Below are 115,343 nucleotides of genomic sequence, written 5' to 3' on the forward strand. Positions count from 1 at the left end.
TCAAGCTCAACGGAAATTTCGTCCATCGCTTCTTGAAGGTAATGAATTCTTTCGGCGACAGCCGGCACCTGAGCCAGCTGCGGATTGTTCTGAATAGCCTGAATCACCTCTTCGCAATAGGAAACGGCGTCTTCAACCAGTCCGGAATTTGCCTTCTTCTTCGAAGGCATCTGTTCTGTCAGGGAAGAATCAAAAGAATAAGCTGTTTTTCGCACAGCCTTGCAGCGTTTGAGAAGCTCTTCTCTGGGAGAGATATGTCTAAAACGAGAGTTTGAATGCGTTGAATCTACAATGATTCCATTTTTCGCGCTCATAACCCCTTTTTCCAGTGCCAGATCGACCGATCTTTTGATGAGGTCATCAAGAACAAGGTCCTGTGGGAGACGAGTAGAGCGAAATTTGGAAAGAAGAGAGGGATCGATAATCTTCGTCTCTTCAGGATCCAGACCAAGAAAGAACTTCATTTCGAGGTCGAAGGTTGCCTTATGGATCAAATCACGATCGGAGAGCAAGTGAGCGGCTTTAAGAAGCAAAAGCTTAAGCATAAATTCAGGATCGACCGCCGTTCTTCCATAATCCTGTGTATAGTTCTCGCCAACGATGTCCCGAATAAAGGAAAAATCGACATTTTCCTTAAGCATTCGCCAGAAGTTCGTTTTGGGAATCAAAATGTCGTAAAGATCAAGGTAAGGGCTGTAGCTAAGAGTCAGAGTATTCGAGTTATTCAGCATAAACTTCACCATCCTATAAATACTATATAATAATATATAATAAAATTAATTCTAAATATTAATAAATTCTATCATCGGTGCGGATACTCCAGGCAAATAAAAATTCCGACATACAATTTACTTATGTATGCCGGAATTTAAAGAGACTTTTTCAGCAGCCTCGCAGCTGGCCATTTTTTTGCACCTCCAGAACGCAGGACCAATATAAAATCGGATTTATCTTCTCTTACGAGCGGCAGATCCGGTTTTTGTTTAGCACAGAAAACCCAAATGGGTGCGGCGGCCTGAGGGGACCAAAAAAGGACAGAGTGTTCGAAAAAGAGGCAATTGAAAAGGCTGCACGCCATTTGGATCGTCTGCCCAAAAAGGCAGAGGCATGATCCTGGAGGGGAAAGAATGAAAATGACTCCGGTGCTTAAGGACCTGTGTAAATCTTCCATCCGGGTATGGGCCAGATACAAAAATTCAACAGATTTGAGCCATCTCTTTCTTCGTCAGTATCTGAAAAAGACTGGGTAAGGAAAAGCAAAATGCCCAAAGATTCCAGTGCATGCTTATGACGGCAAACCGATGCATCCGTTTTGAAAAAGAGATGGATCGTATAAATGGACATGGGAAGACTGTATAAAAACATTGGATTTTTTCTGTTTGCCGGACTGCTTGGGATGGCATTGGTTGGACGGAATACGCCCGTCTTTCTCTCACGCCAAAAACCGGAAACCATAGAAGTCCAGATTGAAGGCGAAGTGCTCCATCCGGGTCTGTATTCGATCCCAAACGGATCTTCAATCCAGGATCTGATCGCGGTCGCCGGCGGTCTGAAAGACAGTGCGGATCCAGACGACTGGCCGCTTGGACGGGAAGTGCGTTCTCAGGAAGTGATTTTCATACGGGCGAAAACGGAATCCGGCCAGCCTGATCGAATCAGCATCAATACCGCCGATCAAAACGAGCTCATGGAACTGCCGGGCATTGGAGAAGCAAGCGCCAGCCGGATTCTCGCCTATCGTGAACTGCATCCTTTCACCTGCGTCGAAGAGCTGATGAACGTTCCGGGTATCGGTCAGAAAAAGTATGAAAAGCTTCGCGATCGGATTCGTCTGTAACAGAAGCGGAAAAAGGTCGAAAACAGGAACACGGGGCTCGAAGTTCGGAAAAATCAGGGGCTTTCTGAGGGGAATTTCAGGACGCAAACCAAGTGAAATCGCTTAACTCGAAACACAAAAAGCGGAAAAGGGGACAAGAGTCCGTATGTCTATACATACCTTGCCTGCATAATCAGGAGCCAGCTCTAATCATGCTATCGTGGAGATATGCATTACTTGACAAAGGAGGAGAAACAGCATGAACAAACTGTTGTCATCTTTGGCGGTCCTGTCGCTTGACATGGGCAGCCTCATGGCCCCTGTTTACGCGGCTGAGGATTCGCCTCAGGCCGTTCGCCGTACTCCGGCTAAAGAAGAAGATGCAGATAATGACTTTGAGCTTCTCAACGAAGGTGATAAGTACCTTCGTACTGGAGACAAGCTGAAGCTGGAGTTCACGAAGACGTATTACAAGGGTGTTCCAGTAGAGTATGACGTTACCTGGGTAAATCGTCCGGGCGTGATTGAGGTCGATGCAGACGGTGTGCTGCACGTCGAGAAGGCTGGTAACTACTATATGTACTATGGACTGGAATATTCGAAGGAAACCTGTGAACGGTTTAAAAATGATGGGCTGCCAGCACTTGTGGATATGAACTTTTTCATGAACTTTGTGGTATCGGACGATCCGTTTGTTTTCCGCCTGTATAACCCGAATTCAGGCGAGCATTTTTACACTTCCGATAAGAAAGAACGCCAGTTTCTGATTGATCAGGGCTGGCAAGGCGAAGGCTATGGCTGGCTGGGATCGGACACGTCCAGACAGCCGGTCTATCGTCTCTATGATCCAAATGCCGGCGATCATCATTTCACAATGGATAAAAAAGAATACGATGCGCTTGGCAAACTTGGCTGGACCCAGGAAGGAACCGCCTGGTACTGCTCACCTGAGACAGATACGCCAGTCTACCGGCAGTACAACCCGAACGCACAAGCTGGGCGTCATAACCTCACCTCTAACACGAAGGAAAAAGAGTATCTGATTTCTGTTGGCTGGAAGGACGAAGGCATCGTCTGGTATACACCGGTTATTGCCTACTCGGACATAGATCTGGACTGGCTTGAAGAGACTCCGCCTATGGCGCATAACTAACCAAAATAAACAAACAGCCAATTGAAAAAATTCCGAAGCGCCGGATTTACTGGCGTACTTCCATTCCGTCTGGCAAAAGCCAGTCCTGGGATCTTTCTGATTTTCATGGGGATTTACCTTGAAGAAAACCAGAATCGGTCCGTACAGGACTGTTTTTTTCATGTGGTAAAACTCACGTCCTCACTTGTCCCGTAACTTAATAGAATGAATAGCTCGTATCCTCCTCATTTTATGGTTAGAGATGGATCCTTCTGCACCAACTCGCTTGCGGGACTAGAAGTGTTTCTTGCTGCGTTTGAAAAGGAACTGACGAGATGGTCGGTTTGCGCAGACAGTCTTCTGCAGCTTCGAATAATGTAATACTGCTGATCTTTTCCGCGAAGCCGGCCAGTGCCATCCAAACGGTCATCACGATTTCATAAGTATTCAGTAACAGTATAGCCAGTGGTTTACGTTACTACCTGTCAGGTAAATCGGACTTCCTGATTCTTGTTTCTGGATTGGTTGTGAACCTTGGTAAGGCTTATCCTACCCAGACTTGCTACTAAATATAAAAAACTGACGATCAGTTCGTCAGAAGACGGTGCAGAAAATTATGGGGCAGCTGATTCTGGTTTTGCTCTGAGAGTTATGGTCCCTCTCAGGGACTTTGGAGGACCACTTTGCGATCTGACGGAACTTTCTGGAGACCGGATTCATAAGACACCTTATTTCTCGCTCAGGATGGGATTATCCATGCTGAGGTGATGAATATGAATTATGCCTATCTTCGCGTTTCCACAAAGGATCAGTGTGAAGACCGACAGATGGATGCACTAACGGGTATGGACATCGATCGAGTATTTCTCGATAAAGCCTCCTGTAAAAACTTCGAAAGACCCGAATACCAGAAACTTCTTAGCGTACTGAAGCCAGGGGATTTGCTGGTCATCCACAGTATTGACCGGCTCGGCCGGAACTTTGAAGAAATACTGGAGCAGTGGCGGCTGCTGACCAGGGAATATCACGTTCATATCTTTGTGATCACAATGCCGCTTCTGGATACCCGAAAAGAGAACGATCTGATTGGATCGCTCATCAGCAATCTGGTTCTCCAGCTGCTCTCCTTCGTGGCAGAAACGGAACGAAACGCCATCAAAGAACGGCAGAAAGAAGGAATTGCCGCCGCCAAAGCCAGAGGAAAAGCCTTTGGGTGGCCAAGAAAGCCGATTCCGCAGAACTTTGAATACGTGGTATGTCAGTGGGAAAAGAAAGAATTATCCCTGAATGAAGCTCTGGAGCAGTCGGGAATGAAAAAAACAACCTTCTACAGAAGGTATCGAGAATATAAAAACGGTTCCATAAGGTAGACCTTTTGGAACCGCTTTTCTTTTCAATAATTATATCCGCCTCGATTTTCGGGACAATATCGGCCTCGAAAATTACCAATTCACTCCCAAATCGCAATCGTAATGTGCAACTGCCATTACCTTATTCTGGAAAAAGAAGAAAGTTCAAAAAGTCTAAGTTATGACACGTTTTTTATTTTGCTATCTGATCTTTTTTTAACGGATTTCTTGTTTTCTAAGGGTAGTGCGAAGGAACTTATCTATGAAGGAAACAGCCTTTAATCGAGGGTAGAGCCATTACCTGAAAGTTGAAAAGAAAGAGAACGAAATTGAAGGACAGAGACTTGTATATCGGGATATGAAATGACTGAAGAAAATGTGAGGAGCGCTGTGTCTTTGCACCCTGCTGCTTTTGTCGTCTTCGGGAGGACTTTTTCCCATGCGGTTAGAAAAGCAGGCGCCCGATACGATTCAGGCAGAAATCAAAGTCAAAGCCGCCCGCCCGGATGTGTACACGATAAAAAATGGTGCGACGATCCAGGATCTGATTGTGGCCGCCGGCGGGGAAACCGAAGGCGTCGATCTTTCGCGCATTTAAGGAAATTGAAATGTCTGGAATACCGTCTGAGACTCGCCTGACTAGTTTAGAACGAGAATTTGGAAGATGGATTTCATCGATCTCCATGCCTGTTAAAAAACAAAACCATAGTAGATTATCTTGATTGAAGAATGAAACGCAACGATTTTGATGGAAGGACTAAACGCAATGAAGAAGGACCCAAAAGCGGCGTTTACATGTTCAATTCATTAAAAATCCAGCAATCTCTTTCAAAATAAAAAAATATTATGAAATTCATTATGAATGGTAATAAGTTAAATATATTCGAACCGCTTTCAAACCTGTGTTGAATCGGTTGTACTTTGGCTTGCAAGGGTTACTAAGGCAGGCGCGTTTCAAAGGGAGAGGAAATAATGGCTGACAGAATCATTCAGACTGCAGATCTTTCCACCATTGGAAAGAATTTAGAGGTTCTTAGTGACGGGATTCGCGTCGTTCATGAAGATGTAGTGACGACGAACAAACACGTTATGAACGTCGATTCAAACGTACGCGTGGTATACGACGAAGTAGAGAAACTAAAGGGAGAATTTCTCAAGTACGTAGATGCTCAGCTGAAGGCGAATCGCCTGCAGCAGGCAAGAACTACGATCATTTCCATTCGTCAGGAACTGGAAAAAGAATACGGACATTACGATGAAGTTCGGCGCAGCTGTATCGGAATTTTACAGGCGACCGACCTTGATCTGGTCCGAAAAGGAACAATTTCTACAATTTCTGAAAATTTACTGGTAGAGGCGCCCCGCTACTGGCTGGCACCGTGTCTGGTTGCCTTAGCCGCCTGGATTTCGGATGACAAACCCCTGGCGGATAGAGCGGTTAAGGAAGCGATTCACCGAGATGATGAGAAAACTTCACTGTTTTTCTCGCTTGTAACGCGCAGAGCTGACCGCAAACAGGCGACGCTCCAGTGGGTAAGCCGATTCATGGAAAATCAGGATTCTGAAAACCTGAATCGTAATGCGGTTATTATTCTGGATGCTTATGCGAGCGGGCTTCTTGGGCAGGATACAAAAGGTCTGGTTACAGCGCAAATGGAAAAGTGGCTGAATCACCTGAAGGATAAACCTGGATTTGTCGAAACACAGCGTAAGAACTGGGCATCCGCAATTTTGCTGAAGAAAAAGAAATATGCGGGAAAGGGATATACGTATCTGCCTGCCTGTTCTTCCACCTGGCCTCAGCTTAGCGATGTGATGGCTGGCGCCATACTGAACACAACGATTTATAACTATTTTGACAGCATTTATAAAAAGCAATCATCAACGGAATCTCTCAAGGAACAGCTGGATCAGATTCTGGAAACTCTGGTTACCGAGTTCGATGAAGAAGAACTGCCCTGGAGAAAGAAGGAAAAGTTTGAACAGCTGATTATCGATAATGGCGGGGACGAAAAACTCGCTCAGAAGAAAATGAAGATCGAGGAAACGGCCTTCGAGGAGAAGAAGGATTTCACTCAGCTGCTGACCGATTCGGCAATGAAGCCGGAAATTTCCCATGCGTCCCCTTCCACCCAGAAGTTCGCTATTTCGCTGTCTAAAGAATGGATTCTTGAAGGATATCAGGATGTTGTGGCAGGAAATCGAGCGAACGTTCCTGATGAGATCAATTTATCGGTCGATGGATATTCCTGCTCAACAAGAGACGGGGAGAATGAAAACGAATTGATCGAGGGCTTAAAAAAAAATATGGAAACGGTCAGAGCGGAACAGCTTGCCCAGTATGAACTTACAGCTGGGGATACCGTGGCTTTTTACGGCGGGATCGCCATTGCAGTAATTGGCCTGATCATGCTCGTATCCGGAAGCATGCTGTTCGGTCTGATCGCAGTCATTGCTGGATGCATTCTGGTCGTAAAGCATATCAGCAAAAAGAATGCTGTCGAAAAAGGCAGAGAAGCAGTTAATCAGCAAATTAATGAGCGTATTGAAAAGGGAACACAGGCTTTACGTGCCCTCTGCGCTGAAGTGGTAGATTTCCGTGCTGAATTTGCCAAAGAGGATGCAGTGAGTGCTCAGGTTCTGGATTTCCTGGAGGCGATCACTCCAAGCGAATACGTAAAGAATCTTACCGAGAACGGAAAATCGGTATTAGTCTAGGAGGATCAGTAATTTATATGCCGAATAATAGCGTAAATATCTGTCCATTCTGCGGAGCTTCGGTAAACGCGGATTGTATTTTCTGTACACAATGCGGACATCGACTGACGGAAAATCCTCAGAATGACCAGACAGAGCCGTCCGTAACCGGCGAGGAAGTTCTGGACGCTTTCCCGCAGGTTACATTCGAATCCTTACCAGATCTTCAGGAAACGGAAAATCCTTTCCCGGAAGATACCTCCAGCAGTGCTCAGGCGAAGCCGGCAGAAGAAATTGAAGAACCTGCTGCCTTTGAAGAAGACGCTGCTGTACTTGAATTTGATAATTTCTTTACCGAAAGTCCAAAGCAGGAATCCGCTCCTCAAAAGCCTGTGGGCGAGGCATCGAATCTTGCCCTGCAATCGATGCTGGATAGCATGGAAAAACAGTCCGCGCTGGCTAAAGGCCTTCCAGACTGGGATATTGAGCCGCCTCATTTGATGATCAATCGCAAGAAAAGGGATAAGTAAGGATGAAAGCGCCGGCTACATATTATGAATGGGTACCTGTCTTTGAAGAACTGAAGCGATGCTCTCGCAATGCAGAGATTATCGATATTCTTCATAGAGGGACCCTGTCCTGGCAAAGCGGAGTTGCTCAGCGTTTTTCCGAGAAACTGGTAGAAGCTGTAAATTATCGGCTCAATGCTGCCAATGACACGTTTTCTCGAAACATGGCCCATGCTTCGGATGAACGAGCCATAATCCAGTCCTTACATACTTTACGTAAAGAGATTGAATTTCTTTATCAGGCCGTGAACATTCCAGCGGTGCCGGAAAACTATCGAATTCAGTACATGGATATGATTAAAAAACAGGCAGATACGTTCCAGAGTTCGCTGGAAAAATCCGCAAAAAGCGACAGGACCGGAAAGTTGGGATACCTGATTCGAAATAATAAAGTGAACCATTTTAAAGCTTGAAAGGAAGTAAGAATCATATGAGCGCCCTACAGGAAGCAAAAAAAAGCATGCTTCAATACGCGACGGCTCGCATACCGCTGGTAACTATTCATTCCATAGAAATTGCCAGAGTTTTAAACATGCTTGGAGAAGTCAGTGAAGAGAAAGAAATTCCTTATTTTGTTCATACGTCTACAAAAGGGGTTTATGACTTAAAAACCAAAAAGTCAGCGACTGACGATAAGTCTCTTTATTCTGCTTTGGAATTTATTACTGAACAAATGTCAAGACGCTCAAATTTAACCATAGTATTCACCGAGCTCCCGGATCTGAGTACAGAGAATTCGGATTCAAGGGCGTTTCTGGCTCTGGTCAATTTAGCTAATGAAACGGGCGGTCAGATTATCCTGCTGACGACCAACACGCTCTGGAATACTTTGCAGCGTCAGGGAATGCTCATTGACGTGGCCCTTCCTGACGAAGAAGAAATGTATGAAATTATCAACCGGGTTTTGAACGACTACAGGAGCTCGATTTTCGTCGAATGGGATGACAGCGACGTGAAAGAAGCAGCAATGGCCCTGGCTGGCGTTTCGCAGGTCGAAGCAGAAAATGTTCTGGTTTCGCTGATCGCAAAACGAGAAGTTCTGAAATCCGATCTTGTGGAAATCCGGTATGCAAAAGACAAGCTTTTCTCCGATATTTCTGGTTTGGAAAAAATCGTAGTCGATCCATCGGTAAAAAATGTCGGCGGTCTGGCTGGTCTGCAAAAATGGCTGGATGAAAAGAAGAGCCTCATGACTCCGGAAAAGAGGGAGTTCTTACGGGCGATGGGACTTCAGCCGCCTAGAGGAATTCTTCTGGTCGGAGTACCCGGATGCGGAAAATCACTGTCCGCAAAATCGATTTCCGCAAACTGGGAATTGCCTTTATACCGGCTCGATTTTGCGACTGTGCAGGGAAGCTATGTCGGCCAGACCGAACAGCAGTTAAAAGATGCGCTGACAACCGCAGAAAACGTAGCGCCGTGCATTTTGTGGATCGATGAAATCGAAAAAGGATTATCCGGTGCAACAGGCCCGTCTGGAGACGGCGGGGTTTCCACGCGTATGGTCGGACAGTTTTTGTTCTGGCTTCAGGAATGCAAGAAACCAGTATTTGTAGTAGCCACAGCCAATGACGTCAGTATGCTCCCCAGTGAACTTCTGCGCCGGGGCCGATTTGACGAGCTTTTTTTTGTGGATCTTCCTACGGCAGATGAGCGGCGTGATATCCTGACGCTTTACATGAGAAAGTACTTGAGAGTGAACTTTACCGGAAAATTTGCTGACCAGATTGTGGATATCACCGATGGATTTACAGGAGCCGATCTGGAATCCACAGTTCGAGATCTCGCTTATCGCAAACTCGCAAATTCCGAGTTCCGTCTGGATGCGAAAAATATCGTAGAAGCTTTTGAAAATGTAGTTCCGCTTTCTCAGACCAGTCCGGAAAAAATTGAAGCTATACGAAACTGGGGAAAAGAAAAAGCGGTTCCTGCATCCGGAAAACCAATCGGCGACTCTGTACTGAGCGAGAAAAAAGGCGAGCGCCGCCGTAAAGTGCTGATCTAAGTGCTTATTTTCTGACGGAAAAGACAGGAAACGCTTTTACCCGGATCGATCCATGGAGCTGCTGCGATCGGGCTGAATTTGTAAGCCTTCCTGGACAGCCGATGCAAAGTCATGCAGAAGCAGAGAATGCAATTGAAGAGAGTGCAATAAAAGGTGAATGGAGGAGAGTTGCTGTGCCAATTCCAATGCTGAAGAAGCCGCAGGAGCAGGCGAAAACAACCTTATCTGCCTCGAAACCGAAGAGCAGAACAAAAACACAGTTTGACATGGCCCAGCGGGAAAGACTGCTGCGAAAAAAGCGCTCCAGTGAATATATGAATTTGATTCACAAACTGGACGCCGGCGGACATGTTCATAACCGTCATCAGTTAGAAGAAATTCTGAACCAGATCAATGCCGAACTTCCGGATATTGAGCTGGAAGGCTACATGCTGGGCATTGTCAGCAAGTGCTATTTAGGGGTTCCTTATGAAGTCCATTCTCTCGACTATGCGGGAGGAATTATCACCCACTACAAAAGAAATGAGCCTCTTCCAAATGGAATGGAAAAAGCCAGGTCGCTGGCTATGCGGGGGGGCTACCAATTCATCGAAGTCTATACCGATAAGATGTGCTGCGTGGACGCCTCTGGCAGAGTTTCGATTGTGCAGTAAAGCCGGGTCAGCCAGAATGTACAGCTGGAAATGAGGAGATTATGGACATTATTTTGACTGTGATCGTTATGGTTCTCGCACTCGTCTTTCTGAACGCACTGTTTTTTAAAATGGCGGGTTCCGATGATTACGGGTTCGACAAAGTAATTGAAGGCTTGATTGCAGTGATGATTCTTTACCTGGTGATCATTGCCTGCTTTGGGGATTTCATCAATATTAAAGGATTGCCTTTCGTGGATCAGCTGGAAAATTTCGCGGGGATTCACGATATTTATGCGAATGACAAGACCCTGTTTTTCACAGAATGTGCAGAACTGGTTTGCCTTCTGTTTGTAATTTCGCTCATTTCACAGTACATCCCCAAAACTGGAGGAAATGGTTTAGGCGGCAAAATTATTGTTGGAATTCTCACGCTTGGATGCGGGGTAATTCTGAATAACTATCTGGTCACCTGGAGCAAGAGCAACAGCACATGGGAAATTCTGCTTAAAGCCGTGCAGTGCGCGATAGCCGGAACGGCGGTTCTGAATATTCCTGTATCTCTGGTGGCTCATTTTATGGGGACGAGTTCAGAGGATTCCTTTGCTTCCTTTATCGCAAATCATCTGTCGAAAACAAAAGTATCCAAAGCATTAACCGCTTCCGTTACGAATGCGGCAGTGCTGACGGGCGGACTGATGGTTCTTGAAAATCAGATGGGAAGCTTAAATGGACTGCTGGCTTCTGCTCCCGCCCTTCTTGAGCTGGGCGGAACGATCGTTCTTATGATTGTCGGAATTCGCTTAATGATTAAATCGATTTCCCGATAATTCAGCACAATTGAGCTTTATCTTTCGAGAAAAACGGATTCATCATCAGGAATGGATCCGTTTTTTTGTGCGTTCAGCCTGCCGTTCTGCCGTATAGAAAGATAGTCGGATCCGACGGATTCAAAACAAAACGGCTTCAAAGAGGAAAAAAAACAATATTGAAGGACAGTCTTTCGTATATCTGGATATGAAGTGGCTGAAGAAAATGAGCGGACCGTTCTGTCTTTGTGCTCTGCTGCTCTTGTCGTCTTCGGGAAGACTTTCTCTGATGCCGTTAGAGAAGCAGGCGCCCGATACGATTGAAGCGGAAATCAAAGGCGAAGTCGTCGCTCCGGATGTTTACACGATCAAAAATGGGGCGACGATTCAGGATCTGATTGCAGAAGCGGGCGGGAAAACCGAAGGCGCGGATCTTTCCCGCGTTTCCCTTCAGGAAGAAGTGAAAGCGCATGAAGTGATTGTGATCGCCAAAAAGAAAGCCGATCCCCAGGCGCAGCCGATTCGAATCACCATGGCAAGCAAGGAAGAACTGATGACTTTGCCGGGGATCGGCGAATCGACGGCGCAGAAAATTCTGGCGTATCGCGAAGAACATGGCTTTTTCAAACTGGAAGATCTGATGGAAGTGCCTGGCATTGGCGAAAAGAAGTTTGAAAAGCTGAAGGATCGAATCGCGCTGTGAGAAAACGGACACGCGCGCAGACAGTCGATCCAGCGGCTGCGGCTTTATCGGCCCGCTCAAATCGAGGACAGAGCCGCTGGAAAAATGGGTGGGAAAAAGGGAAAGCCTGGGCGAATGCACCAAAAGGCAAGGATGATGCGCCGTGGCTATGCCTGGCGATCGCTTTCTGGCTGATTTTATGGATTGATCGATTCTGGCTCTGCGTGGCTGCCATTCTGGCAGGGGCCTTATGGCTGAACTGGCGATTTCGTCACGGCTGGCCTGTCCTGGTGTGGATTGGACTGGGCGCTTTCGCGATCGGTGTTCTCATGGGATCAGCCGCGGCTTCCCGGCGCGTGCCGCAGGAGGGAGAATACCGGATTTGTGAAATTCGATCCGGCTATGCGATGGCTTCGAATAAACGGGATTCGGTAATCGTTTATGAACCGGAATCCTTCATTCTGGATCAGACCGTGTTTCTTTCGGATTTTGAACGCATCCATTCGGCGGACAATATCGGTCTGTTCAGCTTTGGCCGCTACGTGGCGCAAAAGGGGATTTACTACAGCGCAGCCCCTCCAAAGGACGATCAGAATACTCCACAGGCGCAGAATCTGGCTCATCCAGAAAAAGCCAGACGACAGGAACCGGAAACGATAAAAGCCAGAGTCTGGCGCTTTGTAAATTCGAGACGAGCTGCGTCGCTGTATCGCCTGCTGATTTACGGGATAAACGACAAAGACGAACTGGACTGGATCGGGACGCTCGGACTGCCGCTGATGGGATTGCTGGGGGTAATAAAAAAGCGGCTGTCGAGAAGACTGTATAAACCGCAGGTCAGTCTGGCGGTGTTTGGAATTCTTGGCGGATTTGCGCTGATCGTTCCGGTTTCGATTTCCGTGATGCGCATGGCGGTATTTCTGATCGCTTCAACGCTCTTTGAAAATCGGGCTAAACGCCTGTCCTTTTCTATTCTGACTATGCTTCTGATCTGTCCGCAGTCTGCACGAAGCATGAGTCTGGTTTTGCCGGGCGCCATTTTGTTTTTTACGCGGTTTGTAGAAGGGAGCGGTCCAAAGCGCTTTGTTTCTTCCTGTGTCTGCATTCTTTGCCAGATCGCCTTTACGGGCAAGGTCAATTTGTTTTTCCTGCTGGCCTTTACGTGGCTGAGGCAGCTCTTCGGGTGGCTTTTCCTGCTGAGTCTGCTCGGTCTGTTCTGGGAAGAGTGGGGCACGGTTCTGGAGAAGGGCCTGTCGTCTCTGGATGTTTCGTTTGAAGCCTTCGATCTGCATGGAATGGCACCGCTCTGGTATTTCGTGCTGCTCTGCATGGTGCTGATGGCGATCTGCTGGAAATGGAGCAAGGGCAGAGCACTGCTTTGTCTGGTGCTCTTTGGCCTTTATCCGGCAATATGGCATTTTGATCCTTTTTATCACGTGTATATGCTTTCCGTTGGACAGGGAGACGCCACTGTCCTGGTGGAGCCTTTCATGAAAAGCGTTGTTATGATCGATGCCGCCGGGCGATTTAATCATGACAATGCCTCCGAGCTGTTTATCCCGTTTTTTCAAAGCCGCCAGATTTCTCAGCTCGACGCGCTGATCGTAACGCATGGCGACTTTGACCATAACGGAGCGGCGGCTTCGCTTTGCGAACAGTTTTCCGTAAAGAAGAAGATCGAGGAAAGCGGCCAGATCGTTCCGGTCGACTATCCATTCGAACTGCTGCTGCCGCAGCGACAGGCCGATCCCGACGACGAAAACGATCAGAGCCTGATCAGCCGCTTCGCCTTCGACGGCTTTTTCTATCTTTGGACGGGCGATGCTTCGACAGCGATCGAAGAGCAGCTGCTCGATCGGTATGTCCTGTCTTCGGACGTGCTGAAACTTGGTCATCACGGCTCTTCGACGAGTTCTTCCTGGGACTTCATAAAAGAATGCGATCCCCAGCTGGCTCTGATTTCCGCCGGCTATAAAAACCGGTACGGGCATCCGTCCAATGAAGTACTTTTGCGCCTGAGCGAACTGGGCATTGATCGTCTGAATACCGCGGATCATGGCATGGTCCATCTGCAGAGTTTTCACGGCTGCATGAAAATTGAAACCGCCGATGGCCTGACGGCCTGGATCGGGAACAAAAAAGAAAAGGCAGCCTTGCCAAAACAGGAGACTGCCAGAGAAACAGATTCTTAGAGTTTGCGGTTTTACTGCGGATTGGAGAAAGCCCAAAGCTCGGAACACTCGCTAAGAACCGCATCGATGTCCCAGAGCGTATCGCTGTGACGGATGGAATTGGGGTCGTTGATGCGAAGCTGTCCATTTCCCAGACCGGTCGCCACGATGAAATGACCCGTTCGGGTAAATGTGCCCGGAAGCATGTGCAAAATAACAGGCTTGCCGGCTTCCAGCGCCTGCCGCAGCGCGTTCGTATCTACCGGCAGCGTTTCACGGTTCAGATCCAGCGCATCAGCGGCTTCGGGAAAGAAGGCGGAGGAGGTGCCCATTCCGGGATAGTAATCGCCAAGCGCAACATCCAGATCGGCTAGAACCCGCGGCGTCAGGGTCGGATCCTGTTTGAGCCAGGAAGCGACCATCGACAGGCACGTCGGGCCGCATCCGCCCACCCAGATCATGGTATCGGCCAGCGGTTGCCAGCCCCAGCGTACGTCCCACTGTAAAAGGCGCGGGACGCTCTTCAGACTTTCCTGAAGGGAAGAGACAGGGGTCTGATACTGTGCGTCTGCCGATTGCGGCCAGGTTCGAATGAAATCGTATCGATCCGGATCGCGAAGGAAAAAGGCGAGAAGCGCATCGGTGTACTGATCGGCGTCCAGAAAGAGAGCGTAGGCTTTCTGCTGATCGGGCCCAGGGGTTAAGGCCGCTTCCTTGAGCGCGTAAAACGTTTCGTCGCTAATCTGCTCCGGCTTTTCGCGCTGGTTAATTTTTTCTTCGTCCGGTTGCGTGCTCTTTTCCACGGTAGCCCGCAGATGTACAGCCATCGTGGAAAGTGTATCCGAAAGAACGGTCCGGCTGGCCGAATTCTCTGCCTGCTTTTTTGCACTTGTTTTGGCCTGCAGTGCGCAAAAGCCAAAACTGCTCAGGCTGACCGCCGCAATCAGAAGGGGCATCGCCAGTGTCATCCCGGTTCTGGATGCAGGCTTCGAAACCGTCTGCCTGGTTTTTAAAGAATTGTATTCTGCGTTTTCCGGCTTCATAAAAATTCTCCTTTTCGTTTTTAAATAGGATTTCTGTCTTTCGGTCAAATCATATTGATCCTCCCTGCAGAGTCCGGTCGGTTCAGAACAGGATGGCAGCCTGCAAAAAAACAGAGGCAGACGAATCGGCCTCTGTTCGTAATCAAGTACAGCTTTGCGGCTTCGGGTTTAAGCCTGCTTTTCGGAATCCTCGTCCTTATGAAGAATTTCCGTGAATTCTTCGCCGGTGATCGTTTCTTTTTCGTACAGATACTTGGCCAGTTCATGAAGTTTCATGACGTGGTCATTCAGGATCTGGTACGCCTCTTTGTAGGCTTTGTTGATCAGTTCGATCACTTCGCGGTCAATGGCTGCGGAAGTGTCAGAAGAGCAGGCGAGCGAAGTGTCGCCGCCAAGGTACTGGTTGTTGACCGTTTCAAGAGCGGTCATGCCAAACTGATCGGACATGCCCAGACGGGTGATCATCATGCGGGCCGTCTTGGTCGCCATTTCGATATCGTTGCTGGCGCCGGACGTGATGGAGTGGAAGATCAGATCTTCCGCGGCACGGCCGCCGCAGTACGTAACGATGCGGGAATACAGCTCGTCTTTGGTCAGCAGGTTGTTTTCTTCTTCATCCACCTGCATCGTGTAGCCGAGAGCGCCTTTGGTTCGCGGAATGATGGTGATCTTGTGAACCGGTGCGGCATCGGTGCAGTAGGCGGAAACCAGCGCGTGACCGATTTCGTGGTAGGCGACAATCATGCGTTCGCGCGGAGAAATAACTTTGTTTTTCTTCTGTTCGCCGGCAATGACGATTTCAATGGCTTCTTCCATATCGCGCTGGGTCACCTGCTTGCGTCCGTCGCGGACGGCGAGCAGAGCGCCTTCGTTAACGATGTTGGCCAGGTCGGCACCGGACGTACCGGCGGAAGCGCGGGCGATCATGTTGTAGTCGATATTCGGGGAGGTCTTGACGTTTTTGGCGTGAAGCATGAGGATTTCGCGACGGCCTTCAAGATCCGGCAGTTCAACCGGAATGCGGCGGTCGAAACGTCCCGGACGGGTCAGCGCCGGGTCAAGCGATTCCGGACGGTTGGTGGCTGCCAGAAGGACGATGCCCTTCGAGCCGTCAAAGCCGTCCATTTCCGCGAGCAGCTGGTTGAGCGTCTGTTCGCGTTCGTCGTTTCCGTTGAATCCGGAACCGTCACGCTTTTTACCGATCGTATCGATCTCGTCGATAAAGATAATGCAGGGCGCGTGCTTTCTCGCTTCCTTGAACAGGTCGCGAACGCGGGCAGCACCGCGGCCGACAAACATTTCCACGAATTCCGAACCGGCAATGAAGTAGAACGGAACGCCGGCTTCACCGGCTACCGCACGGGCCAGCAGCGTTTTACCAGTTCCCGGAGGGCCGACTAACAGCGCGCCTTTTGGCATTTTCGCACCGATTTCGGTGTACTTTTTCGGTTCGTTCAGGAAGTCGACCATTTCCTGCAGGTTCTGCTTGGCTTCATCCTGGCCGGCAACGTCCTTGAACGTCGTGTGGGTCATTTCGCCTTTATAGACTTTGGCATTGGATTTTCCCATGCCCATGCCCATATTGCCGAATCCGCCAAACGGGAATCCGCCACCGGAGCCGCCGTCATCATCGCCGTCGTCATCCGATGGATTGGTGAACTTGAAATCCGCGGATCCGGAAGACATTCTCTTTCGCATGGAGCGGAAGAGCCACCAGACCATGCCCCAGATGAGAATCCAGGGAAGCAGGGAAATCAGAACGCTTACGAAGACGTTGTTTTCCCGCTGCGGAATTTCTTCAAACTTCACATCCCCTTCGATCATGCGGTCCACCAGACCGGGATCGTTGATGAGGGTTGTGGTGTAGACTTTGTTTTCGTCGCCTTTCAGCGTATAACGGGCGGTATCGCCGCTGATCTGAACTTCATCCACTTTTTTGTCCGTAACTTCCGAAACAAACTGAGAATAAGGCACAGCCGAAGAAGAACGGTTAAAAACTGTGGAGGGAAAAAGCAGAAGGCAGAAAACAATGATCATCGCAAAGGTGAGGATCAGATATTTCAGGTTCTTTCTGGCGGGCTTTTTCGATCCGCCATTTTTGTTTTGAGAAAAGTTCATGGAACCTCCATTCCAGGATTCGAACGCGGTTCGATCCGGGGGCTGTTTGAATGAATCCTATTATGACGCAGAATTAGCACAAGTACAGTAAGAGTGCCAGCCTTCGTCAATTTCACAAAATTTGGATTTTTTCTTCGAAAAGCGGGTAAGAAGGTCGGAAGAAAAATTTATCCATTCTCTGTAACAATATCGTACCCATCTGTTTCAGTCCTCAAAAATGAACGACAAAATCCTGTCTTGCAGAAGAGAACAGTTTGAAGATACAGGTCCAGAACGGCTTTGCCAATGGAAGAAATAGAGAATACCTCTCAACAATTTCTTAAGACAGACCGATAAGGTTTGCCCTTGCGCAGGAAGCCTGCCGCAGCCCTTTATTAGAGCGAAAATAATCGAAAATAATAAGGTACACAGGTCCGGTATCTATCGCGGATCTGATCGTTTTTTCGTACAGAATGACAGGAGTTTTGCCCGAAAACGGGAAGAGAAAACCAAAAATAAAGCAAAACGCTCGCGATACGCTCATGCTGAATATAGAAAAAGACGTTTCGTTCTTTCAAATACGCACGACAATGTATTTTCAGCAACAGACGTTGTTTTTAAAAAGAAAACCGTGTGATTTCCAAAAGCGAAACGCCGACAGGCAAAGGATTTTAAGGGGATCCAGGCGAACGAAAACAGGGGAAAAGAGAAAGCGGCTGCGCGCTGTGGGCAGGCGGCAGTGTACAAAAACAGGGAATTTGAGAAAGGAGACGGAAATGAAAAAAGGACGAAAGATTTTGTCGGTGATCTTCTCGCTTTCGCTGCTGAGCCAGCCATACTCCATTTATGGAACGTCCGGCCCGAATGCACAGGAAGAAACGCTGCCTGAAACCGGAGAAGTCCGGCCAATGATTGAAGCCCTTTCGCAAAGCGCCGATCCAGATGCGGTCCTGTCGGCTGACTCTGAAGCGGCATCGCAGCCGCAGGAGAGCGTGCGAAAGAAGGCGAGCAGCTATCGCTACGCAGACGGATCCCGCGGCTTTTTTGCGTATCGAAACCAGAGCGAGGCGCTCCAGATTCTGAACGAAAAAGCGGCGTATACCGAAATGGGCGCCGAACACGACGCGACCAGTCTGAAAAACATGCTGAAGTCGCTGGATATTCTCGAGGATGCCAACACGATCCGCCGCTTTCTGGGCAAGAGCGAATACAGGATCACGGACGCCCTGATGGCGCATTCGCAGATTCGGGCCAACTGGTCGTACGATCAGTATCACGAAAACGAAAATTACGATCATGCGCCCCTCGACTGGGTATCCAAGCCCGCCGGCTGGATCAGCTGGGCGGAAAACCTCGATAATTTTGGATCGCCCGATCTCGACATGCTTCAGCGAGGCAATCTGGCAATGCCGCGAAATTCCTTTGACGGCTGGTATTACTACGAAAAGGAACGGTACGAAAGCACAGCGGGAGCCAGTCTGGACGATCCGACGTATGGCCACTATGCGAACCTGATTCAAAATTACGCGTATGCCGGCGCGGCGTACATTCCCTTTGAGGACTACCGCGGACAGGAATACGGTACGGAACTGCAGAACTTTATGAATTATCGAAGCGCACCCGCGCAAAGCTATACGGTCGCGCAGTATCGCCGGCTTTTAGAAGACTATATTCGCCAGCTGCCCGACGCCCCGCTCTTTGTGAATGCAGTACTTTCCAATGTGCCAGACTGCACGTATACCGGCGAGGCGCAGACACCGGCAGCAACGGTCACCCTGGTCGATGCCGTTCTGATCGAAGGCCAGGACTATACCCTGCAGTATCAGAACAATGTGAACGCGGGAACCGCCACAATCATCGCGACGGGATGCGGCAAGTATTCCGGAACCGTACGAACGACGTTTGAGATTGCGCCCAGATCCATCGAATCGGGATCCGTTTCGGGAATGCCGGGAATGGTGCGCAGTCTGGCCGAACTCGAAGCGGCTGACCTGCAAGTCGAATGCGACGGCCATCAGCTGGTCAAAGGTGTCGACTTCACGGTGGAATGCGAAGAGCTGCCGCTGGGCGACAATTATCACACGCCGTATCAGGCGATGATCCGCGGGATCGGTAACTACTGCGGCGAGAAGCAGGAGCTTGTATTCGGCCCCATGCGCATCGATGTGCTGGCCGATACGTATCCCATTGCGGATGTCACGTACACGGGAGAACCGCTCACTCCGCCGGTAACGCTTTCCTACGGACGCATTTTGCAGGAAGGTGAGGATTACACGCTGCGTTATGTGAACAACTGCAACGCGGGGGAAGCCTCGGTCGTCATCGAAGGCATCGGCAGTTATGGCGGAACGATTACCCAGACGTTCCAGATTCGTCCCGAGTCGATCGGCAATGCCGTCGTCTCCAGTCTTCCCGAATCCGTAAACAGTCTGTCTGAACTTCAGAACGTACAGCCGTACGTACAGAACGGCTTCACGCCGCTTATCGAAAATCAGGATTACACGGTGGCGCACGAACAGGTGACCAGCGCGCAGGGAACCGATTATTTCCGTCTGACGATTACCGGCAAAGGCAATTACAAAGGAAAACTGGTTCGAACCTGGGGCGGACCGAAGACGCTCGAAAATGCGTGGATGTCCAGTCTGGACGATCTGATCTATACCGGAAAGGCGCTTCGGCCCCGTCCAAACCTCTGGTTTAACGAAACCCTGCTCGTGGAAGGCCAGGATTACCGGCTTCACTATACGAACAATGTGAACGCCGGCGAAGCGACGATCACCGCGATCGGCATGGGAGACTATTCCGGAGCGCTTTCCCAGACGTTCCGCATTTCCATCCGCTCCATCAGCAACGGCGTCCAGATTGAGGGAATTCCCGATTACGCGGATCTCGATCAGCAGATCGACGAAGACGATCCGATTCTGGTCTGTGACGGCGTGGAAATTCCCCGCAGCGACTATACGGTGGACCTTTCGCGTGTCGAGTGGGAAGGGCAGGCGTACGTCTGGCGTTTTACCTTTACCGGCGTAAACAACTGCACCGGCATTTTGCATAATGCGGTCTACCGCAAGGAAGATCTGTCCAGACTTTCACTTTCCATCGACGATCAGACGTTTACCGGGCAGGAAATCCGTCCGGAAATTTCCGCGATTCTCGACGGCGTGCCGTTAAGCGAAAACTGGAACTACACCCTGCGCTTTCTGCACAATGTGCATGCTGGCACCGCAACCGTCATTCTGACGGGCATCGGCGCCTACGCGGGCGAAAAGCGGGTTGACTTCCAGATTTTGCCGGATACGGTACGGAATCTGGATATCGAGGTCGATCACGTACGCGAAATTCAGAACGCCCAGCAGCTTGAGGACAACATGCGCGTTCTCATCCGGGAAACCCGGCAGCCGGCCGATCCGGCCGACTACATCGCGGAAGTCGTTTCCGTCAATCTCGACACGCACCGCGCTGTGATCCGTCTGACGGGGAAGCGGGACTATACGGGTTCGCGGGAGTTCATTTTCGATATCGGCGGACCGAGAGAAGATGAAATCAGGCCGGAAGACAGCACGGCAATGTACCGTCTGTACAATCCGAACACCGGCGAACATTTTTACACCGCCGATTCGCGCGAACGGAATTATCTTTCGAGCATCGGCTGGAACGACGAGGGACTGGCGTGGATCGCGCCCGTACAGTCGCACACGCCGGTGTACCGTCTGTACAATCCCAACGCCGGCGATCATCACTACACGCCGGATCCGCAGGAATATATTTTCCTGCAAAACGCCGGCTGGCAAAGCGAGGGCATCGGCTGGTATTCCGATGACGCCAGAGGACAGGCGCTGCTTCGTCTGTACAATCCCAATACGACCGGCGCGGGCGCCCATCACTACACCACCGACGCGCATGAACGCGATTATTTGCAGAATATCGGCTGGAAAGATGAAGGCGTCGGCTGGTACGGAAAAGCTCAGTAGATCCGCCTGCAGGCGCTTCCTGCCCAAAATCAGTCCAGAAACACAGAAATACAGAAATACACAAACCTGGAAATCCAGAGATACAGATACACGAAAAGCCGGCCGCAGTCTGAACTGCGGCCGGCTTGGTTTATGTGCAGAGAAATGGATGGTCCTGGGCTAGTCGAATTTCTTTCGGCGCTTGGTGGACAGCTTCATCATTTCCTTCATCGTCCGGGAATCGTCATTTTTGAGCGCTTCCTTGAAGTCTTCAAGCGTGGTCTGGAACTGCTCGATTTCCTTGAGCAGCAGATCTTTATTGAGCAGGAAGAGTTCGCTCCACATTTCCTCATTAATGGAAGCAATGCGGGTCAGATCGCGGAACGAGTCGCCGGTGTATTCGACCAGATGCTCATTTTCGTGGGTATCCATCAGCGTAACGGCGATCACGTGCGTCAGCTGGGAGAGAAAAGCGATCATTTCATCGTGCTCTTCGGCGGAAAGAACGGAAATGTTCTTGCAGCCGAGGTCCTTGGCTAAAGAGCTGACCTTGACGATGCTGGACGCTGTGTTTTTTTCGTGCGGAATCAGGATGAAGTTGGCTTGCCGGAAAATTTCCGGATTGGCGAATTCAATGCCTTTGGATTCGCGGCCGCACATCGGGTGAATGGACATGAGCTCAAGGTCGTCGCGAAGAATTTCCTGAACCGGCTCCATGACCGCACGCTTAACGCCGCTGATTTCCAGCAGCAGCGTGCCGGGTGCAAAGTGGCTCTGCCATGCGGCGATCCAGTCTTTGAGCAGGGTGGGATAAATGCAGAAAATGACCATTTCACACTGGTTCAGACCGGAAGAGAAATCCGCAAAGCCTTCATCAATCCAGCCTCTTTCCTTAGCCTGACGAAGGGAATGTCCGTTGGGATCGAAACCGAGAACCCGCCAGCCGAGTTCCTTCATGCGTCCGCAGAAGGACCCGCCCATTACGCCAAGACCGACAACACCGACAGTTTTCATGAACGTACTACCTTTCCTTTCAAAGCCAGAAGATCGTTAAAGAAATGCGGATAGCTTTTCGTGACGGCCTGGGCATCCTGAATCTGTTCAGGACTTTTCGCGCAAAGACCGAAAATGGCCATTGCCATGGCGATGCGATGATCGTTATGGCTGTCGATGACAGCCGGATGATCGAGACAGTAGGAAGACTGGCCATGAATAATAATTTCGTCTTCCGTACTCGTAATGTCCACGCCCCATTTGCGCAGTTCGTCTTCCATCGCCGCAATCCGGTCACACTCTTTGTAGCGCAGCCGGGAAGCGTGAGTAAGAACGGTTTTTCCCGGGCAACAGGCGCCGAGCACGCAAAGAATCGGTCCAAGATCCGGACAGTCGGCTAGATCAAAGGTAAAGCCGTGCAGCCGGCCTTTGACAGCCTGCAGGCCCTGACTGGTCCAGTGGAGCGTTCCGCCGGCTTTTTCGATGGCCTGTGTGATGACGGCATCGCCCTGCAGGGAATCGGGATTAAGACCTTCGACGACAATGGACGCGCCCAGCGCGCCGGCTACGAGAAAGAATGCGGCCTGCGACCAGTCGGCTTCGATGCTTACGCTGGCCGGCTGATAGTGCTGATCGGGCGTGATGCGATAGCCGTTTTCTGAGGGCTCTTCGATGTGAACGCCAAACGTCTTCATCATGTCCGCGGTCAGGCGCACATAGGACTGGGACTGATACGGCGGAAGCACCGCGATTTCCGCGCCGCCAATAAGCGGTGCACTCATAAGCAGTCCGGAAATGAACTGGCTGGAAATGCTGCCATCGAGCGTGAACAGACCGCTTTTTAAAGGGCCCTGGAACGTGATGGCTTCGCCGGACTGTTCAAATTTCAGATTCTGTTCGGCAAAGATGTTCGCATAGACGCCCATCGGCCGGGAAAGCAGGGACGGCTTGCCCAGAAAGCGGACTTCCTCCGGACCGGCAGCGGCGATCGGAATCAGAAAGCGGATCGTCGAGCCGGATTCAAAGGCATCCAGCACTGCCGGCTTCTGGGGATCGTTTTTTGCGGGATTGCATCCGCGAATATGAAGGGTACGAAAAAGCGGGCCAGAGCCGGGGTCTTCTTCAATGTGCGCGCCTAAAGCCTGCAGGCAGCCGATCGTGGCTTCCATGTCCTTGGAATGGCCAAGATGGGTAATGACGGATTCGCCGTCGGCCAGACCGGCGCAGATCAGGGCGCGGTGGCCGAGCGATTTGGAAGGCGGAACGCGAAGCGATCCTTCAAGATCGGAGGGTTCAATCCAGACTTTCATTACACAGTCTCCTTTCCATCCCCTGCAGAGGGCTGCGGTTTCGAATCGGATTTTCCAGAAGCAGGCGCTTCAAACGGGCGCAGCGCTTCCTTAGTCATCCACAAATCGAGCAGACAGAAGGCGGTCATGGCGTCAACGACCGCTCTGGCCCGGTGAATAATCGCCGGATCGTGCCGGCCCTTGATCGCCAGCTTGACGTTCTGTCGGGTCTGATAGTCCGCGCTGTCCTGTTCGAGATAAATCGAGGGGGTCGGCTTGATGCACGTCTGAAACAAAATCGGCATGCCGTTGGTAATGCCGCCGTTGATGCCCCCGTTGTTATTGGTTTCGGTATACAGGTTTCCGCAGTCATCGGCCTGAATCGGGTCGTTGGCCTGCGAGCCCGTCATGGACGCAAAGCCAAAGCCGGCGCCGAAGCTGACGCCTTTGATGGCGGGAATCGAGAAAAGCCCGTGCGAGAGACGGCTTTCTGCGGAGTCGAAAAACGGTTCGCCTACACCGGCGGGAAAGCCGGTAACGCCCGTCTGCAAAATTCCGCCTACGCTGTCGAGTTCGGCCGAAGCGTTTTCGATGACCTCCTGCATGCGCGCGCTCACTTCATCGTCCGCGGCTGGAAATTCCAGCGCGGAAAGCTTATCGAGCAGCGATTCGAGCTCGGCGGGGTTCAGACTGGCCATGGAAACGGCGTTGACATGACCAAGCTGGAGAATCTGGGTGCCGATGTGCACGCCTTTGGATTCAAGAATCTGGCGGCAGATCGCACCCGCGGCAACGACCGGCGCGGTCAGCCGGCCGGAAAAGTGACCGCCGCCGCGATAGTCCTGCCAGCCGTTATATTTTTCAAACGCGCTCCAATCCGCGTGGCCCGGACGCAGGCGCGTTTTAAGCTTCGCATAGTCCTGCGAGCGGGTATTGGTGTTTTCAATGAGAAGGCAGAGCGGGGTGCCGGTCGTATGGCCTTCGAAAAAGCCGGAGACGATCCGGACCTGATCGGCTTCCTGCCGCTTTGTGGATAAGGCGCCTTTGGCTTTGCGCTTTTCCATTTCAAAGTTCAGCTTGTCCAGATCGATTGCAAAGCCGGCAGGCAGTCCGTCCAGAACGGCACCGATCATTTCGCCGTGGCTTTCTCCAAAAATGGTCAGCGCAATCTGTTCACCGAATGTGTTTTTCATACGGATCTTCCTCCATCATCTGATCGAGATGCCCAACATCCCGGGTCTCAAAGCGGAAATGGCCGGGTTCATCGACGATGACGCAGGCGATGCCGGTATCGTTTCCTTTTTTGTCGCTGCGAATGAGGCGGGACGCTTCCTGACGGTCAAAGTCATGAATTTCCGGAAGATGGAGCTTCTCGTAAATGCGCAGCACGCGCTCTTTGAGTTGAGGATTTTCAATAAAGTAAAGCATGCCTGTCGCAACGCATTCGCCATGCAGATAGTCATGGTCCGGATAGCTGCCTTCAATGGCGTGGCCGATGGTGTGACCAAAGTTCAGCGCCTTGCGCAGGCCGGCTTCCTTTTCGTCCTGTTCGACGACGATCCGCTTCAGATCGATCGAACGGGCAATGATGGCGTCGATATCGAGCGTATCCTGTTCAAACATCGCGATGAGTTCGGGATCAAAGAGCAAACCCATTTTCAGCGCTTCGGCTAGACCGGCTGAAATCTGTCTCGCATCGAGCGTAGAGAGAACGTCGGGATCTATGATGACGGCTTTTGGCTGCCAGAAGGCGCCGACGATGTTTTTGACCGGTCCGAGATCGACCGCAGTCTTGCCCCCGACGGAAGAGTCGACCTGCGAGAGAACGGTCGTGGGAATGTTATAGAAATCAATGCCGCGCATGTAGCAGGCAGCAGCAAAGCCAGCCATGTCGCCGGCGACGCCGCCGCCCAGCGCGATGGCCTGACTTTTGCGGTTGAGACCGGCATTGCACATAGCGATCAGCAGCTGTTCGAAAGTCTGCAGATTTTTCGAACCTTCGCCCTGCTCAAAACAAAAAACGTCCAGATGATCAAACTGTCCTGCGGCCAGATCCACCCATTTTTTTGGGATCCCGGAATCGCAGACCAGAATCGACGGACGGCTGGTCTCAAGGCGTGAAGAAAGGTTTTGCAAAGCTCCGCGCTCAATCCAGATGGGATACGAGGAGCCGGGAAGATTTACATTCAGTTTCATAATCGGTTTCCTTTTTACACGCTATTTTAGCATTCCTTTACACGACATCCGAATATCGGGAAGGATCGCCCGGACAAATTGATTTTTAAATGCACCAAACGGTCATTTTAAAGCCGCTGGAAAAGAGAAAGACGAAGACCGGAAAATCCGTTCGATTCCGGTCGAACCGGCCTGGCGAACGAAGGAGATGCGAGAACGAATCCGCCCGAATAGGCTCTGCGCTTCTTTCTTTCGTGCGGTTCGGGTGATTCGTGCACATCCGCCCATAAAAAAACGCCAGCCTGAGCTGGCGCGATGGGCGAAAGGGGATGGAAAGCGGCGATCAAGTGCAGGCGAGCGTGCGTCAGCGGACCGATTGCTTCATTCGATGCTTAAAGCGTATTTTCGAGAATCAATTCTTCGGTTTCACCGGAAAGCTTCTTGTCGAACTTTTTCTGATCGTGAATGGCTTTTTCCAGACGGCGGTCCTGGTCGTGTTCCAGACGCATCATCGTCAGCGCGTGCTCAAACTGCGTTTTCTGCGATTTGCGCAGAGACGTAAGAATTACGCCGGTAAAGAAGTTCAGGAAGGCGAACAGGGCGATCATCGTGATGATCATCAGTGTCGGCATTTTGAGCACCAGACCGGTGTTGAGGAATTCAATCCAGATCGGGATGAACAGCGCGAGGGCGATGATCATCAGAATAATGGCGATGGTATTGAAAAACGCGAACGGACGCGTATCGCGAAGAAGACGGCCGATGGTGTACAGAACTTTCGTTCCATCGGAAATCGTGTTCAGTTTGGAAACGCTGCCTGCCGGACGGTCGCGGTAGCGGATCGGCAGCTCTTCGAGCTTCATGTTGTGGTCGAGGGCGAAAATCGTCATTTCGGTTTCGATTTCAAAGCCTTTGGACGTAACGGGGAAGGATTTTACAAAGTCCCAGGAAAATGCGCGAAGACCTGTCATGATGTCGCGGACGTTGGAATCAAAAAACGTGTTGATCAGGCCGCGCACCAGACGGTTTCCGGTGTTGTGGAACAGGCGTTTGTTTTCGGTGAAGTACGTGGAAGAAAGGCGGTCGCCGATGGCCATGTCTGCGCCGTGCTCCAGAACGGCTTTTTCCAGTTTCCTGGCATCTTCGGCCGGGTACGTGTCGTCGCCGTCCACAATGATGTAGCAGTCGGCATCGATGTCGCGGAACATGCTGCGGACAACGTTGCCTTTGCCCTGTTTGTGTTCGTAGCGGACGATGGCGCCGGCGTTTCTGGCGATTTCATCGGTGTGGTCGGAGGAGTTGTTATCGTATACGTAAATCTCTGCGTGCGGGAACGCTTCGGCGTAATCGCGGACGACTTTTTCGATTGTGGCCGATTCGTTATAGCAGGGGATAAGAATTGCAGTCTTTTTCATAATGAGTCCATTATAAAGAAAAAAACAGAGGGCATAAAGAAAAACAGAGGGCATAAAGAAAATAGGATGGGCCCCCCATTCGGATGTTTTTGCCAAAGGCCATGGAGGGAAGAAACAGCCCCAAACGCGGTCTGGGTTCTTTCCAAACCGCCGTCCTGGCCAGGAACCGGCGAAACCGGAAGCGCTGCCCTGCCTCTTTCCTTTACGCCCTTTGCAGCAGAGAACACTCTGCTTGAGGGCAAAGTTCATACAGACAAAAAGAGGATTTGATATGGCAAAAAGCTTTAATGTAAACCCCTGGCTGTTTCCGATGCCTGCCTATATGATCGGCACTTATAACGAGGACAGAACTACCGACATCATGATGATGGCCTGGGGCGGCATCTGCGCCGAAGACATGGTGGCGCTGAATCTGGCTGAAGAGCACAAAACGGTCGCCAATCTTAAGGCGAAAGGCGCCTTTACCCTGGCTGTACCGTCAGTAAAGACGCTTCGCGAATCCGATTATCTGGGCACGGTGTCCGGGAATCGCGTTCCGGATAAGTTCGAGCGTACGGGCCTGCATTCTGTGAAGAGCGAACATGTCGACGCACCGGTTATCACGGAGTATCCCATGACGCTCGAATGTGAAGCTGTGGAAATGCAGGAACAGCCGTACGGTCTGCGCATTCTTGGACGAATCGTCAACATCCTCGCCAGTGAGGACGTTCTCGATGAGCAGGGACGCATCGATGCAGGCAAGCTGAACAGCTTTGTCTTCGATTCGATGCGAAACGGTTATTACGCCAGCGGCGAACCAGTCGGTCAGGCCTGGCATTCCGGAGCCGGCCTGCTGAAGAAATAGAAGGTCTTGCCATGGCAAAACGCATTGTGATTCTCAATGGAAGTCCGCAAAGAAAAGGAAATACCGCGGCGCTGACGAAAGCCTTCAGCGAAGGGGCAAAAGCGCGGCCCATACGGTCACGGAGTTTTTCCCGGACGATCCCGGACGATATGAACATCCACGGCTGGCGCGGCTGCTTCTGCGCAAACAGCGCGCTGGAAATGCCGTGCGTACAGCACGACGATATGGCTAAAATTTATCCGGCCATTAAGGAAAGCAATGTCGTCGTCCTCGCTTCGCCGCTCTATTACTGGACGCTCAGCGGTTAGCTTCGTGCGGCGTTTGACCGGCTGGTCGCGCTCGAAGAAGGCAGGGAAAATCTTCTGCGCGGTCATGGTCGGGCCTGCGCGCTGCTGATGTCTGCCGCCGGCGATGAGTTTGAAGATGTCCTGGACTATTACAATCATCTGGCCGAACATCTCCGCTGGAAAAATATCGGCCATGTTCTGGCTGGAGGAAACGACAGAGATGGCGATGCTGCCGGCTAGCCGGAACTGGAAGAAGTCCGCAGACTGGTCGCATCGATTCAGTAACTTTTACAAATTCTATTATCCGCAGGCAAAGTGAATCGAAAGAACGGCAAAAAGCAGGAGGCGTTTCATCGGGGCAGCCTCCTGCTTTTCTGTCCGAATCTGGCCCTCCAGAGCGAAAAGAATCCCCATCGAGAGAATCTGAAAAAGAACGGGAAAAGAACGCGTAAGAGAACGTGTAAAAAGCGCAGAGAATCCGACGGAATCCGCCTGAGTTCTCCCGCGTACCATGCCGGAAAAGGAAAACAATCGAATCGCCAGAAGACGCGATGATAGAATAGGCACGGTGATGTCTATGAATTCGCTTGAAAAAGCAAGAAACACAATTGATAAGATTGACGAGCAGCTGGCTTCGCTTTTTGAAGCGCGTATGAAACTCACGGAAATCGTTGCTGCCTATAAAAAAAAGCACGACATGGCGGTCTTTGATGAAAGCCGTGAAGCGCAGGTTCTCGAAAAAGCAAAACAGAGAATCAGCAAGCCGGATCTGAAGGGCGATTTTGCCCAATGGATGCAGACGCTGATGGATCTATCCAAAAAACAGCAGCGGCAGATGCTCAACGCCAACAAAGTGGCTTACTGCGGCGTGGAAGGCGCGTTTGCCTGCTCGGCCACCCGTACGCTGTTTCCGCAGGCGGAAGCCGTATCCTGCGCGAGCTTTGCGGACGTGTTTAAGAAAGTGCAGGAAAACGAAGTCCGCTATGGCGTTGTGCCTCTGGAAAATTCGAATTCCGGTCTGGTCGGCGAAGTGCTCGATCTGCTTTTCGAATCCGGCCTGTACATTGTTGAGGCCGCGGACATCCGCATACGCCAGTGCCTGCTTGGCGTAAAAGGGGCGCAGCTCAAGGAGGTGCGCTGGGTGTATTCGAAAGATCAGGCGCTCTGGCAGTCCAAGACGTTCCTGGACGCGCTGGGCGTGGAGACGATCTGTTATCCGAATACCGCCATGGCTGCCCAGTATATCGCGCAGCAGGCCGATCCGGCAAAAGCCGCGATTGGAGCCAGAGACAACGCGAGCCTCTACGATCTGGACATTCTTGCCGAAAACATCGAAGGCAGCGCCTCGAATACCACCCGCTTTCTGGTCATTTCAGCCGTTCCGAATGCGCAGGAAAATGAGGTTTCCTCTTTGCTTCTGACGGTACCGGACAGCGCGGGCGCTCTGGCGAAAGCCATTAACGTCATTGCCGCTTTTGATCTCAACATGGACAATCTGCAGTCGCGCCCGGTCAAGAGCCGGCCGTTTGAATATTATTTCTTCGTACAGCTGGCCGGTCATACGTCCAGACAGAATGTGGAAGCCTGTCTGCAGGCGTTAAGTGCCGTCTGTACGTCTGTCCGTTCACTGGGCAGCTATTCCATCAGAAAGGACGATCAGTTATGAGTTTTGTAAAAGACAGCGTAAACCGCAAACCGATTGTGGACACAGTATTTGCGATCGTGGATCAGGCCAAAAAGGCCAAGGAAGAACTGGGCGCGGAAAACGTAACCGACGCGGTTATCGGTTCGCTATATACCGAAGACGGCGTTCTGTGCGCGTTTGATACTGTGTTTTCGACGCTGAAGTCGCTCGACAATAAGAAACTGGCCAAATATGCGGTCAGCTTTACCGGAAACCCGGATTTCCAGGAAGATGTTCTGGACTGGGTGCTCGACGGCAATTCCGATTTGTATAAGGAAGTCATCGCCACGCCAGGCGGAACCGGTGCGGTCGGCATGTCGATTGAAAACTGCCTCGAAGCCGGTCAGACGCTGATCATTCCGGAAATCGCCTGGGGCTCTTACTCCCTCATGGCGCAGATGCACAATCTGAAAACGAAATCGTATTCGCTCTTTGAAGGCGATCATTTCAATCTCGACTCCCTGAAGGCGACATGCAAAGCCGTCATGGAAGAGCAGGACCGTCTGGTTCTGATCATCAATGACCCGTGCCAGAATCCGACCGGCTATTCGATGACCAGAAAAGAATGGGAAGACGTGATCGAATTCCTGAACGAATGCTCCAAAACCCATTCGGTCGTTCTGATCAATGATATTGCCTACATCGACTTTGCCTATGAAGGTGCGAAAGCCAAGGAATATTTCCGCTGCTTCGACAAGATTTCGGACGACGTTGCTGTAATCGTTGCCTTCTCCATTTCCAAATCGCTGACCTCTTACGGTCTGCGCTGCGGTGCAGCCATTCTGATGGCGAAAACGCAGGAAGGCGTGGACGAACTGAAAGTCGTCTTCGAAAAGACCGCCCGCGCGACCTGGTCGAACGTCAACAATGGCGCCATGGAAACGTTCTCGACGATCATGCGTACGAAAAAGGATGAATACCTGGCAGAAAAACAGAAGTATGTGGATCTGCTTAAAGCCCGTTCGGATCTGTTTGTAAAACAGGCCGAAGAAGCCGGTCTGGTTCACTACCCGTACAAGGAAGGCTTCTTCGTCACGCTCGCAATGGACAATGACAAGTGCGACCGCCTGCATGCGGCCCTGATGGAAAACCAGATTTACACCGTCAAGGTCAACAAGGGCATTCGCATCGCCGTCTGCTCCATGCCGCTTCACGTCATCGACGGTCTGGCCGCCCGCATTAAAGCGGTCGAAGACCAGCTCGACTAGATCGTTCCAAACAGAAAAAAACGGCGGAAAACCGTTTTCGATTTTCCAGCCGCATCAGTATTTCCCTTTTCCTGTTTTTTCTTCAAGTCCGCAAAGCCGCAAGGCCTGCGGGCTTTTTTACTGCCGAAAGCCGCGCATTTCTGTCCGGCTGAAGGCGCGGCCGAATCCCTTCAGAATCCGCTCCGGGACAAAATGTGAGAAATTAACAGGTTTTGAGAGATTTAACATCATATAAAGACAATTTTTATGCACAATAAAAGCAAGCAGATAAAAGTGAGAAAAAATCCTCACTCTGCGCGAAGACAAAATGAGCTGAAAATTACGAGAGGTATCGCGAATTTTAATGGATGGTAAACAAAATCGAATTCGAAATAATTATCAATTCATTGTCAATTATTATGCCGGACAGAACAGAAAAACTAAAATAAATGCGTTAAAAAAATACGCTTTATGATAAAATATCCGTGATTATACAGAAAAGAAATAATGAAAACGAAATAGATTTGGCAGGTGAAACTAATGGAAAGACAAGCTGGAGTCCTTCTTCCTCTTTTTTCAGTTCCTGGAAACCAGGGAATAGGAGACCTCGGACAGAAAACTCAGATGATGATCGATGAACTGACAGATGCCGGATTCAAGATCTGGTCTATGCTTCCCATCAATCCTGTACACGAACACAATTCGCCGTACAGTGCTGTAACTGCCTATGCCGGGGATCCGATTTACATCAATATTGATCGCCTGGCGGAGATGGGACTTCTGACCCAGAGCAGCGTCATCAACTGCAACAAGTTTAAAAACGCTGTGGACTACGATACAGTCCGTCAGTTTAAAGAACCCTTTTTTCAGAGAGCCTTTAAGGCTTTCCGCAAAAACTATAAAAAATGGAAAGAAGAATTCGAACAGTTCAAGCGTGAAGCGTTCTGGCTGAACAACTGGACCGTTTATGAACTGTTCCGCAATCTGAACGACGGCAAAGGCTGGACCGAGTGGGAACTCGATTACCAGGTATGGCCGGAAAAGCAGGGCATCAACCTTCGTCCTTACGTCGAAGAAGTGTTCTATATTCAGTTTTTGCAGTTTATTTTTTATAAGCAGCTTGACGAAATTACCGCGTACGCGCGCAAGAAAGGCCTCCGGCTCATGCAGGATGTTCCGTTTTACGTGAACATGAACAGCATGGAAGTCTGGTCGCACAAGCGGGAATTCATGGTACAGCCTGACGGCAGACCCATTCAGCTGGCCGGCTGCCCGCCTGATCACTACCACGAACACGGTCAGGTGTGGGACAAGCCGATGTATAACTTTGACTACATCAAGGAAGAGCAGTACGTGAACTTCCGCAATCGATTCATCTGGACCGCCAGGAACTTCGACGCGATGCGGATCGTTCATTTCAAGGGCTTTGACTTTATCTGGAAAGTCCCAGAAGACCGCAACCCGGAACACGGCGCATGGTCCGCCGGACCAGGCCGTCCGCTGCTCGAAATGATCAAGAACGATCTTCCCAACGTGCTCTTTACTGCCGAAGATCAGGGTCTGATGCGTCCGACGCTCAAGGAAATGGAAAAGGAATTTTCCATTCCGGTCATGGATGTTCTGCAGTACCGTATGGAAACCAAACTGCTCAAAAAGGCAGCGGCCCCGCTTTCCGCGGTCTACACCTCGTTTTATGACACCCCGACCATTGAACAGGACTACGCTTCCTTTACCAATAACCGCAAGATCGCCCTTCGCCGCTTCTTTAAAAAGCGCGAATACGAGCACCGTTCGTTCCACGACCTCGTGTGCCACTTTGCGATCAACAGCGAAGCCGTTCTCGTTCTTCTTGCCATGCAGGATATTCTCGGCATCAAGGAACAGGGACGCATTAACGATCCGGAAAACGAAGACGTGCCCAACTGGACGTGGAAGCTGAAAGACTTCAAGACGTTCCCGGATGAGCTCCAGAAAGTAAAAGGCTGGCTCGAAGCCGCTGGACGCATTCCGGCAGAATCGGCCGAAGAAGCCTGATTTTCTAAACCGCAGAGCGGAACAAAACAGGAACACAAATCCGTCCCACCGGTTTTCACAGCGAACGATTCGCGCCGAAAACCGGTGTTTTTTCTATGTCGAAATGAAACAGAACAGGACTGGACAAAATAGAAGAGAATGGGACCAAACGGGGCTGAACTGGATCTGGACGGAATGGGGCAGAAGGGGACGGACATTTTCTCAGCGTCCGCGGCTGCCCGAAGAAGCAGAGCTTTTTGAGCAGACCGCACGAGTGCCTTTTCGCGGATCTTGCAAACAAAAAGAAAACCGCTTCCGGTCAGGGAAGCGGCAGAGCGGATTTTGAAAGGGACTCCGGCCATGTTACAGGATTACAGATTCAGCCGAGCCCGACGGGGGTCAGGCGGTTGTGGAGTCAGCGGAATCGTCGCGTTTGACGTAGGTCAGTAGAATATCATAGCCAAGAGTTTCAAGAATTTTGATGAACGTCTTGTTGATCAGGTTCTCGTTGTTTTTGATGATTCGGTTGGCGTAGGAAGGGGTGATTCCAATCGCCTGGGCCAGTTTGGCCTGCGTCATCTGAGCCTGTACAGCCTTCACTTTAATATCCAGCTCAAGGTTATTTTTCAGCATTCCATTCGTCTCCTTTCAATTGAGTTACAATGCAATCTTAGAGGGATTGGATTATTTTGTAAACAAAACCAAGAATCCCTTTTAAAAATGTTCGAAATAATCAAAAAAAAACAGCATCCAGTCCAACTTTTAAACCTGTTTCTGAAAGAATCAGTTGATTAAGATGAAAGAAAACACAAAATAAGATATAAATATTAACATTTGCATTTACAGTAGAAACTTTAAAAAATATACGATCCCAATGATAAAACCGTATAAAGATAGCAGTGTCATTACAGGAGTCATCAATTTTGCAAAGATAAAGATAATTTATTTAGATATAGTTTTCTCATGAACAATGGAGTAGATAAATCAACAAAATGCGATTGGAAACCAATCCTAAAAAGATAAACGTAAAGCCATGAAAAAGCGCATGAAACCTGCGAAATTCGCAGAAACACATGCGCTTTCATATTTTTCAGAAATTAAGAAAGATTGGGATATCCCCGTCAGGACAGGCCGCCTTTTCCTGAAAAACTGCAGTTTTCAAAAATCGGATGGTCTTCAAAGAGACAATATGCCTCTGTCAAGTCTTAAATCTGTGCCTAGATCGAAACGGTGGCGTTTACGGCAGCGAGCGCCGGCAGTTTTGGTGTCTGCAGGTGCACGCCAAGGGTATGAGCGAGGACTTCTTCCACGCGGGAAACCGGGATGATTTCCAGAGCGTTTTTGACTTCTTCGTCCACCTCAGCCAGGTCGCGTTCGTTGTCAGCCGGAATCAGCACTTTGCGAATGCCTGCACGCATGGCCCCGAACAGTTTTTCCTTCAGACCGCCGATCGGAAGCACTTCGCCGGAAAGCGAAAGTTCGCCCGTCATCGCGATGTGGGAATCGACCGGTTTGCCTAACGCCAGAGAAGCCAGAGCCGTCATGATCGTGATGCCGGCACTCGGTCCGTCTTTTGGCGTGGCGCCAGCCGGGAAGTGGATATGGATATCCTGTTTGGCAAATTCGAGCGTATCGAGCGGCAGATGGGATTTCAGTACGGAATAGGAAATCCGTGCCGATTCCTTCATGACATCGCCCAGCTGACCCGTCAGGATCATCTGGCCGCTGCCGGGCATCGAAGCCGCTTCAATGTAGAGCACTTTGCCGCCTACAGCCGTCCAGGCCAGACCCGTAACGACGCCGACTGGATTGCTTTCCTTCACTTTTTCGTGACGGACAGCGATCGGACCGAAAATGTCCGCCAGATCGTCTTTCGTTACGCGTACCGGTCCGGCGTTTTCCACCATATCGACCGCTTTGACCCGGCAGATTTTCGCCAGCTGCTTTTTCAGACCGCGGCATCCGGCTTCCATCGTGTAGGAATTGATGATTTCACGGATCGCATCGTCTTCAATCTGAAGCTGAGACGCGTCGATGCCGTGTTCTTCCATCACTTCGCCAAGCAGATGGTCTTTGGCAATCACGAATTTTTCCGAAGGCGTGTAGCTCGAAAGGGAAATGACTTCCATACGGTCGAGCAGCGGTCCGGGGATCGTGTCGAGCGAGTTGGCGGTGGCAATGAACATGACATCGCTCAGATCGTAAGGCAGATCCAGGTAGTGATCGGTAAAGGTGTCGTTCTGTTCCGGGTCGAGTACTTCCAGCATGGCTGCCGAAGGATCGCCCGCAAAGCCGCCGGCCATCATCTTGTCGAGCTCGTCGAGAATCATTACCGGGTTGGTGGCTTTGGCGTTTTTCATCGCCTTGAGCACGCGGCCGCTCATGGCGCCGACGTACGTACGTCGATGACCGCGGATTTCGGATTCGTCACGGATGCCGCCTAAGGACAGACGGGTGTACGGACGATGGAGCGCCTTGGCGATGGATTTTCCCAGAGACGTTTTGCCGGTTCCGGGAGGACCAACGAGCAGAATGGCGCTGCCGCGGTTGGTCTTGCGCAGTTTCATGACCGCAAGGTGCTCGATAATGCGCTGTTTGACTTTTTCCATGCCTGCATGACGCTCATCGAGAATTTCGCGGGCTTTCTGCAGATCGGGTTCGAAGATTTCTTCCTTTTTCCAGGGAAGAGAGAGTGCAAACTCGAGGTAGTTCTTGAGCAGTTCGGCTTCTGCGGACTGCGGGTTGGTGCTTTCCAGGCGCGCAGCATCTTCGAGAAGCGCCTTCTGGTTTTCCTCGGACATGCCGGAAGCGGCAATGCGGGATTTGTAGTCGGAATCTGGAGAGGTCTCGCCGGCTTCGTCGCTTTCATCGAGCTCGCTCTGGATGGCGTTCAGCTGACGGAGCAGAGCCTGACGGCGATAAAACTCGCTCGCTTCTCTGGACAGCTTCTCGTTCATTTCCATGTTGAGGGTAATTTCCTCTTTCTGGCGAAGGAGATAGTCGATGAAGCGAAGCGCGCGTTCCTTATCGGAATCCATGCAGATCAGCCCGTAGCATTCCGCCGTCGACATGTTGATGTACTGGGACAGGAAGGCGATCAGCTGGTTGAGAGAAGAGTATTCATTCACCCGGCGGGCCAGATGTCTTCCGCCCTGGAAGCCCGAGGAGACTTCCTTAACAAGTTCTTTGATATAGGAAACCATCTGTTTCCTGGATTTGTCGTCAAGATCATCGATGGCCGGAGCTTCGGTCCACTCGCAGAGGGGTCCGTCTGCGCTGCGCGAAACAATGCAGATACGCTTGAGCGCCTTGACCATCAGGACGTTTTCGTCTTCTTCCTTTTCGATCCCGGTCGCTTCGCAAAGCAGACCGTACGCGCGGAGATTGTCATTTCCCGGTCGAGCGAGATCGTCCTCACCGCTGAAAACTGCGAAGGGCTCCTGCAGGAGTCGTTCGATTTCGTTTTGCGGCAGATTTTTCAGCCGGAGGATTGTATCAGGCAGCATAAACGTGCCGGCAACTCGCAGAAAAGGTGATTCTGTTCTTTTGTCGTTCAATTTGTAAATCCTCACTTTCTAATGAGTAGACAGTATATATAACTGGTACGGAAAATGTAAATACTATCAAAAAACATACTAACAAAGTTATGTATACCATAGGAGCCGCCGTTCATGGTAAGATAGCCCACGAAAGGGGTGCACGATGCAGAAACTGATTATTTATAAAGATGATGAATGTTCGATGAAACGGGCATGCAAGGCGCTGGAGGGAAAATGGAAAATCCCTGTGATCTACGTTCTGTGTGTCAACGGAACCCTGCGCTACAGTCAGCTTCGCCAGGCGTTAGGCATAACCAACGTCATGCTTTCCAATACCCTGAAAGATCTGGAAGAGGAAGGCCTGATCGAACGCAATGCCTACAACGAAATCCCGCCCCGTGTTGATTATTCTCTGAGCGAACTTTCTCGCGAGCTCGTTCCCGTCCTTCTTTCTTTCTCCCACTGGGGACAGAAGCTGATGGAATGCGATCTGGATTCCGAGGACGAGTGCGATCTTCTCTAAAGCCTGCCCAGCCATTCCTTTTTGTTCAACTTGCCTGTATTCCAAAGGGGTCGAATACTCTGGACGTCTCGAACGGACGTCTTTTTTTCATGGAAAGATGAACGGAGCGGGCTGCTGAAATTTCAAAAAAGCGACCGGTCAGAGAGACAGAAATCTCAAAAAACAAAAAATTCAAAAAGCGAGAAATCCAGAACGGCAGAGGAAAAGGAAAAGGAAGGTACTCCCTTCAGACGGCTCATAGAAAAACCGTGAATCCAAAGGTCGATTCACGGCATGCGCGCATCCAGAGGGATGGACAGTCCGGGCCAGAATAGAGGATACGATGAGCACAAACCCTCTGCTGTACGAACCGGAACAATCTCAGACGCAGAAATCCTGATAGAAAGAGAAAAAATTAAGAAATCTGAAGAATCAGAAAAAGGGCACTCGCCAGAAGGTGCTTTGGAAGGTCCGTGACTGTTCGGATCTGCACGCGGGCAAGAATTCCAAAAAAATATATATAACGGATATAAAGCCTGTATACATCCGATCGGATTCTTTACTGAAATCATTTCTTTTGTTCACCGGAGTCTGGTGGGAAAACCCCGCGAGCCGCTGTCATATTGAAAAAAGTCCGGCATTCCGCCGGGGGGGAAAGAAAGAAGCCGATATAATCCAAGTATAAAGATCCCATAAAAGAACGGAATTATGGAAAAGCGTGACAGACACCGATGAACACCGCTTTTTCCAGATTTCGCCAGACCGGGATGAAAGGAGTTTCGTATGAACAAGTCTTCTTTTGGATGGTATCGCGTGCTCTATATTATTCTTTCCATTCTTTACATGTTTGCGGGCATGATGCTCATCACCTATCCGGGAATGTTTGCTGGATCCATGATTTACATGATCGGTTTCCTGGCCATCCTGTATGGATGCATTCTGATCGCTTCCTATTTCATGGCCGTCAATTTCAAGCTTCCCTTTACGCTCATTGCCGGCGGCGTTCTGATTCTGCTTGGCATTCTGATTTGCTGCAATCTGTTTGAAGCGTCGATCGCGTTAGGCGTTATCGCCGCCATCGGTTTCATGGTTGTCGGCGCCTTTAAGATTTATCAGGCCGTATTTGTTAAGAACATCGGCATTTCCAGCTGGTGGTCCATTCTGCTTCTCGGTATCTGCAACCTGATCATCGGTCTGATTCTGATTTTCAATTTGAACGATTCCGGAACTCTGATCACCGTTCTGATTGGTACCAACCTGTTAGTCAACGGCGTATCCGACCTGATGCTTGGCATCATGGCTTTCTAGTTCCGTTCGTTATACCCGTTTTACCCCTTTCTATATTTTCTCCTCTCCAGTAGTTTGAGGCGTTTCCTCCTTTCTCTTGGGCAGCCGGTATGTGCAGACCGGCTGCCTTTTTATAGTTCGGGCACCACAGCCCGCAGAAAAAATGGCCAATGCTAGTCTGAAGACAGAATCAGTTACAGGCTTCGGCAAGCCGGTATGTAAAGCCGGAAAAGCGGATCGAAGAGAATTTCTTCTTACTCAAGGTGTTTCAAAAAGAATTCCCGCCGCGATCTGTTCGAACGCCGAAGCAGAAAGGAAGCACGAATATGGAAGAAGCCATGATGGACCCTTCTCGAGTCATTTATCAGACAAATGCGGACAATACAGCCCGTTATGTCATTGGAGAAAAAGGGGACAACCCTCTGATTGTAATGAGCATCAACCCGTCGCACGGAACGCCAGAACGCACGACCCCGACACTTGGCACCATCCGTCACATCGCTCAGGCGTACGGCTATGACGGCTGGATTGTTCTCTGCCTGTATCCGCAGCGCGCAACGCATCTTGACGAACTGGACGAAGTTGCCAATCCGCAGTGGATCGCCGAAAACGATAAAGTTATCGCCGACATTTTCTCGCAGTATCCCAATCACAGGATCTGGGCAGCCTGGGGCACACACTACAAAATGAGAAGCTATTTCCCGGAATGCCTCTCCAACATTCTTAAGATCGCCGATCAGTACGGCATGAGCTGGATGCATTATGGAACGCTCGATGAAGACGGAACTCCGCGCTATTGCCTCTATCTGGAAAACGGAGAAGGCTGGGCGCCCTTTGATGCACAGGCGTTCCTGAACCGCACATTCTAAAATCAGGCTCTAAACGCCAGTACCAGATTCAGAAACCAAATTAAAAACACCAAATATTTCGCATGAAAAACGGATGCCGCACAAACGCAAAGCGGCATCCGTTTTCTGTTTCCGGCGCGCCTGAACCGATTCCGACCGTTCTGTCGAGGGATCGTCTTTGAACCGGGAATCTGTAAGCGCACCGTAAGACAGTGAGAATAGAATTCCAGAGCAGAGATCTTTATAATTTTTTCAGCGCATCCATTTTTTGTTGATGAATCCGCACGAAAGAGCAGACAGAAAATGTACAGACAGGAGAAAAAGACGCATGGCAGATCCAAGAAAAACGACCCGCAAGCCGGGAAAGAAAAAGAAAAAAAGCAAAATTCATAAAGGCCGTCTGGCGATTCTCATTGCTGCGTTTGCTCTGGTAATCGCCGCAGCTGGTGCCGGCGTATATGGGCTTGGACGTCTGATTTTTTCTTCTTTTCAGAGCGAAACACGAAGTACCGATGTCAACGGGGCCATTCTTCCTTTTGAAAACCATGCGCCGACCACAAAAAATTCTCTCGTGTTTACCGGCGTAGGGGACAATCTTCTGCACGATCGTCTGTACACCACATTTGAAGAAAAATACGGAAACCGCCAATTTCTGAAACAGTACGATGCGCTCGTTCCGTATCTGGAAAAAAGCAATCTCAACTACATCAATCTGGAGACGCTTCTGGCCGGCGACGCCTACGGGTTCAGCGGGTATCCAGCGTTTAACGGTCCAAGCGAATACTTTGACGCGCTGGCGAAAGCCGGTTTCAACTGGATTTCCGCTGCGTCCAACCACACCCTCGACATGGGCGATCAGGCGGTAAAGGATGAACTCGCCTACGCCAGAGAACATGTCCCCAATGTCAGCGTCACCGGCATTCACGATTCGCAGGAAAACGCGGACACCCCGGTTGTACGCGAAATTAACGGGATCAAAGTCGGTCTGGCTACATTTACCTTCGGTCAGAACGCCAACGCGTGGCCGGCAGACGGCTGGCTGATCGACGCCTATCGGAATCCGGATTATTCCATTAACTACGATCTGCTTGATGCGCGGCTGGACGCGCTCAACGCAGCCAGCGACGTTCAGATTATTTCCGTTCACTGGGGAACGGAATACGAAACCGTTCCGAATGAAGAACAGAAAACGCTGGCGGCTTACTTCCATTCCAAAGGTGTAGAAGCGGTCATCGGAACTCATCCCCATGTGATTCAGCCTGTGGAAATGATTCATGACGAAAATCAGGAAACCCTCGTCTACTATTCGCTGGGCAACCTGCTTTCCGGTCAGGATACCAATGACCGAATGGTCGGCGGCATGGCCAGTTTCCAGCTCAATTACGATCCAGAAACCCAGAAAGCTTCGTTTGAAGACGTTCGCTTTATTCCGACCGTTACCCTCATCAACGACGCTGCCGATGAATTTGGTGTTACCGTCTACGACGATTACACCGATGAGCAGGGTGCAACGCATTACATCACGACTCAGAAAGGTCTGGATATGTCCAAAGCCTGGATTACGGACTACGTTCACTCGGTAATGGGCGAATCGACTGAAGACTATACCATCTGCATCGATACGGATCCTGCATGGAGTTCCGAACAGAAAAGTTCCGGGCAATAAGCCCGGCTTTTCACTCTCTGCAGGCCAAACCTGCTGCTATTGATGAATCCATCAAAGGAAAATCCAAACCATTTAAAACGCACAACCCTTAGAAAGTGAGAAAGCCGCTATGCCCGAAACCCGACCAACTCCCGCTAAAAAGAACGCTTCTCCTTCTCCTGCAAAAGCTGCCGGAGCACCTAAAGCGAAAAAGACACAAAAGAAGAAAAAACTCAGAACGGATCGCATTCTGATTCTCGTACTGGCCGCCTGCGTGCTTGTCGGCCTTTGCGGCTGGGGAATTTATGCCCTGACCAGAACGTTCTCTGGACAGGACCAGGAAACCGAACAGCAGCTCCCTGCGGTTTCTGCGGAAGAAATTGAAGCGATTCAAAAGCCAGAAGCCATTTCTCAGGAAACGTTTGATGCGCTCAAAACGCAGGCGCTATCGGATCCTGAGTCCCTGCCTTCCCGCCATGCCGCAAATCTGCTGGGTCATATTGAGGAATACGACGAAGACATTCTCGCCTTCTATTTGCGCGATGATGACCGCTATGAATTCGTAAGCCAGTGGCCAGACCGGGAAAACCTGCAGACTCCTGTGGCATCCCTTGAAGAAAGCCTTGAGACGGTTCCCGCCCTTTTACAGTGGGATCTGCGCTGGGGCTATCAGCCGTATGGCGATTCCATGATTTATGCGGCCGGCTGCGCGCCGACGACGATGTCGATGGTCGCTTCCTATCTCAATCAGGACGAGACGCTGACCCCAAGAAAAATTGCGGACTGGGCGGATGCGAGCGGTCAGTATTCGCCCGGTCAGGGCACGCTGTACACGTTCTTTACCGATGCGGCTGCCGAGTATGGACTGAACGTAGAATCCATTCCGGTGGATTCGGCTTCCATTGAAGACGCAGCGGCGCAGGGAAAAATCATGATTTTCCATCTGCTTCCCGGAACGTTTACCACGTTTGGACATTTTGTGGTCGTACCGGGCGTCGAAAACGGACGGCTGAAAATCAACGATCCCAATTCCATCGAACGCTCTTCCCACCTCTGGGATTACAGCCAGGTACTTCCGGAAACGGCGGCAATCTGGGCGTATTCCAAAGCGGAGTAGACACAACGAAAGACAGAGCGGCAGCACAAAGATAAACGAAAACGGTCTCTGCAGAGCCCGGGCGAGTGATCGCCATGGCCTGCAGGGACCGTTTCTCTTTTTGAAATGCGGTGTGACGAAACGAAAAACTTTAAAGCGCTTTTCGTAAAAATGACTTCGGATGGAAATTAGAAAACAGGGAAGTCTGCCTAAAGAAGCATGACGAGCGTACCGACGGTCAGAAGAAGCAGACCGGCCAGCGCTTTTTTGGAAAGCCGCTCATGAAAGACAATCCACGAAAAGAGGACGGTAACGAGAATGGACAGCTTGTCGATTGGAATGACAACGCTGGCCTGTCCCTGCTGCAAAGCGGCGTAAAAGCACAGCCAGCTTGCGCCGGTGGCCACGCCGGAAAGGCAGATGAAAAACAGTTCCTTTCTGGAAATATGGCGCAGGGTGTTCTGCTTTTTCGTCACGAAGACCATGACCCATGCCATGATCAGAACGACAATCGTTCGAATGGCGGTACCAAGATTGGAATCTACGTTTTCAATGCCGACCTTGCCTAGAATCGATGTCAAAGAGGCGAAAACCGCCGAGGCGATCGCGTAAAGCAGCCAGCTTTTGGACGTACTGCTCTCTTTCTTGTTTGCGGTGTTTTTCTGCGGGGAAGCTCTGGCTTTTTTTCGACGCGCCAGATACTGGGCGAGCGGATCGAGATCGAGCATCATCCACGTTCCCGCCATAATCAGAACTGTACCGAGAATCTTATAGCCGGAAACCGTTTCGTGAAGGAGCAGAAACGAAAGAAGAATGGTCAGAACGACGCTCAGCTTATCGACTGCGGCAACCTGAGAAACCGGTCCGGTGGACAGCGCCTTAAAGTAGCAGAGCCAGCTGGCGCCGGTCGCCAGACCGGAAAGGACAAGAAACAGCAGGCTTTTCGGGCTGATCGAAGAAATCTGGCCGCCGACATGCGTGATCCAGACGATCAGCCAGGTAAACAGTAAAACAACAATGGTGCGTATGGCCGTAGCCGTAGTGGAGTCCGTCCGTCGAATGCCGAGCTTGGCCAGAATAGCCGTTACGCCCGCAAAGAAGGCGGAGCCAAACGCGTAAAGAACCCACATGATGATCACCTCGGCTCCATTTTAGGTCTGTTTCCTTTGCGGTGACGTCCGACAAACCGGAATCCGGCCAAACTCCTGGATTTTGACCGAGGAGCTCTGGCCGAATGAGAAGAAAGGATTATTCTGTTAATGAGGAGGTACGAAGCTGTCTAAAAAATAAAGCGTCTGGGACAAGCTTCCTGTACAATCATCTTCATAGCCAGAAGAAGGGAGAGTGCCGCAGAAACCTGTCGGCCTCAAGGGGAAAAGAGTATGAAGCAGACTCGAAAAGCAATTCAGGACGCGTATATCGCACTGTGTGAAAAGAAGCCTGCAGATAAGATCACGGTCAAGGAAATCGTGGAAATCTGCGGAATTAACCGGAACTCTTTTTATTACCATTTTGAAGATCTTCCCAGTCTGACCGTGTCTATCATGGAAGACCAGATCCGCCAGGCTATGTATGCGCCGGAGGTGGAAAGTCTTCAGGAAGGATTTCTGCGCTGCGCGCAGTGTTTTCAGGACAATATCGCCTTTTACCGGAATGTCTACTACTCCAAAAACCGTGAAGTGCTCGATTATCAGATCCGCTGTCTGATCGATGAAATGCTTGGACGGCTTCTGAACCACAGCCTGTTCGTGCATTACGATATCAGCGAGGAAGATCAGGAAATCATCACTTCCGTTTACCGTATGGAAATGCTGGGGCTGCTGTTTGGCTGGCTTCAGGAAGGCATGAAATACGATCTGCCCACCCGCTATCGCCGCGTATTTGAACTGCGCCGCGGGACCGCGGAAATGATGGCCCGGCGCGCCGACCGCTCCGGCCGCTGCGCGCACTGATCCACAAAAAAGAAATCGCGTCCTCCATAAGAAATCCAGGAGGCGGCAGCCAGTGACAGGCTGCCACCTCCTTTGTCATACTGGTGGGCAAAAAGCTGCAGATCTGCCCAGTCCGTTTTTCGGTGAAAGAAAAATTCAGAGCTTTTCGCCTGCTGCGCTTGCCTCTCCCGTCTGGGGAGGGATTACACTGAAGACGCTTACGCAAAGGAGCGATGCATGATCTCGATTGGAAAAATGCCACAGGCTTGTCCGATGAGCGTCAAAACGCTGCGCTGGTATGACCAGATTGGCCCGCTTCACCCGGAATATGTTGATGAGAAAACTGGGTTTCGCTACTGTGCGCCCGAACAGATTGAGCAGATTCTGCTCATACGGCGCTATAAGCGCTTCGGCTTTTCGCTGCAGGAAATCGGCGAACTTCTGCAGGCGTCTCAAACACAGATTCAAAAGGCGCCTGCCCATAAGCTTGAAGAGATGCAGATCCAGATCGAAAGCCAGCGCCAGAGACAGGAAGAAATTCGACAGATTCTTTCGGACAGGCCGGAAAGGATTTTTATGAACCGTACAACTGAACTGGTAAAAACCGAAAAGACACCGGTCTATGCACTCCATGCCGTTACGTCGATTGCTGAATACGGCGGACTGATGAGCCGCCTTTTTGAAGAAGCGGACAAAAAACAGCTCCGTCTGTGCGGCGCGCCGGGAACCCGGTATCTCGATCAGGACTTTAATCCGGAAAAAACGGAACTGGAAGTCTTCTTCCCCGTCTGCCCTGCCGGGCAGGCAAACGGGGAGATCGGCGGTGATTTGTGCGTTCGCGTTCTCCATACGGGAAACTACAGTACGCTCAGCGAATCGTATGGAGCGGCGCTGAAATGGATCGAAGAAAACGGCTATGCGATCGTCAATGCTCCCTATGAACTGTATTTGAGCGATCCTCGCACGGATCCAGATCCTGCAGACTGGAAAACCGAAATTTTTTCCGGTCACTCCAAAGTCGTAAGCGGACGCTCAACGGGATTTTGCCGGGCAACTCAGCCGGCTATGACAAAGTCGGAAAAGCAATCTTCCAGAAATCTATAGAATTACACGTCATAGAATGAAAAAAGAAGAGGTCTTTGCGAAATGCATCCAGAACGATCGGACCCATGTCCGATCGCATATCCGGCTTTCGCAAAGCCTCTTTTTGCGTTTAACAAATTTCTGTTTTCCAAAAGCAGCAAAGGATTTACTTCGCAGTTGACGGTTTTTCCTTTGAGGAGTCGATGTAAATCCAGGAAAAATGTTCGCCGCAGTTTCGACCGTCGCGCCGATAGGAAAAACATTCTGGGGACGTTTTCGTATCGGTCGAACTGAGGTGAATGTTCTCTGCGGGAATTCCGTATTTCTGAAGCATGTGGATCTGCAGCGCCTGATGATCGATCAGAAAACGGCCGTTTTCCTGCGGAAAGATGACATCGCTTAAATCGAGATCGTATTCTTTCGCCATTTTTTCAAACGCTTCGACGACATCTTCCTGCACTTCAAAGGAATCTTTCATCAGCGAAGGCGAAAAGCGAACCTGAAGCGTAGCGGGATGGAGCAGTCCATCCTTTTTTAACGCCTCGAGAAGGTGAATCAGAATCGCCTGAGCCGTTCCGCGCCAGCCGGAATGGACAGCTGCGACGAAGGGCACGGCGGGATCGTAAAGAAGAATGCCAAGGCAGTCGGCCGTAAAGACGCCGATGAGCACGTCTGGATCGGTCGTATACAGACCGTCGGTTTCCAGAATGGAACTTTCTGCTTCCAGCGCACCGCGGCCGCGATCCTGCGCAGAAACGCGAACAACTCGGCCTGTATGTTTCTGCCAGGCGAGCACCCAGTGATCAAGAGGAAGGGTATCCTGAGCGAGCAGCGCTCTCGCATTTAAAACGTCTTCGGGATTGTCGCAAATATGGAGGGCGAGACTGCCGCGCTCCGGGACTTCGGGCGTTTGGAGTGTATAACCGCCATGGATGGCGGAACATGAAAATGGTTCAAGATTCAGATGATTTCTGTTCATGAATTCAGTATATAGCGTCGGTAATCCGACAGGCATCTGAATAGGCAAAGGGTAACGGTACTGTCAGAATATTCATAGATAGCACTTGAGGCTTGCATCTGCCAAAACCTGTGTTATCATTATTAGCAGTTGAACAGATTGAGTGCCAAATATGAGATTGGAGTGGGAATCATGGATCTGACACAACGACAGAAAGCCATTCTCAAAGCGCTGGTCGAACAGTTCACGTACACCGCTGAACCGGTCGGTTCCAAGACTCTGATGTCTCTTCTCGATTTCTCGGTCTCCTCAGCTACGATTCGAAATGAACTCGCGCTGCTTGAAAAAGAGGGTCTTCTTGAGAAAACACATCTTTCAAGCGGCAGAATTCCGGCACCGAAAGGTTATCGCTATTATGTAGAAAACCTGATGGAAATTTCGCTCGATCCGCAGATGGAAGAAGCTTTACGAAAAGTCTTTTCGAAGCGGCAGGGGTCCCTCGAAGATGTAACGCGCATCAGCGCATCGATCCTCGCGGACATGACCCATCTGACGTCGATGGTCATCGAACCGGCTGCCCATGAGCAGACGCTCATCCAGCTGTCTCTGATCCCAATCAGCGAAAAACAGGCCGTAGCCGTGGTCATCACGAACACCGGCCATACTGAACATCGGATTTTTCATTTCGATGGCGACGTATCGCTTGAAGATCTCAAGCGGTGTACCGCGCTTCTCAATGAGAGGCTGACCGGTACGCCAATCAGTGAACTGACAAAACGCTTTGAATCGATTCGACCGGAGTTTTCCGCCATGGTCGGAAGAAGCGAAGTCCTCTTCGAGGCATTTGCTTCCGCCGTCATGGGATTTACCCATTCAAACTCCACCGTCTGCGGAAGAGCGAACATGCTCGCCCAGCCGGAATTCCAGAATATGCCAAAGCTCGAAGAGCTGATGCGGATTCTGGAAAATGAGCATCTGTTTCATGAATGGGCCGGCGATCCGGACAATGTGCAGACGGTCATCTCGCCAAGAAACAAGCTGATTCAGATTGGAGACTGTTCCATCGTCACGTCCGCCTTTGACGCGGGCAAGGACGAGCAGGGACAGCTGATGGTCATCGGCCCGAACCGAATGCCGTATTCAAAAGTAATCGCTCTGATGGACTGTCTGTCCGAATTCATTGAAAAACGATTCGGACCCGGACAAAAAGGAGGAGGACAGGATGAGTAAAAATCAGTCAAAGAAACCGCAGAACAAGCCGGTACAGCCTGAAGTCCAGGAAGAAAAAGACCTGGAACCGACTGAATCCGCCCAGCCCGATGTGGAAGCCGAAGCGGTTTCGGACGATCCGATCGATAGCCTGAACAAGGAAATCGATTCGCTTCAGCAGGAACTTGTCGACAGTAAAAACGCTCTGCTTCGTGCATACGCGGATACCGACAATACCCGCAAGCGTCTGCTTCGGGAAACCGAACAGGCAAAGAAATACCGATTCCAGTCGGCAGCTCTCGAGCTGCTCCCGATTCTCGATAACCTGAACCGGGCTCTGGACGTAGAACCTTCAAACCCCGAAATGGAAAACTTCCTCAAGGGATTTGACATGATCCGGACGCAGTTTATCAACGCCCTGACCAATGAAGGTGTTACGGAAATTAACGCCGAGAGCCAGCCCTTTGACCCGAACCTGATGCAGGCTCTGCAGACAGAGAAAAAAGAAGGCGTCGAACCGGGCCAGGTTATTGAAGTACTTCAGAAAGGCTACAAACTCAAGGACCGCCTGCTGCGGCCCGCGCTCGTTAAAGTGAGCGAATAAGGAGGAACATATATATGAGCAAGATTATTGGTATTGACCTTGGTACAACCAACAGCTGCGTAGCAGTCATGGAAGGCGGCGAGCCAAAAGTAATTCCAAACCCGGAAGGAAACCGCACAACTCCGTCTGTCGTTGCCTTTAAGGACGACGAACGTATCATCGGTGATTCCGCAAAACGTCAGGCGATCACCAACCCGAACGTTATCGCTTCGATTAAACGTAAAATGGGTACTTCCGAAAAAGTAAATATCGACGGCAAGGAATACACCCCTCAGGAAGTTTCCGCCATGATCCTGCAGTACCTGAAAACGTATGCAGAAGAATACCTTGGCGAACCGGTAAAACAGGCTGTCATTACCGTTCCGGCTTACTTTAACGACGCACAGCGTCAGGCAACCAAAGATGCCGGCACCATCGCCGGTCTGGAAGTTGAACGTATTATCAACGAACCGACCGCAGCAGCTCTTGCCTACGGTATCGACAAAGATAAAAAAGAACGCAACATCCTCGTATACGACCTCGGCGGCGGTACATTCGATGTCTCCATCCTGAACATCTTCGAAGGTGCATTCCAGGTTCTGGCTACCAACGGGGATACCCACCTGGGCGGCGATGACTTCGATAACGTAATCGCTGACTGGATGGTTGAACAGTTCAAGAAAGACAACGGCATTGACCTGCGTCAGGACAAACTGGCTATGCAGCGTATTAAAGATGCCGCAGAAAAAGCGAAGAAAGACCTGTCCTCCACAATGCAGGCAGCCATTTCTCTGCCGTTCCTGTCCGCTGGTCCTGCCGGCCCAATCCACTTTGACGCTACGCTGACCCGCGCAAAATTCAACGAAATGACTAAAGACCTCGTTGAACGCACAATCACCCCGATTAACAACGCGCTGAAAGACGCTGACCTGACTACATCCGAAATCGATGAAGTTCTGTTGATTGGCGGATCCACACGTATCCCGGCTGTTCAGGAAGCCGTTAAGAAAGCTACTGGCAAAGAACCGAACAAGTCCGTTAACCCGGATGAAGCCGTTGCCATCGGTGCCGCTATTCAGGGTTCCGTTATCGCCGGCGATCTGAAAGACGTTGTACTGCTCGACGTTACTCCGCTGACGCTGGGTATTGAAACGGCCGGCGGCGTTATGACTCCGCTGATCACCCGCAACACTACCATTCCTACACACAAATCCCAGATCTTCTCGACCGCTGCGGACAACCAGCCTGCTGTTGACATCAAAGTCCTCCAGGGTGAACGTCCAATGGCTGCCGACAACAAGGAACTCGGCAACTTCCAACTGAGCGGAATCGCTCCGGCTCGCCGCGGCGTACCTCAGATCGAAGTTTCCTTCGATATCGACTCCAACGGTATCGTTAACGTAACCGCAAAGGATAAAGCGTCCGGCAAGGAACAGAAGATCGTCATCCAGAACTCCAATGGTCTGAGTGAAGAAGAAATCGACCGCATGGTTAAGGATGCGGAAGCCAACAAGGCAGCCGACGAAAAGCGTAAAGCGGAAGTCGAAACCCGTAACAAAGCCGACGGCTTCATTGCCCAGATCGACGCCATGCTCGAAGACGACAAGGATAAGATCCCGGAAAAAGAAGCCGGCGAACTGAAGAACCTGCGCGACGACCTGCAGAAAGCCCTCGACGAAAACGACATGACCAAAGTCGAAACTCTGCTCAGTCAGCTCGAAAAGGCAGCTCAGGCAGCCAGCCAGGCGATGTATCAGCAGCAGGCCAGCGCTTCCCAGAACACCCAGTCTTCTGACGGAAACACCGGCAGCTCCGATGATGATGTCGTAGACGCTGAGTTTACGGAAAAGAAATAAGCTGTTAAGCTTCGTTAGTATTCAAAGACTGCAGGATTTTCCTGCAGCCTTTTTTCAAGAGAAAGAGAGACAGTCTTTCAAGTCGAAAAACAGCGCGCACACGCTGGCTGTCGCTTTTTCTTACAAATGCAGAGGATTTGAAAGCGAATCGTCTGCGGCAGGCACAATGAATCGCGGACGATGCACACGCCCGTTAAAATCAGACTGCAAACCAGAACGAAACCAAAATCGCAGACCGAAGGGAAGAACACGCCGTATTCTGGCTGCGACAGAAAGAGGGGAAGTATATGGCAGGTGAAAAAAAGGACCTGTATGACATTCTTGAAGTTTCCCGCACCGCCACGCAGGAAGAAATCAAGAAAAGCTACCGTCGTCTAGCCAAGAAATACCATCCGGATATTTATAAAGGAGACGACGCCGAAGAACGCTTCAAGGAAATCAACGCGGCTTATGAAGTGCTCAGCGATGAACAGAAACGAGCAGCATACGACCGCTACGGAACGACCGACGGAAATCCGTTTGACAGCTTCAGCTCCTTTGCGGGAGCCGGCGGCGATCCGATTTCCGAAATGCTTCGTCAGATGTTCGGCGGCGGAGCCGCCTCTGGATATAGCGGCTACAGCAGCGGAAGCCGCGCAAAACCGCGCCCGCAGAAAGGCGAAGACTTCGTCCGCAACATCGACATCAGCTTCATGGACGCCATCCATGGCGCGACGATCGAAGTGCCGATTGAATACGAAGCGCCATGCGAACACTGCCATGGAACCGGTGCGGAAAACGGCAAGATGAAAACGTGCCCGGGCTGCAACGGGACAGGCCGGCGCGTGGAAGTGGTCGACACATTCTTTGGACGCATGCAGCAGGAAACCGGATGCAGCACCTGCCAGGGCACTGGACAGATTCCAGAAGAAAACTGTCATGAATGCCACGGCAACGGCTACGAATACCGCAAGATTCGTCTGAACGTCAAGATTCCAAAAGGCATCAAGACCGGAACGCAGGTCCGCATCCCCGAAAAAGGCGGACGCGGCTATAATGGCGGCCCCAACGGCGACCTGTATCTGAACGTCAGCGTTCTGCCTGATCCGACGTTCAAGCGCGTCGGCGATGATATTTACACCGCCATTAAAATCGATGCACTTGACGCCATTCTCGGCTGCACCCGCAAGGTTCCGACCGTCAACGGCGAGGAAGATCTCACCATTCAGGCCGGGACGCAGCCCGATCAGCGCTACCGCATGAAAGGCAAGGGCGTGGAAACTGACCGGCACACCGGCGACCAGCTCGTTACCGTTCAGATCGAAATCCCGCGCCGTCTCAGCGAGCACGACCGTCAGCTCTACGAGGAAATCCGCGGTTCCAAATCCGAACCGAAACCCTTTGAGAAGATCAAGGATTTCTTCAGCGGAAAGAATCAGGATTAATTCAAAGCTCTGCACATTCGCGCAAATCGAAACGGTCGCAGACCATAATTTCCCTTTGAAAAAAGGAACGCCAGCCGTCCCTGCCTGCCTCGTGCCGGTGCGGACGGCTTTTGGCTTTGGCGTTTCAGGCTACAGAAAAAAAGAATCTGGCGTGCGGGGAATCATGGTCAAATGAGAGTGCCTTTTGCGCGAAATAATCAAAAATAAAAGAGGACAGAAACATCAATGCAAAGTGTCCAGAAAAGCCGATGGCTTTTGGAAAGGACGGACTATGGCGGATAATAAAAGACTGTATGACATTCTGGGTGTCTCCCCGGATGCCTCAGATAAGGAAATTAAAAAGGCCTATCGCAAACTGGCGATGAAATACCATCCGGACGTCAATAAGGATCCGGATGCCGAAGAGCGATTCAAGGAAATTAACCTGGCGCATGAGACGCTTTCCAAACCGGAACGGCGTGCGCTTTATGATAAATACGGCGAAGCGGCCCTCGATCCAAACTTCAATGAGGACGTTTACAACGCCTACGCCGGCAACGGCTTTGGACCAGGCGGCGGAGGAGGCTTCAGTTTTGAAGATCTCTTCCGGCAGGCCGGCGGTTCTTCTTCCGGCGGATTTGGCGGCAGTCAGGGCGGCTACAGCTCCTTTGGCGGCGATTTCTCCGATCTGTTTGGCGGCGCGTTTGGCGGATTTGGCGGCGGCGGCCGGCAAAGAGAATATCCGGCAAAAGGCGAAGACCGTCATGGATCGATTACGGTCGATTTCATGGATTCGATTCGCGGTACCCCTTCAAGCATTACGTTCAATGTGACCGAGCCGGATGTATCGGGCAATTATACGACCCATCCGATTACGCTCGATGTTAAGATTCCTGCTGGCATTCGAGACGGCCAGAAGATTCGTATTCCGGGCAAAGGCGAACCGGGCATTTACGGCGGTGCGCCAGGCGATCTCTATCTGGAAGTCAAAGTTCGTCCGGACAAAACGTTCAGCCGGAACGGCAACGATATCGAAGTCGAAGTGGCTGTCGATGCCATCGCGGCTGCGCTCGGTACGCAGGTCGATGTACCGACCCTTGACGGCTCGGTAACGATGAAAGTGCCTGCCGGCATTCAGTCGGGTCAGAAGCTTCGTCTGCGCGGCAAAGGCGTCAAGACAGGATCGGGTACGGGTGATGAACACGTCAAAATCAAAATCACCGTTCCAAAAGATCTCACCGATGCCGAACGCGAACTGCTCGAAAAATTCCAGCAGCTGCGCGGCTAAACGAAATTCGGGCTTTATCCCTTTTCGATTTCTATTGCATTTTCCTTCATTTCTTCAGTTTTCTCTGCAAAAAAGGCGTCCAGTTCGGGCGTCTTTTTTAACAGGTCAATTCGGCATCCTCTTTCGGGGCTCTTCTGAAAACCGTTCGGGGCCTCCCGTTTTTTGCCTGTCCGAAAAAAATCCGGCACAGGGGCAAATGCAAAAGAAGCGCAGAGAAATCCAATCAGCGAAAAGAATGCAGCGGGAAAGAAGATGTCTGATATGGTGAAGATACAGCCGGCGCACAAAAGGAGAAGAAGACCATGGCCAATGAAAACGAACTGATTCTTGTCGATATTTTCGATCAGCCGATCGGAACGGGCGAAAAGGAAGCTGTCCACCAGAAAGGACTGCTGCACCGGGCCTTTTCGGTTTTCGTCTGTCATGACGGAAAAATGTTAGTGCATCGAAGAAATCCGAACAAATACCATTCCGGAGGCCTGTGGACCAACGCCTGCTGCTCCCATCCGCGTGCCGGAAAAACACTGGAACAGTCCGTGGAAGAGCGCCTTCAGGAAGAACTCGGCGTTTCCTTTCCGGTAGAAGAACTGTTTCATTTTGTGTATCGCAGCGTGTTTGAAAACGGACGGATCGAATATGAATTCGATCATGTATTTATCGCGGACTATGCCGGAGACTTCGCTCCCGATCCAGAGGAAATTGCCGAGTTGAAGTGGATCGATTTTGAAGAACTGAAAGAAGACCTGACGCACCATCCCGAACGCTATTCGGTCTGGTTTCAGATTGCGGCGCCACGGGTTCTGGAAATGCAGAAAAATCCAGAAGGAGCCAAAGAAGAAACCGGCCATCCAGGGTGCAAAAAGGAAACGGCTGAAAAATGACTTTGTCGGCTAAAAAAGAAGCCAAAGAATGCAGGAACGCTATAATAACCAAAACGAGGTAAAAGAATGAAAGAAAATAAGGAACCGGCACAGACACCTGTCGAAAAAGAGCCGGAAAACGAAGCAACAGAAACCGTTGAAGTTACGATTGTAGAAGACCCGCAGACCGGAACGATCGAAGGGGAAAGCGTCGATCATTCGCAGACACTGGCGGAAATCGATCAGCTCGATCAGGCGATTGCCAAGGACATGAAGCTGTATAAAGCCTCCCTCTGGGCGGTCGGCATTCTCGTCGGCCTGTATCTGCTTTGCCTGTTCGTATTCAAGACCGGCGTACTCATCGTCTGCATTCTCATGATTATCGCGGCGGTCATGAATACCCGCTATTCCCGACGCGTACAGAAAGCCGCTGCCAAACGCGCCAAACTCAAAAAGTCTCTGGAAAATCCGCAGCCTGCACAGAGCACAGCCGATGGAAACGGACTGGAAATCGGTACGGACCGCAGCGATGAAGCCATCGTGACTGATGTAAAATCGCTGAACGAACTGCCAAAGGAATACACCGTTCTCGACCACGTGAAACTCGGGGATACGGATGTGGAAAACATTGTCGTTTCGCCATATGGCATCGCCGTCGTCGGTGAAGAAAGCGTTCGCCCGCAAATTGAAGCCATTCTGGCCGAAGCCAATGCGGACAGCCCGATTTTCTTCTATTCCGCCGATCTTCCCGTAAACGATCTGGCTGGAAAGATCCAGATGGAAAAAATCGTCGTATTAAGCGAGCAGCAGATCATGTCGGTTCTTCAGAAACTGCTTGGCCTGCGCTAGAGCGAAAAACAAAAAACTAAAAACACACGATAAAAACACGAAAGCGGCTTTGTCCAGATTCTCCCAAACCGATCAGGGGGACAGACAAAGCCGCTTTTTTGAATAGACGAAAAGTACGGAAAAGACGACACGAAAAAAAGCCGCAGCCCCGAGCAGATGCGGCTTGTAAATCTGGAAAACAGGAATGTTTCTGCGATTCAGACGCCTGCAGCGTTTGACTTAGAATCTGCGCTGCCGTTTTTACGGGCAGCTTTATACGCTGGATAGAGGGCACTGCCGCAAAGCAGAGCGGCGACAAGCAGAAGCAGAATACGGAACGCGTTGTCCCATCCAAAGATGGCCGACCAGCCATAGGCGAAAAACAGGAAGACGAGAACGGCGGCGCAAAGTCCGATCCACAGCATCGTCTTTTTTGCCTGAAGCTGGATGTAAAACGCCCAGGCCAGCCAGGCATACAGAACGATCATGCAGAGCGCTTCGCCAAGATGGAGCCATACAGCCGAAACGTTTACGGCATCAATGACCGACTGGGCGCTCATCAGCGCGTTGAGCGAATCGAAGCCGCTGAAAATAGCGCCTTCCATCACGCCGTACGTCAGTCCAAACAACAGCGCGAAGCTTTGCGGTCCGCCCTTTTTCAGAAGGTGACGATCGTACAGAAGGAACACCGCGCAAAGGTAGACCGCCTGCAAAACGGTATAGAGCATGGCGACCGCAGCCGGCGATTTCGTCAGCTCGATAAACCAGCTTTGCGAAGCGAAGAGCATCGGCATGATCAGCCGAAACAGAATCAGGTAGAGCACCTGGTATAAGGCGCCATACACCATTGGACGCCATGCGGTTTCGTGGGTGTAGCCGTAGACGCAAAGCACGATTAACGGGATGAGCAGAAGAACCAGGCAGGAAACGAGTAAAGTGAATGCAGTCATGGAAATCCCCAATCTTCGGCCGGATCTTTCTTGTCCAGTTTTTGAAAACTGTCTCGCGGCCGCAGTATTCTGCCCGTAGTATACCTGCGGGAAAAAGCGCAAAAAGACAAAGCTGACCGAAAGAAGCGCCTCTGTCCGGCAGATCCTTTTGGAAAAATCGAAATCGGATACAATGGACAGAGCCGCTTTTTAAACAGCCGGTCGAAAGGGGATTGTATCATGAGCGAAGAGGCAAAAGGGAAAACGGAATCGAATGCGCGCGGCCGTCTGTGGGCCGGTGCGCTGCTTTGCTGCGGACTGTGGGGTCTTGCCCCGGCCCTCATTAAAATGGGCTATCAGACGCTGCATATTGAAACGACAGGAACCATCGTTCTGTTTGCGGGTGCCCGCTTTTTTCTGGCGGGGCTGCTCGTCCTCGCGTTTTATTCGATGCAAAATCGCTCCCTGCCAAAACTTCGAAAAGAAGCCCTCGGACCGATTTGTGTTCTCGCTCTGTTTCAGACGTTTGGCCAGTACTTCTTTTATTACATGGGAGCCGCTCACGCGTCCGGCATGATGGTTTCGGTTCTTTCCGGCATGAGCGCTCTGCTGGCGCTGTTGTTTTCCGCCCTCGTCTTTCGTCTGGAAAAGATGACCTGGATGAAAGCGGCGGGATGCATTGTCGGCTTTCTGGGCATTCTGCTCATGAACCTTTCACCTTCCGGCTTTCAGTTTTCCCTGCAGGGCGAAGGCATGATTTTTCTTTCGCAGGTTTCAAGTGCCCTCTCGGCGGTCTTCATTCAAATCTTCTCCCGGAAAAATTCGCCCGTTGTGCTTTCGGGCTGTCAGTTCGTTCTGGGCGGTTCGGCTCTGATGGCACTGGGCCTTTGTCTGCCGGATCATGGCGTGAGCTGGAATGCGCAGGGCCTGCTCATTCTTCTGATTCTGGCGCTCGTCTCCGCTGGCGCCTACAGTCTGTGGGGCGTCCTGCTCTCACGCTATCTGGTCTCTTCGGTCAGCGTATTTGGCTGCACGATCGGTCTGTTTGGCGTGCTGTTTTCGGCGCTGATTTTAAAAGAGAGTCTCAGCGCAAGGCTGATTCTGGCCGCTCTGGTCACCAGCTTTGGCATTTACATGGTCAATGCCCGTCTGCCGCAGAAGAAGAAGCGATAATAAAATCGATACGAGAAGCGACGCGAGAAGCAATACAAGAAGCAATACAGGAAGCACAACGAGAATCGAAACGTGAAGCCATGCGAAAAACTGCGTACGAAAAAGCGGCAGGTGCCTGTTTTCTGGAGAGTCTCACAAACCGATTTTTCTGCGCCCGGCTTTTAGGAATGTTTTTGGGAATATAAGAAAAGCGCAAAGATACCATAAAGATAAAAGATACCGTAATGATATAAGAAAGACGGGACGGGTCTCTTACGGTGTAAAAAGAGAAAAACTATATATAAAAGGATATATAAGAACTACAGATCCGTAACGAATCCAAAAGCGCAGAGCGCAGGGCTGCGAACTGCGGCTTCAGGCGGAAAGGAGAATCTTTATGCATTGGAATCTTCATAAACCAGACGCAAATCCAAAAAGAAAGGCGAAAGCGGGCCAATCGAGCCGGCTTTCATTTTCGCGCTTTGTCCATCGAAGCGTTTCTCTTCTGATCTGCCTGATGCTTACGGCGACGATGACTGCCGGCTGTGCGAAAGAAAAAAAGCCGGTGCGCATCGGGATGACTGACAGCATTTCCACCCGTCTGGTCGGCTGGATGGTCGCGGCCATGGCGGAACACGAAGGCATCGAATGCATCATGGAAGAAGTGCCCGGAGGCATTTCCAACCTGCAGCCGCCATTAGAGAGCGACAAGCTGCAGATCGGCGTCGAGCTGGCGCAGTCGGCCTGGAAATCCGTGCTCAATGAGCGCGGCGTGTATACGATTCAGGATCTGAGCACGCTGGAACAGGCGTACGACAAGCGCGGTCTCGACTGGTTCGCCCTCGATCACGCCGACGATAAATACACGATCGCCATTTCCAAATCGCTGGCTAAAGAGAAAAACATCCAGACGCTCAGCAATCTGGCCAAATACAGCGACAGCCTCGTTCTTGGCGCGCCGACGCAGTATTTCCAGGATGCCGACGGCTATCCCTGGCTGAATGCGCAGTACGGCATTTCCTTCAAGACGGCCGTCAATCTGCCGACCGATCTGACCGCGGACGCTCTGCGAAAAGGCAAAGTCGACGCGATCCCGATTCATACCCTCGACGGTCTTTTGCGCAAGGATGAACTGTACGTTCTTGAAGACGATCTCAACAGCTGCCCGCAGTCGCAGCTTGGCGTGGTCATCACACAGTCCGCGCTCGAACAGTATCCAGAGCTTTCCGAAATCTGTCAGAAGCTCAGCCGCGAGCTGACCGGCGAAAAGCTGACCTTTTACGGCCGTCTGGCGGTGTATGGTCTGGCCAGTGAAGAAGAGGCGGCGCTGCAGTTTCTGAAAGCCAGAGATCTGATCGTTGAAGATCCCGCCGCAGTGGAAAGCGTTTCCTAATCTTCAATCCAGCCAGAGTAATTCAGAAATCCGTTTCAAAAAATTTTTTCTGACGCAAACTATTTCAGGAAAATGTCAAAAGGAACAGTAAGCATTTACGGACAAATCAGCAGGCGTTCGCGCCTGCTTTTTTACTGAGCCTTGGCAAGTACTAATTTTTTGTAATTGTGTGTAAAAACGGTACACTTTCCTGCGTGCAAAAATAAAAAAGGTTTGGTTCCGACACAGTGGTAACCCCTTACCCTTTTGTTCGGGCAATCGGTTGTTCGGTCATTACAGGCGAATTGAAAGATTTGCCTACCTATAATCAAAGTGTTGAACAAAGTTTGTGACGAATACGGTAAAAATATCGGATCAGGACTGTATTTGCTGCACACTTAAGGAGGACATTTCATGAAAAACTGGCAGAAATTTGCTGCTGCTGCGCTTGCAGGCTCCATGCTCCTGGCTGGATGCGGCGACGGCGGAGAAACTGCTGATGCTTCCAAAGCTTCTGGCGACGGATCCAAAGGTTCCGTGTATTATCTGAACTTCAAACCAGAAGCAGACAAAGCCTGGCAGGAACTCGCTAAGAAGTATACTGACGAAACGGGTGTAGACGTAAAAGTAGTTACTGCAGCCAGCGGCAACTACGAAACAACCTTGATGTCGGAAATGGGCAAGAGCGGCGCTCCAACGCTGTTCCAGGTCAATGGTCCAGTCGGCCTGAAAAACTGGGAAGACTATGCATACAACCTGTATGACACTCCAGTATTCGATCAGCTGACCAGCGACAGCTACGCTCTGTACATCGGCGACAAAGCAGACAACGATGTAGCTGCGATCGCCTATGCGATTGAATCCTACGGCATTATCGTCAACACTGAACTGCTCGAAAAGGCAGGCCACTCCGTTGACGAAATCACAAGCTTCGAAACTCTGAAAAACGTTGCAGACGATATCCAGTCCCGCAAGGACGAACTCGGATTCTCCGCCTTCTCCTCTGCAGGCATGGACGGATCTTCCGACTGGCGTTTCAAAACGCACCTGGCCAACATGCCGATCTACTTCGAATACAAAGATGACGGCGTAACGGACAAGGACGAACTGAAGGGCACTTATCTCGATAATTACCGCGATATCTTCGATCTGTACATCACAGATTCCACAACCGAAGGAAAAGACCTCGCTTCCAAGACGATGGACGATTCCGAACGTGAATTTCTGAACGGCGAAGCCGTATTCTTCCAGAACGGTTCCTGGGAATACACAAACCTGATTGACGGCGGCATGACTGACGATCAGCTGACGATGATCCCAATTTATATCGGTGCCGGCGACGAAGCCAACCAGGGCCTGTCCACAGGTACGGAAAACTACTGGGTAGTCAACAAGGAAGCTTCCGCTGACGATATCCAGGCTACGCTCGACTTCATGAACTGGCTGGTTACTACTGACGAAGGAACCACATTCATGGCGGACGATCTTGGCCTGACCATCCCGTTCAAGGATGCAAAACCAAGCCCGAACATCTTCGTTCAGGAAGACATTAAGCTGACGGAAGAAGGCAAGACACCAGTATCCTGGAACTTCACAACCATGCCTTCCGAAGAATGGAAGAACACTCTGGGTTCTGCTCTGACCGCTTACGCAGCAGATCCAACCGATGCCAACTGGGAGAAGGTAAAAGAAGCCTTCACTGTTGACTGGAAAAACGAAAAAGAACTTGCCAAATAGCCGCTGATCCGGATTGGCGATTCAGCAGTGCCTGAAGACCTCTTGCACAGGCTTCAGGAAAATCCAGGTGCCTGCTGATCCGGGCACCTGAGCAGCGCAGCCGGAAAACCTGTTTTTACCGTCTGCGCTGTTTTTGCTTTCTGTTCACCCTGTTCAAAAAGAGCAGCGTGCTTCAGAAAATAAAATTATTGAAATACCCGCTTCTCTCTGGCCTGTTTCGCTCGAAACGGGACGCAGAAGAAGCTGTGCATAAAACAAAATCAACAAAATTAAAAAGAAACGCTTTGCTTTTCTGTCGGATCCATCCGCTCCCTGAACGCTTCTCATTCTCATTCCGCTTAGCCGGGATAAGGAGAAGGCAGGGAAGGATGGTTTCCGTACAGGAAACGAATTCTGTCCTTTTATGGCAAGCGTTTGAAACGTTTACATAGAGGACTTGCAGTAAAGAATAGGAGCAGCTTATGGAAAAAGCGTTAAAGAAATACGGCTGGATCTTCGTGCTGCCTACCCTGATCGCATTTACGATTGGATTTATCGTCCCCTTCTTTGAAGGTCTCTATCTTTCCTTCTGTAAATTCACGACCGTAGGCAATGCGAAATTCATCGGTTTTGGCAACTACGTCAGCGCCCTGACGGACGCCCAGTTCCTTCGCTCTGCCGGATTTACCATCGCCGTGACGGTGGTCAACATCCTCGCCATCAACATTCTCGCCTTCGCTCTGGCTATGGCACTGACCCAGAAGCTTAAAGGTACGAACTTCTTCCGTACCGTCTTCTTCATGCCAAACCTGATCGGCGGTATCGTTCTTGGCTACATCTGGCAGATTCTGATCAACGGTGTCCTCTCCATCGCGGTTCAGCCTTTGCTGAAACTGAACGGCACAGCCGGCTACTGGGGCATCATCATCCTGATGTGCTGGCAGCAGATCGGCTACATGATGATCATTTACATCGCCGGACTGCAGAACGTCCCCGATGACCTCGTCGAAGCCGCCAGGATTGACGGCGCGACCGACTGGCAGATTCTCTGGAAAGTCAAAATTCCGATGATGATGCCGTCCATTACGATCTGTGTCTTCCTGACACTGACCAACTCGCTGAAACTGTTCGACCAGAACCTGGCTCTGACCAACGGCGATCCAAACCATTTAACCGAAATGCTCGCGCTGAACATTTACCGCACCTTCTACGGCCGTTCCGGCCCGCAGTGGAAAGGTATCGGCCAGGCTAAGTCGGTTATCTTCTCGATTGCTGTTATTCTGATCGGCTTCTGGCAGCTGAAAGCCACAAGAAGCAAGGAGGTACAGGCATGAGTGACGCAAAACGTAAAAGTTCCGCAAAAGAGGTCTGCCTCTTTATTCTCATGGTCGTACTGGCCGTTCTGTGGATTTACCCGGTTTTCATGATTCTCGTCAACTCTCTGAAAGTGGAGAGTGCCATTACGACAAGCAGCGTCTTTGACCTGCCGAACGCCGCGCAGTTTGCGGGCTTCGCCAACTATTCCGAAGCAATCAATTCGCAGGGATTCCTCGTTTCGCTTGGCTATTCCACGCTGATTACCATCACCTCGGTTCTCGCAATTATTATCTGCTGTTCGATGTGTGCCTGGTATATCACCCGCGTTCATACCAAGTTCAACAACTTCCTGTACTACCTGTTCGTATTCTCGATGGTTGTACCGTTTCAGATGGTTATGTTCACCCTTTCGCAGACGGCGGACATGCTCAAACTGAACAACCCGTTCAACATCTGGGTCATCTATCTTGGCTTTGGTGCCGGTCTGGCGGTCTTCATGTTCGCCGGCTTCGTAAAATCCATTCCGGTGGAAATTGAAGAAGCGGCCATGATCGACGGCTGTACCCCGCTCCAGACGTTCTTCAAAGTCGTTATGCCGATTCTGAAACCGACGATGGTTTCCGTTACGATTCTGCAGGCGATGTGGATCTGGAACGACTACCTTCTGCCGACTCTGGTTCTGGATATCACGAAATACAAAACCATCCCGATGCTGATTCAGTACTTCCGCGGAAGCTACGGAAAAGTATCGATGGGTCCGATGATGGCCTCCATCATCATGACGATCATCCCGATTATCATCGTTTACATTCTTGGTCAGAAACACATCATCAAGGGTGTAGCCGCCGGTGCCGTCAAAGGCTAAAGCGACCGTCAAAGATCTCGCCCGTCTTTCCGGCTGGTCTTTAGGCACAGTCTCCCGGGTGCTCAACCGCGCTCCGGGCGTCAGTGAAAAGGCCGTCGCGGATGTAGAAAGAGCGATTGCCGTCAGCGGCTTTGTTCGCAATGACCGGGCTTCGGCCCTGCGCCGCAAGGAAAAATCCGGCGTTCTCATTCTGGTGCACAGCCAGCCGTTCCCGTATTATCAGACGCTCGCTGAGCGTGTGAAAAGCCGGCTGGAAGGCCATAAGGAAATGGAACGCAAGCCCCTGACTCTGATGGAGCTTTCCGCACAGGCAGGGGAAGATGAAATTCTTACGCGCATCGAGCAGACCAGCTGCGAATTGGTCATTGTGATCGGTGCCTCTCGACAGATGCTGATGCATATTCATGGCCGGATTAAAATTCCGGCCATTTATTTCAGCGGGGATCTTTCCTCTCTGGACGCCAGCAGAACCGCCTGCTTCTTTTTGCCGATTACCGAAATCGCCCAGCAGTGCACGGAGCTTCTTTTCGAAAACGGATGCCGCAGGATCGGCATTTTGTACGCCGACCGCGAAAATTCGATCGAAAGCGCGGATTTCATTCTCGGTGTGCAGTACGCCTTCTATTCACGGAATCAGGTCTTTTCCCTGCAAAAGCAGGGCGTCTGCTGCACGTGTTCGAAAAATGCGGGCTATGCCGGCCTGAAAGAACTCGTCTGGCAGATGCCGGATCTGGACGGCCTGCTCGTTTTTGAAGAAAACATGGCGCTTGGCGCGCTTCGCGCCGCGCAGGATCTTGGCTATGTTCCAGGAGAAAAGCTGAAGGTGATCACCCTGGCGCAGAGCGATCTTTGCGACTATGCCTGTCCAAGGCTTAGCGCGGCAAGACGGGATCTGGAGACGGAGGCGGGACAGCTTTCAAAAACGGCATTGAAAATGTTAGGATTTTTCCGGACCGACAGAGACTGCCATATTCCCGTCTCCTGGAGCATGTCCTTTGCGCCAAGCTGTCCAAAGCCGGGCGCAGACGGGATCCCGGTTTTTCCAAATGAAGATTCTGTTCCTCCGGAAAACGCTCAAAAAGACGAATCGAAGACAGACCAGTCTGAGAATGACGAATCTCAGAAAGATCAATCGGAAAAAGAAGAATACGCGGGATCGTGACGAAACGCTTTTGGAAAGGCTCCAGGAAAAGCTTCAGACCTATTGATACAATCCCAGAAATCCCCCTCTGAACGGGGATGGGACAGTCTTTGAAACGGAATGGAATAGAGCTTATACAAGCTTTAGAAAGAGTGAACTATGCGAAAAAATGGAATCCTTCTTCACATTTCCAGTCTTCCTTCTCCTTATGGAATCGGAACGCTGGGCAAAGAAGCCTATGACTTCGTCGATTTCCTGAAACGCAGCGGACAGTCCGTCTGGCAGGTACTCCCCCTGTGCCCGACCGGCTACGGCGATTCTCCCTACGCTTCCTACTCGACGTTTGCGGGCAACCCCTATTTCATCGATCTGGATCTGCTCGCTAAAGACGGCCTGCTCAATGAAGAAGACTACAAATATATCGACTGGGGCGAAAAAGCCGATCAGGTCGATTTTGGAAAGATGTACAACAACCGTTATCCGGTTCTGGCCAAAGCGGTCAATCGCTTCCTGGAAAATCCGGATGCCGAGTATGAGACGTTCTGCAAGAAGAACGCCCACTGGCTCGATGACTACGCGCTGTTCATGGCGTTAAAAGATGCCAACGAAGGCAAGGCGTGGCTCGACTGGGACGAAGAACATCGTCTTTACGATGCGAAAAAGACTGCGAAATGGGCGCAGGAAAACAAGGATCGCATGGACTACTACAAAGTCATGCAGTATCTGTTTTTCAAGCAGTGGGACGCGCTGCGCGCCTATGCGAACGAAAACGGGGTAGAAATTCTCGGCGACCTGCCGATTTATGTCGCGCTCGATTCCGTAGACGCCTGGAGCCATCCGGAACTGTTCCTGCTCGACAAGGACGGCCGTCCAAGCGCCGTTGCCGGCTGCCCGCCTGACGGATTTTCCGCGGACGGCCAGCTCTGGGGCAACCCGCTCTACGACTGGGACTACCATAAGAAAACCGGCTACGACTGGTGGATTCGCCGGATCGATCATCTGACCAAAGTCTTTGATATTCTGCGCATCGACCACTTCCGCGGCTTTGATTCGTTCTATGCCATTCCTTACGGCGCCAAAACTGCCAAGAAAGGCGAATGGCTCAAAGGGCCGGGCATCGATCTGTTCAAGGTCATGGAAAAGAAAATCGGCAAGCGCAACATCGTTGCCGAAGACCTGGGCTTCCTTACAGACTCCGTTAAGGAAATGCTGGCAGAATCCGGTTTCCCGGGCATGAAGATTCTCGAGTTCGCGTTTGATTCCCGCGACGACTCCGGATCGGAATACCTGCCGTACAATTATCCGAAAAACTCCATTGCCTATGCGGGAACGCACGACAATGAAACGATCCAGGGCTGGTTCCATTCGATTTCGCCGGAAGACAAAAAGTACGCCTGTGATTTCATGGATGCCTACAACCCGGATGAATACAACTGGGAAATGATGCGCACCGTCATCGCTTCGCCAAGCGATACCTCCATTCTGCAGGCGCAGGATCTGCTCAACCTTGACTCTTCCGCGCGCATGAACACCCCGGGCAAGCCTTCCGGCAACTGGACCTGGCGTCTGACACCGGGCTGGCTGACTGACGATATCGAAGGCGCCCTGACCTGGCTGACCAAACTGTACGGCCGTGCGCCAAAGCCGAAAAAAGAAGAAGCCGAAACAACGGAAAGCAGCGAAACCTCTGCTGAAGCCGAACAGGCCTTCGCTTAAACCGATCGAAATTCTGTCCATAGCCGAAAAAAAGGATGAAAAATTCTTGGAAAATTCATCTGGAAGGAACGGTAAAAAAGGCAGGAAATTACGGACAGACCGTTTGCGCTGGCTTATCGAAAAAGCGGGATTGGTCAAGAAATAAGCTTTATCGCATTTGATTTTTATCCAAAAAAGATAACTTCCGGACAGCTCCTGCGGGCTTTCGTCCGGAAGTTTTTTAATTTTCAGAAAATTTTCAGCGGTTCGCAGGCACTGTTGTGTTGTCTGAATTTCAAGAACATGAAAGAATAGGATAGATTGAATATGTTCAGCCCAAGAAGGGCATGGAGAAAAGAATGAACGATACAGTTTCGATGATTCTCGGCCTGCTGACTGGCGTAGCTCTCTTTCTGTTTGGAATGAGTTCCATGTCGGACGGCCTGAAGAAGGTTGCCGGTAACAAAATGGAAATGATCCTCTACCGGCTGACGAACTCCCCCCTGAAAGGTTTTCTGCTCGGAACAGCAGTAACCTGCGTGATTCAGTCTTCATCCGCTGCGACCGTGATGGTCATTGGCTTTGTCAATTCCGGAATGATGAAGGTCACACAGGCGATCGGCGTAATCCTTGGCGCCAACATTGGCACCAGTATTACCGGATGGATCGTCTGCATGTCCTTTCTCGACGGAGCCGGATGGGCTTCCTACTTTTCCTCGACAACAATTACCGCCGTCATGGCGATTGCAGGCATGCTCCTGCAGATGTTTTCCAAAAAAGACACGACGAAATCTTTCGGCAACATTCTGCTCGGCTTTGCGGTTCTCATGACCGGCATGAGCATGATGTCCGGTGCGGTTGCGCCTTTGAAAACCGACCCGACGTTCATCAATGCGATGGCCACGCTCAATAACCCCATGATCGCCCTGCTGTTCGGTATCCTGGCTGCTGCGGTTCTGCAGTCGTCCTCGGCTGCCGTCGGCGTTGTGCAGTCGTTAAGCGTTACCGGCGCGCTGACGTTCCAGTCGACGTTCCCGCTCGTAATGGGCATCGGCATCGGCGCGTCCTGTCCTGTACTTCTGGCTGCCGTAGGCGCCAACAAGGACGGTGTCCGAACCTCGCTGGTTTATCTATTGACCGCGGTGCTTTCGACGCTGCTCGCCTCCGTTGTGTACTATCCGCTTGAAGCGGCCGGCATTCTGAACATGGCTTCAGATGTCATGAACCCGTTCTCGATCGCGGCGACGAATACGATTTTCCGCGCGCTGACGATGACGGCGATGCTGCCGTTTGTAAAGCAGATTAAGAAGCTCGTCTTCCTGATCGTGCCGGCAGATCCTGCGGACGAAGAAGATCTCGGCGACTTCGACAAACTGGAAGGCCGTCTTCTCGCCAACCCGGATCTCGCGTACCAGGCCGCCATGGATGTCATGGAAGGCATGGGCCGCAAGGCACGCAAAAACGTGCTGCGTGCAGTAACGCTGATCAATGACTATACGCCCGAGGGCTACCGCAAGGTTTCCGACCTCGAGCAGACACTGAATAAATACGAAGAAAAACTCGGCAAGTATCTTGTTAAACTGACGGCTACCGGCGTTACGTATCGCGAATCGCAGAACATTTCGAAGTCGCTGCAGGCCATTGCGGACTTTGAAGCGATCGGCGACTACGCCCTGTCCATTGCGGACATCACCAAGAGCATGAAGGAAAAGAAACAGAAATTTTCCATGCCCGCGCTCGATGAACTGAACGTCATCGCAGCGGCTGCAGAAGAAGCGGTAACGATTACGGTGGACAACTTCATGTCCAGCAACGTGGATGAGATCAAGCGCGTCTTCGCCCTTTCTCAGCTCGTTTCGCTTTCCGCTTCGCAGATTAAAAAACGCCACATCAGCCGACTGAAAGCCGGCACCTGCTCGATGGAAGCAGGCTTCCTGCAGGCGGACATTATTTCGGATTTCCAGCGCATCGTAGACCATTGCGCGGCGATCGCTCTGGACGTGGTCAAGGAAGCGGAAAAGGACTTCTCGGTACACCGTTACCTGCGTGCCTACACCACCGAAATGCGTCCGGATTATCAGGAAATGCTTCGTCAGTACGAAACAAAGTACTCGATCTAGTTCGCAAAATCGGCGGTACGTTTTGCAAAGTTCCTGTCTTTCTCTGCAGGCAGGATTGCATTTCCAATTCGCTTGAACCGCTCCTATGGCATTTGTTTTCCAAATTTAGAAAAAGCAGAACGCCCGATCTTTCCCTTATTCTGGAACCGATCGGGCGTTCTTTGTTTTGAGATACGGCAGATCGATGAACGCCTACGGATGCCGATGGATGTGGTGGCAAAGCTGTCTGTTCGCAGGACAGGCGGAATATGCGAGCAATGAGCCGGCTGTATACGGCTGTATGAGCAGAACGTTCAAACTGTCCGCATACAAACCGTCCTGCGCGCTAAGCTGACCTTTGCGTGATGCAAATCCAGAACCTTAAGCTTCATACAGACAAAAAATAAAAGGCCTCTGTTCGCGCAGGAATCGCGCCCTGACAGAGGCCTGTCGTGCAATGGGAAAAGGATCGGGCAGCCGCTTATTTTTGCTTCTTGCTGCGGCGTGCGTTTCGCCATTCTTCTTTCTGCTTGAGGATTTCCTGTTCCTGACGACGGGAAATCATGTACTTTTCCTTTTTGCCGGAAAGTTCATACTGCTTGCCGTAGGCGGGAAGTTCCTTGATGGAAGAATAGGGGATTTCTTCGGTTTTGTAGAAGATGCCCTGGCGATAGAAAACCATACGTCCGGCGTTCCAGCGGGAAACCGCCTTGCCGGCACAGAAAATGGCGATGCCGATAAAGCAGAGCGTTTCGGGCGCGAACTGCGTCGAGCCGGCCAGGGTGGACGCCTGCGTAGCGAAGGAGAGGGAAACGAAGGCCAGAATGATGTCGATCCAGATCCAGCCCTGATCGAATGTGGCCAGAACGGAACCTTCGTGAAGCTTTCGAAACTGCTTCTGTGCTGTCATCGAATCCCGAAGCGACACGACATTTTTGTAAAGGAAATAGACGGCCAGAATGCACAGGGCGAAGCCGAGAAACCAGATTGCGTAAAAGGCCATATGTACAGCTCCTTTCAGAACGCTTGACAACTATTTTACCATTTTCCCTGCTGCTAAATAAACTGTCTGTTCGCGAATAAACTGAAAACGCTTTGAAAAAGGAAGTATCTCTTTTTGATTCGTCTAAAATGCTTTTCAACGGTCGGGTTTGTATCATACAGGCAGGAGGTAATTCAAGACCTATGGACATTGATTTGAACCAAACTCTCGAGAATATTGCAGAGTTCTATTATGGAAAACGTCTGAAAGACTGCACAGACCGCGAACTTTACTACATTCTCCTGGATCTGACAAAAGATCTTTTAAAAGGCGTTGAAGAAATCAAGGGCGATCGCCGTCTTTATTACATTTCAGCAGAGTTCCTCATTGGGAAGCTTCTTTCCAATAACCTTCTTAACCTGGGCCTGTATGCCGAGGTACGGGACATCCTGAAAAAGAATGGAAAATCTCTTGCAGCAGTAGAAGAATACGAACCAGAACCTTCGCTGGGCAACGGCGGTCTCGGCCGTCTGGCTGCGTGCTTCCTGGATTCTATCGCAACCCTCGAACTGCCAGGCGACGGTGTCGGCCTGAATTATCATCTGGGCCTGTTCCACCAGGCTTTTGAAGACTACAAGCAGAAAGAATATCCGGATCCATGGCTGAGCGACAATTCCTGGCTTACGGATACGGGCAAGTACTTCCCGGTACAGTTCGGCGATTTCAGCGTAGATGCGCATCTGTATTCCATTGATGTGTGCGGCTACACGAAAAAGAAAAACCCCCTTATGCTGTTTGATCTCGACACGGTAGACGAAAGCATCGTACAAAGCGGCATCGGCTTTGATAAAGACGATATCCGCAAAAACCTGACACTGTTCCTTTACCCGGATGACAGCGACGACGCAGGCCGTCTGCTTCGCGTTTACCAGCAGTATTTCCTCGTCAGCGCCGGTGCGCAGATGATTATCGAGGACATGAAGGCTGCCGGCTATCCTTTACAGGAAATCTCCAGGCATGCCGTCATTCAGATCAACGACACCCATCCTTCCATGGTTATCCCGGAACTGATCCGTCTGCTCATGGAAAACGGTCTGACGCTCGATGAAGCCATCGAACAGACCAAACAGACCTGCGCCTACACCAACCACACCATTCTGGCGGAAGCGCTGGAAAAATGGCCGATGGGATTCCTCGAACAGGTAGCGCCGCAGCTGCTGCCGATTATCGAAGAACTTGACAAGCGCGCCAAAGAACGTTCGGACAACCCGAAAACTGCGATTATCGACGAAAACGGCGTCGTTCACATGGCAAACATGGATATCCATTTCTCCAAGTCGACCAACGGCGTAGCCAAAATCCACACAGACATTCTGAAAGATACCGAACTTCATGATTTTTATGAACTCTATCCGGAAAAGTTCAACAACAAGACAAACGGCATCACCTTCCGCCGCTGGCTCCAGGCGTGCAACCCGCAGCTGACCGACTGGATTATTTCCAAGATCGGAACCGGCTTTTTGAAAAACGCCGATGAGCTGGCGAAACTTCTCCCGTTTGTGAAACAGCCCCAAGCGCTGAAGCAGCTGGCTGCGATCAAGCAGGAAAAGAAGGAAGAGCTCGCGGTATTCCTCAAAAACCGTCAGGGCATCGAACTCGATACCCATTCCATCTTTGATATTCAGGTAAAGCGTCTCCATGAATACAAGCGCCAGCAGATGAACCTGCTTTCGGCCATTCACCTGTATCAGGAGATCAGGAACGGCTACAAGCCGGAACAGAAAGTCACCATTATTTTCGGTGCCAAGGCCGCCCCGGCTTACATTCTGGCCAAGGATATTATTCATGCCATTCTCGTCTTCTCGCAGATTGTCGACAGCGATCCGGAAGTTTCGAAATATATGCAGGTTGTCATGGTGGAAAACTATGATGTCACCTGTGCCGAAAAACTGATTCCGGCTGCGGATATTTCCGAACAGATTTCGCTGGCTTCCAAGGAAGCGTCCGGTACCAGCAATATGAAATTCATGCTGAACGGCGCGGTAACCCTCGGAACCGATGACGGCGCCAACGTCGAAATTCACGACCTCGTCGGCGACGACAACATCTTCATTTTCGGAACAAAGAGTGAAGACGTCATCGAAAGCTACGCAAAAGGGGACTACCATCCGCAGGCCGTGCTCGAAGCAGAACCTGAGGTCAACGACATTGTGAACTTCCTGGTCGGCGAAGAAATGATGGCTCTGGGCGATCCGGAATGCCTGCATCGTCTGCACCATGACATGACGACTAAGGACTGGTTCATGGCTCTGCGCGATCTGGAAGCCTACATGGCTGAGCGCAAGAAAGCGTATGCGGCTTACGCCGACAAGGATAAATGGTATGCCATGGCCCTCACCAACATCGCAATGGCCGGCTACTTCTCCAGCGACCGCACCATCGAACAGTACAACAAGGATATCTGGAAACTGAAATAAGATATCCCCATCCGGCAATAGAAATCCGAAACAGAAATACGCAGTGCGCAGGGCCGTCGGCTTCTGCGCATTGTTCGTTTTGCCCGTAAACCTTACGATTCTGCTTCAAATTGCAAAAACAGGATTTTTTTACACCCGTAGATCCGGGAAGAGGAAAAATATAGAATCAGCCAGCGACCCGCTTCGCGTCGGGCGTACGCAAAAATGACCGGGGAGTTTCTTTGCGTACCAATCCGGCTGCACGGTTCCTGGACAAAGTTGTCCGCTTTTTATGAAGCGCTCTTTCAGGGCGCGCAGGACTTGTTTTACCCCCACTCAGGATTCACCCGAGCATCCGCAAAGGGATCCGAAAACAATTTACGTATTCGAAATACCATCCAAAAATAAAAAGGAGAATGAACGGGCAGATATGAACCGACCTAGAATCAAAATTCCTTCTTTGATTCCCGTAGAAATCGAAGAGGAACCCAGAGAAACCGATTCTGTTTTTGCGCCTGAAACCGCCCTCGAAACAGAATCTGCAGCCCCTGCACAGGCTTCTCTCATCACGACCAATTCCCCGCAAAACGATCATTCGCCCGCTAACCTGGAAGCGGGACAGGAAAAGGCTCTGTCCAGTACGGAGTCCCTTTCTCATGCCGAATTAACGGCCGCTATCCCTGAAGATCTGCAGCCGGCATCCGCCGATGCAGACGCGCCCAAAGCGCCGGAAAAGAGCGCGCAGAGCGTGCAGCCTGCCAGTGCGCCACAAGCAGCTAAATCCGAATCTGTCAGCACGGCACAATCGAAAGAATCGAGCGCACCGGCAATGAAAGCCGCAGAAACAAAGCCTTCTTTCCAGCCTGCAGCCCCTGCGCCAAAACAGCCGCTGAAACCGGAACAGGTTCTCGAAAAACTGGTGATCGATCCGATCGTCATGAAGCTCAATCCGCTTGACGATCCAACCGAGATTCCGCCGGCCATTTATGATCTGGCGGTCCAGATTACCGACAACTGGGATCTTCTCGAACCTGTGTTCGATGCGCTTCGCACATCCCTTATCAGCAAGGATTATTCCTTTTCCGTCACTGCAAGAAACGGTGTGGAACGAAAGAAACTGGTGTCCATGCTTTCCGGCATGGCGGGGCTGATGGCCGGCGTAGCCGAAACCGGCAAAAATGGCGTATCCGTTTCCGGACGCCTGATCCCAACACAGCGAGGCATAAAATTTGTGAGCGGAAGTTTCCTTGAAATGGCGTGCTACCAGAAAGTCAGAAAAATCGTGGAACGTCTGGCAGCGCAGGAAAAAGTCAGCTGGGGCGTGTATCCCAACGTCGTTGTAACCGACAAGCAGAATGGACTTGCGGTCAATGAATTCGACATGGTCATTGTCTTCGACGAAGACCTTTACGTTGTTGAGGTGAAGAGCGGCCATCAGTTCTCGGATTATGACAAGTACATGGCCGTCATTAAGAACTACTCTCTGGAAGACCATTTCCTGCTGATCGGAAACAGCCTGACGAAAAACCAGGCGGAGTATGTCCGCTACTTCTGCGGCTATGCGGTCTGCACTTTGCAGCCCAATTTCCTTTACGACACGCTCGCCACGCTTTTCAAAAGCGGTCTGAAAGCCTCCCGGGAAGCGGCAGCACGTGAAGAAGAAGCCAGACAAGCGCGCCAGGCAGAGTTTGAAGCCCAGCGCAAGGCGGCTATCGAGAAATCCAAAGCCGAAAGTGCCATGCGTAAAGCCAAAGCGCAGGAAGCCGCCCGTCTCGAACGGGAACGTCTGGGAAAAGAACGCCAGGAAGCCCAGCGCCGCGAGAAGGAACGTCTCGAACGAGAACGCCAGAAAGCGGAATGCCGTGAGAAAGAGCGCCTGGAAAAGGAACGCCTTGCCTTAGAGCGCATGGAAGAAGATCGTCTGGAAAAAGAGCGTGCCAAAAAGGCGGAAGAAGAAGCCAAAGCGAACAAATCCGCAGCCAAACGGGACGACGCTTCCCAGACCCCTGCCAGTCAGACGGCCAGATCGGCCTCTGAGGCAAGCCAGAACGCGGAAGCAGCCAAACCTGCAGCAGAATCCGCCAAACCTGCAGCAGAATCCGCAGACGTGTTGAATCTCACTGTCGCCAAACCGGCACAAACCGCGACTGCCAAATCCGTTTTAAAAACGGCGGAAAAAGAGCCGAAAGCGGAGCCGGTAAAGACACCCAAACCAGCAGAAACGCCAGAAGCTCCTGAAGTCCCAGTAAACCCAGAAACTGGAGCCGAAGAAAAAGCTGAACGGCCGGAACCCGCAAACAGTGAAAAAGCGGAAGAAACCGTCGAAACTGCTGAGCCATCCAATGCGGAGAATTCCAGCGAACCTGTTATGGAAGCTGAACCCGAAGGCAGCAATACGGCAGAAGAACCGATCAGTCCGACAGAGCTGTCCGCTGAAAAAGAATCTGAATCAGCGGAAACACCAGTCGAAACCTCGACGGATCTCGCTGGAGCGATCGAAAACACTGAACAGGTTCAGGAAGAAATGCCTGCCGCACCGGCCAAAGCACAGACGACGACCGAAACGCAGACAGAAACTCTGACTGTTGAAACGGGAGTGTCGAGTTCTGAAGCAGCGGAAACGCCAGAACCGGAAGCGGAAGAAAAAGCAGAAACGGAAGAAGACTCTGCGGAAGCTTCCAGGGAAGAATCCGTTTCGACGGTTCCATCCAAAGAAGAAGTCAAAATGATTGCTGACGCTTCCAACGAAGAACGTCCAGCCGCACCTGCCGTATCCAGTGCAGAACCGGCTGAATCTCTCGAAAACCCGGCAAAAGCCGAATCTGCTTCAGAAGACGAACAGACAGTACACCCTTCTGAAGCGTCTGAAACCGCGAAAACGGCAGAAGCATCGGAAGAAGCTGCTGAACCGGCGGTCGTTTCTGAAGAGACGTCCGCAAAGAGCGAAGACAATACGTCCAAGGCTGCGGATGAAAAAGCGGAAGGTCACCATGTCCTGACCGTTCGTCCGAATCATCTGCCGGCACCGGTGATTGCCTTTACGCTTACCGAAACCGAAACTGAGGTTTCTGCCCAGGCGGAAGCCGAAGAAGAAAAATTCGTACAGGACGTACTGAGCAATCCGTCCGAAGAGACGAAGCAGCTGCTCGAAGAGGTCGAAAAAGCCGAAAAAGCGCTCGAGTCCGAGGCAAAACCGGCACCAGCCAAACGCCGTCGCACGACAAAAGCCGAAGGCGAAAAGAAAGCCGCTCCAGCGCGCAGGGGACGCAAGCCTAAAGCCGAAAGCACCCAGACTGCAGAAACCGCCGAAACGGAAAAAGCAGCACCGAAACGCCGCCGCACGACGCGCAAAACGAAAGATGCAGCCGCCGAAACGGCGACAAAACCGGCAGCAGAAACCGCAGCGAGCCAAGAAGCCCAGGCTGCGGAAGCAAAGCCAAAGCGCAGAAGAAAAACCGCAGCCGCCAAGGAAGGAACCACGACAGCTGCTGCGGAAAACACTGCTGCATCCGAAAATTCCTCCAGCGGGGAAAAACCGAAACGCAAACGGAGAACCCCCGCAAAGAAAACCGCAGAATCCAGCGAAACGCCGGCCGCTCCAGCTGAAAACAGCGAGGAGAAGCCAAAGCGCAGACCCGGTCGAAAGAAAAAGACCGCAGAGGAATCTGCAGAGCAGGAAGGAGGAAATAGCTAGTGGCGGAGACAACGGTAAATAAAGACAAATCGACGGTGAATAACCCGAAAAAATACGCTAGAAACAATACAGAATTTATTGCGGCTGACAAAATCACGTCCACGACCTTCTTCACCACGGGAGATGAGACGCTCGAGCGTCTCCATCCTGAGGGAAGCCGTACGCGTACGACGCTCGAAGCCGCGAAAGATGTTATGCAGGAAGTGGACTATGTCCTGGTCGAGGAGATCGCCCGCTCCTGCTACCTTACCCCTTTGCAGTGCGCGGAGCTGGTCAGCCTCAGGCTGGCCAACTACTCCCGCAAGGCGATCTTCAATCACCTGACCAAACTCAGCAAGTACCATGTGCTGCAGGAAAAGGCGATTCTTCGCAAGGGAGGAACCAAACTGACCTGCTTCTCGCTCGATCTGTTTGGATCGCAGATTGCCAAGCAGTCCGTCCATATGCACGGCGGGAATGTCTATCTTTCCTATTCCAGACGCCGTGAACTCAACAAGCCGGAAAAGCCGCTGGACATTTTCCGTATCCTCGTCGGCAACCAGATTCTGGTGGGGATGCTCAAAAGCGGCGTCAGCATGAAGCGCTTCGGTGTTCAGGAAGTGTTCGCTTCCGTCAATCCGCAGGACGTAAAAAACGGTGCCATCATGCGTACGCCGGTCAATTTAACCCTCAATGACGGAAGCCGGCTGTTCTTTGAAGTCGTCCGCAATACGGACGAATCGCTCGAACAGCTCTGTGAAAAGGTGAGTCGTTATTATTCGATTCTCGACAGCCAGTGGACGATGCTGGAAAGCCGCAATATGACGGATAAGACCAATATCTATGCCTGCTTGCCGCAGCTGGTAATCTGCACAGAAAGTCCGGCGGATGCCGAACAGGTGTATCAGGCGTTAAAAGAACGCAGTCTGATTCGCAAGGAAGATACGCTTCTGTTTACCGAAGACATTCTCCATCTGAAAAATTCGCTGATTTCCCTGTACGAATTCAAAGAAGACGGCAGCCGTCAATGGTATCGTCTGCCGGGCATGAAACTCTACAAATAAAGCCCGATCAAAACCGAAAAAGAAAAGGACAGAATGTTCTTCTGTCCCATAAAAAATCGAGGAATAGAAAGCCGGCTTAAACGCCCGGCAATCGATCTCGTCTGGTTTTTCCTTTCCGATTTCTGTTTCATTCGCGCGCTCATCCATAAGATAGTGGACGAGCGCGTTTTTTCTTCTGTATCGCTTCTGTATCGTTTAATACAATCTCGCTGGGAAAACCCTCCTGCCCTCAGACGCAAAGAAAGGATCAGGGTTCAGCTTCTGTGCGCAGATGTTTCGCCGGTTCTGGAAAAATGGTATTTCAATACAATAATTCCGTGGAAAAATTGTACCAGAATACAATTTTTCCAGAATCATGCATTTTTTTGCACAACAGGGTTCGAAATGGGGAATCTGCTATTCGAAAACAGAGAAAAAGCGGCAGAACACAGAGTGCTCTGCCGCAGGAATAACGATGGAAAGGAATGACCCGAAAGCTTCGGGACTGTCCATTTGGCGAAAACGCGATTAAGCGCTGCGCTCTTCGATTACGATGCCGGTATCCGGGTCAACTTCAACCAGGATATTGCGTCCAGTGTCCTTGTCGAAGAGGTGGATCCGGTCGGTGTTTACAGCGAGTTCAACGACATCGCCGGCTTTGGTCTTGGAAGAAGGATCCACTGCCGCGATGATCTGGGTTCCGTTGCAGTCTACGTAGAGGTTGCTGTCAGCGCCGAGCATTTCATAGACTTCCACTTTGCCTTTCGCCTTGGCTTCCGGGTGGCTTGCTACTTCTTCCGGATCGTCGGAAAGATCTTCCGGACGGATACCGAGGGTAACGGTGTCGCCGTCCTTGTAGCCTTTTTCGCGAACGCGGGCTGCGAATTTTTCTGGAATCAGGATATTGTCGTCGCCGATCGTGAGGTACGTCTTGCCGTCTTTTTCATTGATGACAACGTCCATGAAGTTCATCTGCGGAGAACCGATGAAGCCGGCAACGAACTTGTTGATCGGATAGTCGTACAGGTGGGCCGGGGTATCGATCTGCTGCACTTCACCGTCGCTCATGACAACGATACGATCGCCCAGGGTCATGGCTTCGGTCTGGTCGTGGGTTACGTAAATAATGGTAGCGCCCAGTTTTTCATGCAGTTTGGAAATTTCTACACGCATCTGGCCGCGCAGCTTGGCATCCAGGTTGGACAGCGGTTCATCCATCAGCAGAACCTTTGGATGACGGACAATGGCACGTCCCATGGCAACACGCTGTCTCTGACCGCCGGAAAGCGCTTTTGGCTTACGGTCGAGCAGGCTGTCCAGACCGAGCGTACGGCTGGTCTGTGCGACACGCTTGTCGATTTCTTCTTTTGGCAGTTTGGCAATCTTCAGCGGGAATTCCATGTTTTCGCGAACCGTTAAGAACGGATACAGGGCGTAGGACTGGAAAACCATCGCGATCTTGCGGTCTTTTGGATCGAGATCGTTTACGCGGTTGCCGTCGATGATCAGATCGCCGCCGGAAATTTCTTCCAGACCGGCAATCATGCGCAGCGTGGTGGATTTTCCGCAGCCCGAAGGACCTACGAAAATAACAAACTCGCCGTCTTTAACATCCAGGTTGAAGTCCTTAACGGCTTCAAAACCGTTTGGATACACTTTCTTAATATGTTTGAGATTGAGCTCTGACATAGCTTCTCCTTTATATACGGCTGGGAAAGTATCGCCGGCCTCACGCCCGCAAAATGCTTTCTAAGAAATCTCAAAATATAAATGGGGATCTCATCTGGGTCAAGGCAGATACCCATCCAGCTCTGACATTTTCAGAATAGGGGCTCAAAAGACGATGAACAAATCAGATGACTTGAAACGTTTCATTCCCTTCACGGCCAAGTTCAGCCGGAAAGGTCTTGAAAGTTCAGCTGGAGAAGATAGAAAATATATTTGTAAACTTTGCAAATCATATTGCAATTGCAACAGGATTTAGTAAATTATGATTAAGTTTAGTAAAACTTTACTGGCCATCCAAGAGGCCATAGAAAGAGGAAAAAATGGCTGATCAATCCATTCTGAAGCTCGTGGAATACGGCGTTCAGACCGGTCTGCTCCCGGAAAGCGAGCGGACGTATGCTGCCAACCTGCTTCTCGACCTGATGCACCAGGATGCATTGGATCAAACGGCTTACACCCCCGACGGATCCGAAATTTCTCTGCCGGAAGTCCTGAATAATCTACTGGACACTGCTGCAGAGCGTTCCATCATCGAAGACTCGATTACTTATCGGGATCTGTTCGATGCCAAACTGATGAACGCTCTTCTGCCGCGCCCTGCCCAGATTCAGGAAACGTTCGAAAAACTGTATGAAGAAAGCCCGAAAGCTGCAACGGACTACTTCTACAAACTTTCTCAGGATTCCAACTATATTCGCCGCGATCGTATTGCCCGCGACGAGCGCTGGAGTGCCGATTCGCCGTATGGAGAAATCGAACTTTCGATCAACCTCTCCAAACCGGAAAAAGATCCGAAAGCGATCGCTGCTGCTAAATCCGCTCCGCAGTCGGCGTATCCAAAATGCCAGCTGTGCATGGAAAACGAAGGCTACGCCGGTCGTGTCAATCATCCAGGCCGTACAAACCACCGCATCATTCCTATCACCGTCAACAATTCCCGCTGGGGCTTCCAGTACTCCCCTTACGTGTACTACAACGAACACTGCATCGTCTTTAACGGCGAACATACGCCAATGGCGATCAACCACGACACGTTCGTAAAACTGTTCGACTTCATCGATCTGTTCCCCCATTACTTCCTGGGCAGCAACGCCGACCTGCCGATCGTAGGCGGAAGCATCCTGTCCCACGACCACTTCCAGGGCGGAAACCACGAATTCCCAATGGCAAAAGCCGAAATCGAAGAAGAAGTGACGATTCCAGGATTTGAAGATCTCAAAGCCGGCATCGTGAAATGGCCAATGGCGGTTATCCGTCTGCGCGGAACTGACCGCACGCGCGTTATCACCGCAGCCGATCACATTCTCGATACCTGGAGAGGCTACTCCGATGAATCTGCCGGAATCCTGGCGAACGCCAACGGCGAACCGCACAACACCATTACGCCGATTGCCCGCAAACGTGACGGCGAATACGAACTCGACCTCGTTCTGCGCTGCAACATCACCAGCGAAGAACATCCGATGGGTGTCTTCCATCCGCATGCCCAGTGGCATCACATTAAAAAGGAAAACATCGGTCTGATCGAAGTTATGGGTCTGGCTGTCCTGCCGGCTCGTCTGAAAAAGGAAATGTCCGATCTGAAGAAAGCCATGCTCAACGGCGAAGATCTGCGTGCCGATCCGGAACTCGAAAAGCACGCCGACTGGGCCGAAGAAATCATGAAGAAATACGATACGATCAATGCAGAAAATATCGATCAGATCATTCATGACGAAATCGGCATCGTCTTCACGCACGTTCTTGAAGACGCCGGCGTCTACAAAACCGATGCCGAAGGCCGCAAGGCGTTCCGCCGCTTCATCGACGCGCTTTAATACAAAATCATTCTCAATTCTTCCCGGTTTGCAGGCGCATTATTCTGGAAAGAAAAGACAGAATCATCTGAAATAAAAGCGGCTTAAATCTCTAGCACTCAAAGACGTTTTCCCGCCGGCATCCGCCGGTGCGGATAAACCGCAATGGATGTCCTGCTTTATATACAGCGGGATCCCAGTGAGGATCAGAAAGAAGGTAATCTGAAATGAAAATCTTAGTAACGGGCGGTGCCGGCTACATTGGAAGCCACACCTGCGTAGAACTGCTCAACAACGGCTACGATGTTGTCGTTCTTGACAACCTGTACAACTCCAGCGAAAAAGCGCTCGACCGCGTAGAAGAAATCGCCGGCAAAAAAGTGAAATTCTACAAAGGCGACGTTCTGAACATGGACGATCTGAACCGCGTATTCGACAATGAACAGATCGATGCCGTCATCCACTTCGCCGGTCTGAAAGCCGTAGGCGAAAGTGTTCGCAAGCCAATCGAGTACTACAACAACAACATCGCCGGAACCATCAACCTGCTGGAAGCCATGAGAAACCACAATGTGAAAAACATCATCTTCTCCTCTTCCGCTACCGTTTACGGCGACCCGGCCGAAATGCCAATTACCGAAAAATGCCCGAAAGGCACCTGCACCAACCCGTACGGCTGGTCCAAATGGATGCTCGAGCAGATTCTGATGGACGTTCATACCGCAGATCCGGAATGGAACGTTATGCTTCTGCGTTACTTCAACCCGATCGGCGCGCATGAATCCGGCCGCATTGGCGAAGACCCGAAGGGCATCCCAAACAACCTGCTCCCATATGTAGCACAGGTTGCCGTTGGTAAACTCAAGGAAGTCGGCGTATTCGGCAATGACTACCCAACACCAGACGGAACCGGTGTTCGCGACTACATCCACGTCGTTGACCTGGCGAAAGGCCACGTTGCGGCACTCGATCAGATCAAGCATGGCGCCGGCCTGAAAATCTACAACCTCGGAACCGGACATGGAAGCTCCGTACTCGACGTTATCCACGCCTTCGAAAAAGCCTGTGGTCATGAAATTCCATATTCCATCAAACCGCGTCGTGAAGGCGACATCGCTGCATGCTACGCAAAATGCGATCTGGCCAAAGAAGAACTCGGCTGGACAGCGCAGTACGACCTCGATGACATGTGCGAAAGCTCCTGGAAATGGCAGTCCAACAACCCGGACGGCTACAACACACCAGAAAAGTAAGCCGATAATCCCCGCGTTCTAAATGAAAAATCGCCCATAAGGCTACGCGAAGAAAAATCCAGAACGGCTGGATCGCCAGCCAGTACTCAATAAAATTAAAGCAGCAGGCAAATTTCCTGTAAGACCAGGTCTGAACAGACCGGTCAGACAAAGGAGAAGAAGCCTGCTGCTTTTTTAATGTCTTGAGTTAGTAAGCAGAAAGGAAAGCGGGAAAAAGGAGCGGAATCTGCATAGGCAAATCCATAAAGATGCGTGCGGCCTTCACGCAAGACGAGTCACCGGTTTTGGGCAAGGACAGTCACATTTCAGCATTTTTCTAAAAACGTGAGAATACGGTTCGAAAAATCGAAAAACACGTGAGAATACCGAGCGTAAAACTCAAAAAAACGTAAAAAGGTGTCGATCTGTTTGCTGGAAATACTAGGGTGAAGGCTGGCATGCGGTTATCAGATTTTCCTGTGAGGACGAAGACCGAGGATTCCTTTTGTCAGAAAATGGCCTTGAATAAGGGTGCCGGAAAATCGTGCGGAGTCCAGTTTTGCTAGAACAGCAAAGTTGAATTTGACTAGATTCATCTGAAAAAAGTGCAGAAACAGCCTCAAACGGCTGTTAAATTTAAAAACGAACCGAAAGAAATTGTGCACATAACTTGAATACGGGGCCAAAACAGCCCTTGTATAGCTTTCAATCTGTTAAATTATTCGTGTAACTCCTAAATCCAGTTGACCCGAACGGGCTGGCAGCTTTTGCAAAGTATGAACTGCTGACCATTTTTCCGAATGAGAGGTCTTTTGCGCGATTTGGGAAAGCAGAAAGGAACGCTATGACATCAAAGCTGAAAATTGCAGTTGCGGGTACAGGATATGTCGGTCTTTCGCTTGCTGTGCTTCTGAGTCAGAAGCATCAGGTAACAGCTGTTGATATTATTCCGGAGAAAGTGGAAATGATTCAAAAACGGATTTCTCCGATCCAGGATTATGAAATCGAATCATTCCTCGCGACGAAAGATCTTGACCTGACAGCAACTACAGATTCTGCATCGGCGTATCAGAATGCAGATCTCGTTCTGGTGGCTACGCCGACCAATTATGATTCCGAACGGAATTATTTTGATACGTCAGCCGTTGAATCCGTTATTGAAGAAATTCGAACGGTAAATCCAGAAGCGTTTATCGTAATCAAGTCGACGATCCCTGTGGGATTTACCAAGTCGATCAATGAAAAATATAAAACGGATCATATTCTGTTCAGCCCGGAATTTTTACGGGAAGGACATGCGCTTTACGATAATCTGTTTCCAAGCCGGATTATTGTCGGAGCAGATTTAGAAGATCCGATTCAAGTCGAAGCCGCCCATCGGTTTGGCGACCTTCTTAAGGATGCGTCCCAGAAAAAGGATGTTCAGGTCCTGTACATGGGATCAACGGAAGCAGAGGCGGTAAAGCTTTTTGCCAATACCTACCTGGCTCTTCGCGTATCGTTCTTCAATGAACTGGATACGTATGCGGAGATGAAAGGTCTGTCGACCCGAGACATTATCGATGGAGTCTGTCTGGATCCGAGAATCGGCTCCCAGTACAACAACCCGTCTTTCGGCTATGGCGGCTATTGTCTGCCGAAAGATACCAAACAGCTGCTCGCAAATTATGAACACGTACCACAGAACATGATTGGAGCGATTGTAGAAGCCAATCGAACTAGAAAAGACTTTGTAGCCGATCGTGTGCTGAAAATGGCAGGCTATGAGGAAGATACAGTCGATCGCTATTCGAAAAAGAAAAAACACCCGGTTACAATCGGTGTTTATCGTCTGACGATGAAAGCGCACAGTGATAATTTCCGTCACAGTTCGATTCAGGGAGTTATGAAGCGTCTTCGTGCTAAGGGTGCGAACATTGTGATTTATGAACCGGCTCTTGAAGACGGAGCGACCTTCTTTGGCTCTCTCGTAGTGAATGATCTGGATGAGTTTAAACGAATCAGCAATGTGATCATCGCAAATCGAAACGGCAAAGAACTGTCCGATGTGCAGGATAAAATCTACACCCGCGATATTTTCCATAAAGACTGATGGTACGGACACAGTATGGTTTTGTCTGGCTGTGTCAGGCTCTTGAAAAACAGAAGCCAAATTACAGAACGAATTGCAGCGTTTCCATAATGGCGTTAAAAAAGGTGAAGTGTCTTAACACCAGGACTTTCCCGCTATGGGAAGAAGCTGGTGAAAACGCTTCACCCTTTTTTCTTTCCTGCTTAATGTACAGTCATTTTTGAAAAAGTCTGTACTTATATCGGCAAAATAAGAGGTAAATGGCATAAAAATAATTTTTATTAGATTATTCAAGCAATTCCCGTCAGAGGGAAATCTACCCAGTCTAGTTGCTTTTCGTGTAGTATATTATCGGTTTTGGCAAGCATGCTAAAAAGACAAACCTGTTACAAATCTATATAGGAGCTTAGGTATGAAGAAATTTTGGGAATTTTGGCTCAGACATCCATACTGGACAGCTTTCCTGGCCGTGTTTATTCCAAGACTGATTTTTACGGTGGGGATAAAGACGATGTCGATTTCCGGAGATGAAATCTTCTCTTTCTGGCCTGCTGCAAAACTGGCTGGATACGACTGGAGCGGCGTCATGGAAGGCTACCGCTATTACGGATTCGGGTATACGGCTCTGCTTACCCCGTTTTTTCTTTTGATCCGTGATCCGGCTGTGCTTTATAAAACATTAGTTGTTCTGATGGCGCTTTTTCAGAGTCTGACAGCACCCCTTGTCTGCTATTTGATGAAGCGGTTTTTTCATGTCACGAACCCTTTGCGAAGAATTATTTCCGGAATTGTCTGCTCGTTTTGCGTAGCGCTTCGAGCGGTCTACACGTATCCGGAATTTTTGTACGACTTTCTGATCTGGAGCATTGTCTGGATTTTGCTGATTCTTACCGAGAAGGCGAGTCTGAAATGGACGATTTTTCTGTGGGTGGTGACCGGGTATGCCATAACCGTGCACAGTCGAGGAATCACCCTGGTTTTTGCGATCCTCGCTGCGGCAGTGCTTTATCAGATCTGGTTTAAAAAGCCTTTGCTGGACTGGCGAGTCACAATCGTACTGGCGGTTGCAGCTCTTCTGTTTTACAAGTTTGGAATTCAGTTCGTTCTCAATTACCTGGGAATGAATCGCCCAGTGGGAAATACGTCTGTAACCGTAAAATCTGGAACACTCTCCCTTTTCCTTGGAGAGCCTAAATCCTGGATCAGCTGGTTCTATATCATCCTTGGGCAGCTGAATGAAGGCATTATGATGAGTGCCGGGCTGGCTGTTCCGGCTGTCTGGATCCTCATGAAGATGATTTTTTCGAAAGCGGAAAGAATCAATGAGAACCGACAGATTCTTTGCGTAGCTGTCTTCAGCTTCGCAGCCATCATCATCACGATCGGCGGTCAGTCCATTACAGAACTTTCAGCGGTTTATGAAGCGATGTTCACGAATGGAAACTGGGACGCTTTTCGCATGGTGACATACCTTCGCTACTATGGGGCTTATGCGTCTCCGCTCCTGATGGCAGCAATCTGTGCGTTTCAGAACAAAGAGCGTCTTCAGTCCATTCTGGTTCCGTCCATTGTTACTTCACTCCTGCTGCAGGGGCTGTTTGTGATTCTGGTTGTTCCATATATTAATCACTTTAATGGATCCGTCTGGAGCTATGCCCCATTCTTTGGAACCCGGGGATTTGTAGACAACATCAGTACGGCAGCCTATCTGGCAGGCGTATTTGCGATGCTCCTTCTTCAGGGAGTGGATCTTCTCCTTCTTAAAAAGAATTTTAAAAAATGGATTCTGCCTTTGGCTGCTCTCGTCATGATTTACGTATATGGATTTAACTGTATCCATCATGAAGGGTATCGTTCCCGGCAAAATGCACAGGCAGTTGAAGAGGGAATTGCCTACATAAAGAAAAATGCTGCAGACCGCACGATTTATGTAGCCAATGTGCCGGCAGGTTCCGCTGGCCAGGGCGTGGCATGGCTTTATCAGTTTGCCCTTCCTGATATTCCAGTTCAGGAGTATACGTCCGTTCCCGAAGAAGATAACGCGGTGGTTATTACGAATACCGATACGGATCAAAACCTCCTCGATCAGGGCTTTCAGCCGACTGCCCTGAATGATGGCTGGTTCATATATGAAAGGAATTAAGCATGAAGCTAATTATTCAGATCCCCTGCTTTAACGAAGCAGAAACCCTGGAAGTCGCTCTGAATGATCTTCCAAAGCATATTGATGGAATCGATGAAATTGAGTACCTCATTATCAATGATGGAAGCCACGACAACACGGTTGAAGTCGCTAAAAAATGGGGCGTAAACTATGTCGTCAATTTTCGAAATAACAAAGGACTGGCCAGAGGATTTATGGCGGGTCTCGATGCCTGCCTGCGCAATGGAGCAGATATTATCGTCAATACGGATGCCGATAACCAGTACTGCGGAGAAGATATTGAAAAACTGGTACGCCCTATCCTGAATGGGGAAGCCGGCATGGTCATCGGCGAACGTCCGATTGATGATACAGAACATTTTTCTCCGCTGAAGAAGAAGCTCCAGCATCTTGGAAGCTGGGTGGTACGCAAAGCCAGTCAGACGGATATCCCCGATGCGCCAAGCGGTTTCCGTGCGTACTCCAGACATACAGCCATGCGAATGAACGTGGTGAATGACTACACCTACACTCTGGAAACCATCGTGCAGGCCGGTCGAAGAAAAATGGCTGTAACGAGTGTTCCAATCCGAACCAACCCGGAACTGCGCCCAAGCCGTCTTTTCCACAGCATGTTCGGCTATGTAAAGAAAAGCATGCTTACTATTCTGCGATCCATGATGCAGTACAAGCCGCTGTACTGTTTCACCATTCTCGGATCCATTCTCAGCCTGATTGGCCTGATCGTGCTGATTCGTTTTCTTGTCTTTTATTTTCAGGGAGCTGGAAACGGTCACATTCAGTCTCTGGTTATCGCATGCATGTTGATTACGATCGGCGTAATTGGCTTCTTCTGCGGACTGCTTGGAGACACAATTGCCGCAAACCGAAGACTGCTTGAAGAAGTTCAGTTTGAACTCAGACGAATGGACTATGGCTTGAGTGAAGAAGAAGTGAAGCAAAAAGACGACCCGAACAAGGCTGGAGAATATGGTGGCGAATAAAAAGATTGATGCGGTAGTGGTCACCTTCAACCGTAAAGAAATGCTGATGGAGACGATTCATGCCATCCTGACCCAGACGTATCCTGTTAATCGGCTGATCCTCGTGGATAACAACAGTACAGATGGGACAATTGAGCATTTGAAAGCAGCGAGAGTTCTAAACGATTCGCGTGTAGAACTTGTGGCATTAGATCAAAACACAGGCGGAGCAGGCGGATTTCATGCGGGAATGAAGAAGTCCTATGAAATCGGCGATGCGGATTGGGTTTGGATTATGGATGATGACGTTGAACCGGCATCGGACTGTCTTGAAAAGCTAATAGAAGCAGAAGAAAAACTTCCGCAGCCCGTCAGTTTTTTAGCCAGCTCCATTCGAGGATTGCAAGATGAACCGATGAACGTTCCTAAACTCCCAAAAGGAATGACCACAGGATATGTCGATTGGTATAAGTATCTAGGGGATGGAATCGTAAATATATCAAAGGCTACGTTTGTATCGCTTTTGATTAATGCGGACGCAATTAAAAAATGCGGACTTCCCTGGGCTCCATTTTTCATCTGGGGTGATGATTCAGAGTACACACAGAGAATCATTCGGGATTTTGGCCCTGCATACATGGTGGGAAAAAGCAAGGCAGTTCATAAGAGAAAATCAGCAGATGCCCTGTCCATTGTAAAAGAAGACAATCCGAATCGAATCAATATGTTTTTTTACTACTACAGGAATAACTTGATCGGATATTGGGAGTATGAAGGTGCATTGTACCGTTTCCTGTGCATGGGGAAACTGGGCTATGATTTCTTCCACGTTTTATTTAAAGGGAAGTATAAAGCTAAAAAAATGGGAGTGATTTTAAAAGCTTTTAATGCTTTTGTCTTTGGAACGTATGACAGACAGTCCTTTAAAAATCGGAGTCAGATATGAATGAAAAAATCGCTGTAGTAATACCGGTCTATAACGTTGAAAAGTATATCTCCAAATGTATTGAGAGTGTCTGTACTCAAAGTTACCCCAACTTGGAAATAATTCTGGTTGATGATGGCTCTACAGACTCCTCAGGAGAAATCTGTGATGCATATCAGAAAAAAGATGATAGAATCCGAGTTTTTCATACTCCTAATAGAGGCTTGTCCGCAGCCCGGAATTATGGTGTTCAGCAGTCAGAATCTAACTGGGTGATTTTTATAGATTCGGATGATTTTGTAACCTCTAGATATGTAGAAGATCTCAACACCATTCGTTTGAAGGCAGGAAGCGAAATCTCTGTCACTCAGGTAAAAAAAATAAATGAAGAAAGTGCAGCGTATATATATTCTCAGAGTGGACTGAGTAAACTGGCTGCACCGGATATTGTAAAAATGACTGTTTCGGATGCTCTTGCCAATATGTACTACAGGAAGGGAATTCCGATTTATGCTCCAGGAAAACTTTATTTAAAAAGCATCTTAACGAAGCATCCGTTTCGTATAGGCGAGCAGTATGAGGATTTAAGCATCATGCATCACCTTTTTTCCGAAGCAAACGCGATTGGCTTTGCACAAGTGGAAAACTATTATTACCTGCAGCGTCCATTCAGTATCGTCAATTCTAAGTTTTCGGAAAATAAGATGATTCAGATTCCAATTTGCAAGGAAATCCATCAATTTATTGAAGAGAAATATCCGAAAGCATTATGCGCAGCAGAATCAAAACAGTTTGTTGTAGCTCTGAATTTATATGTTGACGCTCGGACTCATCACGCAGACAAACAGGTCCTTCGAAAGCTGAAAAAAGAAGCAGGCCGTTACGTGACTAATATTCAAAAAGACAAGAATAATTCAACTGCAATACGTCTGCTGGCTAAATTGTTTCCTGCGAGTTTAGTGCTGCTTCCAAGTGCAATGCAGATCCTGAGGAAAGCGCAGAATGCAGGCTGGATTAAAATTAATAACCCATTTTAGGAGGGCCACAATTTGAATGGACTTGTAAGTGTAGTGATCCCTGTATATAACGGAGAAAAATTCCTCAAAGAAACTGTCAGCAGAATTCAAAACTCAAAATATGAAAACATAGAAATTATTCTTGTGAATGATGGCAGTACAGATACAAGTCAGCACATATGTGACGCTCTGGCAAAGCAGGATAAAAGAATCAGGATCTTCCAAAAAGAAAATGGCGGAATCGCGGACGCCAGAAATTATGGAATGAGACAGGCAGTCGGTGAGTTCATCTGTTTTGTTGATCAGGATGATGTAGTAGCACCGGACATGTATCAAGATTTAGTGACTCTGTTGAATCAGGATGATTCCGATTTTGCAATGGGTGGTACAGCAAAATTAGCGGGTGATGGAACTACCCCTTTTGAAACTTTTGATGATGGCTGTTTTAACAAACAGCAAATTTATCACGATTTTTTTCTCTCAATGGTTTATGGCAGTTTTTTACCTGCTCAGGCCGAGAATTCAAAAAGACATTATCCATCTATTTGGAAATGCCTTTTTCGTAGAGCATTTATTGATGAAAATTCGCTGACGTTCAGAAAAATTATTGACTTTGAAGATGATTTGACGTTTATGCAGGAAGCTTATTTGTATGCGAATTGTGTATCGACATCTTCAAAGATCTATTACTACTGGAGAATAAATCTAGGCTCTGAGAGTTATACATACAAATATATTAAAGATTATGATCAAAGATACAAAAATTATTATGATTATATTCTTGGGATCCTCGAAAAATCAAAACTTAGCGAGCAGGAGATCAGATCCTGGCAGCAAATTCTCTGCGGTCAGTATCTTATTGGAAAGATTGAGAATATTAATTCTCCGAATAATCCGGCTGGTTATTTTGAAAAAACGAAACAGACAAAAAAAGCAATACAGCACGTTCAAAACCAGACGGACTCCATTTCAAAGTTACAGGTCAGAAAAGGTGTGGTTAAAAACCGAGTTTTTCTTAGTCTGATTCGAAAGAGGTTTTATTTTTTGATTCCTCCCGCGGTCTACTTTTTTAATCGTGCCGGATCAAAAATGCAGAAGAATAATTTTTTATCACACATTTCATACCTCACGAAAAAGTAGATACTCAATTATTGACGATTGAAGGTTAGCTGCTAATTGAACTGGCTCTTGTTATTAGATTAGAAAGGCCCTATATGAAAAAGATTATCGCTTTGTATTTGCCTCAGTTTCATAGAATTCCTGAAAACGATGAATGGTGGGGGCCAGGATTTACGGATTGGGTGAATGTAAAAAAAGCTGTTCCCTTATTTAAAGGGCATTTACAGCCTAGAGTTCCTCTTAACCACAATTACTATGATTTAAGCGATCCCAAAGTTCTTGCAGACCAATCTAGTTTAGCCCTGGCTTATGGAATTGATGGATTTTGTTTTTACCATTACTGGTTTAATGGGAAGCTTCTGCTTGAAAAACCGGTTGAACAGTTACTGACAAATACGGATGTAAAAATTCCTTTTATGTTTTCCTGGGCTAATGAGACCTGGGCAAGGACCTGGGACGGTCGAGAAAAAAACATACTTATTCAGCAAGAATATGGAGGGGAAAAAGACTGGGAATCCCATCTGCAGTATTTTCTGCCCTTTTTTAAAGATGAGCGATACATCAAAATCGATAACAAGCCAGTTCTGCTTCTTTATACTTCTTCTCGAATTCAAAACTGTGCAGAGATGGTCGATTTTTGGAATAGAAGACTGCGCGAATATGGATTTGATGGAATCTATATTCTCGAAACGCTTAACTATATTCAGCCAAAGCCTGTTTTACCAAATGCTGCTGGGACAATGACCTTCGAACCTGTATATACTTTTTCGAACGAGATGAAAAAACAGAGCCTTCCAGCAAAAATCGATCGTTTTTTGAAGGTAAATATGAATTTACATAAACTTACGAAGTATGACTCAAAAAGTGTGTTTGAAAATATAGCCAATCGCTCGCAACCTGAAAACAATAACCCTTCAGTCTGTGTTGGATGGGATAATACAGCGCGAAAAGGGAAAAACGGCAGCGTGATGGTAGATAATGATCCGCAATATTTTAAGGATACGCTGCATAAACTCATGACTGAAGATACGACAGGACCATTTGTATTCATCAACGCATGGAACGAATGGGCCGAAGGAACGTATCTTGAGCCAGATAACTTTTATGGAACCAGATATCTGGAAATCATTGAGCAGGAGAAACAAAGAGAGAAAACGAATGACGAAAAAACGGAAAAGCCTAAAATATAACTTCATTATTTATATTCTCCGAACTTTGGTTGTAACCTGCTCTTCCTTGTTGATTTTCCCTTACGCCTCTCGAATGCTTGGTGTAGCACCGATCGGTAAAGTCCAATACATTCAGTCAATCGCATCGTATTTTCAGCTCTTTGCCTCGTTTGGTGTGACGACTTACGGAATTCGTGAAGGCTCTAAACACAGGGATGAACCTGTATTGCTGAACAAACTAATTATTGAGCTGATTGTAATAAATTTTATCTGTACTGTGATTTCTCTAATCGCCTATGGATTGTTTACTGCTTTATTTATTCCAGATACTTACTCGAAACTGCTATGGGTATTTTCGGTATACATTATTGTCTATGGCTTAAACTTTGACTGGTATTTTAATATCTATGAGCAATACACCTATATAACAATTCGATCTGTAATTGGTTCGCTTTTATCTTTAGTAGTTGTATTTCTTTTTGTCAAAAGTCCTCAAAATTATCTTATTTATGCAGTGTCAATCGTAATTCCTTATGCTGTCAGCTTTATTCTGAATGGCGGAGAGATTGTAAAGAATTTAACGCGTGTTCAATTGTCCTTGAAATCGATAATGCGTCACTTGAAGCCTTTGACGGTAATTTTTTCTGTTATTGTCGCGACGAACGTATATTCATTACTTGACTCCTCTATGCTTGGAGCTATGCAGGGAGATATGAGTGTGGGGCTCTATACAGCAGCTTCAAAACTGACCAGACTTGCTTCAACTTTTGTTACTGGAATATTCGGAGTATTTACTCCTCGTTTGACTTATTACATAGGCTTGGGAAACAAAGAAGAGTATCGCAAACTGGCAACAAAGATTGCTCGTCTGATTATGCTGGGCGGAATTTTAATTAGCGTATATATGTCAGTATTCAGCAGACAGCTGATTACCCTGTATAGCGGTGAAGCTTATTTAGCTGCAGATCCCGCTATGAAAATTCTCTCTATTAATTTTCTGTTTTCGATTGTTGACTGTTATATGGGATGGCAGCTCCTGGTGCCAAACAATAAAGAATCCGTCATGCTGAAAGCCACGATAGTCGGTTCAGTAATTGACGTTCTTCTTAATCTTCTTCTGATCCCCCGGTTTAATGTACTTGGCGCAACTGCTGCCACCTTTGCAGCAGAAATTTCAGTGTTTATTCTCCTCTTCTTAAATTGCAGGCACATGGTAAAACTCAATTCGGTGAAAAGAACCGTACTCAAAACTCTTCTTTCTGTTGGCGTTACGGTGGTTGGTATATATGCTCTCCAATTAAACGTTCTGAATTGGAAAATGGCGCTGCTTGTGGTCCTCCCACTTGCCCTAATTGTGAACTTAATTCTCTTATACTTGCTCAAAGAAAAGACTATTTTAGAGGTGTGTGATGAAATCAGAAGTAGAATTTCAACCCGCAAATATTCGAAAAACCAGTAAATATCTTCCTTGGCTGTTAATCATCTTAGGCGTTGTAAGTCTTTTAGTTATTCCCTTGATTGGTTACAAACAGGTTTCCATTCCGCAGATTTATCAAGATGAATTTGGGTATTGGGGAGATGCGGCTTTTTTCAACGGACAGAACTGGTCGACTGTAATTTCGACGATTCCGTACTATTCTTTTGGATATTCGCTGATCCTAAAGCTATTCATTAGCTTAACTGGATCCTATACGAATGCTTATGCCCTGGCCCAAATGGTTAACGGGCTATGGTTAGCGCTAACGTTCCTGCTGTTAATTCGTCTTATCAAACTGCTCTATCCTAAAACTATTAAAAGCAGTTGGGCAATTTTTTTCGCTTATATATCCGTTGTCTATGCTTCGAATATTCTTAATTCCCATTTCACATGGCCTGAGTGTTTTCTTTCGCTCTTGGTCGTGATGTTGACTGTGCTTTTTGTTAAGTTGCTTAAAACATACAACTTGATTTATTTTATAAGTATTTCTGTTTTGTGTGCCTACATCTATTATGTGCATCAGAGAATGATAGGCTTTGTTCTCTCTGTTTTTATAATATTAGTTATCTCGGTTTTTTTTCAAAAAACAAAGAGAGATGCCATCTTAAAACTTCTCATTTTTTTCCTTACTTTTGGAATCATCTACTTTTTGTTTTCGCTTTTGAAGACGGATCTGATCAATAATCTTTGGGTGTCCAGTCCTAGTTCCAATGTAAATAACATTAGCGGGCAGGCAGGTAATATTCGATATCTGTTTACTATTTCAGGTATACGTGATTTTCTGCTTTCTTTTTCCGGAAAGCTATTTTATCTGTTTACTGCGACTTTTTTTGTGATTCCACTTCTCTTGCTCCGTAGTGTGACAAGACTGTTCAAATGGATTCAGGGAAAATCAAAACGGCACCAAAAAACTGGGGAAAATGCCTGCGCGGATGAGTTGGCTTTGGTTTACTTATTTGTCTTATTGTCCTTTCTTTTATCCGCAGGAATCAGCTCGGTTTCCATGATTACTCCAACGACAATTAGCCATGTGGTTTATGGCAGATATTTGGAGCCTCTTTATAGTGTTGGTCTGGCCCTTGGATTTGCAGAGCTGTTTCTTAGAAAAATGAGTTTTACAGAGTTGTTGATCTTAATGGGTATTTACGCTCTAACTGTTCTTTCGGTTTCCTGGCAATGCAATCAGGGTGAGCTTCGATGGAGAGCACCGGTGAACAATAGTGCAGTTACATGGTTCGTAAAGGAAAACTGGATTGAATTGAGAAACTGTCTCTTACTCACTGGGATTGGAGTGGTGCTGCTCTTTATGGCAGAGAGAAAACGGATTCTCTATTGCCTCATTCTAACGATAATGGGGATTTACTGGATTGTTACGGGCAATCAAGCTTACAAGGATCACGTAAGTGATTGGGGTGCCTATCAAGAAGACAATGTGGCAATCTCAGAATATATTCGCAATTTCGAAAATCAGCATGATGAAAACATACAGGTAGTTATTGTAAATAGCGATATTGGTCGGCTTCCGAGCCGTAACCCAGGCAATGGCTTGCAGTTTTTAAATCCAAATGCAGAATTTGAGGTCTACTCAGAATGGGATCAGAGTTTGGCTAAGACGTTCGAAAATGGAGATGTTCCCGGACTTCTTGTTACTTCAGAAGCCGCTGATATTGAAGGTTTAGATGAGCCTGTGTATACCACTGACCATTACCAGATCTATATTCTGAAAGAATGAACAACCCAATAAAATTTTCAGAACTCCGCTCAGAAGATTTTGAATGCTTTACAAAAGAATGAAATCTAAAAAGCGAAGGCTTTAAGACCCGGATGTTTCTTAAAGAAATCCTCAGGAAGTCTGAAAGTCTTCGCTTTTGTTGGTGAAATGAGCTTTTATTTCGCAGCGGATTTTTCCGCAAGGCTTTTGCGAACGGAATTGTACAGACCGATCGCAAGAATCAGAATCGCGATCGGGCAGATCCAGGAGAGCAGGGTTCCGGACCAGGAAAGGATGGAATCCAGACCGGTGCAGGCGACAACGGCGCCGGCAACGGTAAAGGTGATCAGCCAGGAACGGTAGGAAAGTTTGCCGAACGTTTCCTGGAAGTATTCCGCGCAGCAGGCGAGAAGACCGGAGCAGACGTTCAGGCAGGCGATCAGGAAGATCAGACCGGAAAGAATGCGTCCAAGGCTTCCCCAGGTCTGAGTAGCCGCGGCAGAAAGAATCTGCGCACCGTTTGTGAAGGAACCGAAGAGCACGCTGTTGCGAGACGAGCAAACCGCCAGAAGAATGTACACGAGAGCAAGAAGAATACCGGCGCAGACTGCGGAAAGCGCAAGCGCCTGATTTTTCTTCTTGATGTTCATTTTTTCGATGTTGGTCGTAATCAGAATGCCAAAGCAGAAGGCGGCCAGAATATCCATGGTCTGATAGCCTTCGTTCAGGCCGGTCCAGAAGGGGCTGTTCGCAAATGCGGCAGCCGGAGCGGAAACACTGGCTGGCGCAAACAGAAGCGGAATGCAGACGCAGAGGATCAGAATCAGAAGAATCGGGCCCATGATCTTGCCCAGAATATCCTTAAGCTTTCCGGGATGGACAGCCATGAAGTAGGCGGCAATAAAAAAGAGACAGATTGCCGCAATCTGAACGGGTCTGGCCGGAATCAGCCAGGACCACATTTCCATCGCGGTTCCGGCGGTACGCGGAATGGCGATGCATGGACCGATCAGTAAATAGACGATGGTCATGAAAATTGGACCGAGCGGCTTCCAGATTTTGCTGATCATATTGGAAGCGGTCCGGTACGGGGCGATGATGCAGATGGAGACAACCGGCATGACCACACTGGTGACGAGCATGCCGCTTAAAGCCGGAACGAGAGCACTGCCTGCCTGCGCCCCAAGGTAGGGAGCAAAGATCAGGTTTCCGGCGCCGAAGAACATGGAAAACAAGGTGATTCCCAAAATCAAAATATCTTTAGTCATAGAAAAATTGTAGCATTCGAAGACAATTCCATACTTTTATAAGTGCATAAAGTACATCATCCAGACGAAAACGTATTCATATTTCGTTTGCCCCCTGCCAATTCACGAATTCCATGTTCTGCTACAATAAAATCCAAAGAGAAAGGCAGGCTGAAGGCCCCAGAACCTGTAAATAAGCCTTCAGAACAAGAGAACGATTTGCAGAAAGGAGCAATGTATGGAAACAGTTCCCTATAACAAGAAAATTTCCGACGCCATTCAGGATGTACTCGAAGGCGGAAACTGGAAATACGATTTTGATGAGATCAACGGAATGTTTACCCTGACGTTCGGGTCGTCTCAAGGACTGAATTACGACATGCTCATCCTGACCGGAGAAAAAGATTTTGAAACGACCATGAGCTTCCCCGTCGGAACGGAACGAGACGATCTGGATCTTATTTCCACCATGGCGGAGTTCATCTGTCTGGTCAATTACGAACGTCCTCGAAGCCTGTTCTTCTACCATCCGCAGCGCGGCGAGATCCGCTACCGGGAGCGGGTGAAGGTCAATCCATACAATCCGGAAAAGGAAAGCGTTCTGGCGAGTCTGGTCATGGCCATTGGAGAAATTCATTCCATTACGCCGGGGATTCTGGCGATCCTTTTTCAGGGTGCAACGGCAGAAGAAGCTCTGGCGATCATGGAAGCGGGCCACGATCTGGTATCCAGTTTCATGAACGCCCTCGAACATAACGCCACCGCGGAAGACTTCATTCTTTCCGACGAGACGGATTCCGAGGGAAATCCGAAAACCCCGCGCGCCTTTCGCTACGCGATCGATCTGAACACCGGGGAGTTCCTGAAAGGGGAATTCATCGACCCGGATGAAGAAGAGGAAGACGACGAGGAAGATCTGTTTAAGGACCCCGAAAGCTTCGATTCCTCGCTCAATTAGTACGGCGCAGATTGTACCGCGCAAAAGTCTGCATGCTGCAGCCGCTGGCTTTGTTGGGGTATTGCTTGAAAAACAGATTTACAATCGCGGGTGCGATATCCCAATCGATCCAGAGGATCGTCTGGAAGCCGTTCGGAATTAAAAAAGAAGCAGGATGCCCGCTGGACCGTATGGACTGGCGGGCAACTTCTGTATGCGCTCGGTTCAAGGGCGTGATTTATGTTTGGATTCCGGTGGGCGGCTTTCTGCAGAGAAACCTAGAGCGCGCTGTCTCGATCCGGAAAATGCAGTAGGGAGAGCGCTTCGAACAGATCGGCTCCGGCCAGGAGAAGGTCTTCCTCAAAGTCAAAGTGCGAATCGTGCAGTTCAATTCCGGTTCCCGTTCCGAGGAAAAAGAATACGCCGGGAACTTGCTGTAAATACCCGGAGAAATCTTCGGTAATGAGCTCTGGCTTCTCGAGAATCTGCAGGCTGGGAATCTCCTTTTCGATTGTCTGAAAAAGCGTGCGGTCATTGATTACTGCCGGGTAGCCGCTTGAAAAGGAAAGTTCGATCTGCACGCCGCGCTTCTGGCCGATTTTATGGCACAGATCTTCGATGGAATTTCGCAGAAAGTGATAATCTGCTTCTTCAAAGGCGCGCAGCGTGCCTTCCAGCACGCATTCTTCGGCTACCACATTGCGAATGCGTCCGCCTTCCATTTTTCCAAAGCGCAGCAGGCAGAACGAATCTTCCGGCATCGACGCCACAAGCGCGTAGGCCTGATTTAAAACATCCATGCAGGCTTCAATCGCATCGGCCCCTTCCTGAAACCTGGCAACGTGTGCGGCTTTGCCATGAATGGAAATCGTGACTTCACACGAGCGGGCCATCAGCGGGCCCGGACGGCTTGCTATGGCACCTTTTTCCAGCAGCGGCCAGAGATGCATGCCGAAAATGCGGTTCACGTGATACGTCTCGAGAAGCCCGCTTTCGACGATCGGCTTTGCGCCGCCTGGATTTTCTTCGCCGGGCTGAAAAATCAGAAGAACGTTCTGATCCAGATCGCGATAATAGCGTTCCAGCCGATGCGCGAACAGAAGCAGATTGCTCATATGGCCATCGTGTCCGCAGGCGTGCATGCGCCCTGGATACCGGCTTTGATACGGCTGACCCGTCTGTTCATTTACCGGAAGCGCGTCCATATCGCTGCGAAAGGCGAGGGTACTTTCCTTGCCGGCATCAAAGAACGCTGCAACGGCGCAGGGAAGCGGATGCGTTATTTTACACGACAGATCGCTCAGCGCATTTTCGATGTAGGCACATGTCTTTGGAAGATCGAGTCCCAGTTCAGGAATCTGATGCAGATCGCGGCGCCACGTCCGGACCTGGGCGATTTCTTCCGATCGAGTGAAATGTTTTATTGTCATGTAACAAGTGTATGAAACCTGTTTGAAAATGGGTTTCATAAAAACAAAACGGCTTCGGATTGTGGTGAATCCGGTTCAAATTCGCTACACTTCAACCATTCCCGAGCCGTTTTTAACAACGAAAGACGGGAAACTGCAGGGCGGTTTGCGGCAGGAAAAAGCCGGATTATGCAATACCGCAAACCGGCAAAATGGAAAAAGGAAAGGGAACGAATCCTATGAAAGAAGACGTATTTGCGCGGATTGAATCCGCCGATGGCGATGTGACGATTTCGGGCGTATCCGCTGCCGCTCTGGCAAAAGAATGCGGAACGCCGCTTTATATTTTCGATGAAACCGGCCTGGAACAGACGATGCAGGCGTATGTGAACGACTTTAAAAGCGATGAATTTGAGACCCGTGTGGTTTTCGCCTCCAAGGCGTTTTCCAATAAGGCGGTTTTAAAGCTCTGCGCTGAAAACGGACTGTATATCGACTCCGTTTCGCTGGGCGAAATTTACACGGCGAAAAGCGCCGGCATCGATTTGAGCACAATTTATTTTCACGGCAACAACAAAACGAAAAAGGAACTGCGCGCGGCGCTGGAATGGGGCGTAGGTACGCTGATTCTTGACGGTCTGGAAGAAGCGCAGACGCTCGTTTCGATCGCGTCGGAATACCCGGAACGGAACATGCGCGTTTTGCTGCGGATTAATCCGATTGTCGAAGCCGCCACCCACCATCACATTCAGACGGCCGCACCGGATTCGAAATTCGGCATTCCCATCACGATGGAAGAGCGAATTGTCGAAACGATCCGCACCGTCCAGCAGGCCGAAAATCTTCATTTTGCGGGTCTGCATGCGCACATCGGTTCTCAGATCTTTGAACTGGAGCCGTACGCGAAGGAAATTGAGGAATTCGCCGAATTCATGGTCGTTCTGAACGATCGCTATGGCATTGCGATCGAAGAAATCGATCTGGGCGGCGGTTTTGGCGTCTGGTATTCCGAAGCGGATACGCCAAACCCCATTGCCAAAACCTGCGCCTTTTTAATTGACGCCTGTCAGAAGACATTCACCCGCTACGGCTTTATGCCCGAACGGGTGACCATTGAACCGGGCCGCTCGATTGTCGCGGAATCCGGCTATCTGCTCTATACGATTACCCGCATTAAACAGGGCCTGAAAAACCGTTTCTATCTGGTCGACGGCGGCATGTCCGATCTGATTCGACCGGCGCTTTACGATGCCCGCTACACAGCAAGCGTCGTCGGCGCACCCGAAGATGCCCCGACCAGCCTGGTCACGGTTGCCGGAAAATGCTGCGAAAGCGGCGATATCGTCATTCGCGATATTGAACTGCCTGAAGCGAAAGAAGACGATCTGCTTCTGATTTATACGGCCGGTGCCTACGGCATTTCCATGGCCAGCAACTATAACAAGCAGCCCTTCCCCGGCGTGGTCTTCGTCAAGGACGGAAACTGGCGCTATGTTCTGAAACCGCAAAGTCTTGAGGAAATGATCGCCCACGAGTGCGAATAATCTCCCAGTCGGACGGGATAGAAAGAAGGAACGGCGTATGGATGTACAGGTTTCGAAATACCATGGATGCGGCAACGATTTCATTTTGATTCGCGAAGAAGAAGCCGAACGCATCGACGATTTGCACGATTTTATCGTGCAGGTGTGCGATCGGCGCTTTGGCATCGGCGCGGACGGCCTGATGGTCGCCCGTACCCATCCGTTTTTCATGGAGTACTACAACCAGGACGGCTCCCGGGCCCCCATGTGCGGCAACGGAATCCGCTGCCTGACCTGTTTCCTGCGCGATCAGGGCTTGCTTGAACAGGCCGATTCGGTAACGATCGAAACGCTGGCTGGAACCAAGACTGTCGAAATCATCAGCCAGAAGCCGTTTCTGGCCCGCGTTGCCATGGGAAAGCCAATCGACGATCCTGAAGCCATTGGCGTTCATGTATCCGATCCGGACGCCCGCATTTACAACTGGCCGCTGTCGATTGGCGATCAGACGGTTTCGATTGATTCCTTTTTCATGTCGACCGTTCACACCCTCGTTTTTGATGAAAACGCCATGGGCGATATCGAAGCAAAAGGCCGCGCCATTTGCGAGCATCCGCTGTTTTCCGAAAAGACGAATGTCAACTTCATTCATGTCCTTTCGCCCGATCAGATCGAGATTCAGACGTTTGAGCGCGGCTGCGGGGTAACCCTGGCCTGCGGAACGGGCGCCTGCGCAAGCGTCATCGACGCCCATCGCAAAGGCCTCTGCGGCACAAGCGTGGATGTCAAACTTAAGCGCGGAGCGCTTCACATCGATATCGATGAAGAAGAGTCCGCCTGGATGACCGGACCGGCCGTCTGCGTGCTGGAAGGCACGTTTCACTGGATGCCTTCTGCCAAAAGCCCGATCGAATAAAGCGGAACGGGAACCGGAAGCAAGAGGGAAGAAAAAGCGGGACTGCCAGGAGAAAATGGCAAGGATCGATCGAATGGAAAGGATGGAAACCATCGCATGGAACTGAGAGCGTACACGCCTGCGGACTGCAGGGAAATGCTGGAATTGTTTTATGACACCGTCCATACGATCAACGCCCGAGACTATTCCCCAAAACAGCTCGATGTCTGGGCGACTGGAAAAGAAGATCCGCAAGCCTGGTGCCAGTCCTTTCTGGCGCATTACACGCTGGTGGCTGTGGAAAACGGGAAAATCGTCGGGTTTGGCGATATCGATTCGAGCGGCTATCTCGACCGCCTGTACGTGCATAAGGACAGACAGAATCAGGCCATTGCCAGCACGATCTGCGACCGGCTCGAACAGAGCGTCGACAAAACGATTACCGTTCACGCGTCCATTACGGCCAGACCGTTCTTTGAAAAACGGGGCTATCGCGTCATCCATTCCCAGCAGGTGGAACGCCGCGGCGTTCTCCTGACGAATTTCGTGATGGAAAAGGAAGCCCAGAAAACGAAGTGAAAACAATAAGAGGATGAAAAATACCGCAAATACGCAGTTTTTTTCATCCTCTTTCGTCTTCATCATCTTTATTCTTCGTTCGTTTCGTTTTCGACTTCTCCGGCCTTGGCTCACGCGTGCGCGTCCGGGGTCGAATGTTTTTTTGAAAGCGAAAAGATCATTCGGTTTTTGACGCGCCGCAGGGAAAGCCGCAGTTTTTGCGACCGGCTCAGTTCCGGCTGCCAGACGGGCAGACGGTGGGCGCGCAGATCGCGGGAACGCACGTATACATTGAGCAGCCGCTCGGAAAGAAAGCCGTAAATGCGCTGCTGGTAGGCATTGCGGCCGTCCAGCGATATCTGTTTCTCCAGTTCTTCCAGAATGGGGAAAAGCCAGGCGCAATAGTCGTCAAAGCGTGCTTTGGAGCAGGCCATCATGTTGTACTGGCTGATGCCGCCCTGCGCCATGATCGCATCCCACGCCTGCACATCCTTTTTGCTTTTCGCGGCAAGAATTTCTCGAAGCGTATCGAGATCCTGCGCAAAGCCGGATTCGATGCAGTACTGTTCATAGACGCTTTCGCGATACGGTTCGAATTCCGCCAGGCACACATCATAGCCGTCCAGAGCCTTGAGAATTTCCGGACCGCTCATTGCTTTGTTTTTTCCAAAGTAGCGGCGATAGTGACTGATCGAAATCCAGTCGCTTTCGGTATCGTTTTTCCAGATCCAGTACAGCCCCGTCAGTTCGCACCAGCTTTTGTTTTTGGAAGCGATGTTGTCTTTCGTGTTGTCGCGCAAATAGCCAAGATATTCGCCAAAGCCGACTTGAAGCGGAACAAAAGACGGATCGGCAGGGGGTGTAAAGGCTTTATGCATGATGATGTACTGCCGCAGTCTGCCCTCTGTCATTTCTGGCTTTCCTTTCCGGCGTTCAAATAAATCATTTCCAGCTTTCTGGCCGCTTCCTTCACTTCGTAGCCGGACGCGATGATTTCATCGCGGGTGTCGGCGCGCGGACGGGCAGCTTCTTCGAGAATCTTCTGGGCCCATGTCGCTGGCGAATCATCCAGAGACAAATAGAGCGCCAGCGATTCGATCGGCAGCTCATGCGCCACCAGCGTGGACGTTACGACGGGCAGACCGGTGCACTGTGCTTCGACGCCGACGACGGGAAGTCCTTCAAAAAAGGAGGGAAGGACAAAAACGTCCATCGCATTCATCAGATGGGCGATGTCTTTACGAATCCCAAGAAATTTCACGGCATCGTCTAATCCTTTTTGCGAGACAAGCTGACGGATTTCGTCCATCGTTTCGCCCTGACCGGCCAGAAGCAGGACAGAATCGGGGCGGCGCTGATGAATCTGTTCGAACACTTCGATCAGAAACGGGTGATTTTTCTGGACGCTGAACCGTCCCACGTGGCCGATGACCAGCGTGCCGGGATCGATGTGCAGCTCCTTGCGGATTTCCTTTCCCCAGGCGGGTTCAAAGTGGAATTCGTTCAGGTCTACTGCGTTTTTTACCACGGTGTACTGATGGTTTCGAATGATGGACGGCGGAAATTTCCAGCGGGCCGCCAGATCCGAACAGGCCAGATATTTGGTGGGGTATTTGAGCAGGTACGGAATCGAGATCGTCTTGATGACGCGGTACTTGAGATTGTCAAAGCCGCCGCAGTGCGAGTGGACAAAGACGTTGGGCACGCCGGCTTTTCGGGCCAGCTTGGAGCCTTCCATCAGGGCGTACGTGCTGCCGGAATGAAAGTGAACGATAGGATAGTGATGTTCTTTTAAAAACGTCTCTAAAGACGATTTGAAAACCGCGTTGTTGTGTTCGCCAAAGGGATGTCCGGCCGCAAAGACGTGCGCCCCCATGGATTCCATTTCCTTCTGGAGCGCCAGATTATCGACGGTAAAGGGCGTGAAAAAATCCATCTGGACTTTGTTTCGGTCGATGTGGCGGTACATGTTCATTAAATAGCTTTCCTGACCGCCGTTGGCAATCGGTTCGCGAAAGACTTCAAGTACGCGGATCATTCACAGTCTCCTTTCGTGGGGAAAAATGCAGGCCGGATTTCGAGGCAGACCAGATGATGGCCAGCCTCTCTTTTTTATGATCGGGAGCATGGAGAAGAACCCGTGCAGTGTGCAGGCAAATTTTCGCCATCTGATACAGCTTGCGCGAAAAGCCTTCCTGTCTCGCAATATACACCTCATTACGATACGCATAGCGATAGCGATCCAGCCGGTCATGTGAAGCCCGGCTGATATCGGAGCCGACATTGTCGGCGCATTTATGAATGACGACACTTTCGGGAACGTACCAGCACGGATAGCTTGCGCTGATCCGTCTGGTGTATTCGACATCGTCGCCCCAGATGAAGAAATCTTTCAGGGGCAGACCGATCGCTTCAATGACCTGAGCCCGCAGGAAAAAGGAAACGAAGGAAGCCTGCCGGATCGGCCGGTCCATTTCGTCGGACTGCTTTCCCTCGATGAATTTGGGTTCGTTCATACGGCAGTACGATCCGTCTTTCCAGAGCACTTTGGAGGCGAGAAAGCCAAAATCCGGGTGCGCTTTGCCAAAGGCGAGCAGAGCGGCCAGCGCATCGGGGCCCGGAATGGCGTCATCGTCCATTCCCCAGACGCAGGAATAGCCCATCAAAACGGCCTGCCGCAGCCCTTCGCAAAAACCGCCGGCACCGCCGATATTTTCGTCAAGGCGATGATAGACGATCTGAAGATTGCGGCTTTTCTGGCAAGCTAAAGTTTTCGGATCATTTTTCCAGGCATGCACGGTGTCTTTGGTTCCATCGGTCGATGCGTTATCGACAATCAGAATCGAACACGGATGACTTTGCGCGAGAAGGGCATTCAGACATTCCACAAGCAGCGCCTTTCGATTGTAGGTGACCACGACGGCGATCGTCTGTTCAGGATGAGAACGCGCCATACGTGGGCCCTCCTTTTCCTGCAGTCGAAGCCGCCGGCCTGGATGAACGCAGCGTCGCTTTCGAAGATACTTTGCGGATCTTCTCGCTGTGTCCGTCCGCTTCAAAGGCGTCTTCGGACGCTTCGTGAACCGAAGTATGCGCGGCTCGGGCAGTTTTCAGGCGCGTTTTGAAATGCGAAGCAAACCAGCGGCTCAAATGGGAAAACGGCTGACTGAGCAGGTGACTGGCGTACAGAAGCAGGGGGTTGAACACCGGATTTAACAGGCGGACTTCATTAAACGAGAAGCAGTACACAATAAAGAGCGCGATCATCAGCGGAACATTTTTCTTGCGGTACGCCTGCCAGGCGATGCACGAGCAGCATCCCAGCACGAGCAGCCATTCAAGAACGCCAAAGTTCAGCAAAATATTCAGATACGAGCAGTCGACATACAAATACGTGTCGCCCGCAGTCGTGGCCGGTCCGTTTCCCTGCCAGACAATGTGCTTTCCGGCAAGAGACAGACCGTACTGATCGAACGCGGTGCGCGCATTGGCCAGACGGCCGGAAAGCAGTCCGTTCAGACTTTCCCAGAACGGCTGCCCGGGCGTATACGCCAGCATAAGTCCCAGCGCCACGATTGCCAGAACGACCGGCAAAAGCGCCAGACAGATTCCAAACCAGCGTTTATGCATGAACGAAAACCAGGCCGGATGCGACTGCAGCAGCCCAATCAGAATAAGCAGAAGCAGGGAAAGAAGAAACGCAAAGCGCGTATCGGTCAGGAAATAGAACAGAACGCTCATGCCCGCAAGCGCCATAAGCGCCGTCGTGTTGAGCGCGCGCAAATCGCAGAGCAGCAGCGCAATCAGAAGAAACAGAAAGAGAACCGGCGCTGTGCTGACCCACGCAAAGCCGAGGGCATGACGGGAACGCTCCGTATCCATGATCACATCGGGAAAGACGTGCAAAACGCTCAATGCGAGAACGAGCCCTAATACCGTAGTCAGCACGAGTAAATACACGCGCAGACCGCGCCGGAGGCTGAGGGAGCGAAACGCGAACAGATACAAGGTCAGAATCGCAAATTCTGTACTTCGCGAAAACAGAAAGACCAGAACGCTGACGATCAGAACCGTCCAGACGACGATGGGATTTTGCCGTCGCTTCGACAAGGTAAGACTGAGCAGCGCCGCGCCAAGCATCAGCACATAGCCTCCGTAGCGCAAAATCGTAAAGAACAGATCAAAGCCGCGCGAATACGAGGCGGCGCCCTGGGCCGATACGATCACGAAACCCATCCACGATGTGAAAAGGAAAAAAGTCAGAAGCAGTTCGAGAAGCAGGGAAGAATGGCGCAGAGAATACGCGATCAGACGATTGGCGCGCAATCGCTCTCTGAACAGGGAAAAAGACTGGGAAACGGTATGCATAAAGCGGCTCCTTTCGAAGAGATCGAAAAAAACGTTCTGCGCCAGTTCGGGGATGAATTTCTTCGAAAGAAAAGGGCAGAAACGAAAACGGGAAGCAGGATGGCATAAGCCTGTTGAAAAAAATATATCATTCTTTTTGCGTATTCCCCGGTTTCGACCGCCCGAGGGCATCTGTCGATGGAGTAAGAAAACAAAGGACAGCGCCAGAAAAACGCTAATCCGCGCGATCAGAACGCAAGCCAAAAAAGGCTGGGGAAAGGGGAAACCCGTCCGTGGGCGCACAGAAAAAACAGGCTCGCCATCCGGGCAGGAAAAGAATGATTCTGAGAATAGAGTAAGCCTGCTGTGACCCAGATCCGCTCAAAGCGCCTGCCTTGTTTGTGCAAACAGATCGTGCAACATGCGCGATTCGCATAAAGCCCGAAACCTATCGCTCTGAATACGGGACAAAACCATTAAAATCACGGAATTTACCCGGAAATATCTTGTTTTGCGCTTTCAAAACCCGATATTTACGCTATAATTTGCATTGTTAATTGCACAATGTTGCATAAAAACAGGTATGGAAAACGCATTGATGCAAACGAGGCATTGCACAGATCAGGAAAGAGAAAAAGGAGGCCCTATGAGCGAAAACAAAAAGCCGGTTTCGATCCAGATCGTCTCGCCGCTGAGCGGTACAGCCGTTCAGATTACGGAAGTGCCCGATCCCATCTTCTCCGGGAAGATGATGGGCGACGGCGCCGCGGTAATTCCGGATAACGGAACCATCGTTGCTCCCGTTGACGGCGAACTGACTATGATCGCACCGACCCTGCATGCGTACGGATTTAAAGCGGAGGATGGAACGGAAGTTCTGGTCCATGTCGGACTCGAAACCGTCGGACTGGACGGCGCTGCGTTCAAAGTTCTCAAGGAAGCCGGATCCAAGGTCAGAAAAGGCGAACCGGTTGCCGAGGTGGATCTTGAACTTCTCAAGTCGAAAAACCTCAACCCCATTACCGCCATCGTATTAACAAGCACCCCCAAAGACGCGGTAATCACCGTTCGGGAAGGCAAAGTCAAAGGCGGAGAAGAAACGATTCTCACCATTGAAGAACCGGCTAAAGAAGAAGCGCCGGAAGCCGACACAAAGCCGGCGTCTGGAAAAGACGAGAAAAAGGACGCTGAAAAAGCCGACAAAAAAGGGGATAAAACGGAAAACACGTCCAAGTCTTCCAAAGGCAAAGCGGATCAATCCGATTCGTCCAAAAAGAAAAAATTCAAATTCAAAATCAACTTCGACCTGCTTCAGAAATTCGGCAAGGCGCTGATGGTCGTCATCGCCGTGATGCCGGCAGCCGGTCTGATGATTTCCCTTGGCAAGCTGGTCGGCATGATGGCCGGCGATATTACCCTCGTCACCACGATTGGTATGGTCATGGAAAACATCGGCTGGGCCATCATTAACAACCTGCATCTGCTTTTCGCCGTCGCCATCGGCGGCAGCTGGGCGAAGGAAAGAGCCGGTGGCGCGTTCGCGGCGGTTATCGCCTTCATCCTGATCAACAACATCACCGGTCAGATTTTCGGTGTCACGACCGACATGTTAGCGGACCCGAATGCGATCACGCATACGCTGTTTGGACAGCCGATGCCCGTCGCCAACTACTTCGTCAACATTCTCGGCGCGCCGGCGCTGAACATGGGTGTGTTCATCGGTATGATTTCCGGTTTCGCGGGCGCCATCATTTACAACAAGTACTACAACTACCGCAAACTTCCGGATGCCCTGGCCTTCTTTAACGGCAAGCGCTTCGTACCGCTCGTTGTCATCGTATGGTCCGTCATCATCGCGCTGATTCTTTCGATTTTCTGGCCGATGGTTCAGCTGGGCATCAACAGCTTCGGAGAATGGATCGCGACGTCTTCGGAAACTTCGCCGATTCTTGCGCCGTTCATTTACGGAACGCTCGAACGTCTGCTGCTGCCGTTTGGTCTGCATCACATGTTAACGATTCCGATGAACTACACGTCGTTTGGCGGGACCTATGTCATTGCTACCGGCGCACAGGCGGGAACCGCCGTTTACGGACAGGATCCTCTGTGGCTGGCCTGGGTCAATGACCTCATCAACTATAAAAACGCCGGCAATATAGCAGCCTACAATGAACTGCTCACGACGGTTACCCCGGCACGTTTCAAAGTCGGCCAGATGATCGGTGCAACCGGTCTGCTGCTCGGTATCGCTCTGGCGATGTATCGCCGTGTCGATCCGGACAAGAAGAAAAAATACCGTTCCATGTTCATTTCCATCGTTCTCGCCGTCTTCCTGACCGGCGTTACCGAACCGCTGGAATTCATGTTCATGTTCTGCGCTATTCCTCTCTACATCGTTTACGCGATTTTGCAGGGCTGTGCGTTCGCGCTGGCGGGTATCTTCCATCTGCGTCTCCATTCCTTTGGAAATCTGGAATTCCTCATGCGTACCCCGATGTCCATTCAGGCGGGTCTTGGCGGCGATATCATCAACTTCATCATCGCTTGCATCGTCTTCTTCGGAATCGGCTACTTTGTCGCTTACTGGATGATCGGCAAGTTCAGCTACGCTACGCCAGGCCGCAACGGCAACTACACCACAGACGATGACGATACGAGCGCGTCTTCTTCGAGTTCTTCGGAGACGTCCAAGTCCGAAGGCGGCCAGTCGCAGCCGGAGCGAATCATTGCGCTGCTGGGCGGCCGCGACAACATCGTTCTCGTCGATGCCTGCATGACGCGTCTGCGCGTTACGGTAAAAGACGTGGAAAAAGTGGCGGATCTTCCGGCATGGAAAGCCGAAGGCGCCATGGGCCTGGTCAAAAAAGACAACGGCATTCAGGCGGTCTACGGACCAAAAGCCGACGTGCTGAAATCCGATATTAACGACATTCTCTAAACCTCCATCCGTATCTGCACACGCGGTCAGATCTGCCTCGCCTCCTCGAGGAGTCTGAGTTTACGAAAAGAGGACCGGCTGTATGGCCGGCAAGGGAAGAATCAAGGGAGCAGATCCATTGCGGCTGCTCCCTTTTTCACGGCTTTAGCCCGTTTCTTTTAAAGGCATCGACAAATTTTGTCGTCCTTGCGTTTCGATTCCCCTTTCGTCTTCTTACAATCGAAAGAGAAGAAGCGTCCTTACAGACTAGGAAATGCGAAGGCCAGAGCCGTCCAGAATTCACACCACGCAAAATTCCAGTCTGAATCTCTTGAAAAAATGGAAAGGAGAGAGCTATGAAACTGCTCACCCTCAATACGCATTCGCTTCAGGAAACAAACATGGCGCAAAAACAGGATCTCTTCTGCGCCTGGATTGAAAACGAACAGCCGGATATTATCGCCCTGCAGGAAGTCAACCAGAATATGGATGCTCCTGCGGCAGACGATCTTGTCTGCGCACTGGTCTGGAAGCCGGAACAGGCGATTCTTCGCGAAGACAACCACGGTCTGGCGCTGGCCAGACGGCTGGTCAAAGCCGGCCTCCATTACGAATGGGCCTGGCTGCCCATGAAAATCGGCTACGACCGCTACGACGAAGGGCTGGCTATTTTCAGCCGTAAGAAAATTTTGAAGACGGAAAATCTGCTGGCATCGAAAATCGATACGTATACGGATTTTCGTACCCGCCGAATTCTGGGCGTACAGACCGAAGACGGCTGGTTTTATTCCATCCACCTCTCCTGGTGGAACGATCCGCATGAACCGTTCGCTCTGCAGTGGCAGCGTCTTCTGCCCCAGCTGGAGAAACATTCGAAAGATTCGCCGGTGTATTTACTGGGCGATTTCAATTCGGATGCGTTTTTGCCGGGCGAATCGGCCGATCTCGTCCGCCAGAGCGGCTATTTCGATACGTACGTGCTGGCAAAAAAGAAAGATGCCGGCTATACGGTAGGCGGCGTCATTGACGGCTGGGAAAACCAGCCGCAAAGCGGTCCAAAACGGATCGATCAGATCTGGGCAGGCCATAAGGAAAACGTCACAGAAAGCCGCGTCGTCTTTAACGGAGAGAAGGAGCCTGTTCTTTCCGACCATTACGGCCTGCTCGTTGAAATTGACGACTCGCGCGGTGCGCACGAATAAAGCCGACAGGCGAAAACCGCCCGCAAAGCAGACACCAGAAAATTCATAAATCCAAAATCAAAAGCCGTTCGAACTTTACCGTCCCCTGAATTGGGGAGCGGGACGTTCGAACGGCTTTTTTGTGCGGTTTATATTTTTGGAGAAAATCAGGATTTGGCTGGAGCACAGCTTTCGCGCTCGACGAGCACGAACGGAACGAGGGTCTTGCTGGCCATGGACTGCGGCGTGCGCGCCCGTAAAATCGCCTGCGCGGCGGCTTCGCGGCCAAGCTGGAGCGGATGAACGTCGATGGACGTCAGACGCGGGGAGGTGAGCGTCGCGAAAATGGAATTGTTAAAGGAAACGATGGACAGATCGTCTGGAATGGAAAGGCCGGCTTCCGCGGCTTTCTGGCGAAGGGCCATCGCGTGCAGGTCGTCGCTTGTCACAAAGGCCGTTGGCCGTTTGTCTTTGGAAAGCGCGAGCAGGCGGCCGATTTCTTCAAGCCCTTCGGGATCGCCGTGTTCCATTTCGATCAAATGCATGTTTTGCGCCTCGATGCCAGCCTGCTGAAGAAAGAGAAGCACACCGTTTTTGCGCGATGCAGAAAACAGATGCTCGAACGGGGAGCCGATAAACGCGAAGCGGCGATGGCCAAGCCCATACAAATAGCGTGCAGCGCTGCTGCCGGCTTCGATGTTGTCGTTGTCGACGCTGACGGTCTGCGAACTGCGGCTTTGCGGAGAGCCGATCAGCACGTAGTCGTAGCCTTCTTCGGTCAGCTTGTCGACGATGGGATCATCGGCGCGGGAAAACAGAAGAATGAAGGCGGAAAGGCGGCTGCTCGCGGAAAGGGAAAGGATCGCTTCGATGACTTCCTGATCATCCCGGCCGGTTAACAGTAAGGAGACCGCTTCGTTCTGGTTGCAGTACTCGCTGATGCCGCGGATGACTTCCAGAAAGAACGGGTTGTTGTACGTATCCGCAGCGGAAGGCGGAAGAATGATGCCGACTTCGACAAGCGGCTTGTTCTGGACCAGCGTTGAAGCGCTTGCTGGTGCGGAGTAGCCGACTTTTTCCATGGCTTTGCGCACCTTTTCCTTGGTGGTCTCCGAAATGGCCGGATTGTTTCGAATGGTGCGGCTGACGGTCGAGGCGGAAACGCCGGCGACGCGGGCAACATCGCGTATCGTTACGGACATGAAAAAATCCCCTTTCCAAAGCGAAATCTTCTGTTTCACGACAATTGCACACAACGAATACAGAAAGCGTTTGATCTGCGATAAACAAAGCCTTTTTACGCTGTGCAAATATGCATCATTATGCAACAAAATGCGCCAAAGGAAAAGACGGGCAGGAAGACTCCGCCCAATTCTTCAGGCATTTTTCAAGTGTTGACCGTCTGGTTTTCCGGCGAAACCAAGGGCGCTTTTCCGGCTTTTTCTCAAGAAAAGAGTGATCGTTATCTTCGTTCAAATATCCTGAAACGGATAAACACAATCGCAAAAAGAAACCCGGCGAGAAAAAACGCCAGCGGGACGGCTTGTGTCCAGCGACCCTGAATCCGCAGCGTTCGCCTCGGGCATCTGCCGGCTTGCCTGCGGCTCGCGTCGGATAATACAGGTATGGACTATCCACAGGATCTGATCGGAGAACTGGTCGAAAACGATAAGGATGAACGGGAAGAATCGCTGCGCGTCGGCCTGCTTTTAACGCTTGGTATCGGCATTCTCAACGCCTGCACGTACGTGACGCGCGGGCATGTTTTCGCGAGCAGTCAGAGCGGCAACCTGCTCTATTTAGGACTCGATCTGGCCAAAGGCGAATTTGGCAACGTGACCAAGTATCTTTTTCCGCCGCTGATGTTTGCGGCTGGAATTGTCATTGCCGAACATTATCACGACAAGCCGGGGTATCGGCAATGGCGAAGAATTCAGTTTCTGATCGAAATCGTTCTGATCATTGTCGCCACGTTTCTTCCGGATTCCTGGAACGCACTGGCCAATCCGATTTTCGGCTTGTGCTGCGGACTGCAGACGATTATTTTCAAGCGGATTCGAAGCAATCCGATGGCGACGGTCGTCATCAACAGCGGCTTTCAGAACACGTTTGTGCACCTGACACGGTATTTGCAGAAAAAGGATAGGGAAGACGCGTTTCGCGCGCTGCTCTATTTTGTTCTGGTCATTTCCTACTTTCTCGGCATCGTGATCGGCGCACTGCTCTGTCCGTATCTCAATCATTATGTTTCGCTGATCAGCGCTGGACTGCTGCTGATCTGTCTGTTTATTGCGCTGCCTGCCCATTTGGATTCGGACGAAAAGAGCTCTGATTCATCGGTCGACAACCCGGACAAGGCAGGAACGGCTGCGTCAAAGCCTGAAAAAGAAAACGGACAAAATTCGAAGAACAATAGAAGTTTCAAAAACGAGGACACGGTTTGGAAGCGTTGAATTTCAAAATCCGTGTCTTTTTATCGCGTAAGTAATACGAATCGTTTTACTCTTCGCAAGAAAACCTCTTTTTTCGGGCCGTCAAGAGGAATTTTCAGAAAAATGCCGGGAAATATTCTCGTTTTCATGCATTTTTTCAGAAAGAGAAACAAATCGGTTTCAATGGATTGAATTCGAAAATGGAATGGGTAGAATACGGAATATCAAATCAGTGATCGGAAATAGTACCTGCAGAAAGGTCCAAAGAGAGCTTCGGCCTGGTGAAACGAAGCGTCCGGAATGCAGCGAACGTGCCCGTGAGTGGAACCGCGACAGAAATCGAGCTGTTCCCGCGACCCGGCGTTATGGGAGAGTGTCCTCTTCAAGAAAGAGGGAAGACAGGTGGTACCGCGATCCTTATCGTCCTTTCATTCGAAAGGACGTTTTTTTTGGAAGGGGCGATTTCATGCAGGAAGACCGACGATGCCTGAATTCAGGCCGGCGAAAGGCTGACACACACTGAGAAACAGCCATTCGCCGCATACATACGCACAGCTTAGAACAAGATCCGAAACGAAAAATCCATACATACATAAACGTTTAAATCTGCTGGATCTTCTTCTCATTCTTTCTCAGACCATTCAAAAGCGAAAGCGAACAAGGAGAAAAATCATGAGCAACCTGCATAACGAAAACAAAACGTATAAGAAAATCGTCCTCGCCTATTCCGGCGGTCTGGATACTTCCGTTCTGATCCCCTGGCTGAAAGAACATTACGGCAACTGCGAAGTCATCGCGGTATCCGGCAACGTCGGACAGGGCGGCGAACTCGACGGCCTCGAAGAAAAAGCGCTCAAGACCGGCGCCTCCAAACTGTATATTGAAGATCTGACCGACACCTTTGTAGACGACTACATCGTACCGTCCCTCAAAGCCGGCGCGAGCTACGAACAGTACTTGCTGGGAACGTCTTTCGCAAGACCGATCATCGCCAAACGGATTGTGGAAATCGCCAAAGCCGAAGGCGCCGATGCCATCTGCCACGGCTGTACCGGTAAAGGAAACGACCAGGTTCGGTTTGAACTGGCCATCAAGGCGTTCGCTCCGGAAATCGATATTATCGCTCCATGGCGGTTCTGGGATCTGAACAGCCGGGAAAAGGAAATCGCCTACGCCGAAGCGCATAACATTCCTCTGAAAATCAGCAAGGAAACCAACTACTCCAAAGATAAAAACCTCTGGCATCTGTCCCATGAAGGTCTGGACCTCGAAGATCCGGCCAACGAAGCTCCAATCAACAAACCCGGCTTCCTCGAAATGGGTGTATCCCCCGAAATGGCTCCGGATACGCCGACCAATGTCACCATCCATTTTGAAAAAGGCGTACCGACCGCTCTGGATGGCGAAGAAATGAGCGCCAAGGACATCATCCTCAAGCTCAACGAAATCGGCGGCGCCAACGGCATCGGCATTCTCGATATCGTTGAAAACCGTCTGGTCGGCATGAAATCGAGAGGCGTATACGAAACGCCGGGCGGATCCATTCTGTATAAAGCCCACGACAAGCTCGAGGAAATCACCCTCGACAAAAACACCAAGCATTTCAAGGAAATCGTCGCGCAGAAATTCGGCGAACTCGTCTACGACGGCCTCTGGTTCACCCCGCTGCGCAAAGCGCTGAGCGCCTTCGTCGATTCCACGCAGGAAACCGTAACCGGCGACGTTACGCTCAAACTCTACAAAGGTAACATGATTCCGGTATCAGTAACATCCCCGTATTCCCTCTATAACGCAGGCATGGCCACCTTCGATGAAGATGACTGCTACGACCAGAGCGATTCCGCCGGCTTCATCAACCTCTTCGGTCTGCCGATCGCGGTAAGAGCCATCAACGACAAGCAGCTCGCAAAGGAAACTGGAGAACATTTCTCCAGTGTGGAATAAATGAGTAAGCTCTGGGCGGGTCGGATCTCCAAGGAAACCGACGCGGACGCCAACGACTTCAACAGTTCCATTTCTTTTGATTCCCGGCTGTATCCCCAGGACATTCTTGGAAGCCTGGTGCACAGCTGCATGCTCGAAAAACAGGGCATTCTCACGTACGAGGAAAAGCAGGACATTCATCACGGCCTGCTCGATCTTCTCAACAAAATGAACAGCGGTCAGGTGGAATTTTCCAGCCAGTATGAAGACATTCACACATGCGTGGAACAGCTGCTGACGGCCGCCATCGGCGACACCGGCAAAAAGCTCCACACCGGACGCAGCCGCAACGATCAGGTCGCACTCGACATGCGTCTGTATGTTGTCTCCAAAGCCGAAGAAATTCACGACACGCTGCTCAATCTGATTTCGGTTCTGGCCGATCTGGCCGCCGAATACGCCGATACGCTCGTACCCGGCTATACCCATCTTCAAAGAGCGCAGCCCATCACCTTCGGGCACACGCTCATGGCCTACGCCAACATGTTCCGCCGCGACGCGCTCCGTCTGGAAAACGCGCTGGACGTCATGGACGAATGTCCGCTGGGCGCCGGCGCTCTGGCTGGAACGACGTTCCCGCTCGATCGGGAATTTACCGCCGCACATCTTGGCTTTTCCAAGCCGATGTCCAACTCGATCGACGCGGTCAGCGACAGGGACTTCTGCATTGAATTTTTAAGCGATCTTTCCATCCTCATGATGCACATGAGCCGTCTGAGCGAAGAAATGATTCTCTGGAGCTCCTGGGAATTCAAATTCATCGAACTCGACGACGCCTATTCCACCGGCAGCTCGATCATGCCCCAGAAGAAAAATCCGGACATGTGCGAACTGATCCGCGGCAAAACCGGCCGGGTTTACGGCGATCTGATCGGTCTGCTCACGGTCATGAAAGGTCTGCCCCTCGCCTATAACAAGGACATGCAGGAAGACAAGGAAGCCGTCTTTGACGCCGTTGATACCGTCGAGATGTGCCTGAAAGTTCTGCCTGGCATGTTAAAGACGATGCGCGTACGCAAGGACAAGATGAAACAGGCCGCCAGTGCCGGATTCATCAACGCAACGGAATGCGCTGACTACCTCGCCAAAAAAGGCATGCCCTTCCGGGATGCCTACAAACTGACCGGTACGCTCGTCGCTGACTGCATCGACAAGGGCCTTACCCTCGATCAGGTCAGCCCCGACGATCTCGAAAAGCTCTGCGATCTGTTTGACGAAGACTTTTATCAGGCGATCGATCTCGACAAGGCTGTAGCCGATCGGAAAGTGTACGGCGGTCCGTGCAAGGAAAACGTGCTCGACCAGTCCGCCAAAGCCAAGGAATTTGTCGCCGCGCACAAAACGTCCAAAGTCAGAACTTCGAAATAATTCCAGACCGAGCGAAAGCCGTCAAAGGAAAAAGACGCGCTTCTTCTGGAAAGGAAATGTTTACGCCAGACCGCCGCGCCAGTAGGAAACTTGTCGCGGCGGTCGACGTTTCCGATGATTTTTCCTCTCCATCCAACCGCTGCGTGCCGCCTGTCTTTCGATATCTTTCCATATATATCGGAAGCAGAAAGAAGGATATAGAAGGATATAGATATAAAGGATACAGAAGGATATAGATATATAGGAAGAACAGGGAAGAGCTCGAACGCCTGGCAGAAAAGAGTCCGGACAGGCAGGATTCCATCCCCGCAAATTCACCTGAAAAGTGCAGGAAAAACGGGAAAAAGACAGCCCATACAGAACCGGTGAAATCCCGCAAAACAGGAATATATATGTCTCCTTTGAAAAAGCGGATGTTCACAAAATGCATAGGCCGGTATTCTGAGCAGGGAAAAAGATAAAAAACAGTACGTGTATGAAAAAACCAAAAATTTACATCGATGGCCAGGCCGGAACGACCGGGCTGCAGATTAAGGAGCGGATTTTAAACCGCGACGATCTGGAACTGCTGACCATCGCCGAAGACAAACGAAAAGATCCCGGCGAACGCCGGCGTCTGATGGAAAAAGCCGATCTGGTCTTTCTCTGCCTGCCCGATGCGGCAGCGATCGAAGCCGTTTCGCTGATGGAAGGACTCGATACCCGAATCATTGACGCCTCCACCGCGCATCGCACTTCGCCCGACTGGGCGTACGGCTTTCCGGAACTTTCGGCCGCGCATAAAGCAGCCATTCAGAGCGCGCAGAAAGTGGCCAATCCCGGATGCCACGCCAGCGGCTTTATCGCTCTGGTTTATCCGCTCGCCAGATCCGGACTGCTCAATCTGGACAGTCAGCTGAAGTCCTTTTCGCTGACCGGCTACAGCGGCGGCGGAAAATCGATGATCGCCGCTTACGAAAACGAAAAAGAAGACGAAATGAACAGCCCGAAGCCCTACGCTTTAGGACTTGCCCATAAGCACATTCCAGAAATGAAAGCCGTCTGCGGTCTGCAGCAGACCCCGCTTTTTGTACCGATCGTCGATGACTATGAAAAAGGCATGCTCACCCAGGTCTTTCTCGGCAAGGACGATCTGACCAAATCTGTCAGTCTGCAGGAACTGCTCGATCTGTATAAAAACTGGTACGGCGATTCCCAGATTCAGGTCGGCGATCCGCAAGGCGCGCTGTTCTCGAATACGCTGGCCGGAAAAGACGGCATGGAAATTTTTGTCAACGGATCTTCGGAAACCGGCTATGTGCTCAGCGCCCGCTTTGACAACCTCGGCAAGGGGGCGAGCGGTGCCGCGGTTCAGAACATGAACCTCATGCTTGGCCTGGACGAATACAAAGGCCTGCATCTTTAAGAAAAACGCGAAATCCGATACGGATTTCGTTTCCATATATTTCCAGATACTGGAGAACTGCGAAGAAGGGATAAACATGAAGGAAAGTCGCAAAGGAATTACCGCAGCCGCGGGATTTCAGACCGGCGCAATTCACTGCGGGCTGCGCAATAATCCGCAGAAAAAGGAACTCGCGCTGATCGTGTCCGAAACCCCGTGCACAGCTGCGGCGGTTTACACCACCAATCAGGTGAAAGCCGCGCCGCTGCTGCTCAACATGCAGCATCTGGCCAGCGGAACGGCACAGGCCATTACCGTCAACTCGGGCAATGCCAACGCCTGTGCGCAAAACGGTGCCGAAAACGCGCTGCGTCAGGCCCAGGCCGCTGCTGCAAAACTCGGTCTGAAAACCGAAGACGTTCTGGTCGCTTCGACCGGCGTCATCGGCGTCGAACTGCCGATCGAAAAAATTGAAGCCGGTACCGAAAAAATCGTGCTGGGCTATGACTCTACCGACAGCGCGAAAGCGATCATGACGACCGATACCCGCGTGAAGGAATACGCGGTGGAATTTGAACTCGACGGAAAAACCGTCTATTTAGGCGGCATCGCCAAAGGATCCGGAATGATCCATCCCAATATGGGAACGATGTTATGCTTCCTGACCAGCGACGCAAAGATCGCTTCGCCTATGCTGGACAAAGCGCTGCATGATGTGGTGAAAAAGACGTTTAACCGGATCAGCGTCGATGGCGACACGTCCACCAACGACATGTGCATCGTTCTGGCTAACGGCATGGCCGGCAATGCCGAAATTACCGAAGAAAATGAAGACTACGCGATCTTCAAGCAGGCGCTCTTTGACGTCATGCAGAAGCTGGCGATCGCGATCGCCAAGGACGGCGAAGGCGCCAGCCGCCTGATTACGGTCGAAGTCAGAACCGCAAAAACCGAAGAGCAGGCCGAAACGCTCGCCCGTTCGGTGGCCTGCAGTTCGCTGCTCAAAGCCGCCATGTTTGGCAAGGACGCCAACTGGGGCCGCGTGATCTGTGCCATGGGCTACTCCAAAGCGCAGTTTGATCCGTCTCTTGTCAGCATTTCCTTCGCGTCGAAAAACGGCGAAATTCTGGTCTGCGAAAACGGCAAGGGCCTTGATTTTGACGAAGACAAGGCGCTTCACATTCTTGAACCCGATGAGATCGTCATTCTGATCGATCTGCACGAAGGAAAAGAGAGCGCGACGTGCTGGGGATGCGATCTCACGTACGAATACGTACACATCAATGGAGACTACCGCTCATGATGAGCGCGCAGATCCGCGCCGCCATTCTTTCGGAAGCCCTGCCGTACTTAAAGGAATACAACGGCGAAATTGTGGTGGTGAAATACGGCGGCAACGCCATGATTGACGAAGAACTCAAAAAGGCCGTCATTCAGGATGTGCTCATGCTGCACCTGGTCGGCATTCATGTGGTTCTCGTTCATGGCGGCGGACCGGAAATTTCAAAAATGTTAAAGAAAACCGGCATCGAATCCCGCTTTGTCAACGGGCTTCGATATACCGGCGAAGATACGATGGGCATCGTGCAGATGGTCC

90 protein-coding genes and 1 other annotated feature (1 of these 91 running past the window's edge) are annotated in these 115,343 nt (G+C 50.3%); of the genes, 67 read left to right on the forward strand and 23 right to left on the reverse strand.

What is annotated here, in order from left to right; genetic code table 11:
• A partial coding sequence (locus tag Afil_RS00005; RefSeq protein ID WP_230266462.1) for a transposase occupies positions 1 to 731 on the reverse strand: 731 nt, incomplete at its 3' end.
• Positions 732 to 1,336: 605 nt separating this feature from the next.
• Between Afil_RS00005 and Afil_RS00010 the strand changes: the two genes are divergently transcribed.
• The 12 genes from Afil_RS00010 (at position 1,337) to Afil_RS11310 (ending at position 13,883) form a co-directional block, all read left to right on the forward strand.
• Positions 1,337 to 1,837: a ComEA family DNA-binding protein gene (locus Afil_RS00010; RefSeq protein ID WP_230266463.1), complete on the forward strand. Its 501-nt coding sequence runs from the start codon at positions 1,337 to 1,339 to the stop codon at positions 1,835 to 1,837.
• Positions 1,838 to 2,075: 238 nt separating this feature from the next.
• Complete coding sequence (locus tag Afil_RS00015) at positions 2,076 to 2,969, forward strand: hypothetical protein (RefSeq protein WP_230266465.1); 894 nt, start codon at positions 2,076 to 2,078, stop codon at positions 2,967 to 2,969.
• A 752-nt stretch (positions 2,970 to 3,721) separates the two neighbouring features.
• Complete coding sequence (locus tag Afil_RS00020) at positions 3,722 to 4,318, forward strand: recombinase family protein (RefSeq protein ID WP_439647316.1); 597 nt, start codon at positions 3,722 to 3,724, stop codon at positions 4,316 to 4,318.
• A gap of 418 nt (positions 4,319 to 4,736) precedes the next feature.
• Positions 4,737 to 4,895 (forward strand): SLBB domain-containing protein, encoded by a 159-nt coding sequence (locus Afil_RS00025; RefSeq protein WP_230266467.1) that lies wholly within the window; start codon positions 4,737 to 4,739, stop codon positions 4,893 to 4,895.
• 374 nt (positions 4,896 to 5,269) lie between these two features.
• Entirely contained in the window at positions 5,270 to 7,015 is a 1,746-nt protein-coding gene (locus Afil_RS00030) for a hypothetical protein (protein ID WP_230266468.1), read from the forward strand.
• Between the two features lie 17 nt (positions 7,016 to 7,032).
• The gene (locus Afil_RS00035) at positions 7,033 to 7,524 is read left to right on the forward strand and encodes a zinc ribbon domain-containing protein (RefSeq protein ID WP_230266470.1); all 492 of its coding nucleotides are present in this window, start codon (positions 7,033 to 7,035) and stop codon (positions 7,522 to 7,524) included.
• 2 nt (positions 7,525 to 7,526) lie between these two features.
• A complete protein-coding gene (locus tag Afil_RS00040; RefSeq protein WP_230266471.1) occupies positions 7,527 to 7,976 on the forward strand; it encodes a hypothetical protein in 450 nt (149 codons plus the stop codon).
• A gap of 47 nt (positions 7,977 to 8,023) precedes the next feature.
• Positions 8,024 to 9,568 carry an AAA family ATPase gene (locus tag Afil_RS00045; RefSeq protein ID WP_500861501.1) on the forward strand — a complete coding sequence of 515 codons (1,545 nt, stop codon included), beginning with the start codon at positions 8,024 to 8,026 and terminating at the stop codon, positions 9,566 to 9,568.
• A 173-nt stretch (positions 9,569 to 9,741) separates the two neighbouring features.
• Positions 9,742 to 10,221, forward strand: a complete 480-nt coding sequence (locus Afil_RS00050) for a hypothetical protein (protein WP_230266474.1) — start codon at positions 9,742 to 9,744, stop codon at positions 10,219 to 10,221.
• 41 nt (positions 10,222 to 10,262) lie between these two features.
• Positions 10,263 to 11,030, forward strand: coding sequence for a hypothetical protein (locus tag Afil_RS00055; protein WP_230266475.1), 768 nt, complete (start codon positions 10,263 to 10,265; stop codon positions 11,028 to 11,030).
• 187 nt (positions 11,031 to 11,217) lie between these two features.
• Complete coding sequence (locus Afil_RS00060; protein ID WP_230266476.1) at positions 11,218 to 11,712, forward strand: ComEA family DNA-binding protein; 495 nt, start codon at positions 11,218 to 11,220, stop codon at positions 11,710 to 11,712.
• The gene (locus Afil_RS11310) at positions 11,709 to 13,883 is read left to right on the forward strand and encodes a ComEC/Rec2 family competence protein (protein WP_230266477.1); all 2,175 of its coding nucleotides are present in this window, start codon (positions 11,709 to 11,711) and stop codon (positions 13,881 to 13,883) included. Before Afil_RS00060 ends, Afil_RS11310 begins: the two co-directional genes overlap by 4 nt.
• Before the next feature lie 11 nt (positions 13,884 to 13,894).
• Here Afil_RS11310 and Afil_RS00070 read toward each other — a convergent pair whose 3' ends face one another.
• A complete protein-coding gene (locus Afil_RS00070) occupies positions 13,895 to 14,905 on the reverse strand; it encodes a C39 family peptidase (protein ID WP_230266479.1) in 1,011 nt (336 codons plus the stop codon).
• Positions 14,906 to 15,073: 168 nt separating this feature from the next.
• Positions 15,074 to 17,023 carry an ATP-dependent zinc metalloprotease FtsH gene (gene ftsH / locus Afil_RS00075; protein WP_230266480.1) on the reverse strand — a complete coding sequence of 650 codons (1,950 nt, stop codon included), beginning with the start codon at positions 17,021 to 17,023 and terminating at the stop codon, positions 15,074 to 15,076.
• Between the two features lie 755 nt (positions 17,024 to 17,778).
• Here ftsH and Afil_RS00080 point away from each other — a divergent pair.
• On the forward strand, positions 17,779 to 20,973 hold the full coding sequence (locus Afil_RS00080) for a hypothetical protein (RefSeq protein ID WP_230266482.1): 3,195 nt from the start codon (positions 17,779 to 17,781) through the stop codon (positions 20,971 to 20,973).
• Between the two features lie 159 nt (positions 20,974 to 21,132).
• Here Afil_RS00080 and Afil_RS00085 read toward each other — a convergent pair whose 3' ends face one another.
• The 5 genes from Afil_RS00085 to Afil_RS00105 form a co-directional block, all read right to left on the reverse strand.
• Positions 21,133 to 21,966 carry a prephenate dehydrogenase gene (locus Afil_RS00085; protein ID WP_230266483.1) on the reverse strand — a complete coding sequence of 278 codons (834 nt, stop codon included), beginning with the start codon at positions 21,964 to 21,966 and terminating at the stop codon, positions 21,133 to 21,135.
• Positions 21,963 to 23,255, reverse strand: a complete 1,293-nt coding sequence (gene aroA / locus Afil_RS00090) for a 3-phosphoshikimate 1-carboxyvinyltransferase (RefSeq protein ID WP_230266485.1) — start codon at positions 23,253 to 23,255, stop codon at positions 21,963 to 21,965. The genes Afil_RS00085 and aroA overlap by 4 nt, the downstream gene beginning before the upstream one ends.
• A complete protein-coding gene (gene aroC / locus Afil_RS00095) occupies positions 23,255 to 24,427 on the reverse strand; it encodes a chorismate synthase (protein WP_230266487.1) in 1,173 nt (390 codons plus the stop codon). The genes aroA and aroC overlap by 1 nt, the downstream gene beginning before the upstream one ends.
• Positions 24,408 to 25,430: a 3-dehydroquinate synthase gene (locus Afil_RS00100; protein ID WP_230266488.1), complete on the reverse strand. Its 1,023-nt coding sequence runs from the start codon at positions 25,428 to 25,430 to the stop codon at positions 24,408 to 24,410. The genes aroC and Afil_RS00100 overlap by 20 nt, the downstream gene beginning before the upstream one ends.
• Before the next feature lie 371 nt (positions 25,431 to 25,801).
• Positions 25,802 to 26,824: a glycosyltransferase family 2 protein gene (locus tag Afil_RS00105; protein WP_230266489.1), complete on the reverse strand. Its 1,023-nt coding sequence runs from the start codon at positions 26,822 to 26,824 to the stop codon at positions 25,802 to 25,804.
• A 271-nt stretch (positions 26,825 to 27,095) separates the two neighbouring features.
• On the opposite strand from Afil_RS00105, the gene Afil_RS00110 reads away from it, so the two are divergent.
• The 6 genes from Afil_RS00110 (at position 27,096) to malQ (Afil_RS00130) (ending at position 32,860) form a co-directional block, all read left to right on the forward strand.
• Entirely contained in the window at positions 27,096 to 27,668 is a 573-nt protein-coding gene (locus tag Afil_RS00110; RefSeq protein ID WP_230266490.1) for a flavin reductase family protein, read from the forward strand.
• Between the two features lie 11 nt (positions 27,669 to 27,679).
• Positions 27,680 to 27,976 (forward strand): flavodoxin family protein, encoded by a 297-nt coding sequence (locus Afil_RS00115; RefSeq protein WP_230266491.1) that lies wholly within the window; start codon positions 27,680 to 27,682, stop codon positions 27,974 to 27,976.
• Positions 27,977 to 28,063: 87 nt separating this feature from the next.
• Positions 28,064 to 28,195 carry a hypothetical protein gene (locus Afil_RS11055; RefSeq protein ID WP_255658098.1) on the forward strand — a complete coding sequence of 44 codons (132 nt, stop codon included), beginning with the start codon at positions 28,064 to 28,066 and terminating at the stop codon, positions 28,193 to 28,195.
• Positions 28,196 to 28,526: 331 nt separating this feature from the next.
• A complete protein-coding gene (locus Afil_RS00120; protein ID WP_230266492.1) occupies positions 28,527 to 29,621 on the forward strand; it encodes a bifunctional chorismate mutase/prephenate dehydratase in 1,095 nt (364 codons plus the stop codon).
• Positions 29,618 to 30,847, forward strand: coding sequence for a pyridoxal phosphate-dependent aminotransferase (locus Afil_RS00125; RefSeq protein WP_230266494.1), 1,230 nt, complete (start codon positions 29,618 to 29,620; stop codon positions 30,845 to 30,847). The genes Afil_RS00120 and Afil_RS00125 overlap by 4 nt, the downstream gene beginning before the upstream one ends.
• 519 nt (positions 30,848 to 31,366) lie before the next feature.
• Positions 31,367 to 32,860 (forward strand): 4-alpha-glucanotransferase, encoded by a 1,494-nt coding sequence (gene malQ, locus Afil_RS00130; RefSeq protein WP_230266496.1) that lies wholly within the window; start codon positions 31,367 to 31,369, stop codon positions 32,858 to 32,860.
• Between the two features lie 378 nt (positions 32,861 to 33,238).
• Here the strand turns inward: malQ (Afil_RS00130) and Afil_RS00135 are convergent, their stop codons facing one another.
• Positions 33,239 to 33,472, reverse strand: a complete 234-nt coding sequence (locus tag Afil_RS00135; RefSeq protein WP_230266497.1) for a helix-turn-helix domain-containing protein — start codon at positions 33,470 to 33,472, stop codon at positions 33,239 to 33,241.
• Positions 33,473 to 34,056: 584 nt separating this feature from the next.
• Positions 34,057 to 36,345 (reverse strand): endopeptidase La, encoded by a 2,289-nt coding sequence (gene lon / locus Afil_RS00140; protein ID WP_304504419.1) that lies wholly within the window; start codon positions 36,343 to 36,345, stop codon positions 34,057 to 34,059.
• Between the two features lie 196 nt (positions 36,346 to 36,541).
• On the opposite strand from lon, the gene Afil_RS00145 reads away from it, so the two are divergent.
• The 5 genes from Afil_RS00145 to Afil_RS00165 all read left to right on the forward strand — a co-directional run bounded on the left by Afil_RS00145 (position 36,542) and on the right by Afil_RS00165 (position 41,777).
• A complete protein-coding gene (locus tag Afil_RS00145; RefSeq protein ID WP_230266499.1) occupies positions 36,542 to 36,901 on the forward strand; it encodes a winged helix-turn-helix transcriptional regulator in 360 nt (119 codons plus the stop codon).
• Between the two features lie 762 nt (positions 36,902 to 37,663).
• Positions 37,664 to 38,188, forward strand: a complete 525-nt coding sequence (locus tag Afil_RS00150; RefSeq protein ID WP_230266500.1) for an HdeD family acid-resistance protein — start codon at positions 37,664 to 37,666, stop codon at positions 38,186 to 38,188.
• Between the two features lie 305 nt (positions 38,189 to 38,493).
• Positions 38,494 to 39,036: a DUF1643 domain-containing protein gene (locus Afil_RS00155; protein ID WP_230266501.1), complete on the forward strand. Its 543-nt coding sequence runs from the start codon at positions 38,494 to 38,496 to the stop codon at positions 39,034 to 39,036.
• Positions 39,037 to 39,343: 307 nt separating this feature from the next.
• Positions 39,344 to 40,681, forward strand: coding sequence for a CapA family protein (locus Afil_RS00160; protein WP_230266502.1), 1,338 nt, complete (start codon positions 39,344 to 39,346; stop codon positions 40,679 to 40,681).
• A gap of 109 nt (positions 40,682 to 40,790) precedes the next feature.
• A complete protein-coding gene (locus Afil_RS00165) occupies positions 40,791 to 41,777 on the forward strand; it encodes a C39 family peptidase (protein ID WP_230266503.1) in 987 nt (328 codons plus the stop codon).
• A gap of 188 nt (positions 41,778 to 41,965) precedes the next feature.
• Here the strand turns inward: Afil_RS00165 and Afil_RS00170 are convergent, their stop codons facing one another.
• A complete protein-coding gene (locus Afil_RS00170; protein ID WP_230266617.1) occupies positions 41,966 to 42,886 on the reverse strand; it encodes an EamA family transporter in 921 nt (306 codons plus the stop codon).
• Between the two features lie 252 nt (positions 42,887 to 43,138).
• Between Afil_RS00170 and Afil_RS00175 the strand changes: the two genes are divergently transcribed.
• Together Afil_RS00175 and Afil_RS00180 are read left to right on the forward strand one after the other, a co-directional pair.
• Positions 43,139 to 43,708: a TetR/AcrR family transcriptional regulator gene (locus tag Afil_RS00175; RefSeq protein ID WP_230266504.1), complete on the forward strand. Its 570-nt coding sequence runs from the start codon at positions 43,139 to 43,141 to the stop codon at positions 43,706 to 43,708.
• 216 nt (positions 43,709 to 43,924) lie between these two features.
• Entirely contained in the window at positions 43,925 to 44,791 is an 867-nt protein-coding gene (locus tag Afil_RS00180) for a MerR family transcriptional regulator (protein WP_230266505.1), read from the forward strand.
• A 145-nt stretch (positions 44,792 to 44,936) separates the two neighbouring features.
• On the opposite strand, the gene Afil_RS00185 is transcribed toward Afil_RS00180, so the two are convergent.
• Positions 44,937 to 45,749 (reverse strand): purine nucleoside phosphorylase YfiH/LACC1 family protein, encoded by an 813-nt coding sequence (locus tag Afil_RS00185; protein WP_230266506.1) that lies wholly within the window; start codon positions 45,747 to 45,749, stop codon positions 44,937 to 44,939.
• A 171-nt stretch (positions 45,750 to 45,920) separates the two neighbouring features.
• On the opposite strand from Afil_RS00185, the gene hrcA reads away from it, so the two are divergent.
• The 7 genes from hrcA to Afil_RS00220 all read left to right on the forward strand — a co-directional run bounded on the left by hrcA (position 45,921) and on the right by Afil_RS00220 (position 53,776).
• Positions 45,921 to 46,958 (forward strand): heat-inducible transcriptional repressor HrcA, encoded by a 1,038-nt coding sequence (gene hrcA, locus Afil_RS00190; RefSeq protein WP_230266507.1) that lies wholly within the window; start codon positions 45,921 to 45,923, stop codon positions 46,956 to 46,958.
• Positions 46,951 to 47,541 (forward strand): nucleotide exchange factor GrpE, encoded by a 591-nt coding sequence (grpE, locus tag Afil_RS00195; protein ID WP_230266508.1) that lies wholly within the window; start codon positions 46,951 to 46,953, stop codon positions 47,539 to 47,541. Before hrcA ends, grpE begins: the two co-directional genes overlap by 8 nt.
• Before the next feature lie 14 nt (positions 47,542 to 47,555).
• Positions 47,556 to 49,376, forward strand: a complete 1,821-nt coding sequence (gene dnaK, locus Afil_RS00200) for a molecular chaperone DnaK (RefSeq protein WP_230266509.1) — start codon at positions 47,556 to 47,558, stop codon at positions 49,374 to 49,376.
• 287 nt (positions 49,377 to 49,663) lie between these two features.
• Entirely contained in the window at positions 49,664 to 50,800 is a 1,137-nt protein-coding gene (gene dnaJ / locus Afil_RS00205; RefSeq protein ID WP_230266510.1) for a molecular chaperone DnaJ, read from the forward strand.
• Positions 50,801 to 51,071: 271 nt separating this feature from the next.
• Positions 51,072 to 52,067 (forward strand): DnaJ C-terminal domain-containing protein, encoded by a 996-nt coding sequence (locus tag Afil_RS00210; protein WP_230266511.1) that lies wholly within the window; start codon positions 51,072 to 51,074, stop codon positions 52,065 to 52,067.
• 302 nt (positions 52,068 to 52,369) lie between these two features.
• A complete protein-coding gene (gene idi, locus Afil_RS00215) occupies positions 52,370 to 52,948 on the forward strand; it encodes an isopentenyl-diphosphate Delta-isomerase (protein WP_230266512.1) in 579 nt (192 codons plus the stop codon).
• 66 nt (positions 52,949 to 53,014) lie between these two features.
• Positions 53,015 to 53,776 (forward strand): hypothetical protein, encoded by a 762-nt coding sequence (locus Afil_RS00220; RefSeq protein WP_230266513.1) that lies wholly within the window; start codon positions 53,015 to 53,017, stop codon positions 53,774 to 53,776.
• 197 nt (positions 53,777 to 53,973) lie between these two features.
• On the opposite strand, the gene Afil_RS00225 is transcribed toward Afil_RS00220, so the two are convergent.
• Positions 53,974 to 54,705: a hypothetical protein gene (locus Afil_RS00225; RefSeq protein ID WP_230266514.1), complete on the reverse strand. Its 732-nt coding sequence runs from the start codon at positions 54,703 to 54,705 to the stop codon at positions 53,974 to 53,976.
• Positions 54,706 to 54,924: 219 nt separating this feature from the next.
• On the opposite strand from Afil_RS00225, the gene Afil_RS00230 reads away from it, so the two are divergent.
• The 8 genes from Afil_RS00230 (at position 54,925) to Afil_RS00265 (ending at position 66,062) form a co-directional block, all read left to right on the forward strand.
• The gene (locus Afil_RS00230; protein ID WP_230266515.1) at positions 54,925 to 55,857 is read left to right on the forward strand and encodes a DMT family transporter; all 933 of its coding nucleotides are present in this window, start codon (positions 54,925 to 54,927) and stop codon (positions 55,855 to 55,857) included.
• A 376-nt stretch (positions 55,858 to 56,233) separates the two neighbouring features.
• Positions 56,234 to 57,229, forward strand: coding sequence for a glycine betaine ABC transporter substrate-binding protein (locus Afil_RS00235; protein ID WP_230266516.1), 996 nt, complete (start codon positions 56,234 to 56,236; stop codon positions 57,227 to 57,229).
• A gap of 393 nt (positions 57,230 to 57,622) precedes the next feature.
• Positions 57,623 to 58,945, forward strand: coding sequence for an ABC transporter substrate-binding protein (locus Afil_RS00240; protein ID WP_230266517.1), 1,323 nt, complete (start codon positions 57,623 to 57,625; stop codon positions 58,943 to 58,945).
• Positions 58,946 to 59,406: 461 nt separating this feature from the next.
• Positions 59,407 to 60,258 carry a carbohydrate ABC transporter permease gene (locus Afil_RS00245; protein ID WP_230266518.1) on the forward strand — a complete coding sequence of 284 codons (852 nt, stop codon included), beginning with the start codon at positions 59,407 to 59,409 and terminating at the stop codon, positions 60,256 to 60,258.
• Complete coding sequence (locus tag Afil_RS00250; protein ID WP_230266519.1) at positions 60,255 to 61,106, forward strand: carbohydrate ABC transporter permease; 852 nt, start codon at positions 60,255 to 60,257, stop codon at positions 61,104 to 61,106. The genes Afil_RS00245 and Afil_RS00250 overlap by 4 nt, the downstream gene beginning before the upstream one ends.
• A complete protein-coding gene (locus tag Afil_RS00255; RefSeq protein ID WP_230266520.1) occupies positions 61,090 to 62,268 on the forward strand; it encodes a substrate-binding domain-containing protein in 1,179 nt (392 codons plus the stop codon). The genes Afil_RS00250 and Afil_RS00255 overlap by 17 nt, the downstream gene beginning before the upstream one ends.
• A 138-nt stretch (positions 62,269 to 62,406) precedes the next feature.
• Positions 62,407 to 63,963, forward strand: a complete 1,557-nt coding sequence (gene malQ / locus Afil_RS00260; RefSeq protein ID WP_230266521.1) for a 4-alpha-glucanotransferase — start codon at positions 62,407 to 62,409, stop codon at positions 63,961 to 63,963.
• A gap of 338 nt (positions 63,964 to 64,301) precedes the next feature.
• Positions 64,302 to 66,062, forward strand: a complete 1,761-nt coding sequence (locus Afil_RS00265; RefSeq protein ID WP_230266522.1) for a Na/Pi cotransporter family protein — start codon at positions 64,302 to 64,304, stop codon at positions 66,060 to 66,062.
• A gap of 460 nt (positions 66,063 to 66,522) precedes the next feature.
• Here the strand turns inward: Afil_RS00265 and Afil_RS00270 are convergent, their stop codons facing one another.
• Positions 66,523 to 67,044 (reverse strand): hypothetical protein, encoded by a 522-nt coding sequence (locus tag Afil_RS00270; RefSeq protein WP_230266523.1) that lies wholly within the window; start codon positions 67,042 to 67,044, stop codon positions 66,523 to 66,525.
• Between the two features lie 182 nt (positions 67,045 to 67,226).
• Here Afil_RS00270 and Afil_RS00275 point away from each other — a divergent pair, with 182 nt between their 5' ends.
• The 3 genes from Afil_RS00275 (at position 67,227) to Afil_RS00285 (ending at position 74,216) form a co-directional block, all read left to right on the forward strand.
• Positions 67,227 to 69,500 (forward strand): glycogen/starch/alpha-glucan phosphorylase, encoded by a 2,274-nt coding sequence (locus tag Afil_RS00275; protein WP_230266524.1) that lies wholly within the window; start codon positions 67,227 to 67,229, stop codon positions 69,498 to 69,500.
• A 409-nt stretch (positions 69,501 to 69,909) separates the two neighbouring features.
• Positions 69,910 to 73,173 carry a hypothetical protein gene (locus Afil_RS00280; RefSeq protein WP_230266525.1) on the forward strand — a complete coding sequence of 1,088 codons (3,264 nt, stop codon included), beginning with the start codon at positions 69,910 to 69,912 and terminating at the stop codon, positions 73,171 to 73,173.
• Entirely contained in the window at positions 73,173 to 74,216 is a 1,044-nt protein-coding gene (locus Afil_RS00285) for a hypothetical protein (protein ID WP_230266526.1), read from the forward strand. Before Afil_RS00280 ends, Afil_RS00285 begins: the two co-directional genes overlap by 1 nt.
• Positions 74,217 to 74,723: 507 nt before the next feature.
• On the opposite strand, the gene Afil_RS00290 is transcribed toward Afil_RS00285, so the two are convergent.
• Positions 74,724 to 75,884, reverse strand: a complete 1,161-nt coding sequence (locus Afil_RS00290; RefSeq protein WP_230266527.1) for an ABC transporter ATP-binding protein — start codon at positions 75,882 to 75,884, stop codon at positions 74,724 to 74,726.
• 359 nt (positions 75,885 to 76,243) lie between these two features.
• Here Afil_RS00290 and galT point away from each other — a divergent pair, with 359 nt between their 5' ends.
• The 11 genes from galT (at position 76,244) to Afil_RS00345 (ending at position 91,586) form a co-directional block, all read left to right on the forward strand.
• Entirely contained in the window at positions 76,244 to 77,740 is a 1,497-nt protein-coding gene (gene galT / locus Afil_RS00295; protein WP_230266528.1) for a UDP-glucose--hexose-1-phosphate uridylyltransferase, read from the forward strand.
• Positions 77,741 to 77,946: 206 nt separating this feature from the next.
• Positions 77,947 to 78,972: a UDP-glucose 4-epimerase GalE gene (galE, locus tag Afil_RS00300; RefSeq protein ID WP_230266529.1), complete on the forward strand. Its 1,026-nt coding sequence runs from the start codon at positions 77,947 to 77,949 to the stop codon at positions 78,970 to 78,972.
• An 835-nt stretch (positions 78,973 to 79,807) separates the two neighbouring features.
• Positions 79,808 to 81,043 carry a nucleotide sugar dehydrogenase gene (locus Afil_RS00305; RefSeq protein ID WP_230266618.1) on the forward strand — a complete coding sequence of 412 codons (1,236 nt, stop codon included), beginning with the start codon at positions 79,808 to 79,810 and terminating at the stop codon, positions 81,041 to 81,043.
• 490 nt (positions 81,044 to 81,533) lie between these two features.
• Positions 81,534 to 83,165 (forward strand): hypothetical protein, encoded by a 1,632-nt coding sequence (locus Afil_RS00310; RefSeq protein ID WP_230266530.1) that lies wholly within the window; start codon positions 81,534 to 81,536, stop codon positions 83,163 to 83,165.
• 2 nt (positions 83,166 to 83,167) lie between these two features.
• Positions 83,168 to 84,169, forward strand: coding sequence for a glycosyltransferase family 2 protein (locus Afil_RS00315; protein WP_230266531.1), 1,002 nt, complete (start codon positions 83,168 to 83,170; stop codon positions 84,167 to 84,169).
• Positions 84,156 to 85,094, forward strand: a complete 939-nt coding sequence (locus Afil_RS00320; RefSeq protein ID WP_230266532.1) for a glycosyltransferase family 2 protein — start codon at positions 84,156 to 84,158, stop codon at positions 85,092 to 85,094. Before Afil_RS00315 ends, Afil_RS00320 begins: the two co-directional genes overlap by 14 nt.
• Positions 85,091 to 86,110 carry a glycosyltransferase family 2 protein gene (locus Afil_RS00325; protein ID WP_230266533.1) on the forward strand — a complete coding sequence of 340 codons (1,020 nt, stop codon included), beginning with the start codon at positions 85,091 to 85,093 and terminating at the stop codon, positions 86,108 to 86,110. Before Afil_RS00320 ends, Afil_RS00325 begins: the two co-directional genes overlap by 4 nt.
• A 12-nt stretch (positions 86,111 to 86,122) precedes the next feature.
• A complete protein-coding gene (locus Afil_RS00330) occupies positions 86,123 to 87,229 on the forward strand; it encodes a glycosyltransferase family 2 protein (RefSeq protein ID WP_230266534.1) in 1,107 nt (368 codons plus the stop codon).
• A 74-nt stretch (positions 87,230 to 87,303) separates the two neighbouring features.
• Positions 87,304 to 88,398 carry a glycosyltransferase WbsX family protein gene (locus Afil_RS00335; protein WP_230266535.1) on the forward strand — a complete coding sequence of 365 codons (1,095 nt, stop codon included), beginning with the start codon at positions 87,304 to 87,306 and terminating at the stop codon, positions 88,396 to 88,398.
• Entirely contained in the window at positions 88,313 to 89,836 is a 1,524-nt protein-coding gene (locus tag Afil_RS00340) for a flippase (protein ID WP_230266536.1), read from the forward strand. The genes Afil_RS00335 and Afil_RS00340 overlap by 86 nt, the downstream gene beginning before the upstream one ends.
• Entirely contained in the window at positions 89,787 to 91,586 is a 1,800-nt protein-coding gene (locus Afil_RS00345; protein ID WP_230266537.1) for a hypothetical protein, read from the forward strand. The genes Afil_RS00340 and Afil_RS00345 overlap by 50 nt, the downstream gene beginning before the upstream one ends.
• A 155-nt stretch (positions 91,587 to 91,741) precedes the next feature.
• On the opposite strand, the gene brnQ is transcribed toward Afil_RS00345, so the two are convergent.
• Entirely contained in the window at positions 91,742 to 92,833 is a 1,092-nt protein-coding gene (gene brnQ, locus Afil_RS00350) for a branched-chain amino acid transport system II carrier protein (protein WP_230266538.1), read from the reverse strand.
• Between the two features lie 217 nt (positions 92,834 to 93,050).
• On the opposite strand from brnQ, the gene Afil_RS00355 reads away from it, so the two are divergent.
• Positions 93,051 to 93,770, forward strand: coding sequence for a hypothetical protein (locus Afil_RS00355; RefSeq protein ID WP_230266539.1), 720 nt, complete (start codon positions 93,051 to 93,053; stop codon positions 93,768 to 93,770).
• A gap of 257 nt (positions 93,771 to 94,027) precedes the next feature.
• On the opposite strand, the gene Afil_RS00360 is transcribed toward Afil_RS00355, so the two are convergent.
• Complete coding sequence (locus tag Afil_RS00360) at positions 94,028 to 95,179, reverse strand: M20 metallopeptidase family protein (RefSeq protein WP_230266540.1); 1,152 nt, start codon at positions 95,177 to 95,179, stop codon at positions 94,028 to 94,030.
• Positions 95,180 to 95,397: 218 nt separating this feature from the next.
• On the opposite strand from Afil_RS00360, the gene lysA reads away from it, so the two are divergent.
• From lysA to Afil_RS00375, 3 genes are all read left to right on the forward strand, one after another.
• The gene (gene lysA / locus Afil_RS00365; RefSeq protein WP_230266541.1) at positions 95,398 to 96,702 is read left to right on the forward strand and encodes a diaminopimelate decarboxylase; all 1,305 of its coding nucleotides are present in this window, start codon (positions 95,398 to 95,400) and stop codon (positions 96,700 to 96,702) included.
• Positions 96,703 to 96,739: 37 nt separating this feature from the next.
• Positions 96,740 to 97,597: a diaminopimelate epimerase gene (gene dapF, locus Afil_RS00370; RefSeq protein WP_230266542.1), complete on the forward strand. Its 858-nt coding sequence runs from the start codon at positions 96,740 to 96,742 to the stop codon at positions 97,595 to 97,597.
• 96 nt (positions 97,598 to 97,693) lie between these two features.
• Positions 97,694 to 98,155: a GNAT family N-acetyltransferase gene (locus Afil_RS00375; RefSeq protein WP_230266543.1), complete on the forward strand. Its 462-nt coding sequence runs from the start codon at positions 97,694 to 97,696 to the stop codon at positions 98,153 to 98,155.
• Positions 98,156 to 98,265: 110 nt separating this feature from the next.
• Here the strand turns inward: Afil_RS00375 and Afil_RS00380 are convergent, their stop codons facing one another.
• From Afil_RS00380 to Afil_RS00395, 4 genes are read right to left on the reverse strand one after another with little or no spacing between them, the layout of a single operon-like run.
• Entirely contained in the window at positions 98,266 to 99,045 is a 780-nt protein-coding gene (locus Afil_RS00380; protein WP_230266544.1) for a DUF4422 domain-containing protein, read from the reverse strand.
• The gene (locus Afil_RS00385) at positions 99,042 to 100,172 is read right to left on the reverse strand and encodes a glycosyltransferase (RefSeq protein ID WP_230266545.1); all 1,131 of its coding nucleotides are present in this window, start codon (positions 100,170 to 100,172) and stop codon (positions 99,042 to 99,044) included. The genes Afil_RS00380 and Afil_RS00385 overlap by 4 nt, the downstream gene beginning before the upstream one ends.
• A complete protein-coding gene (locus tag Afil_RS00390) occupies positions 100,156 to 101,088 on the reverse strand; it encodes a glycosyltransferase family 2 protein (RefSeq protein WP_230266546.1) in 933 nt (310 codons plus the stop codon). Before Afil_RS00390 ends, Afil_RS00385 begins: the two co-directional genes overlap by 17 nt.
• Entirely contained in the window at positions 101,069 to 102,502 is a 1,434-nt protein-coding gene (locus Afil_RS00395; protein WP_230266547.1) for a hypothetical protein, read from the reverse strand. Before Afil_RS00395 ends, Afil_RS00390 begins: the two co-directional genes overlap by 20 nt.
• Before the next feature lie 625 nt (positions 102,503 to 103,127).
• On the opposite strand from Afil_RS00395, the gene Afil_RS00400 reads away from it, so the two are divergent.
• Together Afil_RS00400 and Afil_RS00405 are read left to right on the forward strand one after the other, a co-directional pair.
• Positions 103,128 to 105,419 (forward strand): PTS transporter subunit IIBC, encoded by a 2,292-nt coding sequence (locus tag Afil_RS00400; RefSeq protein ID WP_230266548.1) that lies wholly within the window; start codon positions 103,128 to 103,130, stop codon positions 105,417 to 105,419.
• A gap of 335 nt (positions 105,420 to 105,754) precedes the next feature.
• The gene (locus Afil_RS00405; RefSeq protein WP_230266549.1) at positions 105,755 to 106,600 is read left to right on the forward strand and encodes an endonuclease/exonuclease/phosphatase family protein; all 846 of its coding nucleotides are present in this window, start codon (positions 105,755 to 105,757) and stop codon (positions 106,598 to 106,600) included.
• A 146-nt stretch (positions 106,601 to 106,746) separates the two neighbouring features.
• Here the strand turns inward: Afil_RS00405 and Afil_RS00410 are convergent, their stop codons facing one another.
• Positions 106,747 to 107,781, reverse strand: a complete 1,035-nt coding sequence (locus Afil_RS00410; protein ID WP_230266550.1) for a LacI family DNA-binding transcriptional regulator — start codon at positions 107,779 to 107,781, stop codon at positions 106,747 to 106,749.
• A gap of 423 nt (positions 107,782 to 108,204) precedes the next feature.
• Between Afil_RS00410 and Afil_RS00415 the strand changes: the two genes are divergently transcribed.
• From Afil_RS00415 to argH, 3 genes are all read left to right on the forward strand, one after another.
• Positions 108,205 to 109,032 carry a YoaK family protein gene (locus Afil_RS00415; protein WP_230266551.1) on the forward strand — a complete coding sequence of 276 codons (828 nt, stop codon included), beginning with the start codon at positions 108,205 to 108,207 and terminating at the stop codon, positions 109,030 to 109,032.
• Between the two features lie 202 nt (positions 109,033 to 109,234).
• Positions 109,235 to 109,442 (forward strand) — a binding site (T-box leader).
• A gap of 241 nt (positions 109,443 to 109,683) precedes the next feature.
• On the forward strand, positions 109,684 to 110,955 hold the full coding sequence (locus Afil_RS00420; RefSeq protein ID WP_230266552.1) for an argininosuccinate synthase: 1,272 nt from the start codon (positions 109,684 to 109,686) through the stop codon (positions 110,953 to 110,955).
• A complete protein-coding gene (argH, locus tag Afil_RS00425; protein ID WP_230266553.1) occupies positions 110,956 to 112,362 on the forward strand; it encodes an argininosuccinate lyase in 1,407 nt (468 codons plus the stop codon). It begins immediately after the preceding gene.
• Here the strand turns inward: argH and Afil_RS00430 are convergent.
• The gene (locus tag Afil_RS00430) at positions 112,346 to 112,792 is read right to left on the reverse strand and encodes a hypothetical protein (protein WP_230266554.1); all 447 of its coding nucleotides are present in this window, start codon (positions 112,790 to 112,792) and stop codon (positions 112,346 to 112,348) included. The two genes, argH and Afil_RS00430, sit on opposite strands and share 17 nt — an antisense overlap.
• A gap of 45 nt (positions 112,793 to 112,837) precedes the next feature.
• Here Afil_RS00430 and argC point away from each other — a divergent pair, with 45 nt between their 5' ends.
• The 3 genes from argC to argB all read left to right on the forward strand — a co-directional run.
• Positions 112,838 to 113,767 carry an N-acetyl-gamma-glutamyl-phosphate reductase gene (gene argC, locus Afil_RS00435; RefSeq protein WP_230266555.1) on the forward strand — a complete coding sequence of 310 codons (930 nt, stop codon included), beginning with the start codon at positions 112,838 to 112,840 and terminating at the stop codon, positions 113,765 to 113,767.
• A gap of 76 nt (positions 113,768 to 113,843) precedes the next feature.
• Positions 113,844 to 115,049: a bifunctional glutamate N-acetyltransferase/amino-acid acetyltransferase ArgJ gene (gene argJ / locus Afil_RS00440; RefSeq protein ID WP_230266556.1), complete on the forward strand. Its 1,206-nt coding sequence runs from the start codon at positions 113,844 to 113,846 to the stop codon at positions 115,047 to 115,049.
• Positions 115,046 to 115,343, forward strand: partial view of an acetylglutamate kinase gene (gene argB, locus Afil_RS00445; protein WP_230266557.1) — the start only. It continues 560 nt past the right edge of the window; the window shows 298 of its 858 coding nt (coding positions 1–298); it begins with the start codon at positions 115,046 to 115,048; the stop codon falls past the right edge of the window. The genes argJ and argB overlap by 4 nt, the downstream gene beginning before the upstream one ends.

The sequence above is a fragment of the Allobaculum fili genome (assembly GCF_020969955.1).
Classification (GTDB): Bacteria; Bacillota_I; Bacilli_A; order Erysipelotrichales; family Erysipelotrichaceae; genus Allobaculum; species Allobaculum fili.

Coding starts and splice junctions, on each gene's coding strand:
- Afil_RS00345 (WP_230266537.1), top strand. CDS start 89,787: ATGAAATCAGAAGTAGAATTTCAACCCGCAAATATTCGAAAAACCAGT.
- Afil_RS00025 (WP_230266467.1), top strand. CDS start 4,737: ATGCGGTTAGAAAAGCAGGCGCCCGATACGATTCAGGCAGAAATCAAA.
- Afil_RS00410 (WP_230266550.1), bottom strand. CDS start 107,781: ATGTCCGTAACGATACGCGATGTTGCCCGCGTCGCCGGCGTTTCCGCC.
- Afil_RS00240 (WP_230266517.1), top strand. CDS start 57,623: ATGAAAAACTGGCAGAAATTTGCTGCTGCTGCGCTTGCAGGCTCCATG.
- Afil_RS00120 (WP_230266492.1), top strand. CDS start 28,527: ATGTCTATGAATTCGCTTGAAAAAGCAAGAAACACAATTGATAAGATT.
- lysA (WP_230266541.1), top strand. CDS start 95,398: ATGAAAGAAGACGTATTTGCGCGGATTGAATCCGCCGATGGCGATGTG.
- malQ (WP_230266496.1), top strand. CDS start 31,367: ATGGAAAGACAAGCTGGAGTCCTTCTTCCTCTTTTTTCAGTTCCTGGA.
- Afil_RS00180 (WP_230266505.1), top strand. CDS start 43,925: ATGATCTCGATTGGAAAAATGCCACAGGCTTGTCCGATGAGCGTCAAA.
- Afil_RS00165 (WP_230266503.1), top strand. CDS start 40,791: ATGCCCGAAACCCGACCAACTCCCGCTAAAAAGAACGCTTCTCCTTCT.
- Afil_RS00270 (WP_230266523.1), bottom strand. CDS start 67,044: ATGGCCTTTTACGCAATCTGGTTTCTCGGCTTCGCCCTGTGCATTCTG.
- Afil_RS00380 (WP_230266544.1), bottom strand. CDS start 99,045: ATGACAGAGGGCAGACTGCGGCAGTACATCATCATGCATAAAGCCTTT.
- Afil_RS00315 (WP_230266531.1), top strand. CDS start 83,168: ATGAAGCTAATTATTCAGATCCCCTGCTTTAACGAAGCAGAAACCCTG.
- idi (WP_230266512.1), top strand. CDS start 52,370: ATGGCCAATGAAAACGAACTGATTCTTGTCGATATTTTCGATCAGCCG.
- Afil_RS00280 (WP_230266525.1), top strand. CDS start 69,910: ATGAACCGACCTAGAATCAAAATTCCTTCTTTGATTCCCGTAGAAATC.
- Afil_RS00080 (WP_230266482.1), top strand. CDS start 17,779: ATGAAAAAAGGACGAAAGATTTTGTCGGTGATCTTCTCGCTTTCGCTG.
- Afil_RS00335 (WP_230266535.1), top strand. CDS start 87,304: ATGAAAAAGATTATCGCTTTGTATTTGCCTCAGTTTCATAGAATTCCT.
- aroA (WP_230266485.1), bottom strand. CDS start 23,255: ATGAAAGTCTGGATTGAACCCTCCGATCTTGAAGGATCGCTTCGCGTT.
- Afil_RS00035 (WP_230266470.1), top strand. CDS start 7,033: ATGCCGAATAATAGCGTAAATATCTGTCCATTCTGCGGAGCTTCGGTA.
- Afil_RS00310 (WP_230266530.1), top strand. CDS start 81,534: ATGTCGATTTCCGGAGATGAAATCTTCTCTTTCTGGCCTGCTGCAAAA.
- Afil_RS00105 (WP_230266489.1), bottom strand. CDS start 26,824: ATGAAAAAGACTGCAATTCTTATCCCCTGCTATAACGAATCGGCCACA.
- Afil_RS00045 (WP_500861501.1), top strand. CDS start 8,024: ATGCTTCAATACGCGACGGCTCGCATACCGCTGGTAACTATTCATTCC.
- Afil_RS00375 (WP_230266543.1), top strand. CDS start 97,694: ATGGAACTGAGAGCGTACACGCCTGCGGACTGCAGGGAAATGCTGGAA.
- Afil_RS00220 (WP_230266513.1), top strand. CDS start 53,015: ATGAAAGAAAATAAGGAACCGGCACAGACACCTGTCGAAAAAGAGCCG.
- brnQ (WP_230266538.1), bottom strand. CDS start 92,833: ATGACTAAAGATATTTTGATTTTGGGAATCACCTTGTTTTCCATGTTC.
- malQ (WP_230266521.1), top strand. CDS start 62,407: ATGCGAAAAAATGGAATCCTTCTTCACATTTCCAGTCTTCCTTCTCCT.
- hrcA (WP_230266507.1), top strand. CDS start 45,921: ATGGATCTGACACAACGACAGAAAGCCATTCTCAAAGCGCTGGTCGAA.
- Afil_RS00230 (WP_230266515.1), top strand. CDS start 54,925: ATGAGCGAAGAGGCAAAAGGGAAAACGGAATCGAATGCGCGCGGCCGT.
- Afil_RS00125 (WP_230266494.1), top strand. CDS start 29,618: ATGAGTTTTGTAAAAGACAGCGTAAACCGCAAACCGATTGTGGACACA.
- Afil_RS00160 (WP_230266502.1), top strand. CDS start 39,344: ATGGCAGATCCAAGAAAAACGACCCGCAAGCCGGGAAAGAAAAAGAAA.
- Afil_RS00400 (WP_230266548.1), top strand. CDS start 103,128: ATGAGCGAAAACAAAAAGCCGGTTTCGATCCAGATCGTCTCGCCGCTG.
- Afil_RS00115 (WP_230266491.1), top strand. CDS start 27,680: ATGGCAAAACGCATTGTGATTCTCAATGGAAGTCCGCAAAGAAAAGGA.
- Afil_RS00430 (WP_230266554.1), bottom strand. CDS start 112,792: ATGCATTTTGTGAACATCCGCTTTTTCAAAGGAGACATATATATTCCT.
- Afil_RS00320 (WP_230266532.1), top strand. CDS start 84,156: ATGGTGGCGAATAAAAAGATTGATGCGGTAGTGGTCACCTTCAACCGT.
- Afil_RS00185 (WP_230266506.1), bottom strand. CDS start 45,749: ATGAACAGAAATCATCTGAATCTTGAACCATTTTCATGTTCCGCCATC.
- Afil_RS00100 (WP_230266488.1), bottom strand. CDS start 25,430: ATGAAACTGAATGTAAATCTTCCCGGCTCCTCGTATCCCATCTGGATT.
- Afil_RS00420 (WP_230266552.1), top strand. CDS start 109,684: ATGAGCAACCTGCATAACGAAAACAAAACGTATAAGAAAATCGTCCTC.
- Afil_RS00360 (WP_230266540.1), bottom strand. CDS start 95,179: ATGACAATAAAACATTTCACTCGATCGGAAGAAATCGCCCAGGTCCGG.
- Afil_RS00040 (WP_230266471.1), top strand. CDS start 7,527: ATGAAAGCGCCGGCTACATATTATGAATGGGTACCTGTCTTTGAAGAA.
- Afil_RS00235 (WP_230266516.1), top strand. CDS start 56,234: ATGCATTGGAATCTTCATAAACCAGACGCAAATCCAAAAAGAAAGGCG.
- Afil_RS00055 (WP_230266475.1), top strand. CDS start 10,263: ATGGACATTATTTTGACTGTGATCGTTATGGTTCTCGCACTCGTCTTT.
- Afil_RS00015 (WP_230266465.1), top strand. CDS start 2,076: ATGAACAAACTGTTGTCATCTTTGGCGGTCCTGTCGCTTGACATGGGC.
- argC (WP_230266555.1), top strand. CDS start 112,838: ATGAAAAAACCAAAAATTTACATCGATGGCCAGGCCGGAACGACCGGG.
- Afil_RS00175 (WP_230266504.1), top strand. CDS start 43,139: ATGAAGCAGACTCGAAAAGCAATTCAGGACGCGTATATCGCACTGTGT.
- Afil_RS00265 (WP_230266522.1), top strand. CDS start 64,302: ATGAACGATACAGTTTCGATGATTCTCGGCCTGCTGACTGGCGTAGCT.
- lon (WP_304504419.1), bottom strand. CDS start 36,345: ATGCTGCCTGATACAATCCTCCGGCTGAAAAATCTGCCGCAAAACGAA.
- aroC (WP_230266487.1), bottom strand. CDS start 24,427: ATGAAAAACACATTCGGTGAACAGATTGCGCTGACCATTTTTGGAGAA.
- Afil_RS00110 (WP_230266490.1), top strand. CDS start 27,096: ATGGCAAAAAGCTTTAATGTAAACCCCTGGCTGTTTCCGATGCCTGCC.
- Afil_RS00290 (WP_230266527.1), bottom strand. CDS start 75,884: ATGTCAGAGCTCAATCTCAAACATATTAAGAAAGTGTATCCAAACGGT.
- Afil_RS11055 (WP_255658098.1), top strand. CDS start 28,064: ATGTCTGCCGCCGGCGATGAGTTTGAAGATGTCCTGGACTATTACAAT.
- argH (WP_230266553.1), top strand. CDS start 110,956: ATGAGTAAGCTCTGGGCGGGTCGGATCTCCAAGGAAACCGACGCGGAC.
- Afil_RS00340 (WP_230266536.1), top strand. CDS start 88,313: ATGGAACCAGATATCTGGAAATCATTGAGCAGGAGAAACAAAGAGAGA.
- Afil_RS00030 (WP_230266468.1), top strand. CDS start 5,270: ATGGCTGACAGAATCATTCAGACTGCAGATCTTTCCACCATTGGAAAG.
- Afil_RS00325 (WP_230266533.1), top strand. CDS start 85,091: ATGAATGAAAAAATCGCTGTAGTAATACCGGTCTATAACGTTGAAAAG.
- Afil_RS00395 (WP_230266547.1), bottom strand. CDS start 102,502: ATGCATACCGTTTCCCAGTCTTTTTCCCTGTTCAGAGAGCGATTGCGC.
- ftsH (WP_230266480.1), bottom strand. CDS start 17,023: ATGAACTTTTCTCAAAACAAAAATGGCGGATCGAAAAAGCCCGCCAGA.
- Afil_RS00405 (WP_230266549.1), top strand. CDS start 105,755: ATGAAACTGCTCACCCTCAATACGCATTCGCTTCAGGAAACAAACATG.
- Afil_RS00385 (WP_230266545.1), bottom strand. CDS start 100,172: ATGATCCGCGTACTTGAAGTCTTTCGCGAACCGATTGCCAACGGCGGT.
- dnaJ (WP_230266510.1), top strand. CDS start 49,664: ATGGCAGGTGAAAAAAAGGACCTGTATGACATTCTTGAAGTTTCCCGC.
- Afil_RS00070 (WP_230266479.1), bottom strand. CDS start 14,905: ATGAAGCCGGAAAACGCAGAATACAATTCTTTAAAAACCAGGCAGACG.
- Afil_RS00225 (WP_230266514.1), bottom strand. CDS start 54,705: ATGACTGCATTCACTTTACTCGTTTCCTGCCTGGTTCTTCTGCTCATC.
- Afil_RS00155 (WP_230266501.1), top strand. CDS start 38,494: ATGGAAGAAGCCATGATGGACCCTTCTCGAGTCATTTATCAGACAAAT.
- Afil_RS00085 (WP_230266483.1), bottom strand. CDS start 21,966: ATGAAAACTGTCGGTGTTGTCGGTCTTGGCGTAATGGGCGGGTCCTTC.
- Afil_RS00245 (WP_230266518.1), top strand. CDS start 59,407: ATGGAAAAAGCGTTAAAGAAATACGGCTGGATCTTCGTGCTGCCTACC.
- dnaK (WP_230266509.1), top strand. CDS start 47,556: ATGAGCAAGATTATTGGTATTGACCTTGGTACAACCAACAGCTGCGTA.
- Afil_RS00170 (WP_230266617.1), bottom strand. CDS start 42,886: ATGTGGGTTCTTTACGCGTTTGGCTCCGCCTTCTTTGCGGGCGTAACG.
- argJ (WP_230266556.1), top strand. CDS start 113,844: ATGAAGGAAAGTCGCAAAGGAATTACCGCAGCCGCGGGATTTCAGACC.
- grpE (WP_230266508.1), top strand. CDS start 46,951: ATGAGTAAAAATCAGTCAAAGAAACCGCAGAACAAGCCGGTACAGCCT.
- Afil_RS00020 (WP_439647316.1), top strand. CDS start 3,722: ATGAATTATGCCTATCTTCGCGTTTCCACAAAGGATCAGTGTGAAGAC.
- Afil_RS00150 (WP_230266500.1), top strand. CDS start 37,664: ATGAACAAGTCTTCTTTTGGATGGTATCGCGTGCTCTATATTATTCTT.
- Afil_RS00390 (WP_230266546.1), bottom strand. CDS start 101,088: ATGGCGCGTTCTCATCCTGAACAGACGATCGCCGTCGTGGTCACCTAC.
- galE (WP_230266529.1), top strand. CDS start 77,947: ATGAAAATCTTAGTAACGGGCGGTGCCGGCTACATTGGAAGCCACACC.
- Afil_RS00355 (WP_230266539.1), top strand. CDS start 93,051: ATGGAAACAGTTCCCTATAACAAGAAAATTTCCGACGCCATTCAGGAT.
- Afil_RS00210 (WP_230266511.1), top strand. CDS start 51,072: ATGGCGGATAATAAAAGACTGTATGACATTCTGGGTGTCTCCCCGGAT.
- dapF (WP_230266542.1), top strand. CDS start 96,740: ATGGATGTACAGGTTTCGAAATACCATGGATGCGGCAACGATTTCATT.
- Afil_RS00010 (WP_230266463.1), top strand. CDS start 1,337: ATGGACATGGGAAGACTGTATAAAAACATTGGATTTTTTCTGTTTGCC.
- Afil_RS00060 (WP_230266476.1), top strand. CDS start 11,218: ATGAAGTGGCTGAAGAAAATGAGCGGACCGTTCTGTCTTTGTGCTCTG.
- Afil_RS00135 (WP_230266497.1), bottom strand. CDS start 33,472: ATGCTGAAAAATAACCTTGAGCTGGATATTAAAGTGAAGGCTGTACAG.
- Afil_RS00145 (WP_230266499.1), top strand. CDS start 36,542: ATGCAGAAACTGATTATTTATAAAGATGATGAATGTTCGATGAAACGG.
- galT (WP_230266528.1), top strand. CDS start 76,244: ATGGCTGATCAATCCATTCTGAAGCTCGTGGAATACGGCGTTCAGACC.
- Afil_RS00415 (WP_230266551.1), top strand. CDS start 108,205: ATGGACTATCCACAGGATCTGATCGGAGAACTGGTCGAAAACGATAAG.
- Afil_RS00250 (WP_230266519.1), top strand. CDS start 60,255: ATGAGTGACGCAAAACGTAAAAGTTCCGCAAAAGAGGTCTGCCTCTTT.
- Afil_RS00275 (WP_230266524.1), top strand. CDS start 67,227: ATGGACATTGATTTGAACCAAACTCTCGAGAATATTGCAGAGTTCTAT.